97 protein-coding genes are annotated in these 102,623 nt (G+C 56.4%); 49 read left to right on the top strand and 48 right to left on the bottom strand.

Annotation, left to right across the window (positions count from 1 at the left end):
• The first annotated feature begins 275 nt into the window (after positions 1 to 275).
• The 5 genes from yjbE to psiE all read left to right on the top strand — a co-directional run bounded on the left by yjbE (position 276) and on the right by psiE (position 4,551).
• Positions 276 to 527, top strand: coding sequence for an exopolysaccharide production protein YjbE (gene yjbE / locus HX778_RS02870; protein ID WP_038476726.1), 252 nt, complete (start codon positions 276 to 278; stop codon positions 525 to 527).
• Positions 528 to 589: 62 nt separating this feature from the next.
• The gene (locus HX778_RS02865; protein WP_176981244.1) at positions 590 to 1,228 is read left to right on the top strand and encodes a YjbF family lipoprotein; all 639 of its coding nucleotides are present in this window, start codon (positions 590 to 592) and stop codon (positions 1,226 to 1,228) included.
• Positions 1,225 to 1,962, top strand: coding sequence for a capsule biosynthesis GfcC family protein (locus HX778_RS02860; protein WP_176981243.1), 738 nt, complete (start codon positions 1,225 to 1,227; stop codon positions 1,960 to 1,962). Before HX778_RS02865 ends, HX778_RS02860 begins: the two co-directional genes overlap by 4 nt.
• Positions 1,962 to 4,058 (top strand): YjbH domain-containing protein, encoded by a 2,097-nt coding sequence (locus HX778_RS02855; protein ID WP_176981242.1) that lies wholly within the window; start codon positions 1,962 to 1,964, stop codon positions 4,056 to 4,058. The genes HX778_RS02860 and HX778_RS02855 overlap by 1 nt, the downstream gene beginning before the upstream one ends.
• Positions 4,059 to 4,143: 85 nt before the next feature.
• Positions 4,144 to 4,551 (top strand): phosphate-starvation-inducible protein PsiE, encoded by a 408-nt coding sequence (gene psiE / locus HX778_RS02850; RefSeq protein ID WP_038476718.1) that lies wholly within the window; start codon positions 4,144 to 4,146, stop codon positions 4,549 to 4,551.
• Between the two features lie 103 nt (positions 4,552 to 4,654).
• On the opposite strand, the gene malG is transcribed toward psiE, so the two are convergent.
• From malG to malE, 3 genes are all read right to left on the bottom strand, one after another.
• Positions 4,655 to 5,545: a maltose ABC transporter permease MalG gene (malG, locus tag HX778_RS02845; RefSeq protein ID WP_038476716.1), complete on the bottom strand. Its 891-nt coding sequence runs from the start codon at positions 5,543 to 5,545 to the stop codon at positions 4,655 to 4,657.
• Between the two features lie 12 nt (positions 5,546 to 5,557).
• On the bottom strand, positions 5,558 to 7,102 hold the full coding sequence (gene malF / locus HX778_RS02840) for a maltose ABC transporter permease MalF (protein WP_176981241.1): 1,545 nt from the start codon (positions 7,100 to 7,102) through the stop codon (positions 5,558 to 5,560).
• A gap of 137 nt (positions 7,103 to 7,239) precedes the next feature.
• On the bottom strand, positions 7,240 to 8,430 hold the full coding sequence (gene malE / locus HX778_RS02835) for a maltose/maltodextrin ABC transporter substrate-binding protein MalE (protein WP_176981240.1): 1,191 nt from the start codon (positions 8,428 to 8,430) through the stop codon (positions 7,240 to 7,242).
• A 373-nt stretch (positions 8,431 to 8,803) separates the two neighbouring features.
• Here malE and malK point away from each other — a divergent pair, with 373 nt between their 5' ends.
• From malK to ubiA, 5 genes are all read left to right on the top strand, one after another.
• Positions 8,804 to 9,913 carry a maltose/maltodextrin ABC transporter ATP-binding protein MalK gene (malK, locus tag HX778_RS02830; protein ID WP_038476710.1) on the top strand — a complete coding sequence of 370 codons (1,110 nt, stop codon included), beginning with the start codon at positions 8,804 to 8,806 and terminating at the stop codon, positions 9,911 to 9,913.
• A gap of 42 nt (positions 9,914 to 9,955) precedes the next feature.
• On the top strand, positions 9,956 to 11,278 hold the full coding sequence (locus tag HX778_RS02825) for a maltoporin (RefSeq protein ID WP_038476708.1): 1,323 nt from the start codon (positions 9,956 to 9,958) through the stop codon (positions 11,276 to 11,278).
• 99 nt (positions 11,279 to 11,377) lie between these two features.
• A complete protein-coding gene (gene malM / locus HX778_RS02820) occupies positions 11,378 to 12,328 on the top strand; it encodes a maltose operon protein MalM (protein ID WP_176981239.1) in 951 nt (316 codons plus the stop codon).
• Between the two features lie 222 nt (positions 12,329 to 12,550).
• A complete protein-coding gene (ubiC, locus tag HX778_RS02815; protein WP_038476704.1) occupies positions 12,551 to 13,060 on the top strand; it encodes a chorismate lyase in 510 nt (169 codons plus the stop codon).
• Complete coding sequence (ubiA, locus tag HX778_RS02810; RefSeq protein WP_176981238.1) at positions 13,060 to 13,932, top strand: 4-hydroxybenzoate octaprenyltransferase; 873 nt, start codon at positions 13,060 to 13,062, stop codon at positions 13,930 to 13,932. Before ubiC ends, ubiA begins: the two co-directional genes overlap by 1 nt.
• 66 nt (positions 13,933 to 13,998) lie before the next feature.
• On the opposite strand, the gene plsB is transcribed toward ubiA, so the two are convergent.
• Entirely contained in the window at positions 13,999 to 16,428 is a 2,430-nt protein-coding gene (gene plsB, locus HX778_RS02805) for a glycerol-3-phosphate 1-O-acyltransferase PlsB (protein WP_038476701.1), read from the bottom strand.
• 131 nt (positions 16,429 to 16,559) lie between these two features.
• Between plsB and HX778_RS02800 the strand changes: the two genes are divergently transcribed.
• From HX778_RS02800 to HX778_RS02785, 4 genes are all read left to right on the top strand, one after another.
• Positions 16,560 to 16,928: a diacylglycerol kinase gene (locus tag HX778_RS02800; protein WP_038483017.1), complete on the top strand. Its 369-nt coding sequence runs from the start codon at positions 16,560 to 16,562 to the stop codon at positions 16,926 to 16,928.
• Positions 16,929 to 17,037: 109 nt separating this feature from the next.
• Positions 17,038 to 17,646, top strand: coding sequence for a transcriptional repressor LexA (gene lexA / locus HX778_RS02795; RefSeq protein ID WP_038476699.1), 609 nt, complete (start codon positions 17,038 to 17,040; stop codon positions 17,644 to 17,646).
• Between the two features lie 75 nt (positions 17,647 to 17,721).
• Positions 17,722 to 19,056 carry an MATE family efflux transporter DinF gene (gene dinF, locus HX778_RS02790; protein ID WP_176981237.1) on the top strand — a complete coding sequence of 445 codons (1,335 nt, stop codon included), beginning with the start codon at positions 17,722 to 17,724 and terminating at the stop codon, positions 19,054 to 19,056.
• Positions 19,057 to 19,291: 235 nt separating this feature from the next.
• Entirely contained in the window at positions 19,292 to 19,501 is a 210-nt protein-coding gene (locus HX778_RS02785; protein ID WP_038476694.1) for a CsbD family protein, read from the top strand.
• A gap of 71 nt (positions 19,502 to 19,572) precedes the next feature.
• Here HX778_RS02785 and zur read toward each other — a convergent pair whose 3' ends face one another.
• Positions 19,573 to 20,085 carry a zinc uptake transcriptional repressor Zur gene (gene zur, locus HX778_RS02780; protein WP_038476691.1) on the bottom strand — a complete coding sequence of 171 codons (513 nt, stop codon included), beginning with the start codon at positions 20,083 to 20,085 and terminating at the stop codon, positions 19,573 to 19,575.
• A gap of 95 nt (positions 20,086 to 20,180) precedes the next feature.
• Here zur and HX778_RS02775 point away from each other — a divergent pair, with 95 nt between their 5' ends.
• The 3 genes from HX778_RS02775 (at position 20,181) to dusA (ending at position 23,253) form a co-directional block, all read left to right on the top strand.
• A complete protein-coding gene (locus HX778_RS02775) occupies positions 20,181 to 20,684 on the top strand; it encodes a cupin domain-containing protein (RefSeq protein ID WP_176981236.1) in 504 nt (167 codons plus the stop codon).
• Between the two features lie 171 nt (positions 20,685 to 20,855).
• Positions 20,856 to 22,163 carry a conjugal transfer protein TraF gene (locus tag HX778_RS02770; RefSeq protein ID WP_176981235.1) on the top strand — a complete coding sequence of 436 codons (1,308 nt, stop codon included), beginning with the start codon at positions 20,856 to 20,858 and terminating at the stop codon, positions 22,161 to 22,163.
• 85 nt (positions 22,164 to 22,248) lie between these two features.
• A complete protein-coding gene (gene dusA, locus HX778_RS02765) occupies positions 22,249 to 23,253 on the top strand; it encodes a tRNA dihydrouridine(20/20a) synthase DusA (protein ID WP_038476682.1) in 1,005 nt (334 codons plus the stop codon).
• Between the two features lie 209 nt (positions 23,254 to 23,462).
• On the opposite strand, the gene HX778_RS02760 is transcribed toward dusA, so the two are convergent.
• Positions 23,463 to 24,446 (bottom strand): quinone oxidoreductase, encoded by a 984-nt coding sequence (locus HX778_RS02760; RefSeq protein ID WP_038476679.1) that lies wholly within the window; start codon positions 24,444 to 24,446, stop codon positions 23,463 to 23,465.
• A 79-nt stretch (positions 24,447 to 24,525) separates the two neighbouring features.
• On the opposite strand from HX778_RS02760, the gene dnaB reads away from it, so the two are divergent.
• The 5 genes from dnaB to HX778_RS02735 all read left to right on the top strand — a co-directional run bounded on the left by dnaB (position 24,526) and on the right by HX778_RS02735 (position 29,780).
• Complete coding sequence (gene dnaB / locus HX778_RS02755) at positions 24,526 to 25,932, top strand: replicative DNA helicase (protein ID WP_038476676.1); 1,407 nt, start codon at positions 24,526 to 24,528, stop codon at positions 25,930 to 25,932.
• Between the two features lie 92 nt (positions 25,933 to 26,024).
• Positions 26,025 to 27,104, top strand: a complete 1,080-nt coding sequence (alr, locus tag HX778_RS02750) for an alanine racemase (RefSeq protein ID WP_176981234.1) — start codon at positions 26,025 to 26,027, stop codon at positions 27,102 to 27,104.
• A gap of 58 nt (positions 27,105 to 27,162) precedes the next feature.
• Positions 27,163 to 28,356 carry an aromatic amino acid transaminase gene (tyrB, locus tag HX778_RS02745; protein WP_038476670.1) on the top strand — a complete coding sequence of 398 codons (1,194 nt, stop codon included), beginning with the start codon at positions 27,163 to 27,165 and terminating at the stop codon, positions 28,354 to 28,356.
• Positions 28,357 to 28,572: 216 nt separating this feature from the next.
• Positions 28,573 to 29,286, top strand: coding sequence for an acid phosphatase AphA (gene aphA / locus HX778_RS02740; protein ID WP_038476667.1), 714 nt, complete (start codon positions 28,573 to 28,575; stop codon positions 29,284 to 29,286).
• Positions 29,287 to 29,426: 140 nt separating this feature from the next.
• Entirely contained in the window at positions 29,427 to 29,780 is a 354-nt protein-coding gene (locus HX778_RS02735) for an MmcQ/YjbR family DNA-binding protein (RefSeq protein WP_038476663.1), read from the top strand.
• On the opposite strand, the gene uvrA is transcribed toward HX778_RS02735, so the two are convergent.
• On the bottom strand, positions 29,781 to 32,612 hold the full coding sequence (gene uvrA / locus HX778_RS02730; RefSeq protein ID WP_038476660.1) for an excinuclease ABC subunit UvrA: 2,832 nt from the start codon (positions 32,610 to 32,612) through the stop codon (positions 29,781 to 29,783). It abuts the gene before it with no gap.
• 235 nt (positions 32,613 to 32,847) lie between these two features.
• On the opposite strand from uvrA, the gene ssb1 reads away from it, so the two are divergent.
• Positions 32,848 to 33,378 carry a single-stranded DNA-binding protein SSB1 gene (gene ssb1 / locus HX778_RS02725; RefSeq protein ID WP_176981233.1) on the top strand — a complete coding sequence of 177 codons (531 nt, stop codon included), beginning with the start codon at positions 32,848 to 32,850 and terminating at the stop codon, positions 33,376 to 33,378.
• A gap of 48 nt (positions 33,379 to 33,426) precedes the next feature.
• On the opposite strand, the gene HX778_RS02720 is transcribed toward ssb1, so the two are convergent.
• Positions 33,427 to 34,329 (bottom strand): LysR family transcriptional regulator, encoded by a 903-nt coding sequence (locus HX778_RS02720; protein ID WP_176981232.1) that lies wholly within the window; start codon positions 34,327 to 34,329, stop codon positions 33,427 to 33,429.
• A 144-nt stretch (positions 34,330 to 34,473) separates the two neighbouring features.
• Here HX778_RS02720 and HX778_RS02715 point away from each other — a divergent pair, with 144 nt between their 5' ends.
• A complete protein-coding gene (locus tag HX778_RS02715; protein ID WP_038476651.1) occupies positions 34,474 to 35,409 on the top strand; it encodes an aromatic alcohol reductase in 936 nt (311 codons plus the stop codon).
• Between the two features lie 192 nt (positions 35,410 to 35,601).
• On the opposite strand, the gene HX778_RS02710 is transcribed toward HX778_RS02715, so the two are convergent.
• The 3 genes from HX778_RS02710 to HX778_RS02700 all read right to left on the bottom strand — a co-directional run bounded on the left by HX778_RS02710 (position 35,602) and on the right by HX778_RS02700 (position 39,749).
• The gene (locus tag HX778_RS02710; RefSeq protein WP_176981231.1) at positions 35,602 to 37,074 is read right to left on the bottom strand and encodes an aspartate aminotransferase family protein; all 1,473 of its coding nucleotides are present in this window, start codon (positions 37,072 to 37,074) and stop codon (positions 35,602 to 35,604) included.
• A gap of 14 nt (positions 37,075 to 37,088) precedes the next feature.
• On the bottom strand, positions 37,089 to 38,474 hold the full coding sequence (locus HX778_RS02705; protein WP_176981230.1) for a diaminobutyrate--2-oxoglutarate transaminase: 1,386 nt from the start codon (positions 38,472 to 38,474) through the stop codon (positions 37,089 to 37,091).
• A 414-nt stretch (positions 38,475 to 38,888) separates the two neighbouring features.
• Entirely contained in the window at positions 38,889 to 39,749 is an 861-nt protein-coding gene (locus tag HX778_RS02700; protein ID WP_176981229.1) for a LysR substrate-binding domain-containing protein, read from the bottom strand.
• A 104-nt stretch (positions 39,750 to 39,853) separates the two neighbouring features.
• Between HX778_RS02700 and HX778_RS02695 the strand changes: the two genes are divergently transcribed.
• The 4 genes from HX778_RS02695 to modA all read left to right on the top strand — a co-directional run bounded on the left by HX778_RS02695 (position 39,854) and on the right by modA (position 42,410).
• Positions 39,854 to 40,186, top strand: a complete 333-nt coding sequence (locus HX778_RS02695; protein WP_052048994.1) for a carboxymuconolactone decarboxylase family protein — start codon at positions 39,854 to 39,856, stop codon at positions 40,184 to 40,186.
• The gene (locus HX778_RS02690) at positions 40,187 to 40,573 is read left to right on the top strand and encodes a tautomerase family protein (RefSeq protein WP_038476639.1); all 387 of its coding nucleotides are present in this window, start codon (positions 40,187 to 40,189) and stop codon (positions 40,571 to 40,573) included.
• An 80-nt stretch (positions 40,574 to 40,653) separates the two neighbouring features.
• Positions 40,654 to 41,706 (top strand): ABC transporter substrate-binding protein, encoded by a 1,053-nt coding sequence (locus tag HX778_RS02685; protein WP_176981228.1) that lies wholly within the window; start codon positions 40,654 to 40,656, stop codon positions 41,704 to 41,706.
• Positions 41,706 to 42,410 (top strand): molybdate ABC transporter substrate-binding protein, encoded by a 705-nt coding sequence (gene modA / locus HX778_RS02680; protein ID WP_176981227.1) that lies wholly within the window; start codon positions 41,706 to 41,708, stop codon positions 42,408 to 42,410. The genes HX778_RS02685 and modA overlap by 1 nt, the downstream gene beginning before the upstream one ends.
• A 55-nt stretch (positions 42,411 to 42,465) precedes the next feature.
• Here modA and HX778_RS02675 read toward each other — a convergent pair whose 3' ends face one another.
• Entirely contained in the window at positions 42,466 to 42,747 is a 282-nt protein-coding gene (locus HX778_RS02675) for a YjcB family protein (protein ID WP_176981226.1), read from the bottom strand.
• A gap of 439 nt (positions 42,748 to 43,186) precedes the next feature.
• On the opposite strand from HX778_RS02675, the gene HX778_RS02670 reads away from it, so the two are divergent.
• Positions 43,187 to 44,785, top strand: coding sequence for an EAL domain-containing protein (locus HX778_RS02670; protein WP_038476625.1), 1,599 nt, complete (start codon positions 43,187 to 43,189; stop codon positions 44,783 to 44,785).
• On the opposite strand, the gene soxS is transcribed toward HX778_RS02670, so the two are convergent.
• Positions 44,776 to 45,099 carry a superoxide response transcriptional regulator SoxS gene (gene soxS, locus HX778_RS02665; protein ID WP_038476622.1) on the bottom strand — a complete coding sequence of 108 codons (324 nt, stop codon included), beginning with the start codon at positions 45,097 to 45,099 and terminating at the stop codon, positions 44,776 to 44,778. The genes HX778_RS02670 and soxS overlap by 10 nt on opposite strands.
• Before the next feature lie 80 nt (positions 45,100 to 45,179).
• Between soxS and soxR the strand changes: the two genes are divergently transcribed.
• The 4 genes from soxR to HX778_RS02645 all read left to right on the top strand — a co-directional run bounded on the left by soxR (position 45,180) and on the right by HX778_RS02645 (position 50,103).
• On the top strand, positions 45,180 to 45,635 hold the full coding sequence (gene soxR / locus HX778_RS02660) for a redox-sensitive transcriptional activator SoxR (protein WP_038476619.1): 456 nt from the start codon (positions 45,180 to 45,182) through the stop codon (positions 45,633 to 45,635).
• Between the two features lie 309 nt (positions 45,636 to 45,944).
• The gene (locus HX778_RS02655; protein ID WP_176981225.1) at positions 45,945 to 46,613 is read left to right on the top strand and encodes a glutathione S-transferase family protein; all 669 of its coding nucleotides are present in this window, start codon (positions 45,945 to 45,947) and stop codon (positions 46,611 to 46,613) included.
• A gap of 344 nt (positions 46,614 to 46,957) precedes the next feature.
• On the top strand, positions 46,958 to 48,307 hold the full coding sequence (gene ghxP, locus HX778_RS02650; protein WP_038476613.1) for a guanine/hypoxanthine transporter GhxP: 1,350 nt from the start codon (positions 46,958 to 46,960) through the stop codon (positions 48,305 to 48,307).
• Positions 48,308 to 48,456: 149 nt separating this feature from the next.
• Complete coding sequence (locus HX778_RS02645) at positions 48,457 to 50,103, top strand: Na+/H+ antiporter (RefSeq protein WP_176981224.1); 1,647 nt, start codon at positions 48,457 to 48,459, stop codon at positions 50,101 to 50,103.
• Positions 50,104 to 50,108: 5 nt separating this feature from the next.
• On the opposite strand, the gene HX778_RS02640 is transcribed toward HX778_RS02645, so the two are convergent.
• The gene (locus tag HX778_RS02640) at positions 50,109 to 51,008 is read right to left on the bottom strand and encodes a LysR family transcriptional regulator (protein ID WP_038476608.1); all 900 of its coding nucleotides are present in this window, start codon (positions 51,006 to 51,008) and stop codon (positions 50,109 to 50,111) included.
• 101 nt (positions 51,009 to 51,109) lie between these two features.
• On the opposite strand from HX778_RS02640, the gene HX778_RS02635 reads away from it, so the two are divergent.
• Together HX778_RS02635 and HX778_RS02630 are read left to right on the top strand one after the other, a co-directional pair.
• Positions 51,110 to 51,535, top strand: a complete 426-nt coding sequence (locus HX778_RS02635; RefSeq protein WP_038476605.1) for a CidA/LrgA family protein — start codon at positions 51,110 to 51,112, stop codon at positions 51,533 to 51,535.
• Positions 51,528 to 52,217 carry an LrgB family protein gene (locus HX778_RS02630; RefSeq protein WP_176981223.1) on the top strand — a complete coding sequence of 230 codons (690 nt, stop codon included), beginning with the start codon at positions 51,528 to 51,530 and terminating at the stop codon, positions 52,215 to 52,217. The genes HX778_RS02635 and HX778_RS02630 overlap by 8 nt, the downstream gene beginning before the upstream one ends.
• A gap of 39 nt (positions 52,218 to 52,256) precedes the next feature.
• Here the strand turns inward: HX778_RS02630 and actP are convergent, their stop codons facing one another.
• The 3 genes from actP to acs all read right to left on the bottom strand — a co-directional run bounded on the left by actP (position 52,257) and on the right by acs (position 56,255).
• Positions 52,257 to 53,906, bottom strand: coding sequence for a cation/acetate symporter ActP (gene actP / locus HX778_RS02625; protein WP_176981222.1), 1,650 nt, complete (start codon positions 53,904 to 53,906; stop codon positions 52,257 to 52,259).
• Positions 53,903 to 54,217 carry a DUF485 domain-containing protein gene (locus tag HX778_RS02620; protein ID WP_061275976.1) on the bottom strand — a complete coding sequence of 105 codons (315 nt, stop codon included), beginning with the start codon at positions 54,215 to 54,217 and terminating at the stop codon, positions 53,903 to 53,905. The genes actP and HX778_RS02620 overlap by 4 nt, the downstream gene beginning before the upstream one ends.
• Positions 54,218 to 54,296: 79 nt before the next feature.
• Positions 54,297 to 56,255, bottom strand: coding sequence for an acetate--CoA ligase (acs, locus tag HX778_RS02615; protein WP_176981221.1), 1,959 nt, complete (start codon positions 56,253 to 56,255; stop codon positions 54,297 to 54,299).
• Positions 56,256 to 56,681: 426 nt separating this feature from the next.
• Here acs and gltP point away from each other — a divergent pair, with 426 nt between their 5' ends.
• A complete protein-coding gene (gene gltP, locus HX778_RS02610; protein ID WP_176981220.1) occupies positions 56,682 to 57,995 on the top strand; it encodes a glutamate/aspartate:proton symporter GltP in 1,314 nt (437 codons plus the stop codon).
• 103 nt (positions 57,996 to 58,098) lie between these two features.
• Here the strand turns inward: gltP and fdhF are convergent, their stop codons facing one another.
• A complete protein-coding gene (gene fdhF, locus HX778_RS02605; RefSeq protein WP_176981245.1) occupies positions 58,099 to 60,246 on the bottom strand; it encodes a formate dehydrogenase subunit alpha in 2,148 nt (715 codons plus the stop codon).
• Between the two features lie 294 nt (positions 60,247 to 60,540).
• Between fdhF and HX778_RS02600 the strand changes: the two genes are divergently transcribed.
• Complete coding sequence (locus HX778_RS02600) at positions 60,541 to 61,275, top strand: response regulator (RefSeq protein ID WP_038476583.1); 735 nt, start codon at positions 60,541 to 60,543, stop codon at positions 61,273 to 61,275.
• Here HX778_RS02600 and HX778_RS02595 read toward each other — a convergent pair.
• From HX778_RS02595 to HX778_RS02580, 4 genes are all read right to left on the bottom strand, one after another.
• Positions 61,272 to 61,955: a D-lyxose/D-mannose family sugar isomerase gene (locus HX778_RS02595; RefSeq protein ID WP_176981219.1), complete on the bottom strand. Its 684-nt coding sequence runs from the start codon at positions 61,953 to 61,955 to the stop codon at positions 61,272 to 61,274. The two genes, HX778_RS02600 and HX778_RS02595, sit on opposite strands and share 4 nt — an antisense overlap.
• Before the next feature lie 94 nt (positions 61,956 to 62,049).
• Entirely contained in the window at positions 62,050 to 62,994 is a 945-nt protein-coding gene (locus tag HX778_RS02590) for an ABC transporter substrate-binding protein (RefSeq protein WP_038476577.1), read from the bottom strand.
• Positions 62,995 to 63,029: 35 nt separating this feature from the next.
• Positions 63,030 to 64,022 (bottom strand): ribose ABC transporter permease, encoded by a 993-nt coding sequence (locus tag HX778_RS02585; RefSeq protein WP_038476574.1) that lies wholly within the window; start codon positions 64,020 to 64,022, stop codon positions 63,030 to 63,032.
• Positions 64,015 to 65,538 carry a sugar ABC transporter ATP-binding protein gene (locus HX778_RS02580; RefSeq protein ID WP_038476571.1) on the bottom strand — a complete coding sequence of 508 codons (1,524 nt, stop codon included), beginning with the start codon at positions 65,536 to 65,538 and terminating at the stop codon, positions 64,015 to 64,017. The genes HX778_RS02585 and HX778_RS02580 overlap by 8 nt, the downstream gene beginning before the upstream one ends.
• Before the next feature lie 185 nt (positions 65,539 to 65,723).
• Here HX778_RS02580 and HX778_RS02575 point away from each other — a divergent pair, with 185 nt between their 5' ends.
• A complete protein-coding gene (locus tag HX778_RS02575) occupies positions 65,724 to 68,306 on the top strand; it encodes an ATP-binding protein (RefSeq protein WP_176981218.1) in 2,583 nt (860 codons plus the stop codon).
• On the opposite strand, the gene alsK is transcribed toward HX778_RS02575, so the two are convergent.
• From alsK to alsR, 6 genes are all read right to left on the bottom strand, one after another.
• Complete coding sequence (gene alsK / locus HX778_RS02570) at positions 68,239 to 69,183, bottom strand: allose kinase (RefSeq protein ID WP_176981217.1); 945 nt, start codon at positions 69,181 to 69,183, stop codon at positions 68,239 to 68,241. The genes HX778_RS02575 and alsK overlap by 68 nt on opposite strands.
• Positions 69,167 to 69,862 carry a D-allulose 6-phosphate 3-epimerase gene (gene alsE, locus HX778_RS02565; RefSeq protein ID WP_176981216.1) on the bottom strand — a complete coding sequence of 232 codons (696 nt, stop codon included), beginning with the start codon at positions 69,860 to 69,862 and terminating at the stop codon, positions 69,167 to 69,169. Before alsE ends, alsK begins: the two co-directional genes overlap by 17 nt.
• A 135-nt stretch (positions 69,863 to 69,997) precedes the next feature.
• Positions 69,998 to 70,978, bottom strand: coding sequence for a D-allose ABC transporter permease (alsC, locus tag HX778_RS02560; RefSeq protein ID WP_038476559.1), 981 nt, complete (start codon positions 70,976 to 70,978; stop codon positions 69,998 to 70,000).
• The gene (gene alsA, locus HX778_RS02555) at positions 70,957 to 72,489 is read right to left on the bottom strand and encodes a D-allose ABC transporter ATP-binding protein AlsA (protein WP_038476554.1); all 1,533 of its coding nucleotides are present in this window, start codon (positions 72,487 to 72,489) and stop codon (positions 70,957 to 70,959) included. Before alsA ends, alsC begins: the two co-directional genes overlap by 22 nt.
• Before the next feature lie 201 nt (positions 72,490 to 72,690).
• Positions 72,691 to 73,626: a D-allose transporter substrate-binding protein gene (gene alsB / locus HX778_RS02550; RefSeq protein ID WP_176981215.1), complete on the bottom strand. Its 936-nt coding sequence runs from the start codon at positions 73,624 to 73,626 to the stop codon at positions 72,691 to 72,693.
• 55 nt (positions 73,627 to 73,681) lie between these two features.
• A complete protein-coding gene (gene alsR, locus HX778_RS02545) occupies positions 73,682 to 74,572 on the bottom strand; it encodes a D-allose utilization transcriptional regulator AlsR (protein ID WP_038476551.1) in 891 nt (296 codons plus the stop codon).
• A gap of 354 nt (positions 74,573 to 74,926) precedes the next feature.
• Here alsR and rpiB point away from each other — a divergent pair, with 354 nt between their 5' ends.
• Both rpiB and yjdP read left to right on the top strand, forming a co-directional pair.
• Entirely contained in the window at positions 74,927 to 75,376 is a 450-nt protein-coding gene (gene rpiB / locus HX778_RS02540; protein WP_176981214.1) for a bifunctional allose-6-phosphate isomerase/ribose-5-phosphate isomerase RpiB, read from the top strand.
• A 68-nt stretch (positions 75,377 to 75,444) separates the two neighbouring features.
• Positions 75,445 to 75,765 carry a DDRRRQL repeat protein YjdP gene (gene yjdP, locus HX778_RS02535; RefSeq protein WP_176981213.1) on the top strand — a complete coding sequence of 107 codons (321 nt, stop codon included), beginning with the start codon at positions 75,445 to 75,447 and terminating at the stop codon, positions 75,763 to 75,765.
• On the opposite strand, the gene phnP is transcribed toward yjdP, so the two are convergent.
• The 13 genes from phnP to HX778_RS02470 all read right to left on the bottom strand — a co-directional run bounded on the left by phnP (position 75,762) and on the right by HX778_RS02470 (position 85,271).
• Positions 75,762 to 76,526, bottom strand: coding sequence for a phosphonate metabolism protein PhnP (gene phnP / locus HX778_RS02530; RefSeq protein WP_176981212.1), 765 nt, complete (start codon positions 76,524 to 76,526; stop codon positions 75,762 to 75,764). The two genes, yjdP and phnP, sit on opposite strands and share 4 nt — an antisense overlap.
• The gene (gene phnO / locus HX778_RS02525; RefSeq protein ID WP_176981211.1) at positions 76,498 to 76,971 is read right to left on the bottom strand and encodes an aminoalkylphosphonate N-acetyltransferase; all 474 of its coding nucleotides are present in this window, start codon (positions 76,969 to 76,971) and stop codon (positions 76,498 to 76,500) included. The genes phnP and phnO overlap by 29 nt, the downstream gene beginning before the upstream one ends.
• Positions 76,964 to 77,551 (bottom strand): ribose 1,5-bisphosphokinase, encoded by a 588-nt coding sequence (gene phnN, locus HX778_RS02520; RefSeq protein ID WP_255483319.1) that lies wholly within the window; start codon positions 77,549 to 77,551, stop codon positions 76,964 to 76,966. The genes phnO and phnN overlap by 8 nt, the downstream gene beginning before the upstream one ends.
• Positions 77,548 to 78,684, bottom strand: coding sequence for an alpha-D-ribose 1-methylphosphonate 5-triphosphate diphosphatase (phnM, locus tag HX778_RS02515; protein WP_038476534.1), 1,137 nt, complete (start codon positions 78,682 to 78,684; stop codon positions 77,548 to 77,550). Before phnM ends, phnN begins: the two co-directional genes overlap by 4 nt.
• A complete protein-coding gene (gene phnL, locus HX778_RS02510; protein WP_038476531.1) occupies positions 78,671 to 79,375 on the bottom strand; it encodes a phosphonate C-P lyase system protein PhnL in 705 nt (234 codons plus the stop codon). Before phnL ends, phnM begins: the two co-directional genes overlap by 14 nt.
• Positions 79,376 to 79,384: 9 nt before the next feature.
• Entirely contained in the window at positions 79,385 to 80,143 is a 759-nt protein-coding gene (phnK, locus tag HX778_RS02505; protein WP_038476528.1) for a phosphonate C-P lyase system protein PhnK, read from the bottom strand.
• Complete coding sequence (locus HX778_RS02500; protein WP_008455722.1) at positions 80,140 to 80,985, bottom strand: alpha-D-ribose 1-methylphosphonate 5-phosphate C-P-lyase PhnJ; 846 nt, start codon at positions 80,983 to 80,985, stop codon at positions 80,140 to 80,142. Before HX778_RS02500 ends, phnK begins: the two co-directional genes overlap by 4 nt.
• Positions 80,978 to 82,042 (bottom strand): carbon-phosphorus lyase complex subunit PhnI, encoded by a 1,065-nt coding sequence (locus HX778_RS02495; protein WP_038476525.1) that lies wholly within the window; start codon positions 82,040 to 82,042, stop codon positions 80,978 to 80,980. The genes HX778_RS02500 and HX778_RS02495 overlap by 8 nt, the downstream gene beginning before the upstream one ends.
• Entirely contained in the window at positions 82,042 to 82,626 is a 585-nt protein-coding gene (gene phnH, locus HX778_RS02490) for a phosphonate C-P lyase system protein PhnH (RefSeq protein WP_038476522.1), read from the bottom strand. The genes HX778_RS02495 and phnH overlap by 1 nt, the downstream gene beginning before the upstream one ends.
• Positions 82,623 to 83,084: a phosphonate C-P lyase system protein PhnG gene (phnG, locus tag HX778_RS02485; RefSeq protein WP_176981209.1), complete on the bottom strand. Its 462-nt coding sequence runs from the start codon at positions 83,082 to 83,084 to the stop codon at positions 82,623 to 82,625. The genes phnH and phnG overlap by 4 nt, the downstream gene beginning before the upstream one ends.
• A complete protein-coding gene (gene phnF / locus HX778_RS02480) occupies positions 83,085 to 83,810 on the bottom strand; it encodes a phosphonate metabolism transcriptional regulator PhnF (RefSeq protein WP_038476516.1) in 726 nt (241 codons plus the stop codon).
• 597 nt (positions 83,811 to 84,407) lie between these two features.
• Positions 84,408 to 84,836 (bottom strand): VOC family metalloprotein YjdN, encoded by a 429-nt coding sequence (gene yjdN, locus HX778_RS02475; protein ID WP_176981208.1) that lies wholly within the window; start codon positions 84,834 to 84,836, stop codon positions 84,408 to 84,410.
• Between the two features lie 99 nt (positions 84,837 to 84,935).
• Positions 84,936 to 85,271: a zinc ribbon domain-containing protein YjdM gene (locus HX778_RS02470; protein ID WP_038476510.1), complete on the bottom strand. Its 336-nt coding sequence runs from the start codon at positions 85,269 to 85,271 to the stop codon at positions 84,936 to 84,938.
• A 409-nt stretch (positions 85,272 to 85,680) separates the two neighbouring features.
• Between HX778_RS02470 and HX778_RS02465 the strand changes: the two genes are divergently transcribed.
• The 3 genes from HX778_RS02465 (at position 85,681) to HX778_RS02455 (ending at position 89,692) form a co-directional block, all read left to right on the top strand.
• Positions 85,681 to 86,349 (top strand): WYL domain-containing protein, encoded by a 669-nt coding sequence (locus HX778_RS02465; RefSeq protein ID WP_038476507.1) that lies wholly within the window; start codon positions 85,681 to 85,683, stop codon positions 86,347 to 86,349.
• Between the two features lie 104 nt (positions 86,350 to 86,453).
• Complete coding sequence (gene crfC, locus HX778_RS02460; RefSeq protein WP_176981207.1) at positions 86,454 to 88,820, top strand: clamp-binding protein CrfC; 2,367 nt, start codon at positions 86,454 to 86,456, stop codon at positions 88,818 to 88,820.
• Entirely contained in the window at positions 88,817 to 89,692 is an 876-nt protein-coding gene (locus tag HX778_RS02455) for a diguanylate cyclase regulator RdcB family protein (RefSeq protein WP_038476501.1), read from the top strand. Before crfC ends, HX778_RS02455 begins: the two co-directional genes overlap by 4 nt.
• A 14-nt stretch (positions 89,693 to 89,706) precedes the next feature.
• Here the strand turns inward: HX778_RS02455 and HX778_RS02450 are convergent, their stop codons facing one another.
• Complete coding sequence (locus HX778_RS02450) at positions 89,707 to 90,066, bottom strand: helix-turn-helix domain-containing protein (protein ID WP_081948179.1); 360 nt, start codon at positions 90,064 to 90,066, stop codon at positions 89,707 to 89,709.
• A gap of 122 nt (positions 90,067 to 90,188) precedes the next feature.
• Here HX778_RS02450 and HX778_RS02445 point away from each other — a divergent pair, with 122 nt between their 5' ends.
• The 4 genes from HX778_RS02445 (at position 90,189) to HX778_RS02430 (ending at position 94,378) form a co-directional block, all read left to right on the top strand.
• The gene (locus HX778_RS02445; protein ID WP_038476498.1) at positions 90,189 to 90,932 is read left to right on the top strand and encodes an SDR family oxidoreductase; all 744 of its coding nucleotides are present in this window, start codon (positions 90,189 to 90,191) and stop codon (positions 90,930 to 90,932) included.
• A gap of 404 nt (positions 90,933 to 91,336) precedes the next feature.
• The gene (locus HX778_RS02440; protein WP_038476495.1) at positions 91,337 to 91,663 is read left to right on the top strand and encodes a PTS sugar transporter subunit IIB; all 327 of its coding nucleotides are present in this window, start codon (positions 91,337 to 91,339) and stop codon (positions 91,661 to 91,663) included.
• Positions 91,660 to 93,063 carry a glycoside hydrolase family 1 protein gene (locus tag HX778_RS02435; protein WP_038476492.1) on the top strand — a complete coding sequence of 468 codons (1,404 nt, stop codon included), beginning with the start codon at positions 91,660 to 91,662 and terminating at the stop codon, positions 93,061 to 93,063. The genes HX778_RS02440 and HX778_RS02435 overlap by 4 nt, the downstream gene beginning before the upstream one ends.
• Positions 93,050 to 94,378 carry a PTS sugar transporter subunit IIC gene (locus HX778_RS02430; RefSeq protein WP_176981206.1) on the top strand — a complete coding sequence of 443 codons (1,329 nt, stop codon included), beginning with the start codon at positions 93,050 to 93,052 and terminating at the stop codon, positions 94,376 to 94,378. Before HX778_RS02435 ends, HX778_RS02430 begins: the two co-directional genes overlap by 14 nt.
• Positions 94,379 to 94,617: 239 nt before the next feature.
• On the opposite strand, the gene HX778_RS02425 is transcribed toward HX778_RS02430, so the two are convergent.
• Positions 94,618 to 95,838: an amino acid deaminase gene (locus HX778_RS02425; protein ID WP_038476485.1), complete on the bottom strand. Its 1,221-nt coding sequence runs from the start codon at positions 95,836 to 95,838 to the stop codon at positions 94,618 to 94,620.
• A 202-nt stretch (positions 95,839 to 96,040) separates the two neighbouring features.
• Between HX778_RS02425 and HX778_RS02420 the strand changes: the two genes are divergently transcribed.
• Both HX778_RS02420 and HX778_RS02415 read left to right on the top strand, forming a co-directional pair.
• Positions 96,041 to 97,477, top strand: coding sequence for an amidohydrolase family protein (locus tag HX778_RS02420; protein ID WP_038483005.1), 1,437 nt, complete (start codon positions 96,041 to 96,043; stop codon positions 97,475 to 97,477).
• 151 nt (positions 97,478 to 97,628) lie between these two features.
• Complete coding sequence (locus tag HX778_RS02415) at positions 97,629 to 98,021, top strand: RidA family protein (protein ID WP_038476481.1); 393 nt, start codon at positions 97,629 to 97,631, stop codon at positions 98,019 to 98,021.
• Here the strand turns inward: HX778_RS02415 and HX778_RS02410 are convergent.
• The 5 genes from HX778_RS02410 to HX778_RS02390 form a co-directional block, all read right to left on the bottom strand.
• Positions 98,018 to 98,881 (bottom strand): MurR/RpiR family transcriptional regulator, encoded by an 864-nt coding sequence (locus HX778_RS02410; protein ID WP_038476478.1) that lies wholly within the window; start codon positions 98,879 to 98,881, stop codon positions 98,018 to 98,020. The two genes, HX778_RS02415 and HX778_RS02410, sit on opposite strands and share 4 nt — an antisense overlap.
• Positions 98,882 to 98,960: 79 nt before the next feature.
• A complete protein-coding gene (locus tag HX778_RS02405) occupies positions 98,961 to 99,809 on the bottom strand; it encodes a metal ABC transporter permease (RefSeq protein WP_038476476.1) in 849 nt (282 codons plus the stop codon).
• Positions 99,806 to 100,663: an iron/manganese ABC transporter permease subunit SitC gene (sitC, locus tag HX778_RS02400; RefSeq protein WP_176981205.1), complete on the bottom strand. Its 858-nt coding sequence runs from the start codon at positions 100,661 to 100,663 to the stop codon at positions 99,806 to 99,808. Before sitC ends, HX778_RS02405 begins: the two co-directional genes overlap by 4 nt.
• Positions 100,663 to 101,481, bottom strand: coding sequence for a manganese/iron ABC transporter ATP-binding protein (locus HX778_RS02395; RefSeq protein ID WP_038476473.1), 819 nt, complete (start codon positions 101,479 to 101,481; stop codon positions 100,663 to 100,665). Before HX778_RS02395 ends, sitC begins: the two co-directional genes overlap by 1 nt.
• Entirely contained in the window at positions 101,478 to 102,392 is a 915-nt protein-coding gene (locus HX778_RS02390) for a metal ABC transporter substrate-binding protein (protein WP_038476471.1), read from the bottom strand. Before HX778_RS02390 ends, HX778_RS02395 begins: the two co-directional genes overlap by 4 nt.
• Positions 102,393 to 102,623: the final 231 nt, after the last annotated feature.

Raw genomic sequence — 102,623 nt, 5'->3', positions numbered from 1 at the left:
TTTCTGATATTGCCACCCTGAGGTAAATCTGAAAATTATCTTTCCCGCGCCGAATCTACGTCTTTAATTTAAGATTATCTTGAAGTTGAGATTGCCTTTTTATTCCTTAGTTATTTGTTTTTAATTGTTTTTTTTGTAAAATAAATAGGTCTATCAATTTAATTTTTACTCCCTTATTTCCCGCAGGCCAATTCATCACATTGTGTTGTGTATACTCGATCGCGCCTGAAACCTTTTCGGGTAAATCTCCATTCATTCAATGAAGGGAAATTGTAATGAGAAAAACCCTTTATGGCGCTTTAGCCATATTAACGCTGGCAGCCGCCGGCGCGGCGAATGCTGACCCTGTAGCAGTGGGTGACGCGGCCGGCGCGCAGGCGACCTCTGTGTCTGCAGGCAGTTCTGCTGCAACCAGCGCCAGCACTGTTGGGTCAGCGGTCGGTGTGGCGTTAGCCGCAACCGGTGGCGGCGACGGTTCTAACACCGGGACCACCACAACAACCACGACCAGCACCACCACCCGTTAACGTTAGGGTGTTTTTAACCATAACCACACTTCGGTGTGGTTATTTTAAACCGGGGAATCACCGTGCAGCGACTCGCAATACTCTTTGTCTGTCTGTTACTCCAGGCGTGCTCAGCGACCACCAGAGGGCTGGGTACCTCGCTTTGGAACAGTATTGCCGGAGGCGGTGGCGTACAGCTTACCGATGATGAAATTGCCGAGATGCGCTACGCGAGCCAGTACATGAGCATCAACAACGGCCCGCAGCTGTTCGTGGTGCTCGCTTATAACGAAGACGGCCAGCAGAAATGGGTGACGCAGGACAGAGCGGTCATCGTCACGCAAAATGGCCGCATCGTGAAAACCACCGGGCTGGGCGACAACCTGACGGAAGTCACCAACCTGGGCAGCGACCCGCTGGCGAAAGTGAAACAGATTACGGAGGGTGCGAGCTGGACCCGGCAGATAGCCTGGACAGAACACCAGCAGGTACGTTACGCCCCCGCCACATCCAGCTTTGAATTTGACGGTACCGATACCGTAAAAGTCGGCAGCAGCCTGACCAAAGTGCGCGTTCTTGAAGAAGAGGTCACCGCGGCAGGGAAAAGCTGGACCAACCGCTACTGGGTGGACGACGAAGGGCAAATCCGCAAATCAAAACAGTATCTGGGCCCGGGCTACTGGCCTGTCACCACGCTTCTTGTGAAGGCGGCAAAACAATGAAAAAAATCCCCTTTCCCCTGATAGCCCTGCTTTTCGCCAGCGCCTTTAGCCACGCAGAAAGTACCGTGACGGTTTATGCCAAACCGCAAACGCAGCCGCAGGTGATTAAAGACGCTGAGCGGCTGGCGGATTTAGTGACGCGCCCTGAACTCAGCCGCAGCTGGTGGCCGGGAGCGGTTATCAGCGAACGGCAGGCCAGCGCGGCAGAAGAACAAAAACAGCAGCAGCTTTTGGCCCGGCTCGGCGAAGTCGCTGCTGATGAAGGCGGAGACGACGGCGCGGCAATCAACGGATTGCGCCAGCAGCTCAGCGCAATCCACGTCACGGGACGGCAGTTTGTCAATCTGGATCCCGACTGGGTTCGACTTCGCCCGCAGGCGAACGTGCCGCTGCAGGGAGAATACAGCCTGTGGACTGGCCCACAGCCCACGACGATTACGCTGGTGGGGTTAGTCAGCTCACCCGGCATTAAACCCTTCACGCCCGGGCGTAGCGTCGATGAATATCTGGACGACATCAGCCTGTTGAGCGGGGCCGAAAGAAGCTATGCCTGGGTGATTTACCCGAATGGCAAAACCGAAAAAGCGCCGGTGGCGTACTGGAATAAACGCCATATCGAACCCTCGCCGGGCAGCCTCATTTTTGTTGGTTTCTCCGACCGCCTTTTCAGCTCCACCTTTGACGAGCTGAACCAGCAAATTCTTAATACCCTGACCCATCGGATACCGGATTAATGAAAAAACGTTACCTGTATAGCCTGATTGCGCTGGCGGTGACCTCCGCCTGCCGCGCCGAAACGTATCCGGCACCCGTTGGCCCCTCTCAGGCAGACTTTGGTGGCGTAGGCCTGCTGCAAACGCCCACGGCGCGAATGGCGCCAGAAGGGGAATTCAACCTCAACTATCGCGATAACGATCAGTACCGCTTCTACTCCGCCTCCATGCAGCTTTTCCCCTGGATGGAGGCCACGCTGCGCTATACCGACGTGCGTACTCGCCACTACAGTAGCGTGCAGGCGTTCTCGGGCAATCAGACCTACAAAGACAAAGCGTTTGACGTGAAATTCCGCCTTTGGGAAGAAGGGTACTGGCTACCTCAGGTGTCCGCTGGTATTCGGGATCTGGGCGGTACCGGGCTGTTTGACGGTGAATATGTGGTGGCGAGCAAAGCCTGGGGGCCGTTCGATTTTAGCCTCGGCATGGGCTGGGGATATTTGGGTACCAGTGGCAATATCAAGAACCCTTTGTGTGAATACAGCGACAAATATTGTCACCGCGATAACAGCTACAACATGGCGGGCTCCTTCAACTTTAGCGGCATGTTCCACGGCCCGACGTCGCTGTTCGGGGGCGTAGAGTACCAGACGCCGTGGCAGCCGCTCAGGCTGAAGCTTGAGTACGAAGGCAACAACTACAGCCATGAATTTGCCGGGAAAATAGATCAGCGTAGCAGCGTCAACGTCGGGGCAATCTACCGGGTGGCCGACTGGGCCGATGTGAACGTGAGCTATGAGCGCGGCAATACCTTTATGTTCGGTGTGACGCTGCGCTCCAATTTTAACGACCTCAAGCCGGGGTACGGCGACTCCCGTCGCCCTGAATACCAGCCTCATCCGCAGGATGAAATTCTGCAGCACAACGTGGTGGCAAACCAGCTGACAGATCTGAAGTACAACGCCGGGCTGGTTAACCCAAATATTCAGGTTAAAGGTGACACGCTTTATGTCACGGGCGAGCAGGTGAAATACCGTAATTCTCGCGAAGGTATCGAACGTGCCAACCGCATTATCATGAATGACCTGCCGGATAATATTCGTACTATCCGCATAACCGAAAGCCGCCTTAATCTGCCGCAGGTGACCACAGAAACGGACGTGGCCAGCCTGCGCAATCACCTTGCAGGCGAACCGCTGGGGCATGAAACTACGCTGGTGCAAAAACGCGTTGAGCCCGTGGTGCCTGAAAGCACCGAGCAGGGGTATTACATCGAGAAGTCGCGCTTCAACTACTCGATAGATCCGATTCTCAATCAGTCCATCGGCGGCCCGGAAAGCTTCTACATGTACCAGCTTGGGGTGATGGGGAACGTCGATTACTGGCTGACGGACCACCTGTTAACCAGCGGCAGCCTGTTTGCCAACGTCGCCAATAACTACGACAAATTTAACTACACCAATCCGCCAATGGATTCCACGCTGCCGCGCGTGCGTACCCACGTTCGCGAGTATGTAGAAAACGATGTTTACATCAACAACCTGCAGGCTAACTACTTCCAGTACTTCGGACATGGGATCTACGGCCAGGTTTATGCGGGGTATCTGGAAACCATGTATGGCGGCGCAGGGGCCGAGCTGCTGTATCGTCCGGTGGACAGTAATTGGGCGATTGGCGTCAACGGCAACTACGTCAAACAGCGTGACTGGCGCAGTTCGCAAGACATGATGAAATTTACCGATTACAGCGCAAAAACCGGGCATATCACCGGCTACTGGACGCCACCGTTTGCTCAGGATGTGCTGGTTAAGCTCAGTATTGGCCAGTACCTGGCGCAGGATAAGGGCGGCACGCTGGAGATCTCTAAACACTTTGACAGCGGCATTGTGGTGGGCACCTACGCCACTATCACCAATGTGTCGAAGAAAGAATACGGGGAAGGGGACTTTACCAAGGGCTTCTATATCAATATTCCGCTGGATATCTTCTCGGCGTACCCAACCCGAAGCCGTGCTCAGGTAACCTGGACGCCGCTGACGCGTGACGGCGGGCAGATGCTGGGCCGTAAGTTTGACCTGTACGGCATGACCGGCGATCGCAGTGAAAATTTCCGCTAGTGAAGGTAAGTAAATAAACTAGATCAAGATCACATTTTCAAAGTATAACAGCCTCTCAATACCACAATAATAATGAGGGGCTGTTATGCCTGCGACACCGCGTTTTGCCTGGATTTCTACCGTCATGCAGACGGTGCTCAATCTGGGTTTATTAGCCCTGGGGCTGATCCTGATTATCTTCCTGGGCAAAGAAACCATTCACCTGGCCACCGTGCTGTTCACGCCGGGGGATGACGCCAGCTCGTATCTGTTTATCGAGGGGCTGGTGGTTTACTTCCTCTATTTCGAGTTTATCGCGCTGATTGTGAAGTACTTTCAGTCGGGCTATCACTTCCCGCTGCGCTACTTCGTCTACATCGGCATCACCGCGATCGTGCGCCTGATTATCATCGATCATAAATCGCCGCTCGACGTGCTGATTTATTCGGCGGCGATTCTGGTGCTGGTGATAACGCTCTGGCTGTGCAACAGCCAGCGCCTGAAACGAGAATAAAAAAGGGCGGCCCTGGGGCCGCCTGAATAAAGTGCTAAGGTCAAAGTTGAGGGTTGCAGTGGTACGACATAAAGATGAATCCAATGACTTTCAGGGATAAACGTTAACCTTTCACCCCGCCGGCGGTCAGGCCGCTTACCAGCCAGCGCTGGGCCAGCAGGAAGACCACGGTAATCGGTATCGCGGAGAGCACCGCCGCGGCGGCAAAATCGCCCCACAGGTAGTTTTGCGGGTTGAGGTATTGCTGCATGCCTACGGCCAGCGTATAGCTGTCCACGTCGCGCAGCAGTAAAGAAGCCACCGGCACTTCGGTAATCGCGCCGATAAACGAAAGAATAAACACCACCGCCAGAATCGGCACCGACAGCGGCAGCAGCACCAGTCGGAACGCCTGCCACGGCGTTGCTCCGTCCAGCGCGGCGGCTTCTTCAAGCGAACCGTCGATGGTTTCGAAGTAGCCTTTAATCGTCCAGACGTGCAGCGCAATCCCGCCCAGATAAGCAAAGATAACCCCGCCGTGGGTATTCAGGCCGATAAACGGAATGTACTGGCCCAGGCGATCAAACAGGGCATACAGCGCCACCAGTGACAGCACCGCAGGGAACATCTGGAAAATCAGCATGCCTTTCAGCAGCGTCGCTTTCCCCGGGAAGCGCATACGGGCAAAGGCGTAAGCGCAGGTGGTGGAAAGGGCGACGATGCTAATCGCCGTAATGCCGGCAATTTTTACCGAGTTCCACAGCCACAGCAGGACCGGGAACGGCGGCGGCGTCACGCGGCCGTCGGCATGCTCGACGCTAAAGCCCAGCGCCAGTTTCCAGTGTTCCCAGGACACCTGGTCCGGGATCAGGCTGCCGGTCGCAAAGTTACCCGGACGCAGAGATATGGCGATAACCATCAGCAGCGGGAACATGATTGCCGCGATAAACAGTAGCAGCAGAAAGTGCGTGAGAAACAGACGCAGCTTTTGAGATTTGGGTTGCACCATAGCCATAGGTCAGGTTCCTTAATCAAACTTCATGCGGGTGGCTTTCAGGTTCACAATAGCCAGCGCCCCAACCAGCAGGAAGATAAGCGTAGCGATAGCCGCGGCGAGGCCGAAGTCCTGGCCGCCGCCGCCTTCAAAGGCGATGCGGTAGGTGTAGCTCACCAGCAGGTCGGTATAGCCTGCCGGCGTGGTCGTCCCGAGCCGGTCCGGCCCGCCGTTGGTCAACAGCTGAATCAGCACAAAGTTGTTAAAGTTAAACGCAAAGCTGGCAATCATCAGCGGCGTTAGCGGCTTAATCAGCAGCGGCAACGTGATTTTAAAGAAGTTCTGGAATGGACCAGCGCCGTCCATCGCCGAGGCTTCATAAAGGTCGTCAGGAATGGCCTTCAGCAGTCCCATGCACAAAATCATCATGTACGGATAGCCAAGCCAGGTATTGACGATGATGATCACCGAACGGGCGGTTATCGGGTCGGTAAACCATGCCGGTTTAATGCCAAACAGCGCGCTCAGCATCATGTTGATTTCGCCGAAGCTTTGGTTGAACAAGCCTTTGAAAATCAAAATCGAAATAAACGACGGTACCGCATACGGCAGGATCAACAGCAGGCGGTAAGCGGCTTTGCCTTTCAGCGATTCCCACTGCACCACGCAGGCCAGCACCATGCCGACCGCAACGGTCAGAATCACCGTCAGCACGGAGAAGATAACCGTCCAGACGAAGATGGCGAGGAACGGTTTCTGGATGCCGTCGTCGTGGAACACGCGCAGGAAGTTTTTCCAGCCGATGGTAACGGTATAGCCGGGGCTTAGCTGTTCACCGGCCCAGCTGCCGTCGGCGTTAATCGCCTGGTAATAGCCGATGTGCTCATTTGGCGCGTATTTTACGCCGCTTTGGTTATTGGTCAGCTCACCGTTTTCCGCCAGGGTGTAGAGCGGGCGCGTGCCGGAGAACTGGCGCAGCGAGCTCATCACTACTTTGCTTTCATCCGGCAGGACGGCGGTTATCTGGCCGAGCGCCTGGCGGTTTTGGGTGATAACACGCAGGTTGCCGCGCTCGCCTTCCGGCAGGGCGTCTGCTTCTTTCAGCTGGATTTTTTGTGCGCCGCCAAAAGTGAATTTGTCCGAAATATAGTTTTTACCGCTCTCCCCGTCGGTGAGCGCCAGCGTCCACTCGTTACCGTTCGGGTAAAGCCCAAAATTGAACGTTTTACCCGCCTGATACTGGCGGTCCATCAGCACCTGCTGCGCGCGTTCAAACGTCAGCTGGTTGGTGCTGCTGTAGTTGGTAAAGGCGATAGCAATGGTGCAAATGAGCGGGAACAGGACGAACAGCCCCATGCCGGCCATGCCGGGGTACACATAGCGCCAGGCGTAGGCCTTGCGGTTCGCAAAAATATAGAGGCCAAGTGAGCTTAAAATCAGCGTCATAATGGCGAACAGGTACTCCCCCTGGGCGTACATTAAAACCACAAGATAGCCAACCAGCAGGCCCAACGCGCCGATGACTGACCATTTCAGTCCCTCGCTTTGCCACCAGCGGCTCTTTTTAACTGCATCCATGGGGTGTTCCTCTACAGCGTATTATTTCCCCTCACCCTAACCCTCTCCCCATAGGGGAGAGGGGATAGAAAGGGCCGGACTCAATCCAAATTCCCCCCTCTCCCCTATGGGGAGAGGGCCGGGGTGAGGGGCAAGCTTTACTTAGTGATACGTCCCTGAGCATCCTTCAGCGCAGCATCAACGGTCTGGCGACCGCTAACGGCGTTGATAACTGCGGTACGCACGGCATACCAGAAGGCAGACATCTGAGGAATATTCGGCATGATCTCGCCTTTTTGGGCGTTATTCATGGTGGCAGCAATACGTGGATCTTTAGCCAACTGCTCCTGGAAGGATTTCAGCGCCACGGCACCGAGCGGTTTGTCCTTGTTTACGTCTGCCAGACCCTGGTCGGTCAACAGGTAGTTTTCAAGGAACTCTTTCGCCAGTTCTTTATTCGGGCTGGCGGCGTTGATACCGGCGCTGAGTACGCCCACGAACGGTTTAGACGGCTTGCCTTTAAAGGTTGGCAGCAGCGTCACGCCGTAGTTTATTTTGCTCTTATCGATATTGGACCAGGCCCACGGGCCGTTAATCGTCATCGCCGTTTCGCCCTTGTTGAACGAGGCTTCAGCGATGGAGTAGTCGGTGTCGGCGTTCATCTGCTTGTTCTTGATCATATCGACCAGGAAGCCGAGGCCCGCTTTTGCGCCCGGGCTGTCTACGCCCACATCTTTCACATCATATTTGCCGTTTTCGAACTTGAAGGCATACCCGCCGTCGGCGGCAATCAGCGGCCAGGTGAAGTACGGCTCCTGCAGGTTGAACATCAACGCGCTCTTACCTTTCGCCTTCAGCTCTTTATCCAGGGCTGGGATCTCCTCCCAGGTTTTCGGCGGGTTTGGCACCAGGTCTTTGTTATAAATCAGCGACAGCGCTTCTACCGCAATCGGGTAAGCGATGAATTTGCCGTTGTAACGCACCGCGTCCCAGGTGAACGGATAGAGCTTGTCCTGGAAAGCTTTGTCTGGGGTGATTTCGGCCAGCAGGCCGGACTGGGCATAGCCGCCAAAGCGGTCATGAGCCCAGAAGATAATATCCGGGCCATCGCCGGTTGCTGCCACCTGAGGGAATTTTTCTTCAAGTTTATCAGGATGTTCGATGGTGACTTTAATACCGGTATCTTTCTCAAACTTCTTACCGACTTCGGCCAGGCCGTTGTAGCCCTTATCGCCGTTAATCCAGATGACCAGTTTGCCTTCTTCGATTTTTGCCAGTGCAGAGGCGGAAAGCATCATCGTCGTCAGGGCTGACAGAGCGAGGATACGGGCGCCGGTTTTAATTTTCATGTTCCCATCCTTTGAGTGGTGGTGTGCGCTTTATAGGGTAGTGCAGATTAACGTTGTTAAGTCTGCGGAGATGGCAAGCGCTTCTCATCCTCCTTTGCTCTACGCCCCTGGGTGGTTATCTGTGATCTGCTTTGCATAACTGGCCGTTATGTGTCCTGGCGCACATAAAAACGCACTGAAAACTGAAGCCGCGATCACGAAAATCCCTTGTGGTACCTGCAACCGGTTGCAGATGCCCCTTCCTCATCCTCCCGCCTCCTCCCCCACAAAAAAGCGTTAGGGTGGAGGATTTACCAAATGTAGCGATCCCTCATAGTCGGACACATATTGAATCACCTGCCCAGCGGCAGGCGGCAGTAATGAGGGAGTGGTAATGGCAAGCGTACAGCTGCGGAACGTAACAAAAGCCTGGGGTGACGTGGTGGTATCGAAAGATATCAACCTCGACATCAATGAAGGAGAGTTCGTGGTTTTTGTCGGACCTTCAGGCTGCGGTAAGTCAACGCTGCTGCGAATGATTGCGGGCCTCGAAACCATCACCAGCGGCGAACTGATGATTGGTGAAAAGCGCATGAACGACATTCCACCCGCTGAACGCGGCGTTGGCATGGTGTTTCAGTCGTACGCCCTCTATCCCCACCTCTCTGTCGCGGAAAACATGTCCTTTGGCCTGAAGCTGGCCGGGGCAAAAAAAGACGATATCAACCAGCGCGTCAATCAGGTTTCTGAAACCCTGCAGCTCGCGCACCTGCTGGAAAGACGCCCAAAAGCGCTCTCCGGGGGGCAACGCCAGCGCGTGGCCATTGGCCGAACCCTGGTAGCGGAGCCACGCGTATTCCTGCTGGATGAACCACTTTCAAACCTCGATGCGGCGCTGCGCGTGCAGATGCGTATCGAGATATCCCGTCTGCACAAGCGCCTGGGCCGCACGATGATTTACGTGACCCATGACCAGATTGAGGCGATGACCCTGGCCGACAAAATCGTCGTGCTGGACGCCGGACGCGTCGCGCAGGTCGGAAAACCGTTAGAGCTGTATCACTACCCGGCAAACCGCTTTGTGGCGGGCTTTATCGGGTCGCCAAAAATGAACTTCCTGCCGGTAAAAGTGACCGCGACGGCCATTGATCAGGTGCAGGTGGAATTGCCTAACCGTCAGCATGTCTGGCTGCCGGTAGAAAGCCGCAACGTTCAGGTAGGCGCCAATATGTCTCTTGGCATCCGCCCGGAACACCTGCTGCCGAGCGACATTGCTGATGTCACCCTTGAAGGGGAAGTGCAGGTCGTTGAGCAGTTGGGACATGAGACTCAGATTCACATCCAAATCCCCGCCATTCGTCAGAACCTGGTCTACCGCCAGAATGACGTGGTGTTGGTAAAAGAGGGTGCCACATTCGCTATTGGCCTGCCGCCAGAGCGTTGCCATCTGTTCCGAGAAGATGGCACCGCATGTCGTCGGTTGCATCAAGAGCCCGGCGTTTAAGCATTCCCATAAAAAAGAAAAGCAATGATCTCAGGAGATAGAATGATGATTACTCTGCGCAAACTCCCACTGGCGGTCGCCGTTATTGCAGGCATTGTGTCTGCACAGGCTGGCGCCGTTGATTTCAAGGGTTATGCACGTTCAGGTATTGGCTGGACAGGTAGCGGCGGCGAGCAGCAGTGTTTTAAAGCGACAGGTGCTGGCTCTAAATACCGTCTGGGTAACGAGTGCGAAACTTATGCTGAAGTTGAGTTAGGTCAGCAGGTTTGGCAAGAAGGTGAAAAAAGCTTCTACGTTGACACCATGATTGGTTACGCCACCGACCAGCTGAACGATGACGAGGACACCAACGGTGGTCCGCGCGTGCGCCAGATGAACGTGGTGGGTAAAAACCTGATTGACGCGCTGCCGGGGGCCAACATCTGGGCAGGTAAGCGTTACTACAAACGTCATGACGTGCACATGATCGACTTCTACTACTGGGACGTTTCAGGTCCGGGTGCCGGTCTTGAAGACATCAACCTGGGCTTCGGTAAACTCTCCCTGGCCGCAACCCGTAACGGTGAAGCTGGCGGTTCTCAGGCCTTTATCGACGGCGAAACCCGTAAGAAAAACAAGTCGAATGACATCTTCGATATCCGTTTAGGCCAGATGGAAGTGAACCCAGGCGGTTCTCTGGAAGTCGGTTTTGATTACGGTCGTGCAAATAATACCGATCACTACGATTCAGTCGATCAGAATGCTACCTCCAATGGCTGGCTGGGTACCGTGGAACATACTCAGACCTTCCTTGGCACCAGCCTGAACAAATTTGTGGTGCAGTACGGCACCAATGCGATGGCACAAACCAACGGTACCGGACGTCCTGATACCTCCAAAAACAACGACGGCAAAATGCTGCGCGTGATCGACCACGGTGCTATCGACTTCAACGATACCTGGGGCCTGATGTATGTGGGTATGTACCAGGATATCAACCGCGATGATAGCAACGGCACCAAGTGGTGGACCGTGGGCGTTCGTCCTATGTACAAATGGACGCCAATCATGAGCACCCTGCTGGAAGTTGGCTATGACAACGTGAAGTCTCAGCTGACCGACAAGAGCAACAACCAGTACAAAATTACCCTGGCACAACAGTGGCAGGCGGGGAACAGCATCTGGTCTCGTCCGGCCATCCGCGTCTTCGCGACCTACGCCAAGTGGGATGAGAAGTGGGGTTACTCTTCCGGCAATGTGGGTGATGCCAACTACGTGGCAAATGCCTCATCCGGTACTGCTTTCAGCGATACCAGCGCCCGTACTTTCAGCCGTGGCAACGACAGCGAAGTGACCTTCGGTGCTCAGATGGAAGTCTGGTGGTAAGTTAACCCGCTGTGCGGGTGCATAGCGCCCGCCAGTTTCACATGCCTGACCCGTCTCTTTTTTGCCTGAAGGAGGCGGGTTCGCTTCGAGGATAAAACAATGAAAAAACATCTTCTCGCGCTTTGCCTGCTTCCCGTCCTGGGCTTATCGTCCGTGCCGGCCTCATTTGCCGCCAACGCGGCGATTAACCCGCAAAACGTCTCAACCGCACCGTCTATTCCTGCGGAAAAATTACAGAGCCTGCCGTGGGTCCCGCTGATGCCGCCCGTCAGTCAGGATGTGGTCCTGAGTGCCTCTTCGGCCAGCCTTAACGTAGGTGAACTCTCCGGTAGCGTGGCGGCATTCATACTGCCAGCCGATCAGGGCTCACTGGAAATCACGCTGACCAGCCTGGTAAAAGACTTAAGCGTTTATGCGCCAAACGTCCTGATTCTCGACGGGCAGATGCAGCCTTCTGCTTTCTTCCCGAGCAGTTACTTCCAGTACCAGAAGCCGGGTATGACCTCCGGCAACCGTCTGGAAAACGTCATGAAGCTGACCCCGATGATGGGGCAGAAACAGATCTATATGCTGGTGTACACCACCAAACACGATCTGACTGAGACTACCCGCATGATTAACCCGGCGAAGCTCTACGCCGAAGGTGCAAGCAACGCCATTCCTGACGTTGCCGACCCGGTTGCCCGTCACAGTGGGCAAGGTACGCTGACGGTGCAGGTCAAAACCGAACAGAACAGCGGCAACATCATGATCGGCAAAATCTTCGGTGGATCCGATGCGAAACCTGTTGTCGTGGGCAACGTAGCGCCGCCGACGGCTTACTCCGCACCGGCTGCCGCTTCAGCGCCAGTGGCCGCGCCTGCTCCGGCACCGGCCGCGAAGAGCGAGCCGATGCTCAATGATACGGAAAGCTATTTTAACCACGCGATTAAACAGGCTGTGGATAAAGGCGACATCGATAAGGCCCTGAAACTGCTGAATGAAGCCGAGCGTCTGGGTTCCACCTCCGCCCGTAAAACTTTTATCAGCAGTGTAAAAGGCAAGGGGTAACCATCTCCCCACGTTGCTGATGCTTGAAGTATTGGTGCGCTCAGGCGCACCTTTTTTTTCCCCGTCATAATTCGAGCCACAGGGGGGTTGTACTCCCTTACCTAAGATTGCTCTTCTGTTGCTCAATTGTTGCGATATTTGCCGCGGGTGCTGCCATTGTCTGCCCCCACGGGGATGTTCTGCGTTACAATGCCTCCAGGTTATATATCGGAGAGTATTCCCATGTCCGACGCGCTGTCGCCGTTGCGCGCCCTGAATTTCTTTACGGAGGTCCCGCAAGGGCTTAGCTCCGCTTATCTTGACTGGCTCTTGCTGGAAGATTCGATGACGAAACGCTTCGAACAGCACTGCAGCAAAGTCACCGTCCGCATTGTGCGCGAAGGTTTTTTCCCGGCCGGCAGTGATATGCCTGAAGTCGGGCTATTGCCTGCTTCTGAGCGCTACTGGCTGCGGGAAATTATTCTCTGTGGTGATGATGAACCCTGGCTACTTGGGCGCACCGTTGTGCCTGAAACCACGCTAGAGGGTCCCGAGCTGGCCTTGCAAAAGCTTGGCAATACGCCGCTCGGGCGCTACCTGTTTAGCTCATCAACCCTGACGCGCGACTACATCGAAATTGGCCGCAGCGCTGAACTTTGGGGGCGTCGCTCCCGGCTGAGGCTCTCCGGCAAACCGCTGCTGCTGACCGAACTGTTTTTGCCAGCGTCTCCGCTGTACGAAGAGGAAAAATAATGGAGTGGAGTCTTAACCAGGGAAAGCTTCTGGCCTACCACCGGTTGATGCGCACCGATAAGCCAATCGGCGCTCTGCTGTTGCTGTGGCCAACATTGTGGGCGCTTTGGGTTGCAACGCCGGGCCTGCCGTCGCTGATGAACCTGATTGTCTTTATCGCTGGCGTCTGGCTGATGCGCGCCGCAGGCTGCGTCGTGAATGATTATGCCGACCGTAAGTTCGACGGCCACGTTAAGCGCACCGCGCAGCGCCCGTTGCCCAGCGGGGCGGTTTCAGAGAAAGAAGCGAAGATCCTGTTTGTCGTGCTGGTGGGCCTTGCCTTCCTGCTGGTGCTGACGCTCAACACCATGACTATCCTGCTGTCGATAGCAGGGCTGGCGCTGGCATGGGTGTATCCGTTTATGAAGCGCTACACGCATTTGCCTCAGGTGGTGCTGGGGGCGGCTTTCGGCTGGTCGATTCCAATGGCCTTTGCCGCGGCTAGCGAGTCTGTGCCGCTCAGCTGCTGGCTGATGTTCCTGGCGAATATTTGCTGGACCGTGGCGTATGACACACAGTATGCGATGGTCGATCGTGACGATGACCTGAAGATTGGCATTAAGTCGACGGCTATTCTGTTTGGCCGTCACGACAAGCTGATTATCGGCCTGCTGCAAATCGCGACCATGGTGCTGATGGGAATAGTTGGCTGGCTAAACGGCCTGGGTGGCGCGTTCTACTGGTCAATTTTACTGGCGGGTGGATTGTTTATTCATCAGCAAAAACTCATCGCCAGGCGCGAGCGTGAAGGCTGCTTTAAAGCGTTTATGAACAACAACTACGTGGGCCTGGTACTGTTTATTGGGCTGGTACTGAGCTACCTGCATTTCTGAGTGCTCAGGCAATAAAAAAGGCGGGTCGACGCATAATGCCGACCCGCCTTTTTCGTTTCTATCGAATCAGGAAACAGCGTCCTGGGAGGCTGAGCTCTCGATAGTCAGACGTACATCCGAGGTCACCAGGTCTGCCAGCATCTGGTACACCTTGATGGTTTCGGTCGCGTCTGCATCTCCGGTATCGCTAATGTAGCCCTCATCGCGCAGGGTCAGTACCAGCGAGGTAAAGACGGCTTTATCAAAGAACTCTGGGGCGTTAATGCCGTGCAGAACGGACAGACGCTGCGCCACCGTACGGCTTTCACGCTCCAGCGTCCCGCGGTTGATCGACGGGTTGGCGCTCAGCTGCCAGAAGGTAATGGCATAACGCTGAACCGTCTCGCGCACGCCCGCTGCCAGAAGCTGCAGAGTGCGAGAACGGTTAGGGTTGATCTGTACTTCATCGTCAACAACCATCACCAGCCCCTGACGTTCCATCTCCGCGATCAGCGCATCAATTTCTCTGCCCAGCTCGCTTTTTTCCCAGCGCAGGAACAGCTCGGCCTTCAGCATCGGATAAACGACTTCTATCTGACGAAGCAGCTCGGCACGTGAGATATGGCGATGCTGGGTGATGATGGACGCCATCAGCGACGGCAACACCAGCATATGCATGATGTTGTTGCGGTAATAGGTCATCAGCACGGCCTGCTCGCGCGGCAGAATGATGATGTCACCGATGGTGTCTTTCTCCACCTCGAACTTGTTCATCTGCAGGGCGTGGTCGATCAGCGCATTTGCGGAGACCGTTGGGGCGGTAGCGTCCGGAGAATATGGGACGTTGCGCAGCAGGTTCAGGTAGCAGTCCAGCTGTTCGGTGAGCTGTTCACGGGTCAGTGAGCGCTGGCGTGAGGCAAGCAGCGCGGTACAGCACAGGTTCATGGCGTTGGCCGCCCCTGCGTTGTTGATTCTCACCATCAGGTCGGCGGCGATATTGTTCACCGTCGGCGTTAACCAGGCGGGGCGAATCGCTTCAATCGGATCGATAGAATCTTTCCATTCCGGCACATGCTGGTTCAGGTAGGCCATCAGCGGCAGCGGTTCACCGAAGTTAACGTAGCCCTGACCCAGGTTACGCAGCTTACTCAGGCCGCGAACCATCTGCATGAAGCTCTCTTTTTCTTTTGTCGCACCGCGCAGTTCTTTCGCGTAAGTGCCCACTTCCATTACGTGCTCGTAGCCGATGTAAATCGGCACCAGGGTAATCGGACGGGTGCCGCCGCGCAGCATTGCCTGAATCGTCATCGACAGCGTGCCGGTTTTCGGATCCAGCAGGCGACCGGTACGGGAACGGCCACCCTCGACAAAGTACTCCACGGAATAGCCACGGCTGAACAGCTCGCCGAGGTACTCGCGGAACACCGTAGAGTAAAGCTTGTTGCCCTTGAAGGTACGACGAATAAAGAAGGCGCCCAGGCGGCGGAAAATCGGGCCGGCCGGCCAGAAGTTCAGGTTAATCCCGGCGGCGATATGCGGCGGAACCAGCCCCTGGTGATAAAGCACGTAGGAGAGCAGCAGATAATCCATGTGGCTGCGGTGGCAGGGCACATAGACAATCTCGTGGCCGTCATGGGCAAGCTGGCGCACGCGCTCGGCGTTGTGCACGTTAATGCCCTGATAGAGGCGGTTCCAGGTTAAGCCTAAAACCCGGTCCGTTAAACGTACGGCTTCGTAGGAGAAGTTGGCGGCAATCTCTTCCATCAGCGCGACGGCGTTTTGCTGCGCTTTTTCGTGGGAGATTTTCTTGCTGCGGGCTTCGTCTTCTACCGCGCGGGCAATCGCTTTTGACGCCAGCAGCTTGTTGAAGAGATCCTGGCGAACCGGCAGACGTGGGCCTACTGCGGCCAGACGCTGGCGGGCAAAGTGGGTACGCGCCACGCGAGCCAGTTTTTGGGCGATAATTTTGTCGGTGCCGTGTTCGGTCGCCATGCGGCGCAGCGAAACCGGCGGAGAGAAACGGACAAAGCTATCGCGGCCCAGCCACGAAACCGCAAAGAATTTCTGGACGCCGTTCAGGGTACGTAAAGGCGGATTGATTTCCCCTTTCTCGCGTCCTGGGGAGCGGCCAAACATCACGGAAACCGGCACCATCTGCACATCGAGATCCGGGTTGCTGCGGTGCAGATCCAGATAGTCGTGGAACAGTTTTACCGACTCTTCTTTTGGCGTGTAGTAGGTAAAGACGCGCGGGCCGCCGTGGATAAACACGTAGCGCGGCAGCAGTACGCCGTCAATTTCCAAAGGTTCCAGCGGGTCCGGCAGGTCGTGATCCAGGCATTGGGCACGCAGCGTCAGTAGGTCTGCCTTAGAATTGTAGGGCAGGACGTACATAATCGGGCGTGAGGGATCCAGACCGAGCTCGGTTTGCGGATCGGCCGGGATAGACTTGCTTTTTACCAGAACGCTTAATGGTAAATTCAGTAATTTGTAGTAAATTCTTGGCCAGCCTGACATAGATGATGTAAAGCCTCAGGTTAATAATGCAAATGCGCCGCAAGGATATCAGAAACTCTGGGGAATTTCTGTGGCGCTGCGATTTAGACTCAATGAGCATTGACGCTCAATATTTAAAAAGGTTTCCTTTAATGGCGAATAATACCACCGGCATCACCCGCATTATTAAGGCTGCAGGCTACTCATGGAAGGGGCTGCGAGCGGCCTGGATCAACGAAGCTGCATTTCGTCAGGAAGGCGTTGCGGCGGTTATTGCCATCGGCATTGCCTGCTGGCTGGACGTTGATCCTATCACCCGCATTTTACTGATTGGCTCGGTGGTGCTGGTGATGATTGTCGAGATCCTTAACAGCGCCATTGAAGCGCTGGTCGACCGTGTGGGCACCGACTACCACGAGCTTTCAGGGCGAGCCAAAGATATGGGTTCAGCCGCGGTATTGATAGCGATTATTCTTGCGGTTGCGACCTGGGCCACCTTGCTTTGGTCACATTTGCGATAGTCCTTCCAGAATAGTTTAAGTCGCTGGTTTTTTGCTTAATTTGTGGTTTCAAATTCGCCCGGGGCTGTATATACTCACAGCATAACTGTATAAACACCCAGGGGGCGGAATGAAAGCACTAACTACCAGGCAGCAAGAGGTGTTTGATCTCATTCGGGATCATATCAACCAGACCGGCATGCCACCTACGCGCGCCGAAATTGCACAACGTCTGGGGTTCCGTTCTCCAAACGCCGCTGAAGAGCATCTCAAAGCGCTGGCGCGTAAAGGTGCCATCGAGATTGTTTCCGGTGCATCACGCGGCATTCGTTTGCTGGTTGAAGAAGAAAGCGGCCTGCCGCTTGTAGGTCGTGTGGCCGCCGGTGAGCCGCTGCTGGCACAGCAGCACATCGAAGGCCACTACCAGGTTGACCCGTCGCTGTTTAAACCGAATGCCGATTTCCTGCTGCGCGTCAGCGGCATGTCGATGAAAGATATCGGCATCATGGACGGCGATTTGCTTGCGGTTCACAAAACGCAGGACGTGCGTAACGGCCAGGTCGTTGTCGCGCGTATCGACGATGAAGTCACCGTGAAACGCCTGAAAAAGCAGGGTAACACCGTGCATCTGCTGCCTGAAAACAGCGAATTCCAGCCTATTGTGGTCGATCTTCGCGAGCAGAACTTTAGCATTGAAGGTCTGGCCGTCGGGGTGATCCGCAACGGTGAATGGCTGTAACACGTCTTCTGGTGGTGCGGTAAACCTGCTGTACCACCCGCTTTAAACCCCTCTATTTTCCCCTGGATCATTCCCATGCGATTCTTCTCGTCAACGGATGGTGCGCTTTGGCGACTGGCGCTGCCGATGATTTTTTCCAATATTACCGTGCCGCTGCTGGGCCTGGTTGACACCGCCGTCATCGGCCATCTCGACAGCCCGACCTATCTCGGCGGCGTGGCTATCGGCGCTACGGCGACCAGCTTCCTGTTTATGCTGCTGCTGTTTCTGCGTATGAGCACCACCGGATTAACGGCGCAGGCGTTTGGCGCAAACGATCCACAGCGGCTGGCGCGCGCGCTGGTTCAGCCGCTGATGCTGGCGCTGATCGCCGGGCTTGCCATCGTGCTACTGCGTTATCCACTGATCACCCTCGCGCTGCACGTCGTTGGCGGCAACGAAGAGGTGCTGTATCAGGCTCGTCGTTTCCTGGAGATCCGCTGGCTGAGTGCCCCCGCATCGCTGGCTAACCTCGTGCTGTTGGGCTGGCTGCTGGGCGTTCAGTATGCGCGGGCACCGGTGATCCTGCTGGTGGTGGGAAACCTTATCAATATCGTGCTCGATCTTTGGCTGGTGATGGGGCTGCACATGAACGTGCAGGGGGCGGCGCTGGCGACGGCGGTGTCTGAATACGCCACGTTTTTCATCGGCCTGCTGATGGTGCACAAAGTCCTGAAGCTGCGCGGCATTAGCTGGGCACGCCTTAAAACGGCCTGGCAGGGGGATCTACGCAAGCTGCTGGCACTGAACCGCGACATCATGCTGCGTTCGCTGCTGCTGCAAATTTGCTTTGCCTCCATCACTATCTTCGGCGCACGCCTCGGCAGCGAAATTGTGGCGGTGAACGCCGTGCTGATGACGCTGCTGACCTTCACCGCCTATGCGCTGGACGGCTTCGCTTATGCGGTGGAAGCTCATTCTGGCCAGGCCTACGGCGCACGTAACCGTGGGCAACTGCTGGAGGTTTGGGGCGCAGCGTGCAGGCAGGCCGGGTTGGTCGCGGTGGCGTTTGCCGCTCTCTATGCCGTTGCCGGAGAACACATCGTCGCGCTGCTGACATCCTTGCCGGAGCTGCGTCAGCAGGCCGACCGCTACCTTGCCTGGCAGGTGATATTGCCGATGGTGGGCGTCTGGTGCTACCTGCTGGACGGGATGTTTATTGGTGCCACGCGCGGGGCCGAGATGCGAAACAGCATGGCGGTTGCCGCCCTGGGCTTTGGCGTGACGCTGCTTACGCTGCCGCTGTTTGGCAACCACGCTTTATGGCTGTCGCTGGCGGTATTTTTGGCTTTGCGCGGCCTGTCGCTCGGTTATATCTGGCGGCGCCACTGGCGCAATAACACCTGGTTTGCCGCGCATGGCGACCATTGATCGCGTTTTCTGATCCTCGTTAACTTCTCATCTATCATGCTGATTTCCCGCTTTTAAGGCGGGGAGTCCGCGTGCCGCTGATTTTGAAAATGGTTAAAGATTCTGAGTTTTATATGTAACCCGAAATCCTTGACTACAATTATTTCTACATCCAGCAGATATTGGATGTTTTCCAGAAATTCAGCATCCGACAATGAGGATGCAAAACCCTAAACCGAACGATGAGGAGATGACAATGAATAAGGACGAAATCGGCGGTAACTGGAAGCAGTTCAAAGGTACGGTCAAAGAAAAATGGGGTAAGCTGACCGATGACGACATGACCGTCATTGAAGGGAAGCGTGACCAACTGGTGGGTAAAATCCAGGAACGTTATGGTTACGCCAAAGACCAGGCAGAGAAAGAGGTTAAGGACTGGGAGTCCAGGAACGAATACCGCTGGTAACCTGGCGGCCCCTCAAATGTGCTAATCCGTAAAACCAATCCTGCCCGGGTACAAGGATGTACCTACCCTTCTTAACGCTTTTTCTTCGGCTGTATCGTATGGTCGTGATTGCAGGCGCCGTGGTGGCGACAGGCTTCAACTTCCGAACAGTCTGAACACAGCCCGTGGGCTTCAATCACGTTGTGGCGCAGGGCAAAACCCATTTTTGACGCCAGCTTCTGCATAATATCTTCCACACCTTCAGCCGCCTGTTCTTTGACGGCACCGCATCTGTCGCAAATAAACATTGCGGAAGAGTGGGTGGGGTGGTCGATAAAATTGCACAACACATAGCTGTTGTTTGATTCCACGCGATGCACAAAACCCTGCTCCAGCAGGAAGTCCAGCGCACGGTAAACGGTGGGCGGCTTTGCCTGTGGCTCGCTGACGCGCAGGAGATCCAGCAGGTCGTAGGCGCTGATGGCGCCAGTTTGCTCGGACATAAGGCGCAGCACCTCGAGACGCTGCGGCGTCAGGCGTACATTGCGTTGCAGACACAGCTTTTCAGCCTGTGCTAACACGTTTTGCGAAGTCGTGGTGTCCATCTGCCTCTCCCGGTCATTGACTCAATACTTTACCATAATGCGGATAAAACGCCGAATCCTGGTACATAATGACCCTATCTACCCAGGAGGAAGTAATGCAAAAACCCGATTGTATTCGCCACTGGCGCGAGCTGGAAGGCAGGGATAATTCAACCTACCCGGACAGCCCGGAGCTGTTTTCTATTGGTGCCCCGCTGGCCCGCAGTTTTGGCTTATCCCGTCTTGGTATTCACCACGAACGCATTCCGCCTGGGCGCAGAACCTCTTATCCCCACGCCGAGAGCAGCGAAGAAGAGTTTGCCTATGTGCTCGAAGGGCACCCGGAAGTGTGGATCAATGGCCACCTTTGGCAGCTTGAACCCGGCGATAGCGTAGGTTTTCCTGCCGGAACAGGCATTTGCCATACCTTTATCAATAATACCGGGCAGGACGTTCGGCTATTGGTCGTTGGGGAAGCGAATAAAGCCGAAAATAAAATTTATTATCCGCTAAATCAGTCTTACGCCATGCAGCGTAAGGATCGCTGGATAGATCATCCCCCGCAATTCTTTGGCCCGCATAACGGTCTGCCTTCACGAAAGCCAAAGGGTAAACTATAAATTAATTAGCAAGGAAACGATGAGACGCTAACCCTATGGATATATTTGGGTTCCTGATGGTTCAAATATCCATCTTTTTATCGCGCTATTCACAGCAATAGTCTGCCTCTGTTCAGTCATAACTGTCAGGGGCGAATTACTTCATCTGACAATCAGACAGGCGTGCTGTGAATGAATAAAATAAAATCTTCGGTGGCGACACTCGCCGCAACGTTATTTATTGCCCATCAGGCCGGGGCGGCAGGAACCTGGTCCGAGGCGCGTAACGATGCGATGGGGGGAACAGGCGTGGCTTCTGCTAATTATGGCAGCGGCGTATTAATCAACCCGGCGCTATTAGCGCGCTCTCAGCCAGATGACAATATTACCGTTATTCTGCCGACGGTTGGCGCACAAATAACGGATAAAGATAACCTCCAGGACCGCATAGATGATATCAGCGATAAAGTTGATAACTATAAACAATCCATTGGATCGCTAACGCCGCGAGATATTCTTTTAAATCCGAACGGTACGTTAAATCAGTTCCGTAGCGCGGCCGGGGATTTAGCCGGGGAGCTTGAAGATTTACGAGGTGAAACGGCGCATGCCAAAGCCGCGGCGGGTATTGCGGTGAGTATTCCAAATGACACACTCTCAGTGGCTTTTGTCACCAGGGCTTATGCTCGTGCGAAGGTCAGCTCCTCAATCGATCAAAATGATATCGATTATCTGCACAGCATCCAGAATTCCAGCCTGGTGGCGGGCAGCGTAGCGATTGATGCGGCGCTAAACGGCTCAGACCGTATCACCCGTAACTTGAACTCCACCGCATCCGGGCGTGCGGCTATCGTTTCTGATTACGGCATTGCGCTGGCCCACAAGTTTGACGTCGGGGGCGTGCCGGTCTCCGTTGGCGTCACGCCAAAGCTGCAGAAAACCTGGCTTTATAACTACACCACCTCCATTTACGACTACCGCAGCGGAGACTGGAAAAACAGCCAGTACCGTAACGATGACACCGGATTTAACCTCGATGCCGGCGTTGCGGCCGATCTGGGTGAAAACTGGACCGTTGGCCTGAGCGGCCAGAACCTGGTTTCCCGTGATATCGACACCAAAGATATCCGCATCACTAACGGGCGCACCGGTGAGATCCGCAACTATAAAGATACTTATCAAATCAGTCCGCTGGTTACCGCTGGCGTGGCCTGGCACAACGAGCTGGTGACGCTGAGCGCCGATGGGGATTTGACCGAAACGAAAGGCTTCAAAAGCGAGGCTAATTCCCAGTACGTTGGCGTAGGTGCCGAAGTGAGGCCACTGTCATGGCTGGCGCTGCGTGCCGGTTACCGCGCCGACGTGAAAAATAACGACAGCAACGTCTTTACCGGCGGCGTGGGCTTCGCGGCGGGTAAACATGTGAACGTCGATTTGATGGGATTGTATGGCCAGGATCAGACCTGGGGCGCTGGTGCACAGCTGAGCGTAGCCTTCTGAGGCTGAATGCCGGGGCAGCCTGATGCCCCGGCGCAGCTTTATGCTATAGTAGCGACCCTTTTTTAATCGTAGCCTGCGTAAACGTATGTCCTCACAAAGCAACCAGACTCCTTTCCAGCCGCACCGCTTCTCCATTGCACCGATGCTCGACTGGACCGACCGCCACTGTCGCTATTTCCTGCGTCAGCTGTCTCGCCACACGCTGTTGTACACCGAAATGGTGACCACCGGGGCGATCATTCACGGCAAAGGGGACTATCTGGCCTATAGCGAAGATGAGCATCCGATTGCGCTGCAGCTGGGCGGAAGTGACCCGCAGGCGCTGGCACATTGCGCGAAGCTTGCCGAAGCGCGCGGTTACGATGAAATCAATCTTAACGTTGGCTGTCCTTCCGATCGTGTGCAGAACGGGCGCTTTGGTGCCTGCCTGATGGGCGAAGCACAGCTGGTTGCCGACTGCATTAAAGCGATGCGCGACGTGGTTTCTATTCCGGTGACGGTGAAAACCCGCATCGGCATTGATGACCAGGACAGCTACGAATTTCTCTGTGATTTCATCGGCACGGTGGCAGGTAAGGGCGAATGCGAGATGTTCATCATCCACGCGCGTAAAGCCTGGCTTTCTGGCCTGAGCCCGAAAGAAAACCGTGAAATCCCGCCGCTGGATTACCCGCGGGTATATCAGCTCAAGCGCGATTTCCCGCATCTGACGATGGCCATTAACGGCGGTATCAAAACGCTGGAAGAAGCCAAAACGCATCTTCAGCATCTGGACGGCGTGATGGTCGGGCGTGAGGCTTATCAAAACCCAGGCCTGCTGACCACGGTCGATCGTGAGATTTTCGGGGCTGATGTGGTGGACAGCGACTCTGTCGCCGTAGTGCGTGCGATGTACCCGTACATTGAACGCGAGCTGGCGAACGGGACTTATCTGGGCCATGTCACTCGCCATATGCTCGGCCTGTTCCAGGGCATTCCTGGGGCGCGACAGTGGCGTCGCTACTTAAGTGAGAACGCCCATAAAGCCGGGGCAGGCATTGACGTGGTTGAACATGCGCTGTCTTTGGTGGCCGATAAACGCCAGCTTTAGCCGTAAAGCCGCCGGGATAATTTAGGTATTGAGGAGCAGATCACAAGCCTGAACTTAAACCCGGCAGCGTCATTTCATTTACTTATTAAATCTGCGAATATCCTTTGGCAGTAACAAGAATTCATCGCGCTGTACCCTACATACGGCACGAACAAAAAAAGAAAGGGCTTCCTACGGGAAGCCCTAATTCTTTCCGGAATTTCAATCAGTTATGGGATCAACAAACTTGAACCCTGCGTCGCCCGGCTTTCCAGCGTCTTATGGGCGAGCACCGCGTCCTTAAGCGCAAACTTCTGGTTCTCTTCAACATCCACCTTTATTGCGCCGCTGGCGATCAGCGAAAACAGCTCGTTGCAGGCCTCATCGAACTCCGCTCGGGTGGTGAGATAGCCATTAAGAGAAGGGCGCGTCACATAAAGCGAACCTTTCTGGTTCAGAATGCCCAGGTTCACGCCGGTCACCGGCCCGGAAGAGTTGCCAAAGCTCACCATCAGCCCACGGCGCTGCAGGCAATCGAGCGAAGCCTCCCAGGTCTCTTTCCCTACCGAGTCATAAACCACCGCCACTTTCTTGCCGCCGGTTAGCTCTTTGACGCGCTCAGAGATGTTTTCATGCTGATAGTTAATGGTCTGCCAGGCGCCAGCCTGCTGGGCGCGATCGGCCTTTTGTGCTGAGCCCACGGTGCCAATCAGTTTTGCTCCAAGCGCTTTCGCCCACTGGCAGGCGATCAAGCCCACGCCACCGGCCGCCGCATGGAACAGGAAAATTTCATTCGCTTTGACTTCGTAGGTTTTACGCAGCAGGTAAAACACGGTCAGCCCTTTCAGGAACGAGGCCGCGGCCTGCTCGAAGGAGATTGCGTCCGGGAGTTTTGCGACCTTATCGGCTGGCGCATTGTGTACGCTGCTGTAAGCGCCGAGACCGGATTGCGCGTAAACAACGCGATCGCCAACTTTCAGGTGAGTGACGCCGCTGCCGACCTTGCTGATAACGCCGGCGGCTTCGGTGCCCAGCCCGCTCGGTAGCGCCGGAGGCGGGTAGAGCCCGCTGCGGATATAGGTATCAATGTAGTTAATACCAATAGCCTTGTTCTCAACCTGAACTTCGTTTTCTGCCGGATCTTTCGGCGTAAACTCAACGGCTTTCAGTACTTCTGGCCCGCCGTGTTGGCTAAATTCGATGCGCGTTGCCATGGAAACTCCTTGTGTCGAAGAGTGACAAGAATGGTTATACTTCCCGGTCTCTCACTATGAATTTGGTAGCTCCCTCACTATGGCAGGAAATAAACCCTTCAACAAACCGAAAGAACCCCGCGACCGTCAGGTAGAAGGGCTGAAGATGCCGCCGCACTCGCTCGAGGCGGAGCAGTCGGTGTTGGGCGGTTTAATGCTGGATAACGAACGCTGGGACAACGTCGCCGAGCGCGTGGTCGCTAACGACTTCTTCAGCCGTCCGCACCGCATGATCTTCACCGAAATGCAGCGTCTGCTCGAAATGAGCAAACCCATCGACCTGATTACGCTTTCAGAATCTCTGGAACTTCAGGGGCAGCTCGAGAGCGTCGGTGGTTTTGCTTATCTCGCAGAGCTTTCTAAAAACACGCCAAGTGCGGCGAACATCAGCGCTTATGCCGATATTGTGCGCGAACGTGCAGTTGTGCGTGAAATGATTGCTGTTGCCAATGAAATCGCCGATGCCGGCTACGACCCGCAGGGACGTAACAGTGAAGATTTGCTGGATCTCGCCGAGTCCCGCGTCTTCCAGATTGCAGAAAACCGTGCCAACAAAGACGAAGGTCCGAAAAGTATCGACCAGATTCTTGAAGCCACGGTTTCGCGTATTGAGTCCCTGTACCAGACGCCGCACGACGGCGTCACGGGCGTGGATACCGGTTACCAGGATCTGAACAAGAAGACCGCTGGCCTCCAGCGCTCCGACCTGATAATCGTGGCGGCTCGTCCGTCGATGGGTAAAACCACCTTTGCGATGAACCTGTGTGAAAACGCCGCCATGACGCAGGACAAACCGGTGCTGATCTTCAGCCTTGAGATGCCCGGCGAGCAGATCATGATGCGTATACTGGCCTCCATGTCTCGCGTCGATCAGACTAAAATTCGTACCGGCCAGCTGGACGACGAGGACTGGGCGCGTATCTCCAGTACCATGGGTATCCTGCTGGAGAAGCGCAACATGTATATTGATGACTCCTCCGGCCTGACGCCGACCGAAGTTCGCTCCCGCGCCCGCCGTATTTATCGCGAGCATGAAGGCCTGAGCCTTATCATGATCGACTACCTGCAGCTTATGCGGGTGCCGTCCCTGTCCGACAACCGTACGCTGGAAATCGCCGAGATTTCTCGCTCGCTCAAGGCGCTGGCGAAAGAACTTCAGGTACCAGTTGTGGCGCTGTCGCAGCTTAACCGCTCCCTGGAGCAACGTGCTGAAAAACGCCCGGTTAACTCCGACCTGCGTGAATCCGGCTCCATCGAGCAGGATGCCGACTTGATCATGTTTATTTACCGCGACGAGGTTTACCACGAGAACAGCGACCTGAAAGGTATCGCGGAAATCATTATCGGTAAGCAGCGTAACGGCCCCATTGGCACCGTGCGCCTGACCTTTAACGGCCAGTGGTCGCGCTTTGACAACTACACCGGGCCGCAGTACGACGAAGAATAAAAATCCTCGTCATCCTTCAAGCCGCCCTGCTGTGACCTGAATGATTAAGAGGATTGGCACAATTTAATCCAAACATTGAGCAAGGAACGAACATGCAAGCGGCAACCGTCGTGATTAACCGCCGCGCTCTGCGACACAATCTGCAACGCCTGCGCGAACTGGCCCCGAACAGTCGCATGGTGGCAGTCGTGAAAGCAAACGCCTATGGGCATGGTCTGCTGGAGACCGCCCGCACCTTAGAAAACGCCGATGCGTTTGGCGTGGCCCGACTCGAAGAGGCCCTGCGCCTGCGAGAGGGCGGTATCACCAAGCCGCTTCTGCTGCTGGAAGGGTTCTTCAATGCTGAAGACCTGCCCGTTATTGCCACTCAGAATCTTCAAACGGCAATCCACAGCATCCAACAGCTGGAAGCGCTTGAGCAGGCTGAACTGAGCCAGCCTGTTACCGTCTGGATGAAGCTGGACACCGGGATGCATCGCCTCGGCGTGCGTCCGGAAGACGCAGAAGCGTTCTATCAGCGTCTGGCTGCCTGCAAAAACGTGAGCCAGCCGGTGAACGTGGTGAGCCACTTTGCGCGTGCCGATGAGCCGGAATCCGACGCCACGCCGCGTCAGCTCGATATCTTCAATTCCTTTACCGCAGGCAAGCCGGGGCAGCGTTCCATTGCCGCCTCGGGCGGCATTCTTCTGTGGCCTGATTCGCACATGGACTGGGTTCGTCCGGGCATCATTCTGTACGGCGTTTCTCCGCTGGAGCAAAAGCCGTGGGGCGAGGATTTTGGCTTCCAGCCCGTCATGTCCCTGACCTCAAGCCTGATAGCGGTTCGCGGTCATAAAGCCGGTGAGCCGGTCGGCTACGGCGGCACCTGGATTGCCGGGCGTGACACCTGCCTCGGCGTGGTGGCGATGGGCTACGGCGACGGTTATCCGCGCAGCGCGCCGTCGGGGACGCCGGTGCTGGTCAATGGCCGGGAAGTACCGATTGTTGGACGCGTCGCCATGGACATGATTTGCGTCGATTTGGGGCCTGATGCCGCTGAAAAACCGGGCGATAGCGCGGTACTTTGGGGCGACGGGCTGCCGGTCGAACGCATTGCTGAATACTCAAATGTAAGTGCTTACGAACTTATCACTCGCCTGACTTCAAGGGTGACCATGAAGTATCTGGACTGAGTGTCCTCGCCTGGTTTACAGTGGAAATCCGCGAACTGTAAACCAGGAGAACCTCACCGTGTTTCAAAAAGTTGACGCCTATGCTGGCGACCCGATCCTTTCCCTCATGGAACGCTTTAAAGTCGATCCGCGCAGCGACAAGGTAAACCTCAGCATCGGCCTCTATTACAATGAAGACGGGGTTATCCCGCAGTTACAGGCCGTCGCGGAAGCGGAAGCTCGCCTGAACTCGCAGCCGCATGGCGCCTCTCTCTATTTACCGATGGAAGGCCTGAACGGCTATCGCAGCGCGATTGCACCGCTGCTGTTTGGCGCCAATCATCCGGCGCTGGTGGAAGGCCGTATTGCGACCGTACAGACCCTTGGCGGTTCCGGTGCCCTAAAAATCGGCGCTGACTTCCTGAAAACTTATTTCCCGGATTCGCAGGTGTGGGTCAGCGACCCAACCTGGGAAAACCATGTCGCCATCTTTGAAGGTGCGGGCTTCACCGTTAACACCTATCCGTGGTTCGACAGCGAAACCAACGGCGTGCGTTTTGATGCACTGCTGGAAAAACTGAATACGCTGCCTGAGCACAGCATCGTGCTGCTGCACCCTTGCTGCCACAACCCAACCGGCTCAGACCTGATCGACAGCCAGTGGGACGCGGTGGTAGAAATCCTTAAAGCTCGCAACCTGATTCCGTTCCTCGACATCGCCTATCAGGGCTTTGGCGCCGGCATGGAGCAGGATGCTTATGCAATCCGCGCTATCGCCACATCCGGCCAGCCAATGCTGGTGAGCAACTCCTTCTCTAAAATCTTCTCCCTGTATGGAGAACGCGTTGGCGGGCTCTCCGTGGTTTGCGAAGATAGCGACGCCGCAGGGCGTGTGCTGGGTCAGCTGAAAGCCACCGTGCGCCGGAACTACTCCAGCCCACCGTGCTTTGGTGCGCAGGTTGTGGCCACCGTCCTGAACGACGAGAAGCTGAAAGCCAGCTGGCTGGCCGAAGTAGAAACCATGCGCGTGCGTATTCTGGAAATGCGTCAGGTGCTGGTGGAAGTACTGACCAAAGCCGTGCCGGGGCGTAATTTTGACTACCTGCTGAAACAGCGCGGCATGTTTAGCTACACCGGGCTAAGCGCAGCTCAGGCCGACCGCCTGCGCGATGAGTTTGGCGTTTACCTGCTGGCCAGCGGCCGTATCTGCGTGGCTGGGCTTAACCACGGCAACGTCCAGCGCGTGGCGCAGGCGTTTGCTGCTGTAATGTAAGTGCTCACTAACAATATTTGATTTTTAACGTTCCCTTTTTCCTCTCCCGGCAGGGAGAGGAAATCACACCGCCATTCTGTGACTCTGCCTGTTTTCTGCGACATTAAACTGAAAAAAACCTTTGTAGATCGGTCCCCGGCGGGTATGGTCGGAATGTTTTATGGCAAGGCTGCTCATTTAAACAACAATTAAAAACAGAAAATAAAAGGGAAAACAATGCGTAAGATCGCCCTGGCACTCAGTGCCGCCTGCCTGCTGGTAGGCCTTAATCATGCCGCGCTGGCAACTGAATCCGCACCCGCTCCGCTTAACCCTGGCGTCACCGTTGCTCAGCTGGCGCAGCAGATGCCAATCCACTGGGTCTCCGTGGCACAAATTGAAAACAGCCTGCTTGGCCGTGAACCTATCGCGGTTGGCTTTGATATTGACGATACCGTACTGTTTTCCAGCCCTGGCTTTTACCGCGGGCAAAAAGAGTTCTCACCGGGCAAACAGGATTACCTGAAAAATCCCGCGTTCTGGGAAAAAATGAACAACGGCTGGGACGACTTCAGCATGCCAAAAGAGGTGGCGAAGAGCCTGATCACCATGCACCTCAAACGTGGCGACAGCGTTTACTTTGTCACCGGGCGTAGCCAGACCAAAACCGAAACCGTCACCAAAACCCTGCAAAACGACTTCCTGATCCCAGAGCCGAGCGTAAATCCGGTGATTTTTGCCGGGGATAAAGAAGGCCAGAACACCAAAACGCAGTGGCTGAAAGATAAGAAAATCAAAATCTTCTACGGCGACTCCGATAACGACATTACCGCCGCGCAGGACGTTGGCGCGCGCGGGATCCGCATCCTACGAGCCTCGAACTCCAGCTATCAGCCGCTGCCAAAAGCAGGCTCGTTTGGCGAAGAAGTCATCGTCAACTCCGAGTATTAATCCCGGTATCAAACACGGCAGTTAACGCAAATTAACTGCCGTTTTTTTAATCAATTTTCCTCGTCGATTATGCGCTTTTGGCGCACACTTAATCCTGCCGCGAATGCTTCCGGCCAGACTATCAGGACGAGGAAATCGAGATGACGAATTCGGAACTTCTAGAGTACTGCATGAAGAAACCAGGCGCAGAGCAGAGCGTGCATAGCGACTGGAAGGCTACACAAATCAAAGTCGGCGATGTGCTGTTTGCGATGGTGCATGCGGAGAATCAGCGCCCGGCGGTCTCCCTCAAGGCGACGCCAGACCTGGCAGAGCTTCTGCGCCAGCAGCATCAGGATGTGTTCCCCAGCGCCCATTTGAATAAGACGCACTGGAGCACGCTATACCTGGACGGCTCGCTGCCCGGTTCGCAAATTTACTATCTGGTGGATGCTTCGTATCAGCAGGCGGTGACATTGCTGCCTGAGCAGGTCAGGCAGCAATTATCGGTTTGACTATTTCAGCTTCAGCAACGGTTTGAGGAACCGCGCGGTATGGGATGCTTCACAGCTTGCGACGGTTTCCGGCGTGCCGGAGACCAGAATCTCGCCGCCGCCGCTGCCGCCTTCAGGACCCAGATCCACAATCCAGTCTGCGGTTTTAATCACGTCGAGGTTGTGTTCAATCACCACGATGGTGTTGCCCTGATCCCTGAGCTGATGCAGCACTTCCAGCAGTTGCTGAATGTCCGCAAAGTGCAGGCCGGTGGTCGGCTCGTCGAGGATATACAGCGTCTGGCCGGTGCCGCGCTTGGACAGCTCACGCGCCAGCTTAACGCGCTGCGCTTCACCGCCCGACAGCGTGGTGGCTGACTGGCCAAGACGGATGTAGGACAGGCCCACGTCGATCAGCGTTTGCAGCTTGCGCGCCAGCGCCGGCACGGCGTCGAAGAACTCACGCGCGTCTTCAATCGTCATATCCAGCACTTCGTGAATGCTTTTGCCTTTGTACTTAATCTCCAGCGTTTCACGGTTATAGCGTTTGCCTTTGCACTGGTCGCACGGCACGTAGATATCCGGCAGGAAGTGCATTTCGACTTTGATGACGCCGTCGCCCTGGCAGGCTTCGCAGCGCCCGCCGCGAACGTTGAAGCTAAAGCGCCCCGGCGTATAGCCGCGTGAACGCGCTTCCGGTACGCCTGCAAACAGCTCACGCACTGGCGTAAACACGCCGGTGTAGGTAGCCGGGTTGGATCGTGGCGTACGGCCAATCGGGCTCTGGTCAATATCGATAACCTTATCGAAATGCTCCAGACCCTGAACGTCGCGGTACGGTGCAGGTTCTGCGATAGTGGCGCCGTTCAGCTGGCGCTGGGCAATCGGGAACAGCGTATCGTTGATCAGCGTCGATTTCCCGGATCCGGAAACCCCGGTAATACAGGTAAACAGTCCCACTGGCAGCGTCAGCGTGACGTCCTTCAGGTTGTTACCTTTCGCACCGGAGAGCTTGAGCACTTTTGACGGATCGGCGGCAACGCGCTGTTTCGGCACCGCAATTTCGCGTTTGCCGCTCAGGAACTGCCCGGTCAGGGACTCCGGCACCGCAATAATGTCCTTCATGGTGCCTTCCGCGACCACCTGGCCGCCGTGAACGCCCGCGCCAGGGCCAATATCGATAATATGGTCGGCGGCGCGAATGGCGTCTTCGTCGTGCTCTACCACAATCACCGTGTTGCCGAGGTTACGCAGGTGAATCAGGGTTTCCAGCAGGCGTTCGTTATCGCGCTGGTGCAGGCCGATAGACGGCTCATCCAGCACGTACATCACGCCGACCAGCCCGGCGCCAATCTGGCTTGCCAGGCGAATACGCTGGGCTTCGCCGCCGGACAGGGTTTCTGCCGAGCGGGAGAGAGAAAGATAGTTCAGGCCGACGTTCACCAGGAACTTCAGGCGGTCGCCGATCTCTTTCAACACTTTTTCCGCGATTTGCGCGCGCTGGCCGCTCAGCTTCATGTTCTGGAAGAATTCCATCGCATGGCCGATGCTCATGTCAGAGATGGTCGGCAGCGCGGTGTTTTCGACAAACACGTGGCGGGCTTCGCGGCGCAGACGGGTGCCTTCGCAGCTGGTGCAAGGACGGTTGCTGATGAACTTCGCCAGCTCTTCACGAACGGCGGAAGATTCCGTCTCTTTGTAGCGGCGCTCCATGTTGTGCAGCACGCCTTCGAACGGATGGCGGCGCACGGAAGTGTCACCGCGATCGTTCATGTACTTGAATTCGATAGTTTCTTTGCCGGAACCGTGCAGCACCACTTTCTTCACCGTGTCGCTCAGCTCGTTCCATGGAGATTCCACGTCAAACTTATAGTGTTCGGCCAGTGAGCGTAGCATGGTGAAGTAATAGAAGTTACGGCGATCCCAGCCGCGAATTGCCCCGCCGGCCAGCGACAGCTCACCGTTTTGTACCACGCGATCTGGATCGAAATACTGCTGAACGCCCAGGCCGTCACAGGTTGGGCAGGCGCCGGCCGGGTTGTTAAAGGAAAACAGACGAGGTTCCAGCTCGCGCATGCTGTAGCCGCAAACCGGGCAGGCAAAGTTGGCGGAGAACAGCAGCTCTTCCGCTTTTTCATCGTCCATATCGGCGACAACGGCAGAGCCGCCGGACAGCTCCAGCGCGGTTTCAAACGACTCGGCCAGGCGCTGGGCGATATCTTCGCGCACTTTAAAGCGATCCACGACCACTTCAATGGTGTGCTTCTTCTGCAGCTCAAGCTTGGGCGGATCGGACAGGTCGCAAACTTCGCCGTCGATACGCGCGCGGATATAGCCCTGGCTGGCGAGGTTTTCCAGCGTTTTAGCGTGCTCGCCTTTGCGATCTTTAATGATCGGCGCGAGCAGCATCAGGCGTTTGCCTTCCGGCTGCGCCAGCACGTTATCCACCATCTGGCTGACGGTTTGCGCCGCGAGCGGGATGTCGTGATCCGGGCAGCGCGGTTCGCCTACGCGGGCGTAAAGCAGACGCAGGTAGTCATGAATTTCCGTGATGGTGCCGACGGTGGAACGCGGGTTATGGGATGTGGATTTCTGTTCAATAGAAATCGCGGGCGACAACCCTTCGATATGGTCGACATCCGGCTTCTCCATCAGCGACAGGAACTGGCGCGCATAGGCGGAGAGGGACTCAACGTAGCGGCGCTGCCCTTCTGCGTAAAGGGTATCGAATGCCAGTGAGGATTTGCCTGAACCCGAAAGCCCGGTGACAACAATCAGTTTGTCGCGCGGGATGACGAGATTGATATTTTTGAGATTGTGGGTGCGGGCGCCCCGAACTTCGATCTTATCCATTCACCTTTCCCGGAATAATGACTGCATGCGCCTGGTATGTATGTAGAGGTACAACCGACGGCCAGAAACGGCTAATTATGACACAATAAAACCTGAATGAATATCCAGTGTTTTAATGAAACGAGCTATACTTAGCCGAGATTCTGGAATGTCCCTCGCAGCTATAAACATTGTGGGTGGCATAGTGTAGAATCCCCGGTTTAGACTATTTAAAACCGTTTCAGGAGACACGAACATGGCCAGCAGAGGCGTAAACAAGGTGATTCTCGTTGGGAATCTGGGTCAGGACCCGGAAGTACGCTATATGCCAAATGGTGGCGCAGTTGCCAACATTACACTGGCCACGTCAGAGTCCTGGCGTGATAAGCAAACCGGCGAAACCAAAGAAAAAACCGAGTGGCACCGCGTAGTGCTGTTCGGCAAACTGGCAGAAGTGGCCGGCGAATACCTGCGTAAAGGCTCTCAGGTTTACATCGAAGGCGCACTGCAAACCCGTAAATGGACCGACCAGGCTGGCGTAGAAAAATACACCACCGAAGTCGTGGTTAACGTTGGCGGCACCATGCAGATGCTCGGCGGCCGTCAGGGCGGCGGTGCACCGGCAGGCAGCAACGGCGGCCAGCAGCAGGGCAGTTGGGGTCAGCCTCAGCAGCCACAGGGCGGCAACCAGTTCAGCGGCGGCGCGCAGGCTCGTCCGCAGCAGCAGAGCGCGCCAGCGCCATCTAACGAACCACCAATGGACTTCGACGACGACATCCCGTTCTGATAATGTCCGTTCGTAGCTAAAGCGAAAAAGCTCCCTTTGGGAGCTTTTTTATTGCGCGTAGTGCCTGGTCAGGGTGGCTTTACTCCAGTCATAAAACGCCCGTACCGCCGGGGAAACATGGCGGCTTTGCGGGTAAACCAGAAACAGCGGCATATCGACGGCGTACTCTTCCAGGCAGGAAATTAACACCCCGGAGGATAAATAATCACTCACCAGGTAGCTGGCCACACGAATTAACCCCATACCCTGAAGGCCGGCCTGGATATAGGCGTCGGTATCATCCACAACCAGCGTCTCTTTCATTCTTACGGATACGTCACGGCCTTGCCGATCAAAATGCCATTCGCTTGTTTTGCCGGTGGCGTGGGAGAGGTAGCCCACGGCGTGATGATGTTGCAAATCCTCTAAGGTCTTAGGCGTTCCGAATTGAGATATGTATTGCCCGGAAGCCAGTACCGACCACCTGAAGCGCGCGATCTGGCGGGCAACCAGCGTGGTGGAATCCTCTACCGCACCCGCCCGAATAACGCAGTCAAATCCCTCCTGCACTAAATCAGTAACCCGATCGCTTGAGCAAAGCACCAGTTCCAGTTCAGGGTAGCGTGCCATAAAGCTCTGTATTTCCGGCAAAATACAATGTCGGGCCAGCGACTGCGGCATACCAATCTTAAAGCGCCCTCGCGGCTGCCCGGTTTTTCCGGGGAAGGAGGATTCCAGGGCGGCTATATCACCGAGGATTTTTTTACATTCGGCGTAATAGTTCTGGCCGTCGGTCGTGATGCTTAATTTCCTCGTCGTACGTTGAAGCAGCTGCACCGCCAGATAGTTTTCAAGATCTTTAATCATGCGGGAGACGGTTGATCTCGGTAGTCCGAGTAGCTCGGCAGCTCTGGCGAAACTTTGCGTTTCAACCACGTGGCGGTAGACCCGCATGGCTTCCAGCTTATCCATTGAATCCTCCGTCAATTCGGCAAAATTATCCCATTTTTGCGAACAGTCTAACCTGGTCAGGGCGGCTTATCGCTCCTTAATCACGCCGGTAGACTGTCCAATAATGTAGCAATTCTGCTGCAAGTAAAGGGGAACGAGAGTGATATGAATATCATTACTGAGAAGGCAGGTGAAAAGATATTGGTGCTGGGCGTGGGACAACTGGGCGCGGCAATTCTGGATGCGCTGCAGCCAGCCGTCTTGGGTTTGGGAAGGGCTATAACCGCCAGCGTGTCGCCGGGATCTCTCAATGAGCATGGACGGCCGGTTTCGCCGCGTCATAAAAAGTATGCCGAAGCCGGGATCGATTTTATCGCTCTGGATATCGCGACCAGCGAGAGCGACGCTTTGGTGCCGCTGTTCCAGCAATTCGACACCGTCATCAACTGCATGGGGTTTGTCGCAGGCGAAGGTACGCAGCTTAAAATTACCCGCGCGGTGATTCAGGCAGGCGTCAGCCGCTATTTCCCGTGGCAGTTTGGCGTCGATTACGATGTGGTAGGCAAAGGCAGCGGGCAGCCGGTATGGGACGAACAGCACGATGTCAGAACGCTGCTGCGAAGCCAGAGCGTGACCGAATGGGTGATAGTCTCCACCGGGATGTTCACCAGCTTCCTGTTTGAGCCAGCGTTTGATGTGGTCAATCTGGATAAGCAAACCGTCAACGCGCTGGGTGGCTGGGAAACTCAGGTTACCGTCACCTCGCCGGAAGATATTGGCCGACTTACGGCCGCCATTTATCTTGAACAGCCTCGCGTGGCTAACCAGGTGGTGTTTATCGCCAGCGAAACGCTCACCTATGGCAGACTGGCAGAGATTGTCGAGCGCACCAGCGGCAAATCATTTAGCAAAGCTGTCCTGAGCCTGCCGTACTTACAGGCCGGGCTTAGTCGCCATCCTGATGACGTCATGCTGCGCTATCGTACCGCTTTTGCGCGCGGCGAAGGTGTCTGGTGGCCGATGGAAAAAACCTATAACTTCAGTAAAAAAATCCCGGTTCAGGATGTGGCGCACTGGCTGCAGTTGCATCTGAAGGAATAAATTAAGTACAGGTCAGGCAATGAAAGACAAAATTGATGGCGTTCTGCGCCCCGAGCACATTATCCCGTTCCCTGAATCCATTAGTGATGAGGCACAGGCGGCTCTGCGTCGGCAGCTCAGGCTGGTGAACTAAAGGCAATAAAAAAGCCGGTGGCGAAGGTTCGCGACCGGCTTTTCTTCATACGTAAAAAATTACGCGTTCAGCAGCGGCTCTGCGGTTTTCTCAACCAACGCCAGCAGGACTTTGACGTCCTCCAGGGTAACGGTTGGGTTCAGCAGGGTCAGCTTCAGGCAGGTGACGCCGTTATGCTCGGTCACGCCGACGTTCGCGTGGCCGGACTCCAGCAGCGCATCGCCAATTTTCTGGTTCAGCAGCGCGATTTCCGCATCGCTACGGCCAGCCAGGCTTGCCGGACGGAAGCGGAACAGCACGCTTGCCAGCTGCGGCTGCATTACCAGCTCCAGCGAAGCGTGGTCAGCCACGTAAGCCGCCACGTTCTGCGCCATGGTTACGCCGTGATCGATGATTTCGGCGTACTGTTTTTGGCCCAGCGCTTCCAGGCCCATCCACAGCTTCAGTGCATCAAAGCGGCGGGTGGTTTGCAGCGACTTGGAGACCAGGTTTGGCACGCCTTGCTCTTCGTCGAACTCGGAGTTCAGGTAGGCCGCCTGGTAGCGCATCAGCTCGTAGTGGCGAGCGTCTTTCAGCAGGAACGCGCCGCAGCTGATGGTCTGGAAGAACTGCTTGTGGAAGTCCAGGGTAACGGAATCCACCAGCTCCAGGCCGTTCAGGTAATCGCGATACTTCTCGGACAGCAGCAGCGCGCCGCCCCAGGCTGCATCAACGTGTACCCAAATCTGGTGCGCAGCGGCCAGCTTCGCGATGTCGCTCAGCGGGTCGATAGCGCCAGCGTCGGTCGTACCGGCAGTGGCGACGATAGCCATGATCTGCTCGCCGTTCGCCTTCGCCTGGGCGATTTTAGCCGCCAGGTCGTTAACGTCCATGCGGGCGAACTCATCGGTTTTCACCAGCGTGACTGACTGGTAGCCCATGCCCATCAGCGCCATGTTTTTCTGCACGGAGAAGTGGGCATTTTCAGAGCACAGCACCCGGATTTTGCGGATATCGCCGGTCAGACCGTCCTGCTGGACGGAGTGGCCCTGACGCGCAAAGTAAGCGTCACGCGCCAGCATCAGGCCCATCAGGTTACTCTGGGTACCGCCGCTGGTGAACACGCCCGCGTCGCCAGCCGGGTAGCCAACCTGCGCGCGCAGCCATTCGATCAGCTTCATCTCGATGATGGTTGCCGACGGGCTTTGATCCCAGGAGTCCATGCTCTGGTTGGTGGCGTTGATCAGCACTTCCGCGGCCTGGCTAACCACCAGGCTTGGGCAGTGAAGGTGCGCCACGCACTGCGGGTGATGCACCAGCAGGCTGTCTTTTAAGAAATACTCAATCGCGCGTTCAATCGCAGCCTGGTTGCCCAGGCCCTGTGGATTGAAGTCGAGCTGAATACGTTCTTTCAGCTCCGCGACGGTTTTGCCCTTGTACATCTGGGGCTGCTGCAGCCATTCCACTACGGCCTGGCTGGTCTGGGCGATCGCCTGCTGGTATTCCTCAATGCTCTGCGCAGAGGAGGCCAGAATCGGGTTAGATCGGGACATATTTTTTACTCCAGTCAGACAGCTTTTGCGCCAGCGGCTAACAAGGCTTTTTCAAATTTGCTCAGGAAAATTTCCAGCTCGTCGTCGCTGATAAGCAGGGACGGCAGCAGGCGCAGCACGCAGCCGTTACGGCCACCGCGCTCCAGAATCAGGCCCGCTTCGAAGCATTTTTTCTGGATCAGGGCAGACAGCGCGCCGTCGGCCGGGTAGCAACCCATATGATCCTGTGCCTCTTCTGGCTTCACGATCTCAATGCCGAGCATCAGGCCCAGGCCGCGAACGTGGCCGATAGCCGGGTAGCGTTTCTGCAGCGCGATCAGTTTGCCTTTCAGCCATTCGCCCTGAGCGGCAACTTTGTCAGCGACGTTGTTGTCTTTCAGGTACTTGAGGGTGGTCAGGCCGGTAGCCATCGCCAGCTGGTTGCCGCGGAAGGTGCCGGTGTGGTGACCTGGTTCCCAGGCATCGATCTCTTTTCTCAGGCCCAGCACGGCCAGCGGCAGGCCGCCGCCAACGGCTTTGGACATCACGATGATGTCTGGCTCAATGCCAGCGTGTTCGTAGGCGAACAGCTTGCCGGTACGGGCAAAGCCAGCCTGAACTTCATCAATGATCAGCACGATGCCGTGCTCTTTGGTTACTTTACGGATGCGCTGCAGCCACTCGGCAGGCGCCGGGTTCACGCCGCCTTCGCCCTGTACGGCTTCGAGGATCACGGCCGCAGGTTTGCGCACGCCGCTTTCAACGTCGTTGATCAGGTTGTCGAAGTAGTAGGTCAGCGCCTTCACGCCAGCGTCACCGCCAATGCCCAGCGGGCAGCGGTACTCGTGCGGGTAAGGCATGAACTGCACTTCCGGCATCAGGCCGTTGATGGCCGCTTTCGGAGACAGGTTGCCGGTCACGGACAGCGCGCCGTGGGTCATCCCGTGGTAGCCGCCGGAGAAGCTAATAACGGCGCTGCGGCCGGTGTGTTTCTTCGCCAGCTTGATAGCGGCTTCTACCGCGTCCGCGCCGGATGGGCCGCAGAACTGCAGGCAATATTCTTTACCCTGGCTCGGCAGTAAAGAGAGCAGGTATTCTGAGAACTCGTCTTTTAACGGGGTAGTCAGATCCAAAGTATGTAACGGCAAGCCGCTGGTAATGACGTTTTGGATGCTTTGCAGGATGTCAGGGTGGTTGTGGCCAAGCGCCAACGTGCCCGCACCGGCCAGACAGTCAAGGTAACGGTGACCTTCAACGTCGATGATCCAGGCGCCCTGGGCTTTGGCTATAGCGAACGGTAATTTGCGCGGGTAACTTCTGACATTCGATTCGAATTCAGCCTGTCGTGCCAAATAGGTTTCGTTGGTAGCGTTTGCAGATTGTGCATCTAAAGTATCAATACGGACTTTATCCGTCATCATATCTCTCCTACAACCGTCGGCATGAGCGCAGCGGCTGAATTAAGTAAACATACTCGTCATGCTTCAAGTTGAAACTCGAATTATCCAGAGTATAAATGTCGTTTAGGGTGCATAAAACGCCGCCAATATATGGCTTTTTACCCCCCCGCTCAACGATTAATTTTTTCCGATTTTTTTAATTTAAAATCAATGTATTGGAGATGCTTTTGACCGGTGTCCAGACATCCGATCTCTTAACTATTGGCAATGGCAGGAAAAAAAGTCCCGTTAAAGGCCTAATTTGGCGTATTGAAACGGTCTGGACAGACCAGATTTCGAGGGTTAGAAATAATTAACAACAAAAAATTACTCCGGGACATTCATTGGCAACAGGGGTTTCACTTTTTGTGCATAAGCAGGCCGTTGCCGGGGGCTTTAACGGCAAAAAGCCACCACCTGTTCTTCAATAATGGTCGCCAGAAAATCCAGAACCGGGTTAGGTGCCGGTGAAGATCGTTGCAGGCAAATACCCAGGGGCGGCAGCGAAGGGAGCGAGCGGAGAGTTGTCAGGTCAGCAGGTTTCCCTACCAGCGTGCGTGGCGTCACGCCTAACCCGGCTCGTGCTGCCGCCCAAAGGCCGTTCAGGCTGCTGCTGGTAAAGGCTATTCTCCAGGGGAGTCCCGCAGCATCTAAGGCTTCAATAGCACGACTTCGCAGAATACAGGGCGTATCAAAAGTCACTAAAGGTAGCGGTTCACCCTGGACGATACAGTCTTCCATCCGTGCTGCGGAACCTATCCAGTGCAGCGGAATTTTACCTATTTCATTCTCTACGGGAGCCGACGGCGTTTGCCAAAACAAGGCCATATCCAGCTGCGAATGACCTACCGCAGACTCCAGCTCTGCATTTCGTGCGATGCGTGCCTCAACCATCACCGCGGGATGAGCCCGGCTAAATGAGCCGAGGATCTCAGTCAATATGCCTTCACCAAAGTCCTCCTGAAAACCGACGCGCACATGCCCACTCAATGGCGTGCCGACGATCGCCGCCATCGCCGCGTCATTCAGCTCCAGCAGACGTTTGGCGTAGCTCAGGACAATTTCGCCTGCTGGCGTCAGCGCCAGGCCCCGACCCGCTTTTTTGACCACGGGCGTGCCGACCTGCTCTTCAAGTTTCTTGAGCTGAGCGCTGACGGCTGACGTCGATCGCCCCAGCCGTTCGGCCGCACGGGCAAAGCTGCCCAGCGTAATGCCGGTAACAAAAGTGCGCAGTACATCGAGATCTAAGTGGGTCATTGAGGATAGTCCTGAAAAACGGGATGGTTGGTCAAAAAGTATCTGATTTTTGGAATGATATTCGATGAGTATGCTGAGGCTGTCAACATCACTCAGGAGGCTCTATGAGCGAAACATCAGATGAAATTCAACGGGTTTTGAGTCGGGCGCCAAAACTCGCCAGCATGAGTAACGAACTGTTATTTAAAGATATCTGGGAAAGGCCTTTGCTCAATAAACGCGAGCGTAGCCTGATTACCGTGGCGGCGCTGCTGGCGCTGTACCGGCTGGAGCAGCTCCCCATTCATTTCGAACTGGCGGGCAAACATGGCGTAACCCACGAGGAATTAAGCGAACTGATTACCCATCTTGCCTTCTACGCAGGTTGGCCTGCCGCCCATAGCGCTTTAAAAGTGCTGGACGCAGTAATAGTCGCGGATAGTCAGGAGGAAAAATAAATGCCGGTTCTCCACCTCACTTTACTTAAAGGCAAAAACGAGGCGTACCTGGACGCGGTTTCGTCCAGCGTACAGCAGGCGCTGGTCGAGGCTTTTGAGGTCCCGGCAGCCGACCTGTTTCAGGTTTTTCACGAGTCAGAAAAGTCGGCGCTGCGGTTTGATCGCCATTATATGGCGGGGCCGCGTAGCGATAATTGGCTGCTGATTGAGATAACGGCGGGTAAGCCGCGGAGTATTGAGACGAAAAAGCGTTTCTACCAAACCCTCACTGAAAAGCTGGCGGCGGCTCCCGGCATTCATCCCAACGACGTGATGGTGGTGATTCGCCACAATTCTTCTGAAGACTGGTCGTTTGGTGGAGGTGTTGCCAGCCTGCACCGGGAATAGTTCCTACCCCTTAAAATCGCTGGGCGCGGGGGAGTCATCGCTGTATATTTTTATACACAACGATCATAAGGACTCCCACCGTGAACCTATTTACCCGCCGCCTGACGTTAGGCGCCCTGTTAGTACTTTCCCCGCTCGCCGCGTTGGCGAACCGCACCATCACTGACCAGCTTGGCCGCCAGGTCACTCTCCCCGATGAAGTTGACCGCGTGGTGGTGCTCCAGCATCAGACGCTCAATCTGCTGGTACAAATGAACGCGACCGACAAAGTGGTCGGCATTCTTGCCAACTGGAAGCAGCAGCTTGGCAGCGGCTATGCTCGCCTGGCGCCGGAGCTTGAGCACAAAGCCCAACTGGGGGATTTAACCAGCGTGGACACCGAGAAGCTGGTGGCGCTGCATCCTCAGGCGGTGTTTGTGACCAACTACGCGCCAAAAGAGATGATCGACGGCATCAGCAAGCTTGGCATTCCGGTTATCGCCATTTCGCTGCGTCACGATGCGGCAGGCGAGCAGGACAAGCTAAACCCTTCTATGGGCGATGAAGAGCAGGCCTACAATCTTGGCCTGAAAGAGGGCATCGAGCTGATTGGCGAAGTGGTTAATAAAGAGAAGCAGGCGAAGGCGCTGATCGATGCCACCTTTGCCGGGCGCAAGCTGGTTAGCGACCGCCTGAAAGATATCCCGGAGAGCCAGCGCGTGCGCGCCTACATGGCTAACCCCGATCTGACGACCTACGGCTCCGGGAAATATACCGGCCTGATGATGGCTCACGCGGGCGCGCTAAACGTGGCGGCATCAACCGTAAAAGGCTTCAAGCAGGTGTCGATGGAGCAGGTGATCGCCTGGGATCCGCAGGCGATCTTCGTGCAGGATCGTTATCCGAAAGTGGTGGATGAGATCGTCCACAAGCCCGAGTGGCAACCGATCGATGCGGTGAAAAACCATCAGGTCTGGCTGATGCCAGAATACGCCAAGGCCTGGGGCTACCCGATGCCGGAAGCGATGGCCATCGGTGAACTGTGGATGGCGAAAAAGCTTTATCCGGCCAGATTCAAAGATATCGATATGAAGAAAGTGGCCGACAGCTGGTATCAGCGCTTTTACCGTACGCATTATGAAGGGGTGGAGTAATGCCTTTGCAGGTGCTGGCGGCTGGAAGCCTGCGGCGGGTCTGGCCGCCGCTAATGGCGGAGTTCGAACGGCAAACCGGTATCTTAACGGAAACGCAATTTGCCCCTGCGGGGATGCTGAGATCGCGTATTGAAGCCGGTGAAAACTGCGCTCTGTTTGCTTCGGCGAACATGGCGCACCCTCAGACGCTGTTGGCGCAGGGTAAAGCGCTGGCGGTTCAGCGGTTTGCCGGAAATACGCTCTGCCTGACGGCGGCGGCGCACTGTGTTGATGCGCAAAGCAGCTGGCTAACGCTGTTAAGCAATCCCGCGTTGCGCATCGGCACGTCTACGCCGGGGAGCGACCCTTCCGGGGATTATACCTGGCAGCTTTTTGCCAGATTAGAAGCTGAATTTGGCATCGCATTGCGCTCGAGGGCTCTGCGGCTGGTTGGCGGGCCGGGCACGCAGGCAGTGCCTGACGGTATGCTCGCCGCGCAGTGGGTTATTTCTGGCGGGCAGGCCGAGCTGATGATTGGCTATCGCAGCTACGCTGCAGCGCTGAAGTCTCACCGGGAGCTGCGGGTATTTGAGATCCCGTCTGACTACAATATTCAGGCCGATTACGGGCTGGCGTTGTGCGATGCACGAGCGGAGCCGTTGCAGGCTTATCTGACCTCGAGCACCGCGCGGAAGCTGCTGATGCAATACGGTTTTGGCGCCTGAAGCCTGAAAACAAAAAACCGCCGATAAAGGGCGGTTATTTTTATGCTTCTGCCCGTTAAGGCATCATGGTCGGCCATTCGGGTGGCATTCTGGCAATAATGTCGACCAGCCCCGTTTTAAACGAATCCCAGATGACAGGGAAGTCCCCGAGCGTCAGGCCAAGCAGCCCCATGGCGAACCAGCACGACGCGGCAACACCTAACCCACTGCAAATAAAGGCCAATGCGCGGGAGTCTGACCGGCGGAACTGAATATTTAAACTGCTTGCCAAAAACATCAAAACCGCGCTGAGCAGCGGCCAGCGCATCAAAATAACGCCGGTGGTGATTGTTGCCATGAACCTTATTCCTCAAAAGCTGCAATTTAGTTTTTTGTTGCACTTATAATGTGAAGTCTATCACTTTTGCGCGTTAAATCGCCAGCTTTGTGGTGGTTTTTTGCCCGCTTTGCTGGGGCGGCGAGCGGTGTTTTTTAGGCGAAATGGCTGGCAGGAGGTGTGAACATTTTGTTTATCTGACGTTTACCACAATTTCGTTTAAATAATCATTCCCTGCTGCTTTAACCCCAGAAAAACTCATATTAGTGCGGTGGGTGAAATCTTAAGCTAAACGGCATCCCGGTTAATCTTATCTCATTGTTGCGCAAATTAATTTCCATGGAGTTAACGGCTGAAGGCTATTGCTAAAGCCTGCTTTATGATGCAACGTAATCGGCGGTCATCAGGTTGTTCCTTTAAGGCATAAACAGGCGCATAAAAGCAGGGTCATGTGAGCATCATGGTGAGACGAGTTTATCTTAAGGTATTGCGTACCTCAGGTTTTGTCCTGATGGTTTGCCTGCCGATAATGCTGGCGATCTATTTTGCCCACGTGCGCGCAACCAGCGACACCCAGCAGCATCTGCACTCTTTCGGCAAACTGGTGATGGAAAAAACGGAAATTGTCATCAGCCATGTTAATGAGGCCCGCAGCGAAGCAGAACGTTTTTCAGGGGAAATATGCAGCCCTAAGCATATGGCAAATATGCTGGATATCGTGCGTGGTAAACTATTCGTCGCGGATTTAATTTACATCCGGGGCGATAAGATGCTGTGCTCTACCAGCTACAAGCCTTTAAAATCGCTGCCTGCTCCGCTGCCTTCTTATACCCGCAAACCGGACGTCGCAATCTATTATTATCTGGATACGCCGTTTTATGCCGGGCATAAAATGACCTATATGCAACGCGGGAATTATATGGCGGTGATTAACCCGCTGAGCTGGTCAGAAGTGTTATCCGAAGATGACTCACTGATTTACGGCGTATACGACACGGTGACCCGCAGCTTTTTCTCTTTGAGCCCCGGCGCTGACAGCGATCTGCTGCATCGTTTTATTCTGCGCAAAGAGAAAGCGTTTACTCAGGATGACCGCTTTTACACCATCGACCAGTCGGCTAAAAGGCCGATTGCGGTGATTGTCTCAACCTCCGAAACGCTGTTTAATCGCCAGTGGTATCACCAGCTTACTCTTACGCTTCCGCTCGGCGTTATTTGCAGCCTGCTGATTTTAATGATGTGGTCCCGTACCCGTCAGCAGTTAAATTCACCGCGCCGCATGCTATTAAGGGCGCTGGCCAGAAAGCAGCTAAAACTTCACTATCAGCCCATTATTGATATTCAAAACGGCTATTGCGTGGGGGCAGAAGCGCTGCTGCGATGGGTAAATTTTAACGGGCAAACCATCAGCCCTGGGACGTTTATTCCGCTGGCAGAATCTGAAGGTCTGATTCACAAAATATCTGACTATGTTGTTGATGCCGTATTTAAAGATTTTGGCGAATTTCTTGCCGACCATCCGGGACTTTATATTTCGATTAATCTTTCGGCATCCGACTTCCACTCCTCGCGCTTAATAACCGTACTTTCCGAACGAATTAAAACCTATAACATTCGGCCAGGGCAGATAAAAATCGAGGTCACCGAACGAGGGTTTATAGATGTTGAAAAAACCAGACCGGTTATTCAGGAATTCCGCAACGCAGGCTTTAAGGTTGCAATCGATGACTTCGGCACGGGTTATTCGAATCTGCATAACCTGCAGTACCTTAACGTCGATATTCTAAAAATCGACAAAAGCTTTATTGATTCCCTCGCCAGCGAACGAGCCAGCCATTTGCTGGTGGAGCACATAATTGAAATTGCCCACAGCCTGAACCTGACGACGATTGCCGAAGGGGTCGAAACCGAAGCACAGGTGGCCTGGCTGGTCGATCACGGCGTGGAGTACTGTCAGGGCTGGTATTTCGCGAAAGCGCTGCCGCCGCAGGAATTTATCGCCTGGCTGTATACGCCAGGCGGTATCAACCTTGCTTCGGCACCGGGTATTCAAGCCTGATGGCGGTAATCCGTTGGCGTGCGGTCAAACTCACGGCGGAAGACGCGGGAGAAGGTCTGCTGTGAGACGTAGCCGTAGTCCATCGCAATATCAAAAATAGGGCGCTGGGTGGTGCGCAGCGCCGTGGCGGCCATCAACAGACGGCGCTGGCGGATATAGTCGCCCAGCGTTTGGTGCATCACGGTACGGAACATGCGCTGTAAGTACCATTTTGAATAACCAGATTTTTTTGCCACCACGTCGATGTTCAGCGGCTGGTCAATATGTTCATCAATCCATTCAGTCAACGTATAAATGATGTCCTGGTGAGCCATGAGTCGTCCTCATTTCCGGGTTAGCTTGTTTCGTTGAGCCGGAGTATAATTCCTCAAGTTAACTTGAGGTAAAGAGCATTATGGAAAAGAAATTGCCCCGAATAAAAACGCTGTTAACGCCCGGTGAAGTGGCGAAGCGCAGCGGCGTGGCCGTCTCCGCGCTCCACTTTTATGAAAGCAAAGGCCTGATTAAAAGCACACGAAACTCAGGTAATCAGCGACGTTATCAGCGTGATGTGCTGCGTACGGTGGCGATAATCAAAATCGCCCAGCGCATCGGCATTCCGCTCAGTACCGTTGGCGACGCCTTTGGCGTGCTGCCCGACGGGCACTCAATCAACAAAAACGACTGGAAGAAGCTTTCGTCGCAATGGCGCGAGGAATTAAATCACCGCATTGATACGCTGACCGCGCTGCGTGACGAGCTGAACGGCTGCATTGGCTGTGGCTGTTTATCCGGGGCGGATTGCCCGCTGCGTAACCCCGGAGACAAGCTGGGCGAGCAGGGGACTGGCGCACGGTTGCTGGAGGATTAGCATTAGCTTCCAGACAAAAACTAAAGCGCCACAAGGGCGCTTTAGTTGTTTTCCGGTCTTTGTCTTTCGCTCTATCCCGTTCTGACAGGAGGGTTTCCCCCGACGTCGGCACCCCTCGATAACGCTTACACATACATACGTACATACTTCACTGACTTTGGAGGTTCCGGTCTGCACCGACAATTTAAGTGTAGGTCCGCCCCTTCACTTTGCAAGGTCAATTGGTCTTTTTTTGTTCATTTTTTTGACATGTGATTCGCGGCCGACTTTCCTATAGTTATTCCATTTGGCTAAACATAGGGTTACCCCATGCTAACGGTTCATCACCTCAATAACTCTCGCTCCCAGCGCGTACTTTGGATGCTGGAAGAGCTGGCGCAGCCCTACCAGATCGTGCGTTACCAGCGGGAGCCCACCATGCTCGCTCCGGAAGCGTTGAAAAAGATTCATCCGCTGGGTAAATCGCCGGTGGTGGAAGATAACGGCCATATCCTCGCCGAGTCAGGCGCGATTCTTGAATACCTGCAGGAGGCCTACGATAGCGAAAGCCGCCTGAAGCCGCAGGAGATTGACGACAAGATCCAGTACCGCTTTTGGCTGCATTACGCGGAAGGATCGTTGATGCCGCTGCTATTAATGAAGCTGGTGTTTGGCAGCCTCGGCAAAGCGCCGGTTCCCTGGCCGTTACGCCCGGTGGGCAAAGCGTTGGGGCAGGGCGTGCAGAAAGCCTGGCTCAACAAGCAAATCGCCACCCATGCCCGCTTCATTGAAGATTACCTGAAGCAGAACCGCTGGTTTGCCGGGCCGCAGTTTAGTGCGGCAGATATTCAGATGAGCTTCCCCGTGGCCGCGCTCCTGGCACGAGGTGAGGTGAACGATATGCCGCACACTCAGGCATGGATGAAAAATGTGCAAACACGTCCTGCCTGGCAGCGAGCGCTGAATCAGGGTGGCCCTTTTGAGATCCCCGGCACGTGATCGCCGCGGGGATAAAAGGAGAGAAAGCCAGCCCGATAATTTACGATTTTGTTGCGAAATTGCGCATTAACGATAACGTTTGCGCACCATGAGGCGATTAATTCATCAGCTGAGCACATTTTCCGCGAAAAGGGCAAAAGTTAAGTTGAAAATCCCGTCAGGAAGGCTGGATAATCGTTTGCTTTCATTCTGTGACACCGATTTGTCCGTGTGGAGTTAAACGATTGCTTTTTTGTGACACCCCTTTGTCACAATCGTAGCGCAGGGAGACAACGTTTAACTGGCAGCGGGTTGTCCACCACCCGGGCAAACGTCATTCTAAAAATCTCAGGGGATTTTTCACTATGTCTACACCTTCTCCGCGTGCCGGCGGTTCGCTCGACGCCTGGTTCAAAATTTCTGCACGTGGCAGTAACGTGCGTCAGGAAGTTGTCGCCGGTCTGACGACCTTCCTGGCCATGGTCTACTCCGTCATCGTTGTGCCGGGCATGCTCGGTAAAGCGGGTTTCCCACCAACGGCGGTCTTCGTGGCGACCTGCCTGGTGGCGGGCGTGGGCTCCATCGTTATGGGCCTGTGGGCCAACCTGCCTCTGGCTATCGGCTGCGCCATCTCGCTGACCGCCTTCACCGCCTTTAGCCTGGTACTCGGCCAGCACATCAGCGTGCCGGTCGCGCTTGGCGCGGTGTTCCTGATGGGCGTCCTGTTTACCCTTATCTCTGCCACCGGCATTCGTAGCTGGATTCTGCGCAATTTGCCGATGGGCGTGGCGCACGGCACCGGGATTGGTATCGGCCTGTTCCTGCTGCTGATTGCCGCAAACGGCGTCGGCCTGGTGATTAAAAACCCGCTGGACGGGCTGCCGGTTGCGCTGGGCCATTTCGCCAGCTTCCCGGTTATCATGTCGCTGATTGGCCTGGCAGTGATCATCGGTCTGGAAAAACTGAAGGTGCCGGGCGGCATTCTGCTGACGATTATCGGCGTGTCCATCGTTGGCCTGATTTTTGACCCGAACGTTCACTTCTCCGGTATCTTCGCCATGCCGTCGCTGAGCGATGACAAAGGCAACTCGCTGATTGGCAGCCTGGACATCATGGGCGCGCTGAACCCGATTGTGCTGCCAAGCGTGCTGGCGCTGGTGATGACCGCGGTGTTTGACGCCACCGGGACTATCCGTGCAGTTGCCGGTCAGGCAAACCTGCTGGACAAAGATGGCCAAATCATCGACGGCGGCAAAGCGCTGACCACCGACTCCCTGAGCAGCGTGTTCTCTGGCCTGGTGGGCGCAGCCCCGGCAGCGGTTTATATCGAGTCTGCAGCGGGTACGGCAGCAGGCGGTAAAACCGGCCTGACCGCGATAGTCGTTGGCGTGCTGTTCCTGCTGATCCTGTTCCTGTCTCCGCTTTCCTATCTGGTACCTGCCTACGCCACGGCGCCTGCGCTGATGTATGTTGGCCTGCTGATGCTGAGCAACGTTGCCAAAATCGACTTTGCGGACTTCGTGGATGCGATGGCCGGGCTGATTACTGCGGTATTCATCGTGCTGACCTGTAACATCGTGACCGGCATCATGATCGGCTTTGCTTCTTTGGTTATCGGCCGAGTGGTATCCGGTGAATGGCGCAAGCTGAACGTCGGTACCGTGGTTATCGCCGTTGCGCTGGTGGCGTTCTACGCCGGCGGCTGGGCTATCTGATTTTCAATTCGTGCGGGTTGCGCTCTGTAACCCGCCGCTTTTGCCCACTTCGGGTATTTCCGGTTCCAATGTGATGAAAAAAGTTGTTTTATTATTAAAACAACCTCCAAAGGTGACGCTTCAAATCACACATCACGTTCAGGGAAAACATGGAAATTTTCTTCACAATCTTGATTATGACCCTCGTGGTCTCCCTCTCTGGGGTGGTAACACGTATGTTGCCGTTTCAGATCCCGCTGCCGTTAATGCAAATCGCCATTGGGGCCCTGCTTGCCTGGCCGCACTTTGGCCTGCACGTCGAATTTGACCCTGAACTGTTCCTGGTCCTGTTCATTCCGCCGCTGCTGTTTGCCGACGGCTGGAAGACGCCAACCCATGAGTTTCTGCACCATGGCCGGGAAATTATTGGCCTGGCGCTGGTGCTGGTGCTGGTCACCGTGGTCGGCATCGGGTTCCTGATTTACTTCCTGGTACCGGGTATTCCGCTGGTGCCTGCTTTTGCGCTGGCCGCCGTGCTGTCACCGACGGACGCCGTGGCGCTTTCCGGCATCGTGGGCGAAGGGCGTATTCCTAAGAAAATCATGGGCATTTTGCAGGGCGAAGCGCTGATGAACGACGCCTCCGGCCTGGTGTCCCTGAAGCTTGCAGTGGCGGTCGCCATTGGGGCGATGGCCTTTAGCGTTGGCGGGGCATCGCTCGAATTCTTCAAGGTTGCCGTGGGTGGCCTGCTGGCGGGTATCGCGGTCAGCTGGCTGTACGGGAAATCGCTGCGCTTGATGAGCCGCTGGAGCGGCGATGAACCGGCAACTCAGATTCTGCTGCTGCTGCTGCTGCCGTTCGCTTCTTATCTGATTGCCGAGCATATCGGGGTTTCCGGCATCCTGGCCGCAGTGGCCGCAGGGATGACCATCACCCGCTCCGGCGTTCTGCGCAGCGCGCCGCTGACTATGCGCCTGCGTGCGAACAGCGTCTGGGCGATGCTGGAGTTTGTATTTAACGGCATGGTCTTCCTGCTGTTAGGCCTGCAGTTGCCGGGTATTCTCGAGACGTCCGTCGCGGCGGCCAATGCCGATCCGAACGTTGAACTGTGGATGCTATTCCTCGACGTCGGGATGATTTATTTCGCGCTGATTGCGGTGCGATTCCTGTGGCTGTGGTCGATGAAGCGCATCAGCCTGCGCTTTATGAAAAAACGCCCGCTGGAGTTCGGCTCCTTCACTACCCGCGAGCTGGGTATCGCCTCTTTCGCCGGCGTGCGTGGGGCGATTACCCTGGCCGGTGTGCTGTCTATCCCGCTGTTCCTGAACGACGGCACGCCATTCCCGGCGCGCTATGAACTGATTTTCCTCTCCGCAGGCGTGATCCTGTTCTCGCTGTTTGCCGGGGTTATCATGCTGCCGATTCTGCTGCGAAACGTTGAGGTAGGGGATAAGTCTTTAGCGCGTAAAGAAGAGCGTCTGGCCCGTTCCGCGACCGCCGAAGTGGCGATTGTCGCTATCCAGAAAATGGAGGAACGGCTGGCCGTCGACAGCAAAGAGAACATCGACGACCAGCTGCTGAAAGAGGTGAGTTCGCGGGTTATCGGCAACCTACGCCGCCGCGCAGACGGGCGCAACGACGTCGAAAGCAGCGAGCTTGAAGAAAACCTTGAGCGCCGCTTCCGCCTGACGGCGCTGCGTTCGGAGCGCGCCGAGCTTTACCATCTTCGCGCCACGCAGCAAATCAGCAACGAGACCCTGCAGAAACTCCTGCACGATCTCGACCTGCTGGAAGCGCTGCTGATCGAGAAAGAGTAACCGCGTTAGTTCTGGCCGGTTTCAATCTCCGGCCAGAACTCCTTGCAGCAATCAATCCACGCCTGCGCGCTCTGCGAAATATAAACCCCTTCACGCCAAATCATTCCTAACTGCCAGCTTAGATTACTGTTTAGCGGCAGCCACATCAGCGTGGCGTGGTCGAGCTTGCGGCAAATTGGCTCCGGCAGCACGGCAATCCCCACGCCGCCCTGAACCATCGCCGCCAGAAAATCCCACTGCCCGCTGCGCACCGCAATACGCGGGGTGAAGCCGTTGTCGGCAAACAGCTGCATAAGCTGGCGGCTAAGGGAGAAATCTTCGTTGTAGATAAGCAGCGGGTGTTCGGCCAGCTCGGCCGGGTCAACGCTTGTGCGGCCAATCCACGGGCCGGAGCGGGGCACCAGCACGCAGAGCGGATGGCGGAACAGCGGCATTACCGTCAGTGCGTCTTCGTCTTCTATCGGCATCGCCGTCACCGCGAGATCGAGGTCGCCGTTGAGCACCGCCTGCTGCACCGTCAGGCCGCCGAACTCGGAAATCTTAAACTCCACGCCGGGATAGCGGTGCTGATACACGCCTATCGGGCCGGTCATCAGGGTGCCGACCATCGGTGGAATGCCAAGACGCAGCACGCCGTTGGTGAGCTGTTTGATGTCGCTTAGCTCGGCCTCAAGCTGGCGAAACTCGGCCAGAATTGCCAGCCCGCGCTGGAACACCACCTGGCCGGTGTCGGTCAGCAGCAGGCGGCGGCCGTCGCGGATCAGCAGCGTGCAGTTCAGCTCATCCTCAAGGTTACGCAGCATTTTACTGATGGTGGGCTGCGTGACGAACATCTTCTCCGCCGCACGAGTGAAGCTCTGCTGGCGTACAACCTCAACGAAATAACGCAGCGTTCTGATGTCCATAACTATTCCCATTAACTATACCTGCAATGATTTTAATTCATTTCAGTAGCGATGAACCGCTCTCTATAATTGGGGCTGGTATTTTTTCTGGAGCACACATCATGGCTTTGGCGTTAGGTCGTTTTACGCCTGCTGTAATTCATAGCCTGCGCGTCCCTGTGCAGGTGGCCCTGTACGCCGGGCTTTTTGTTTTTGCCGAGCAGCTGGTCACGTGGGGGCACCTGCCGCTGCCAGCGAATCTGGTGGGAATGCTGCTGCTCCTGGCGCTGATTGTCTGCCGCATCGTGCCGCTGAAGTGGGTCAGGGAAGGGTCAAAATGGCTGCTGGCCGAGATGCTGCTGTTCTTTGTCCCGGCGGTGGTGGCCGTGGTGAACTACTCGCAGTTGCTGATGGTGGAAGGCTGGCGCATTTTTGCGGTGATCGCGGTCAGCACCATGCTGGTGCTGGCCAGTACGGCTTTTGTGGTGGAAAAAGTTTACCGCTTTGAGCTGGCTCGCGAAGCCCGCAGGCAGTCCCGCAATGACTAATTTTCAGCTCAGCGTGCTGTGCCTCGTGGTTACTCTGGTCTTCTACTTCGCCAACAAACGCCTGTATCGCCGCTTTCGTAAATTGCCGCTGATGCCGCTGGTTTTTACGCCGGTGCTGCTGGTGGGAATGCTTGTTTTCGGGCACATCTCTTACAGTAACTACATGGGCGAGGCGCACTGGCTGCTGTGGCTGCTCGGGCCTGCCACCATCGCTTTTGCGGTGCCGGTTTATGACAATCTCAGGATAATTAAACGCCACTGGATGTCGCTTTCCGCAGGCGTGCTGACGGCGATGATTGTGGCGGTAACCAGCTCGATTTGGCTGGCCCGCTTATTTACCCTGCCTGACGGCATTCAACGCAGCCTCGCGGTGCGCTCGATTACCACGCCTTTTGCCCTGGCGGCAGCTAAGCCTATCGGCGGTGAGCCTGAACTGGTGGCACTGTTTGTGGTGATCACCGGCGTGTTTGGCATGGCGGTAGGCGACATGCTGTTTCTGCGCCTGTCGATCAGGGAAGGGATAGCCAAAGGTGCCGGATTCGGTGCGGCTTCTCACGGCGCGGGCACCGCACGCTCTTACGAACTGGGGCCGCAGGAAGGGGTGATTGCCAGCCTGGTGATGATGCTGTCCGGCGTGGTGACGGTTCTGGTCGCGCCGCTGGTCAGCTGGCTGATGTTTTAACCTACCGGGGCAGACATAGCCCCGGTAAGCGCTTACTAACTAGTGAGCCCGCCCCTGATCGATACCGATGCCGGTTTGAGAACGAATAAACTGCGCGCGGAACTTCTCACGCTCCAGCTTACCCTCTGGCGTGTTATCGGTAATCGAGAACAGCCAGATGCCGACAAACGCAACCAGGATCGAGAACAGTGCCGGGTATTCGTACGGGAAGACCGCTTTTTCGTGGCCGAGAATTTGCACCCAGATTGTTGGGCCAAGAATCATCAGCACGACAGCGGTCAGCAGGCCAAGCCAGCCGCCGATCATTGCGCCGCGCGTGGTCAGCTTCGACCAGTACATCGACAGCAGGATAATCGGGAAGTTACAGCTTGCGGCAATGGAGAATGCCAGCCCCACCATAAAAGCAATGTTCTGTTTTTCAAACAGAATGCCCAACAGGATAGCCACCACGCCCAGCACCAGAACGGTGATTTTCGATACTTTTAACTCATCACGTTCGGAAGCGCCTTTGCGGAAGACGTTGGCGTAAAGGTCGTGAGATACCGCCGAAGCGCCCGCCAGCGTTAACCCGGCCACAACCGCGAGGATGGTGGCGAAGGCAACCGCAGAGATAAAGCCGAGGAACAGGTTCCCGCCCACGGCATCTGCCAGGTGAACCGCCGCCATGTTGTTGCCGCCAATCAGCGCGCCCGCCGCGTCTTTAAATGCTGGGTTAGCACCTACTAACATAATGGCGCCAAAGCCGATGATAAAGGTCAGGATGTAGAAGTAACCCATGAAACCGGTGGCGTAAAACACGCTCTTACGCGCTTCGCGGGCGTCGCTCACGGTAAAGAAGCGCATCAGAATATGCGGTAAACCAGCGGTGCCAAACATCAGGCCGAGGCCCAGAGACAGCGCAGAAATGGGGTCTTTCACCAGCCCGCCAGGGCTCATGATGGCCGCGCCTTTAGGGTGAACCGCCATCGCCTCATTGAACAGGTTGTTGAAGCTGAAGCCGACGTGCTTCATCACCATAAACGCCATGAAGCTTGCGCCGAACAGCAGCAGCACGGCCTTGATAATCTGTACCCAGGTGGTGGCCAGCATGCCGCCGAACAGTACGTACATCACCATCAGCACGCCCACCAGCACCACGGCGATGTGGTAATTCAGGCCAAACAGCAGCTCGATAAGCTTCCCGGCGCCGACCATCTGGGCAATCAGGTAAAGGGCAACCACCACCAGCGAGCCGCAGGCGGACAGCGTGCGGATTGGGCCCTGCTTGAGGCGATAAGACGCCACGTCGGCGAAAGTATAACGGCCCAGGTTACGCAGGCGTTCGGCTATCAGGAACAGGATAATCGGCCAGCCGACCAGGAAGCCCAGCGAATAAATCAGGCCGTCATAACCCGAGGTATACACCAGCGCGGAAATCCCGAGGAACGAGGCGGCCGACATAAAATCACCGGCAATGGCCAGGCCATTCTGGAAGCCGGTGATATTGCCGCCTGCGGTGTAATAGTCGTTGCGGGAGCGAACGCGTTTGGACGCCCAGTAAGTGATATACAGCGTCAGAGCGACGAAAATCAGGAACATGATGATCGCCTGCCAGTTGGTTGGCTGGCGCTGCACGTCGCCGGTTATCGCATCGGCGGCGAAGGCTCCGGCCGGCAGCAGAGCGGCAAAAACCGCAAGAAAACGTTTCATTTAACCCCCACTTCACGCAGCACTTCGTTGTTCAGGCGGTCAAATTCGCCGTTAGCACGCCAGACATAAATCCCGGTGAGCAGGAAGGAAATAACGATAACGCCGATGCCGATAGGGATGCCTCGCGTGACGCTGGTACCGTCATGAAGCGGGGTGCCAAGCCACGCGGGCGCGAAGGCAATCAGCAAAATAAAACCAACGTAAATCACTAACATAATCAGTGACAGAATGGCGGCAAACCGTTGCCTTTTGGAAACCAACTCCCTGAAATGCGCACTGCTTTCTATCCGCTGATAAATGGTGTCATTCATCACAGAATCTCCAGAGGTTTTTGTAGGGTAGGTATTTGTAGTTATTCCCTCTCCCGGAAGGGAGAGGGGGAGAACAAGGTTACGAAGGTATGGTTAACGCCTGTTTTTCTTCCAGCAGTTTTTCTACCACGCCAGGATCGGCGAGGGTGGAGGTATCGCCCAGATTGCTGGTGTCACCGGAGGCAATCTTGCGCAGGATGCGACGCATGATCTTGCCGGAGCGGGTTTTCGGCAGCGAGTCGGTCCAGTGCAGTACATCCGGCGTGGCAAGCGGGCCAATCTCTTTACGTACCCAGTTGCGCACCTCGGCGTACAGCTCCGGCGTCGGCTCTTCGCCGTGGTTCAGCGTCACGTAGGCGTAAATCGCCTGGCCTTTAATGTTGTGTGGAATGCCCACCACGGCGGCCTCGGCAATCTTCGGATGGGACACCAGCGCCGACTCGATCTCTGCGGTACCAAGGCGGTGGCCGGACACGTTCAGCACGTCGTCCACGCGGCCGGTTATCCAGTAATAGCCGTCTTCGTCCCGGCGCGCGCCGTCACCGCTGAAATACATATTTTTGAAGGTGGAGAAGTAGGTCTGCTCGAAGCGCTCATGGTCGCCAAACAGCGTGCGCGCCTGGCCCGGCCAGGAATCGGTAATGGTCAGATTGCCTTCGGTGGCGCCCGGCTGCGGGTTGCCTTCATTATCGACCAGCGCGGGCTGAACGCCAAAGAACGGCTGGGTAGCGGAACCGGCTTTCAGCTCGGTTGCGCCAGGCAGCGGGGTGATCATAAAGCCGCCGGTTTCCGTCTGCCACCAGGTGTCCATCACCGGGCATTTCTCATTGCCGATGTGCTTCCAGTACCACTCCCAGGCTTCCGGGTTGATAGGCTCGCCCACGGAGCCAAGAATGCGCAGCGAAGAGCGGTCTGTGCCTTCGGTGGCCTTATCCCCTTCGGCCATCAGCGCGCGGATGGCGGTTGGCGCGGTGTAGAGAATATTCACCTTATGTTTGTCGACCACCTGCGCCATGCGGTTTGGCTTCGGCCAGTTAGGCACGCCCTCAAACATCAGCGTGATCGCGCCGCAGGCCAGCGGGCCATAAAGCAGGTAGCTGTGCCCGGTGACCCAGCCCACGTCCGCCGTACACCAGTAGACGTCACCCGGATGGTAATCGAAGACGTATTTAAAGGTGCTGGCGGCGTAAACGAGATAGCCACCGGTGGTGTGCAGCACGCCTTTAGGCTTGCCGGTAGAGCCGGAGGTATAGAGGATGAACAGCGGATCTTCGGCGCTCATTTCGACCGGCTGATGCTGGTCGCTGGCTTTCTCCACCAGCTCGCTCCACCACAGGTCACGGTTCTGGTGCCAGTCGATTTTGCCGCCGGTGCGTTTCAGCACGATAACGTGCTCGACGGTTTTCACATTTGGATTTTTAAGCGCGTCATCCACGTTCTTTTTCAGCGGGATGGAACGCCCGGCGCGTACGCCTTCGTCGGCGGTGATCACCAGCCGGGAGCTGGAATCGATGATGCGCCCGGCCACGGCTTCCGGCGAGAAACCGCCAAAGATGACGGAATGCACGGCCCCAATGCGTGCGCAGGCGAGCATCGCGACGGCGGCCTCAGGCACCATCGGCATATAAATGGCGACAACATCCCCTTTTTTAATCCCCAGCTCGACCAGCGTATTGGCAAAACGGCAGACATCGCGGTGCAGCTCGCGGTAGGTGATGTGTTTGCTCTGGGTTGCGTCATCGCCTTCCCAGATAATGGCGGTTTGATCGCCTCGTTCTTTCAGGTGTCGGTCGAGGCAGTTTGCGGCTAAATTCAGCGTGCCGTCCTCATACCACTTAATAGAGATGTTTCCCGGCGCGAAAGAGGTGTTTTTCACCTTTTTGTAGGGTTTTATCCAGTCGAGGATTTTTCCCTGCTCGCCCCAAAACGCATCGGGATCCTGTATCGACTGCTGATACAGGGCCTGGTACTGCTCCGGGTTTATCAGGCAACGGTCCGCAATGTTTGCGGGAATAGCGTGTTTGTGTATTTGGCTCATGGCTTTTTTTCTCCTTTAGGATGTTAATAATATGTCACACAAACGTTAATTGTAGGGGTATAGGCAGCTTTGTTTACTTTTTGGGCGGCAGATCACGCATTAAAATAATCGCGCAAAAAATGTTCAAACAGATGAATCATAAGAAATAATTAGCGGAGTGACTTAATTCTAAAAACAAATAATGAAAATTTTTCCATAACAATAAGTTATATCCACGGATGTAATGAAAATCCTGCTTATCAGCGTTAAGTCAGTGCATAACCTTGAAAATGAAGAGTTGCGCAGCAGGCTATCGGGATGGTACTCATACGGCGCTTTAAAAAACCCCGCTTAACACCTGACGTTTGTCATACCCCCTTTCAGTTTGTGACCTTCTCCTGAGTCAACAGCATGGGAATGGCGTTTTTTTGAGGAACTGTAGTCGTTATGAAAAACTTTAAAATCAGCCTGGCCTGGCAAATTTTGCTGGCGCTGGTGCTGGGCATTATCCTGGGAAGTTTTCTTCATTATCAAAGTGATAGCCGTGAGTGGCTGGTCGCTAACCTGCTCTCACCGGCGGGAGATATCTTTATCCACCTGATCAAAATGATCGTCGTGCCGATTGTGATTTCCACCCTGGTGGTTGGGATCGCCGGCGTTGGCGACGCCAAACAGCTCGGCCGCATCGGGGCAAAAACCATCATTTATTTCGAAGTGATCACGACGGTTGCCATCATTCTGGGCATTACGCTCGCGAATGTGTTCCAGCCGGGCCACGGCATAGATATGTCGCAGCTTGCTACCGTGGATATTTCGAAATACCAGCATACTGCCCAGGATGTTCAAAGCCATTCTCACGGCCTGATGGGCACCATTCTGTCCCTCGTGCCCACCAACATCGTCGCGTCGATGGCGAAGGGCGAGATGCTGCCGATCATCTTCTTCTCGGTGCTGTTTGGCCTTGGGCTGTCGTCGCTGCCTGCCACGCATCGTGAACCGCTGGTGACCGTTTTCCGCTCCATCTCTGAAACCATGTTCAAAGTGACGCACATGGTGATGCGCTATGCGCCGGTTGGCGTCTTTGCGCTTATCTCGGTGACCGTGGCGAACTTTGGCTTTGCCTCGCTTTGGCCGCTGCTGAAGCTGGTGGTGCTGGTGTACGTGGCGATTGCCTTCTTCGCATTTGTAGTGCTGGGCGCCGTGGCGCGGCTGTGCGGGCTGAAAATCACTATCCTGATGCGCATTCTGAAAGATGAACTGATCCTGGCGTTCTCTACCGCCAGCTCTGAAAGCGTACTGCCGCGCATCATCGAGAAGATGGAAGCCTATGGCGCTCCGGCGTCGATCACCAGCTTTGTGGTGCCGACGGGTTATTCGTTTAACCTCGATGGCTCCACGCTGTACCAGAGTATTGCGGCGATTTTCATCGCACAGCTGTACGGCATCGAGCTGTCGCTGTGGCAGGAAATCATCCTGGTGCTGACGCTGATGGTGACCTCAAAAGGGATTGCCGGCGTGCCGGGCGTCTCCTTCGTGGTGCTGCTGGCAACGCTTGGCAGCGTCGGTATTCCGCTGGAAGGACTGGCGTTTATTGCCGGTGTTGACCGTATTCTGGATATGGCGCGTACCGCGCTAAACGTGGTTGGCAACGCGCTGGCGGTGCTGGTTATCGCCAAGTGGGAACACAAATTCGACCATAAAAAAGCCCTGGCCTATGAGCGTGAGCTTTTTGGGAAATTTGACAGTAAAGCGAGCAGTTAAGTAAAACCCCTCACCCCGGCCCTCTCCCCAAAGGGGCGAGGGAGGAAAACATGTTCTTTATCCCCTCTCCCCTATGGGGAGAGGGTTAGGGTGAGGGGATGTATTATCCTCTCGCGCTCTCGCGCAGACGGGCCTTCAGCTTGCTGTACTCATCAATCACATACTGCTCGGCGGCCTGCTGATCGGCAATCGGCTCGACGCGCACGGCGCAGTACTTGTACTCCGGCGTTTTGGTTATCGGGCTAAGGTTCTCCGTCACCAGCTCATTACAGGCACCAATCCACCACTGATAGGTCATGTACACCGCGCCTTTATTCGGACGCTCGCTGACCGCAGCCCGGGTGATAACCCGGCCTTTACGCGAATTCACCCAAATCAACGCTTCATCTTCAATGCCCAGCCGGGCGGCATCTTCGACGTGGATTTGTGCATAACCCGGCTCATCGGCCAGCGCGGCCAGGGCGGCACAGTTGCCGGTCATTGAACGGCAGGAGTAGTGGCCGACTTCACGCACCGTGGAAAGCACCATCGGGTACTCGTCGGTGATGCGATCGATAGGCGGTGCCCAGTCGCAGGTGAAGAACTGCCCCAGGCCGTTAGGGCGCTCGAACTTGCTCTCATAAAGATAAGAGGTGCCCTGGTCCGCGTCGGAAGTGTCCCGGCAAGGCCACTGGATATAGCCCAGCTCGCCCATCTTCTCGTAGGTCGCACCATAGAAGTCCGGGCACAGATGACGCAGCTCGTCCCAAATTTCCTGGGTGTTGCTGTAGCGCATCGGGTAGCCCATGCGGGTGGCGATTTCGCTGATAATCTGCCAGTCCGTTTTGAGATCCCACTTCGGCTCAACCGCCTTAAAGAAGCGCTGGAAGCCACGGTCGGCGGCGGTGAAGACCCCTTCATGCTCGCCCCAGGAGGTTGACGGTAAGATAACGTCTGCCTCGGCGGCGGTTTTGGTCATGAAGATGTCCTGCACAATCACCAGCTCAAGTCCGGCAAACGCTTTGCGCACCGCAGAAAGCTCGGCATCGGTTTGCAGCGGATCTTCACCCATAATATAGGCGGCACGGACTTCACCATGTTCTACGCGGTGAGGCAGTTCGCTGATGCGGTAACCGTTGGCTTCCGGCAGCGCGTCAACGCCCCAGGCAGCAGCAAATTTGCTGCGGGTTTCCGCGTCACGAACGTACTGGTTACCGGGGAACATATCCGGCAGTGCGCCCATATCGCAGGCGCCCTGCACGTTGTTCTGGCCGCGAACCGGGTTCACGCCCACGTTAGGTTTGCCGAGGTTGCCGGTCATCAGCGCCAGGCTGGTGAGCGAGCGCACGGTTTCCACGCCCTGGTAGAACTGGGTCACGCCCATGCCCCACAGGATGGTGGCCGTTTTGGCTTTGGCATACATACGCGCGGCTGCACGAATTTCCCCGGCGCTGACGCCAGTGATTTCTTCGACGGACTCCGGCGTGTAGCCTTCAACGATTTTGCGATACTCCTCGAAGCCTTCGGTACGAGCCGCTACGAAAGCGTGGTCGTAAAGGTTCTCTTCAATAATGACGTGGCCAATCGCGTTCAGAAGCGCGATGTTAGAGCCGTTTCGTAACCTCAAATGCATGTCGGCAATGCGCGCGGTTTCAATTTTGCGCGGATCGACGACGATAATCTGTGCCCCTTTCTGCTTCGCTTTAATCACGCGATTAGCCACGATAGGGTGTGAATCTGCCGGGTTGTACCCGAACACAAAGACTAAATCAGTATCCTCAATCTCGACGATAGAGTTACTCATCGCGCCATTACCGACCGACTGGTGCAGACCTGCAACCGATGGGCCGTGTCAGACACGTGCGCAGCAATCGACGTTATTGGTTCCAATAACGGCGCGCGCAAATTTTTGCATTACATAGTTGGTTTCGTTGCCGGTCCCGCGTGAGGAGCCGGTGGTTTGAATGGCGTCAGGGCCATACTTGGCTTTGATCTCGCTCAGACGAGAGCTGACATAGTCCAGCGCTTCATCCCAGGAAACCGCTTCCAGCTTGCCGCCGCGCTCGCGGCGAATCATCGGGGATTTCAAACGCGGAGTAAGGATTTTGGTGTCGGTGATAAAGTCCCACCCGTAATAACCCTTCAGGCACAGGTCGCCCTGGTTGGTTTTACCCTGTGCGCCTTCCGCCTTGACGATTTTGCCGTTATCCACCACCAGGTTTATCTTGCAACCCGAGGCGCAATAGGGGCAAACCGTGACGACTTTTTTCATCATGTTGCTCCAGTCAATGCTGTCATTTAAGTGCGGCGATAAATGCAAACCGCCTTGCTGCGCCACTCAATGCATTATCTATGCCACATAGAGTGAGTGGGTATTGGCGCGGGTTTGGCGGGCATCTTTCGCACGGGCTGACGAAAGGCCGGGGATTTCGTCATAAATGACGTGTCGAACTGACGGGCATTTGTGACAGTGATAGAAAATTCCGCACGGATCTGTGTTCTTTCTGCGGCGCGCAATCAACAATCGCTCACACTAAAAAGAACCTCCTCCCCTCCGGAGACAATAATGAAACCTGCAATCCTGGTGGTGGATGACGACAAGGCCATTTGCGACGTGCTGCGCGATGTGCTCAGCGAACACGTCTTCGACGTGCTGGTGTGCCATAGCGGCAATGAAGCGCTGCAGATTGTGGCGGCAGAGCCCTCCATCGCGCTTATCCTGCTGGATATGATGCTGCCGGATACCAACGGCCTGCTGGTGCTTCAGCAGGTGCAAAAGCTACGTCCGGCGCTGCCGGTGGTGATGCTGACCGGCATGGGCAGCGAGTCTGACGTGGTGGTGGGGCTGGAAATGGGCGCCGATGACTACATCGCCAAACCGTTTAACGGCCGCGTGGTCGTCGCGAGGGTGAAAGCGGTGCTGAGGCGCAGCGGGGCGCTGGCCGTAGAAACCAGCCCGACGAAAACCAGCGCGCTGCAGTTTAACGGCTGGCGGCTGGACACCGACCGCTGCCAGCTGATGAACGCCCGGCAGCAGCAGGTTGATCTCACCCAGGGGGAATATGGTCTGCTGCTTTCCCTGGTGCAGCACGCCAGAAAGGTGCTGTCGCGGGAAAAACTGCTTGAGCTAACCCACAGCGAAAGCCTCGAAGTGTTTGACCGGACTATCGACGTGCTGATTATGCGGCTGCGGCGCAAAATCGAGGTGAACCCACACCAGCCCACGCTTATCCGCACCATCCGCGGCGTGGGCTACGTCTTTGCCGCGGATGTCACCCACGGCGAAAATAATGCGGTTTAGATAAACCGGCGGTACTCATGACACAAAAGCAGCTCCGCCCCGGCGTCTTCGGTAAGGGTGCTGAAGCGCTCGAGAGGCTTTAAAAAACGGTTGTCGTGATCGTCATCGTTCACCATCGAAACCTCACCGACCAGCACGTCGCCGTAGCCGGGCTCGCCCCAGAAGCTGTGGTACATCTCCGGCACCAGGCTGATACTTTCCCCCGGAGAAAGGCGCAGCTGGCTGCCGGCGGCGTGCGTCTGGCGGCAGCCGTCAATCACCACCGTAATGTCCGATTCATCGGGCTGTTCAAACGGATCTGAATGCCACAGTTCGACAATCAAATTACCGCCGCCGCGGTTGATGATGTCTTCCTGTTTGCTCCAGTGAAAATGCATCGGCGTCATCTGGTTTTCACGCACGTGCATGACTTTTTCGGCGTAAGTTTTGGCGTAGGGCGCACCTTCAGGTGAGCCGTTGCGCAGGGTAAACAGCGTGAGGCCCATGATAAGAAAATCGCTGCCGCCGAAGTCGGTAATATCCCATCCGAGCTTCAGATCAAACACTTCCTGCCAGCTGTGGGAATTAAGCTGCTGCCATGTTTGCGGCGAGAACCCGGCGAACGGCGGCAGCTGGATGTCGTGGCGGGCAAAGAACTGGCGGGTTTCATTCAGGTACTGATTAACCTCGGAGCGTTTCATCTGGCCTCCCTTTGACGTGGACCCTCACCCTGGCCCTCTCCCTGGAAGGGAGAGGGGACTGACGGCGTTTTGACTCGACTGGGTGAGGGGAAAATTACTTCACCGTCCAACCTTTGTAGCTGCCAATATTGTTCTTATCGATCATCGTCACCGGGATCAGCACCGGGCCTTTCGGCGCGGGTTTACCCTGCAAAATGTCGTAGCCAATCTCAACCGCTTTCGCCGCCATTACCTGCGGATCCTGCGCCGGCGTCGCCACAAACAGCGAGCTGCCGCCGCGCTTCAGGGCCTCCTCACCGTCCGGGCTGCCGTCCACGCCGACAATAAAGAACTCATTACGCTGGGCCTGTTTTGCCGCCAGATCGGCCCCGATCGCCGTCGGATCGTTGATCGCAAACACGCCGTCGATCTTCGGATTCGCCGCCAGCAGCGAGGTCATTACTTCCAGGCCGCCTTCACGGCTGCCCTTAGCATTCTGATTAGAGGATAGGATCTTAATGTCCGGGTGCTTTTTGAATTCGGTTTCGCAGCCCTCAACGCGGTTCTGCACGGCGGAAACCGGCGGCCCGTTGATGATAACCACGTTGCCTTTATCTTTCAGGCGGTCGGAAATGTACTTACAGGCCATTTGCCCGGCCTGGGTGTTGTCTGAGGTGATCGTGGCATCGGCGCCGTCAGCCGCGACGTCCACCGCCACCACGACGATCCCGGCGTCTTTCGCGCGTTTTACCGCCGGGCCGATCCCTTTGGAATCTGCGGCGTTGAGGATGATCATGTCCACCTTGGCGGCGATAAAGTTATCGATCTGCGCCACCTGCTGGCCGAGATCGTAGCCGCTGGAGACCAGCGTCACCTTCACGTTGTCGCCAGCGAGCTTGCGGGCTTCCAGCTCGGCGCCTTTGGTTATCTGCACGAAGAACGGGTTGGCGAGGTCGCCCACCGTCACGCCGATAGACTTTAACTCTTTCGCCTGGGCAAACGGCGCGCCTGCGATCATTGCACCAGCCAGTAACGCAGTAACTATGGGTTTCAAACGCATGCTGTTTTCCTCACTCGTAGGGTAGGGTTTTGTTGTTATGCACTTTGATGGTGACGGGTACGGTATTTGTCGATCAGCACCGCTATGATGATCACCGCCCCTTTGATCACCAATTGCCAGAAGTAGGAGACGCCCATTAGCGTCATGCCGTTGTTGAGCGTGGCGATAATCAGCGCCCCCACCAGCGTGCCGGTGATGGTACCAATCCCGCCCACGAAGCTGGTCCCGCCGAGAATAACGGCGGCGATGGCGTCCAGCTCATAGCCCACGCCGAGGTTACCGTTGGCGCTATAAAGGCGCGACGCGCTCATGATGCCGCCGAGCCCGGAAAGCAGGCCGCTCATGCCGTACACGAACAGCAACACCATCCACACTTTGATGCCGGTCAGGCGTGCCGCCTGCATGTTGCCGCCTACCGCGTAGATATGAACGCCCAGCGTGGTACGGCGGAGGATGAACCAGCACACCGCAATCACCAGCAGGGCGATAACGACCAGCCACGGCACCGGGCCGAGATAGGCGTTACCAATCCATTCAAAGTTGATGTTGGAGTTAATCACCGTTGTGCCGTCGGCCAGCAGATACGCTGCGCCGCGCAGCGCGGTATAGGTGCCGAGCGTGACGATAAACGGCGGCAGCCCCGCCCAGGCGACCAGCATGCCGTTAAACAGCCCGAGCCCGGTGCCCATCAGCAGCGCTGCCGGAATCGACAGGCCTTCCCAGCCGGGCATCAGCGACACGACCATTGCCGTCACGGCGGTGGTGCCGAGGATAGAGCCCACGGAAAGGTCAATACCGCCGGTCAGAATGATGAAGGTCATCCCAGCCGCCAGCACGATGTTGATCGATGACTGCCGGGCGATATTGAGCAGGTTAGACTCGGTGAAGAAGTTGGGCGCGACAAAGCCAAATACGGCGACGATCAGTATCAAAATCGGCAAAATGCCGACGGTTTGTAGTAAATCGCCGAACAGGGCTTTTTTAAGCGAGGCGGATTTTGCCACCGGTTGCGTGCCTGAGTTAGTCATGGTGAACCTCTTTCTTATGGGCCTCGGTCACGCCGGTAGCCAGGGTCATAATATTCTCTTGCGTAATGTCGTGGCGCAGCAGCTCGCCGGCAATGCTGCCTTCGCGCATGACGTACACCCGGTCGCTCATGCCCACCACTTCGGGCAGCTCACTGGAAATCATTAAAATGGCCACGCCCTGGCGGGCCAGCTGGTTCATGATGCGGTAAATTTCGCTTTTAGCGCCGACGTCCACGCCGCGCGTAGGCTCGTCGAGGATCAGAATGCGTGGGCCAATAGCAACCCAGCGGGAAATCAGCAACTTTTGCTGGTTACCACCGGACAGGCCCCCGGCGCGAACCTGAGCGTGCGGCACGCGGATATTCAGCAGGCTGATAGCATCGTCAGAAATGGTCTGGGCTTTTTTGCGGTCGAGCATGCCGAAATGAGCGTCACGCTCCAGCGTGGCCATGGTGATGTTGTCCTGCGCGGCAAGCTCGAGGAACAGCCCTTGCTCTTTGCGGTTTTCCGTCAGGAAGCCGATGCCGTGTTGAATCGCCTCGCGGGGGGAGTGCAGCGTCACCGGCTCGCCGTCGATCTCAACCGTACCGCCCGTGGCCTTACGCACGCCGAAGATAAGCTGCGCCAGCTCTGAACGCCCCGCGCCAACCAGCCCGGCCAGGCCGACAATTTCCCCGGAACGCACGTGCAGGCTGACGGGCTGCACCTTGCCGCTGTCCGTCAGGTGATGAACGTTGAGGCGAGGGCTGCCGAGCGGGATATCACGCTCTTTGTTAAACAGGTCGCTAAGGGGCCGGCCAACCATCATTTTGACCAGTTCGCTGGCGTTAAGGTTTTCCCGCGTCAGGCTGCCGACGTACTGGCCGTCGCGCAGGACGCTGACCCGATCAGACAGCTCATAAATTTCCGCCATGCGGTGGCTGATGTAGATAATCGCCATGCCTTCATCACGCAGGCGGAAAATCAGCTCAAACAGGCGATGCGTTTCGCGAGATGAGAGGGCGGCGGTGGGTTCATCCATCACCAGAATACGGCTGTTGCGCTGGAGCGCGCGGGCAATCTCAACCTGCTGCTGCTCGGCAATGGTCAGCTTCATGACGAGGTCGGTTGCTTTAAACTGCGCCCCGAGGCGGTCAATCACCGCCTGCGCCTGCTGCACCATCTCTTTACGCTGCACCAGGCCGCCGCGCGCCAGTTCGCTGCCGAGGAAAATGTTTTCGGCCACGGTGAGGTTTGGCGCGAGCTGCATTTCCTGGTAAATCAGGGTAATGCCCGCGTTGAGGGCATCTTTGGGGCCTTTGATGGCATAGGGTTCGCCGTCAATCAGCACTTCGCCGCTGGTGGCGATGTAAGCCCCGGCGAGGATCTTCATCAGGGTGCTTTTACCCGCCCCGTTCTCACCCATTAGCGCATGGATTTCACCGGGAAATACCGTTAAATCGACGCCTTTTAGCGCATAAAACTTGCCAAATGACTTGGCAATATTGCGCATTTCCAGAATGGGGACTCTGCTCATGGTGCGGCGCCTGTGGTGGGTATCAATAAGCGCCAGTCAACCACACGCCGATAAATGCAAAATGTCAGCCGCCGTTCATATTTGTCATAGAGTTGAATAGTTAACCTGGATCACATTCCCGGTGTGGAAATATTTATCAAAATCCATGCAATGCTTAACTGGAGTGAATCAACCACGGAGCCTCTATGACCCAGCCTCGTCCCTCCTTTTTCGCCAGCGCCCGTGGCCGCCTGCTGTTCTTCAATCTGCTGGTGGTGGCGGTCACGCTGATGGTCTGCGGCGTGGCGGTGCTCGGCTTTAAGCACGCCAGCCGCCTGCAGGAGCAGGTTCAGGGGCAAACGCTGCTCGATATGTCCGGTAGCATGGAGCTGGCGCGCGACACCTCGAACGTGGCGACGGCGGCGGTCAGGCTTTCTCAGGTTGTGGGCGCGCTGGAATACCAGAGCGAGGCGGCAAGCCTGAAGCAAACCCAGCTTTCGCTGCAAAACTCGCTTTCTCACCTGGCCAAAGCGCCGCTGGCGAGCCGTGAGCCGCAGCTGGTCAGCCGGATCATCGACCGCAGCAACGAGCTGGAAAGCAGCGTCACCAATATGCTGGTGATGGGGCACCGTCGCCACCTGCAGCGTAACCTGCTGCTGAGCGCCCTGTACCAGAATCAGAGCTACCTTGAACACCTGCAGGAAGTTAACGCCCGCGAAGGGCTTAACGTGCCGGATGCCGGGCTGCTCAAAGAGATGGATCGCCTGATTCTGGTGGCGATTCAGTCCTCCTCCCCGAGGCCGGCGGTGCGCCAGCTTAGCGAAGTGATGCAGCTTCTCCCCGAGCGGGCGGCGTCGGCGTTATCGGACAGCATTTTGCAGCAGTTCAGAAACGGCCTGCGCCAGCTGCCGCCGCTTTCTGCGCAGCTTGAGGAAAGCGACCTGGGCATCGCCTGGCACATGTACCACATCAAAGCGCTGGTGGCTTTTCTGAATCAGGACATCAACCTGTACGTGCAAAAAGTCGGGGAAGAATCCCGGCAGCGCAGCCAGCAAAGCCACCGGGATTTGCAGTCCATCATCGCTTTTATCGGCCTGTTTGCCCTGCTGGCGCTGGTGATCACCGGGTTTGCCGGGCTGTATATTTACCGCAACCTGGGCTCAAACTTAACGGCGATTTCCCAGGCGATGACGCGGCTGGCGAAAGGCGAAAAAGAGGTCAGCGTGCCCGCGCAGCAGAGGCGCGATGAGCTGGGCGAGCTGGCCAGGGCGTTCAACGTCTTTGCCCGTAATACCGCTTCGCTGGAGCATACCTCACGCCTGCTGAAAGAAAAAAGCACCCTGCTGGAAACCACTTTTCACGCCATGCGCGACGGCTTTGCGCTGTTCGACAGCGACGGTTTCCTGGTGGTGTGGAATCAGCAATATCCGCTGCTGCTGGGGCTTGAGCCGCAGCGCCTGCAGCGTGGTCAGCACTATCTCGGGTTGCTCAAGCAGGTTACGCCGCTGCAGGAGCATATGTTGGGTAATCTCTCCAGACCCTTGCCTAAGCCGCAGGAGTTGAGGCTGGCGGACGGCCGTACCATCGAGCTGCGTTTTAGCCCGGTGCCTGGGCGGGGCATGGTGAACGTAGTGCTGGAGCGTAGCGAACGCAAAGCGCTGGAAGAAGCGCTGGTGCACAGCCAAAAAATGAAGGCGGTGGGGCAGCTTACCGGCGGTCTGGCGCACGACTTCAATAACCTGCTGGCGGTGATCATCGGCAGTCTTGAGCTGACCGCGACAGACTCGCCGGACGCCGTGCGCATTCAGCGCGCGCTTAAGGCCGCCGAGCGTGGCGCACAGCTCACTCAGCGGCTGCTCGCGTTTTCCCGCAAGCAATCGTTACACCCGAGGGCGGTGGCGATGAAAAGCCTGCTTGAAAACCTCGACCCGCTGATGCGCCATTCTTTGCCCGCCCATCTCACGCTTGTCGTTGAAGCCCAGCAGCCCGCCTGGCCCGCCTGGATCGACGTCAATCAGCTGGAGAACGCGATCATTAACCTGGTGATGAACGCCCGAGACGCGATGGAAGGGCGCAGCGGTGAAATTAAGATCCGCACCTGGAACCAGCGCGTGGTGCGCGGCGAAGGGCGCAAGCAGGATATGGTGGTGGTTGAAGTGGCCGACACCGGGCACGGCATGACGGACGAGGTAAAGGCGCAGGTGTTTGAACCGTTCTTCACCACCAAACAGACCGGCAGCGGCAGCGGGCTTGGGCTGTCGATGGTTTATGGCTTTGTACGCCAGTCGGGCGGGCGGGTGCAGATTGAAAGCGAGCCGGGCACAGGGACTCGGGTCATACTTCAACTGCCTCGGGCGTCTGCGGAGGCGCAGCCGGAGGCCTTGCCGCTGGTCGATGAACAGGCCGATATTTCTGACCAGCTTGTGCTGGTACTCGAAGATGAGCCGGACGTGCGCCAGACGCTCTGCGAACAGCTGCATCAGCTGGGTTACCTGACGCTGGAAGCCAGCGACAGCCAGCAGGCGCTGCAGCTGATGCGCGAGGTGCCGGACATCAGCCTCGTTATCAGCGACCTGATGCTGCCCGGCGAGCTAAGCGGCGCGGACGTGCTCCAGCAGGCTCGCCGCCACCATCCTCAGCTGGATTTGCTGCTGGTAAGCGGGCAGGATTTACGTCGCAGCGAGCAACACCTGCCGGAGGTTGAGCTGCTGCGCAAACCGTTTACCCGAGCGCAGCTTGCTGAGGCGCTACGTAAAGCGCGGGCAGGAAGCAGGCGCGGGCCAGCGTAGCCGCACCTTGTGCGCCGTTAAACGCGGATGAAGACGCGTCGATAAAGCGCACGGCATCGTGAGGAAGCGGGCGGCGAAGATAGCGTTTAGTCTGCGCAATCAGCGCTTCGCGCGGAAAATCGACCATGTCCATTACGCCGCCGCCGAGGATTACCGCATCCGGGTCAAACAGGTTCACGCTGGTGGCGATGGCGCGCGCCGCGTGGTCGAGCAGGGCAACGACAAACGGCTGCTGCGCGGCAACGCTGAACAGCTCGCCAATTTCATACGCACGCGGGCTGGCGTCGTACCAGCGTTTCAGGGCAATCCCCGAGCACACCGTTTCCAGGCACCCCGCATTTCCGCAGCCGCAGGTCAGGTGCATATCGCCCTGTGGAATATGGCCCAGTTCACCGGCAACGCCGTGGGCGCCGGTCCAGGGTGCCCCGTTCAGCCAGACGGCAAAACCCATGCCGGTGCCGAGATAAGCCCCCAGCACCTGCTGGGGCTGCAGGCCGTTTTGCGCGACGTCGAACGAGAGCTGCAGATTGACGTCACGTGAAAACTCGACCGGGCAGCCGAGCGCATCCTCCAGCTTGCCCGCCAGTTCGTTAAGCTCTGCGGCGGCAAGCGGCAAATTTGGCGTGGAGATAATCGTGCGCTTGTCTTTGCCGACCAGCGCCGGGAACCCCATCACCATGCCGCGGCAGCGGGCGTTAAAGCGATCCAGCCGATCGTTTAACAGACGGGCGATCCCGCAGACCACGCCCCCGGAGATAATCTCTGCGGTGCGCTGTTTTTCACAGTGCAGCACCGCGCCGGATTCATCCTGCAAACACAGGCGGATATGGGTGGCGCCCATATCCACTCCGGCCACCACGTTAAGCGGTTTTGGCATGGGGGATAACCTCGTTTTTGGCCGTCAGGATCTGTTCGCTCATCACCTGCCAGGCCTCGTCGATATCCCGGGCGTGGTTAAACAGCCCGGAAGTGCCAACGATAAACACATCTGCCCCGGCGGCCATGAGTCGTTCATAGGTTGCCGCGTTGCAGGAGCCGTCAATTTCGATTTCGTAGCTCAGCCCTTCGCGCTCGCGCCAGGCTTTCAGCTCCGCCACTTTTTCCAGCATTTCTGGAATAAACGGCTGGCCGGCAAACCCTGGGTCAACGGTCATCACCGTCACCTTGTCTGCCTTATGAATGTAGTACTTCATCGCCTCAACCGGGGTCTCCGGGTTCAAAATCAGGCCGACTTTCATGCCGTGGCGGCGAATCTCTTCTATGAGGCGGAAGGCCTGGCCGTTAATAGTTTCCGGATGCAGGGTAATGATGTCCGCCCCGGCCTGCGCCAGCGGGACGATGTAATCCTGCGGGCGAGTGACCATCAGATGGCAGTCCAGCGGCTTGCTGGCAAGCTTCCTGACCTGGCCGACAAAGAACGGGGACAGCGTCAGGTTCGGCACAAAGTGGCCGTCCATAATGTCGATATGGAAGTAGTCCGCGTGCAGGTCGATAAACGCAATCTGTTCCTGGAATTTTGCCAGATCCATGCACATCAAAGAGGGGGAAATTTTCATTATAAGCTCCTGTAATTCTATGGATTTCGGACGACAGAAAGGCGGCCAGGCTGCGAGTCCCCAGGAGCATAGCTAACTATGTGACTGGGGTGAGCTGATGCAGCCAACGCATCTGCCGTTCGAAAGACGACGAATTTACTTGCTGATTAGTCTATCCAGGGCCACCGCGGCGATGATCAGCCCGCCCATCACCACCAGCTGGTAATAGGTTTGTACCTGGAGAATGTTGAGCCCGTTGTTGATGGTGCCGATAATCAGGCCGCCAATCACCACCGAGAAAATTCGGCCTTTGCCGCCGAAGAAGCTGGTGCCGCCGATGATCGCGCTGGCGATGGCGTAGGTTTCAAACCCCATGCCCGCAAGGGGTTCTGCCGCCCCAAGACGCGCGGTAGAGACCACGCCCGCCAGCCCGGCGCAGATGCCGGAGATGATGAACACCACCAGCATGTGGAACTTCACGTCGATGCCGGAGTAGAACGCCGAGTTCTTATTGCCGCCGAGGGCGTAAATATTGCGGCCCAGGCGCGTGCGGGTGGTCAAGAACCACAGTATCCCGGCGACAATCAGCGAGAAGATCACCGGCACCGGAATGCCTAACGGCGTGGCGGCGAAGAAATTCACGAAGTCGAACGAGAAGCCGTACACCGAGTTGGCGTCGGAAATAACCAGCGTGATGCCCCGGAAGATGGCGTTGGTGCCAAGCGTGATGATGAACGGATGCAGCCCTGTCCAGTTTACCAGGCAGCCGTTAATCGCCCCGAGCAGCCCGCCGACAATCACGCCGCCAATCAGCGCCGCGAGGAACGGATCCACGCCTGCCAGCATCAGTTTGGCGGTCACCATGCCGGAAAGTGCCAGAATCGCCCCAACCGACAGATCGATTCCCGCTACCAGAATGGCGAAGAACTCCCCCATGCCGATAAGCACGGTCACCGAGCTTTGCACGAAGATGGCGCTGATGTTGCTGGCCGTCAGGAAGTACTCGGCGGAGAGCGTGCCGAAGATGGCGACGATAATCGCGAGGATGAAAAAGGTGCCGTATTTGTCCCAGAACTGGGCGAAATTGAACGGCTTTTTCTCACTTTCTTCGCGTTTCATTCTTGTGGTAATGCCCATGCCATAATCTCCTCTTCGCTGATATCGTCGCGATTGGTCAGGATTTGCGTCAGCCGCCCTTCGCAGAACACGGCAATGCGGTCGCAGACGGCGATAATTTCGGGAAGCTCAGACGACACCATCAGAATGACCTTTCCGTCATCCGCCAGCTGCCGCATCACTTTGTAAATTTCGGCCTTAGCGCCGACGTCGATCCCACGCGTAGGCTCATCGAAGATAAGCACTTCCGGGTTGCAGCACAGCCACTTAGAAATCAGTACCTTCTGTTGGTTGCCGCCGGAAAGCTCGGTAATGTTCTGATCGACGCTGTGGCATTTGAGCGCCAGCAGCTGGCGCTGAGCTTCGGCAATTTTTCGTTCTTCGGCTTCGTTAAACAGCCCCATCGCGCCTTTGTAGCCGCCGCGCTTGAGGCTCTGGCTGACGGCCATGTTCTGCGCAATGGAGAAGTTGGCGAAGAAGCCGTTATCCCGGCGGCTTTCGGTGATGTAGCCCATGCCTTTTTTCAGCGCATCCATCGGCGAGCGGGGCGAAATGTTCTTGCCGTTAAGCAGAATTTCCCCTGATGAGCGTTTGTCGACGCCGAACAGGCAGTCCATCAGCTCGGTGCGCCCGGAGCCTACGAGGCCGGAAAAGCCCAGGATCTCGCCACGGTTGACGCTGAACGAAATGCCTTTCACCTTTTTGCGGTCGCGGCTGGTGACGTTCTTCACCTCAAACACCACGTCACGCTCCACGTTCCCGGCGCTCTCTTTCATCGCGCTAAAGCGGTTTTGCAGCTCGCGGCCAACCATCAGGCGCACAATGTCGTCGTTGGAGACGTCGCCGACCAGGCCGCTGCAGACGCTGCTGCCGTCCTTCATCACCGTGTAGCGGTCGCAGATACGGCGGATTTCGGCAAGCTTATGGGAGATGTACACCATCGCCGTGCCTTCTTTACGCAGCTGGTTCATGATGAGAAAAAGATAATCCACTTCTTTATTGGTTAAAGAAGATGTGGGCTCATCCATAATAATGACTTTGGCGTCCAGCATTAATGTTTTGGCAATTTCTAACATTTGCTTGTGACTGATGGATAAATTACCCACCTTTTCATCGAGATCCACTTTTAAGCCGACACGTAAAAGCATCATCGCGGCGCGAATACGCATCTCTTTCCAGTCAACAATATTAATCCCGAAGACTTTTTTTGTTGTATGGCGACCAATATAAAGATTTTCTAAAACGGTTAATTCATCAATGACGCTGAGTTCTTGATAAATAATACCAATGCCGAGCTGTGCCGCTAATTTATGATCGAGCTTTTCATAATTAACATTATTAATCGTAATGGTGCCTTTGGTCGGTTCATGAATACCCGACAGGACTTTCATCAGGGTTGATTTACCTGCACCGTTTTCCCCGAGAAGGGCGTGAATTTCGCCGGGGAATATTGTTAAATCAACCGATTTTAATGCGTGAACCGGACCAAAGGATTTGCCGATCCCCGCCATTGCAATGTATGGCGTGACCATGACGAGCCTCAATCATTTTTAGCGAAGGTTTCCCCTCACCCTAACCCTCTCCCCATAGGGGAGAGGGAATAACTACTGCCACCGCTTTTCTTTTAGTACTCTTTTTCCCCTCTCTCTTTGTGGGAGAGGGCTACCCCTTTTTTCCCCCTCTCCCTGTGGGAGAGGGCCGGGGTGAGGGCATCAGGCCACTCAGACCAGAAACTATTTCGTCACCAGCACCGAATCCACCAGGCTGAACTGCGGCGCTTTATCCAGCGCAATCACCTTGCCGGTTTTTGCCGCGTCAACCAGCAGCTTCAGGCCGGTCGCACCGATGTCACCCGGATTTTGGGCAACGGTGGCGGTCATCTGCCCTGCATCAACCATTTTGCGTGCTTCCGGAATACCGTCGGTGCCGACGACCAGCACTTTTCCGGTTTTACCGGCGTTAGCCACCGCCTGCGCTACGCCCATTGCCATCGTGTCGTTAGCACAATAGAAGGCTTTCAGGTTTGGGTTACGCTGCAGCACGTTGGTCGCCACGTCGAGCGCCTTGATGCGGTCCCAGTCTGCGGGTTGGCTGGCGACGAGCTTAATCTGGCTGGCTTTTTTAAACGCACCGCTGGCTCCCACGCGGCGGGCTTCGCCGGAGGCATTACCTGCTTTCCCTTCGATAATTGCCACTTCACCGCCCGCGGCACCAAGCTTATCGATGATGAAGCCTGCGCCCTTCGCGCCGACCGCGACGTTATCGGTGGTCACAAAGGCTTCGACGTTACCGCCGGCTTTTTTCAGGTTATCCATATCGATTTTTTCATCGAGGTTGACCAGGTAAATGCCTTTCTTCCAGGCGTTCGCCACGGGCACCACGAGATTTACCGAGGAAAGCGGCGCAAAAGCGATGCCTTTGTATTTTTTATTCGTTAAATCTTCAAAAAGCTGTAATTGCGACTGGAAATCACCCTCCGAAGGCGAAGCAAAAATATCAACGCTAACGCCCAGCGTTTTGGCTTCATCTTCAATACCTTTTTTCATATCCACCCAATAAGGGTTGGATAATGTTTTTAATACCACCGCGTAATCGGCAGCGGCAAAAGCGCTGGTGGATAACATCAGGCCCATAGCAGCGCCGCTGAATATTTTCAGATATTTATTCATAATCATATTCTCAGTGTAGGGTGCAGTCAGATCCCGCTCACACGGGATCTCTTTTTTACTTCAGCGCGCCAGGTGAAAAGAAATCCACAATAGCGCCGGTTTTTTGCATATTTAATGTTGCCTGTTCAATGTTTTGCTGTGCGACTGAAACAAATAAAGCATCGAGTAACGTTAATTGTAATATACGCGCGGAGGCGTTGCGGCCTAATAAAGGCGTCTCTGGGGCTGGCGAACAAATAATAAAATCGGCCAGCCGTGCTATAGGTGAATGATAGCTATGGGTAATGCAAATTATTTTTGCGCCGTTCTTTTTCGCCAGCTCAACCGCCGCTTTTAAATCGCCGGTGCGCCCTGAGTGGGAAACCACCAGCACCACGTCACCTTCTTTAAGCAGCGAGGCCGACATCATCATGATGTGCGCATCCTGATAGGCCTGGCAGCGCACGCCGATGCGCAGGAACTTGTGCTGGATGTCGTTACATATGGAGTTCGAGCCGCCAACGCCGTACAAATCACGCTGTTTTGCCTGCGCGAAATAGCGTGCCGCGCGATGAATCTCGTCGACGTTAACGATCGACTGACCTTCCATAATGGTGCGTAAGGTAATGTTAAACACCTTATTGACCACGTCCTGCGGCGCTTCGTCGAACGCCAGCTCGGTCGGCAGCACCTGCTCTGACTCGGAAAAGTAGGCGACCAGCGCGCTGCGCAGGTTACGAAAACCGCTGAAACCCAGCAGTTTCGACACCTTCACAATCATCGCTTCCGACACCGCAAGGGCTTCGGCAACGTCTTTAATGGCCGGGGCATCGCTCAGATTACCGGGCTTTAACAACCAGTCGACGATACGGCTTTCGTTGTCCGTCATCCCCTCCTGCTTCATGCGCAGCCAGGGGGCAAGGCCGATGCCGAACGGCTGTTGTGAATCAATATCTGACTGACTCATCCTGTTCTCTCGTGTCCGTAGAGTGAAGACGCCACTATAACATCACAGCGTGAGCAGAAAATATGCTGACAACTTCACAAAAATAATTAATTCATAAAGTTTTATTTTTTGTGAAGTTTTGTTTTTGGCCTTAATAAGTTATCCATTTGAAAAACAATATGTTTATTGCTTGCCTTTCGTTGTGTGATACTGGCTACTGTTAGGTGATTAGCCGTAATCGACATTGTGTTGTGAAGCTGAACGGTGTAGAAATAGCCACGAACCCGGCGATTTTGCCGATTAATTGGGCAGTGAACCGGTCTTAAATCACAAAAGTCGCCGGGTTCGTAAAGTGACGGTTACGGTGAGGATAAAATGAAAAAAATTGCATTTGGCTGCGATCACGTCGGCTTCCTGCTGAAGGCAGAAATTGTGGCGCATCTTGAGGAAAAAGGGATTGAGGTGCTGGACAAAGGGACCTGGTCCGGGGAGCGTACAGATTACCCGCTTTACGCCAGCGCCGTAGCGCAGGCCGTGGTAAACGGCGAAGCCGAGGGCGGCATTTTGATTTGCGGCACCGGCGTGGGGATATCTATCACCGCCAACAAGTTTCCCGGCATCCGGGCGGTGGTGTGCAGCGAGCCTTATTCTGCGTTGCTTTCCCGCCAGCACAATAACACCAACGTGCTGGCCTTCGGCTCACGAGTCGTCGGGCTGGATTTGGCCAAAATGATCGTCGACGCGTGGTTAAGCGGGCAGTTTGAAGGCGGGCGACATCAGGCAAGGGTCGAGGCTATTGGCGCGCTGGAATCGCCGGGAATTTGAGATTCCTCCGCTACTGCGCGTGAGGCCGGCTGACTACGCTGAGGCCAGTCCATTCCGGAGACTGACCGATGAAACCTTATGCCGCCGCGCTGCTGCTCGGCACGCTGTACCTGGCCTCGCCGTTCGCGCAGGCCGACGTGATTGATGACGCCATTGGCAATATCCAGCAGGCGTTTAGCGATGCTTATAAACCCGGCGGCGACCGCGTTTATCATGACGATAGCGATGACGAAGCGGCTCAGCGCAGGCTCAGCCGCCAGGATGAAGCGCGCTACCGCCAACTGGAAGACAGGCGTCGCAGCCTTGATGACCGCCAGAACCAGCTTGACCGTGAACGCCAGCAGCTGGATGACGATGAGCGGCGCCTGCAGGACGACGACGACCGTTAATCCAGCACGATTTCCATGCCGTCAAAACCAGCTTCAAAGCCAGCGGGAAGCGAGTTGTGCATCAGCCATTCATCAAACTGGTGGCTGATGTGCGTCAGCACGACTCGGGGGCTACCAATCTGTTTGTTCAGCGCGATGACGGTCGTTAAGTCACAGTGATTTTTTGGCGTTTCTGGCCGGGGTTCGCGGCTGCAATCTATCACCACCACTTCCGGGCGGTTGGCGGCCAGAAACTTCAGGGTTTTGTCCGGCAGCCCCGCCGTATCGCTCAGCCACGCCAGCCTGCTGTAGGCCGTTTCAAACAGATAACCAAACGTCAGCTTTGAGTGCAGCAGCGGCAGCGGCGTGACGCGCAGCGCCTGAAGGGTAAAGGCAACAAACGGCTCCACGGTATGGCTAAAATCCAGCAGGCCAGGATGTTTAAACAGATCGTCGCAGCCCTGTTCATCCGGCGGGCCGTAAACCGGGATTTTCTCGCCCACGCCCCAGCGCAGCGGGAACAACCCCTGGACGTGATCCATATGGTAGTGGGTGAGCAAAAACTGCTGAAAATCACCGGGCTGCCAGCTCTCCATCAGATCGGGTAGCCCCGCATCCACCAGCGTAACCGCGTCGTTATACCTGACTACCGCGCTGCACGGACGGCGGCGATGAGCGGGGTTGCTGCGCGCCCGTGCACAGGCCGCGCAGCCGCAGCCCCAGGCGGGAACAAGCTGCGCCCCGCCGGTGCCGCTAAGCGTTAGCGTTAGCGTGAGCGTCATCAGGTGTCTCCACCGGTTTGGTAAAGCGGATATGGGTGGCGCGGTAGCCTTCACGCTCGTAGAAGCGGTGAGCGTCTTTGCGCCCGGTGCTGGTCGACAGCTCCGTCAGCTCGGCATCGGCTTTACGTGCCTGCTCTTCGGCCCAGGCAAGCAGCTGTTTGCCGACGCCGTGGCCGCGGGCTTCTTCCAGCACTACCAGCTCCTGGATCTCGCCGATGCGACGGCCGTGGTGCAGATGATATTGCAGGTGCAGGCTAATCATCCCCAGCGCTTTGTTGCCCAGCCACGCCAGCTGATAGTAGATATTCGGGTCGCGCAGGTTCTCGGTAAAACAGGCGTTAAAGCCGGGGCGATCTGCCTGAGCCTGCTTTAGCTCGCAAATCATGCGGTAAACGGTATCGCTGTCTTCGATAGCGGCGGCTTTTAACTTAACAACATCAGACATGGCGGGGCTCCTTGCGGTGAAGAGGGATAACGTTCGAGCGGTGCTGGGCTAACAGCCGCATAAATAATTCGGCTGACTGTAGCAGACTCCCGTCGTTGTTGAGTACCAGACAATCGCCGCCCTCTGGCGCATAGAGCGCCGCGCGCTGCAGCCGCTGCTCGATCTGTTCCGCATTTTCCCTGCCGCGCTGCTCCAGACGTTGGCGCAGCACGCTGGCAGAAACCTGCAGGCAGATGGGCACCAGCCCATCGCCATAACGTTCCCTCGCCTGCTTCAGGTGCTGGCGCGAGCCGTTAACCACCACGTCAAATCCGGCCTCGAGCCATATATCCATTTCCACGCCGACGCCGTAGGACTGCTCGTGCGCCTGCCAGCTCAGGGCGAACAGCCCCAGTTGCTGACGCTGTTCAAACTCTTTTGCGCTCAGCGCAATGTGGTTTTCGCAGCCTGCGTCGGCGGCGCGGGTTATATAGCGGTGCGCCACCAGCAGTCTGGCATGCTCCTGCTGGCGCAGGGCGCTCAGCAGGCTGTCTTTACCGGAGCCGGACGGGCCCATCAGCCAGATTAATTTACTCATCAGAACACCCGCGTTCCCTGGCGCCAGACGTGATCGACGTGGATATGGTCGCCGTGCATATGTGCCAGCACCAGATCCGCTCGTTTACCTTCCGCCAGCGTCCCACGGTCGGCCAGGTTCAGCGCCCTTGCAGGGTTGCGCGTCACAAGGTTTACCGCCTGAGCCAGCGTGAAGCTGTTGCTGTCGTCGTGCGCCACGCGGAAGGCCGCATCCAGCAGGCTCGCCGGATAGTAATCCGAGGAGAGAATATCCAGCAGCCCGGCCTGGGCCAGATGGCTGGCCGCCACGTTGCCGGAGTGAGAGCCGCCGCGCACGATATTCGGCGCGCCCATCAGCACGCTCATGCCGTGGCGACGAGAAGCTTCCGCGGCTTCCAGCGTGGTCGGGAACTCGGCGATCACGCTGCCGATTTCGTGGGATTCTACAACGTGGGCGGAGGTGGCATCGTCATGGCTGGCGAGGGCAATATTGCGGTCGCGACAGCGGGCGGCAATGGCCTGGCGGTTTGGCTGTGACCAGCGCGCCGCCAGCGTCAGCTGCTCTTCCTCAAACCGATCCATCTGCTCGTTGGTGAGATGGTATTTGCCCTGATAATAGTCGCGGTATTTCGAGAGTTCCGCGTACTGGCGCTGGCCCGGCGAGTGGTCCATCAGCGAAACGAGGGACACCAGTTCGCGGTCTACCAGCTTGTCGAACAGCGGCAGCGTGGTGTGGTGCGGCAGCTCGCAGCGCAGGTGCAGGCGGTGTTCGGCGCGGTTGAGGCCGCGTTTTTGCGTATCCTCCACGGCGTTGATCATTTTTTCGAGGTTTTCCAGGCGGTCGCCGCCGTCGCGCACGTCGCCGATGGCAACGGCGTCCAGCACGGTGGTGATGCCGCTCGCTACCATCAGCGCGTCGTGGCTGCTCATGGCGGAGTGCGCCGGCCAGTCAACCTTTGGCCGTGGGGTGAAGAATTTATCCAGGTTATCCGTGTGCAGCTCAATCAGCCCCGGCAGCAGCCAGCCGCCGCCGCCGTCGTGTGCGCCCGGCAGCTGGCTTTGGGTCTCGGCAAAGTTGCGAATCAAACCGTCGGCCACTTCCAGCGAGCCACTGACTACTTCTTCTTCCAGTACCAGGCGAACGTTATTGATTATCATGTTGGGGCTCCATCGCGGACATCGTATGCAGGCGGTCGGCCACCTGTTCACGTACTGCTTCATCGTGGAAGATGCCGACGATGGCCGCTCCACGTGCTTTTGCTTCCTGAATCAAAGCCACCACGGCGGCGCTGTTCCTGGCGTCCAGCGAGGCGGTTGGCTCGTCCAGCAGTAAAATCGGGTAGTCGACAATAAAGCCGCGAGCGATGTTCACGCGCTGCTGTTCGCCGCCGGAAAAGGTCGACGGCGCCAGGTGCCACAGGCGTTCAGGCACGTTGAGGCGGGTCAGCAGGCTGGCGGCTTTTTTCTCGCACTCTTCACGCGGCACGCCCAAATCAAGCAGCGGCTGCATGACGACTTCGAGCGCGGAAATTCGCGGAATAACGCGCAGGAACTGGCTTACCCAGCCGATGGTCTGGCGACGCACCGCCAGCACTTCACGCGCCGGAGCCTGCACGATGTCGAGCCATTCGTCGTTGTGCTTAACCCAGATGTGTCCTTCATCCGGCAGGTAGTTGGCGTACAGCGAGCGCAGCAGGGTGGATTTCCCGCTGCCGGAGTGGCCGTGCAGCACCACGCATTCTCCGCCTTTAACTTCCAGCGAAGCGTCCGCCAGCACCGGCAGGCGAATACCGTGCTGGTGGTGCAGGACAAAGGTTTTGCTCAGGTTTTCAACCCGTATTCTGGTCATAGCGAGTACCTAATTCTGAAGGACGGAGGACACCAAAAGCTGGGTATACGGGTGATGCGGGTCGTCCAGTACGCGGTCGGTCAGCCCACTTTCCACCACTTTGCCCTGTTTCATCACCAGCAGGCGGTCGGCCAGCAGGCGAGCCACGCCCAGATCGTGGGTGACAATCACCACGGCCAGGTTCAGCTCCACTACCAGGCCGCGCAGCAGGTCGAGCAGGCGCGCCTGCACTGAAACATCCAGCCCGCCGGTGGGCTCGTCCATAAATACCAGCTTCGGATGGGTCACCAGGTTGCGGGCGATCTGCAGGCGCTGCTGCATCCCGCCGGAAAACGTGGTCGGCAGGTCGTCGATGCGTGATGCAGGGATTTCGACTTCTTCCAGCCAGCGCTGGGCGGTGGCGCGAATGTCGCCGTAGTGGCGCGCCCCGGTTGCCATCAGGCGCTCGCCGATGTTACCGCCGGCAGAAACGTGGCGGCGCAGGCCGTCCATCGGATGCTGGTGTACCACACCCCATTCGGTGCGCAGCAGGCGGCGGCGTTCGCCTTCCGACATCCCGTACAGCGAGCTGTCGAGGTAAATCACCTCCCCTTCCTGCGGCGCAAGGCGGGCGGAAATCGCCTTCAGCAGCGTCGTTTTACCGGAGCCGGACTCGCCCACGATGCCCAGCACTTCACCGGGCCAGAGGTCGAACGACACGTCCATAAAGCCTTTACCGGGCGCATAGAGGTGGGTGAGGTTATTCACCGAAAGTAGCGGACTGGTCATGACTGAGAGGCCTCACTGTTCTGGCGGCAGTAGTCGGTATCGGAGCAGACGAACATGCGGTTGCCCGCGTCGTCGAGCACCACTTCATCAAGGTAGCTGTGGCGTGACCCGCAGATTGCGCACGGCTCTTCCCATTCCTGGACCTGGAAAGGATGGTCGTCGAAGTCGAGGCTCTCTACGCGGGTAAACGGCGGCACGGCGTAAATACGTTTTTCGCGCCCGGCGCCAAACAGCTGCAGCGCAGGGGACATGTGCATTTTCGGGTTATCAAATTTCGGGATTGGCGACGGGTCCATCACGTAGCGATCGTTCACCTTCACCGGGTACGCGTAGGTAGTGGATATGTGGCCGAAGCGGGCGATATCTTCGTACAGCTTCACCTGCATCACGCCGTACTCTTCCAGCGCGTGCATGGTGCGGGTTTCCGTTTCGCGTGGCTCGATAAAGCGCAGCGGTTCAGGGATCGGCACCTGATATATCAGGATCTGGTCTTCAACCAGCGGCGTTTCCGGGATGCGGTGGCGGGTCTGCACCAGCGTTGCGTCTTCGGTGCGCTCGGTGGTGTTCACGCCGGTCACGCGCTTGAAGAAGTTACGAATCGAGACGGCGTTAGTGGTGTCGTCCGCGCCCTGGTCAATCACCTTCAGCACGTCAGACTCGCCAATCAGGCTGGCGGTGAGCTGAATGCCGCCGGTGCCCCAGCCGTAAGGCATCGGCATTTCGCGGCCGCCAAACGGCACCTGGTAACCTGGGATCGCCACGGCTTTCAGCATCGCGCGGCGGATCATGCGTTTGGTTTGCTCGTCCAGATAGGCAAAGTTATAGCCGCTCAGGTTAGCCATTTGCTCGCTCCTTTATCAGGCGGTTAAGCAGCTCCAGTTCGGCCTGGAAATCTACGTAATGCGGCAGCTTGAGGTGGGACACAAAGCCGGCCGCTTCCACGTTATCCGCGTGGGATAACACAAATTCTTCGTCCTGCGCCGGGCCTGCGACGGTTTCGTCGTAGTCGGGAGCCTGGAGCGCGCGGTCAACCAGCGCCATCGCCATGGTTTTGCGCTCGCTCATGCCGAATGCCAGACCGTAGCCGCGCGTGAAGTGCGGGGCTTCATCTTCGGGAGCGACAAAGCCGTTCACCATTTCGCATTCTGTCATCAGCAGTTCGCCGATGTTCACCGCAAAACCCAGCTCTTCCGGCACAATTTCGATATCCACGTAGCCGCTGCGGATCTCGGCAGCAAACGGGTGGTTACGCCCGTAGCCACGCTGGGTGGAGTAAGCCAGCGCCAGCAGGTAGCCTTCGTCGCCGCGCACCAGCTGCTGCAGGCGCGAAGAGCGCGAGCACGGGTAAACCGGCGGGTTGCGGGTGATGTCGTCCGGCTGCGCGCCGTCGTCTTCTTCGACTTTCGCCAGGCCCTGCTTCGCCAGCATGCTGAACACGTGCGGAGAAGGGGCGCTTTGCTCGTCGGCAGGTTCTGCATCAGGCACTTCGCCATTGGCCAGCAGCGTGAAGTCCAGCAGGCGGTGCGTGTAGTCATAGGTTGGGCCCAGCAGCTGGCCGCCAGGGACGTCTTTATAAACGGCGGAGATACGGCGCTCGAGGCGCATCTCAGCGGTGTTCAGCGGCTCGCTAACGGCCAGGCGCGGCAGGGTTGTGCGGTAGGCGCGCAGCAGGAAAATGGCTTCAATCATGTCGCCGCTGGCCTGCTTGATAGCCAGCGCGGCGAGTTCCCGGTCGGCGATGCCGCCTTCCGTCATCACGCGGTCAACCGCCAGGCCAAGCTGCTGTTCTATTTGCGCGACGCTCAGCTCCTTCAGCGTTTCATCGCCGCGTCGGTTGCGCTCCTGCAGGGCGTGGGCGGCGGAGATTGCCTTCTCGCCCCCTTTGACGGCAACGTACATCAGCACACCTCCACGTGGGTGGTCCGTGGGATAGCCAGCAGGCGATCGCCACAGGTCAAAATCAGGTCAATGCCCAGCGGGAACGGATGCGGGCGTTCGGTCAGTTCGTGCAGCACGCATTCCGGCAGCTGTGGGGCAATCATGCGTTCTTCGTTGATCCCGGCGCCGGTCAGGCGAAGCATGCGCCCGCCGCTCAGGCTGGAAACCTGCAGGATCAGCGTCGCGCTGGTATCAGGGGCGATGTCGCAGCCCTGGGCCAGCAGGTTTAGCTGTTCAGAAGAGATAGCGTCGCTGGCGACGGCAAACTGCGCGTGTTCAGGCTGCTCGCACAGCGGTGCATTGGTGTGAAAACGAATATTCTGTGCGGCAATATCGTTGCCCAACGTGCCGTCTACCCACACCGGCGTGTCGTTATCGGCCAGCGTCAGCAGCACGCTGGTGGTGGCGACGTTCAACGGCAGCCAGCCCTGTTGTAGCGAGGTCAGCGCGACAATCACGCCCGGCTCGCTCATGGCTTTAAGCAGGCGACGGAAACTCTGCTGGGCGTCCTGCACCGGAAGGGTAAAAGCGGTCATTAGTGTCATGCGTTGTCTCCGCGTACCAGCGTGAAGAAGTCCACGCGGCTGCTGTTAACTTCCGCACGGCGAGCGGCAAGGCGTTGTTCACGGTTGGCCGCCAGCGGTGCAATTAAGGTTTCTTGTAGCGTTTGAAAATGCGCGGTTTCCTGCATCAGGGCGTCGATCACCGCGCAGCATTCGGCGTGCTGTTTATGCCGGCCGAGCAGGTAGCTGTAGCCGTAGGTTCCGCTCGCCAGTTTGACCACCGAGCGGGTCAGCGTGGCGTCACCGGTAAAGAAGCGCTGGCCGGTGCCGCCCATGCGGGCCTGCACCTGAACCAGGCCGATTTCTGGCGCGCGAATGAGCGTGTAATCCGCGCTGATGTTCAGGCTGTTCCAGCGCTCGAGAAGCTCCTGCGGTTGGCTGTGTGACAGCACCGCCATCCACTCGCGGCGCTGTTCGGTGTTGAAATGGCTGGTGTCCATTTAGTGCTCCATGGTGAATTCAATCATGTCGGCACGGGTCAGGCTGACGGAGTATTCCGTCGCTCTGGCCTCGCCTTCACGGTGATTAAGGGTGCGTACACAGAGCAGCGGTGCCATGTTGGGAATTTCCAGCAGGCGGCTCTCTTTGGCCTGGGAACGGCGGGCGCTGATACGGGTTTGGGCGCGGGTCAGGGCAATGCCTAATTCCGCCTGAAGAAAATCGTGCAGCGATCCGTTGCCGAAAGTTTGCAGCGTCGGCCACCAGCTCTGTTCGGAAAAATAGTGGTCGATGATGCACACCGCGATGCCGTTGACCCGGCGCAGGGTGCGCAGGTGAATAACGTTATCTCCCTCGGCCAGCCCCAGCGCATCTGCGACATCCTGCGAGGCCGGGCGGATCACCGCCAGCAGGCGTTCGCTGGTCGGGTGGCTGCCCTGATCGAGAAGGTTTTGGCTAAAGCGAGCCTGCGCGTTAAGCGGGTAGTCAAACGGGCGCATCAGCACCAGCACGCCAACGCCCTGGCGGCGCTGCACCCAGCCTTTGTTGACCAGCTCGTCAATAGCGCGGCGGAGCGTGTGGCGGTTAACCTCATAGTAGGCGGCAAGCTGGGTTTCAGCGGGCAGGTAGTCGCCGCAGCGGTAGTTGTTTCGCAGCTCCTGTTCGAGCCGGGCGGCTATCTCCTGATAGCGGGTTGGATAGCTGGTCGGATGTCTGGACAAGTGCATAACAGTCAAAGCCTCTCGAATCAGATAAAGCAAATACGCAGCGGCAGGGCTGTGCAGGGGGTTTGCTTGATGAGGTGAAGAGTCGTTTGCATCACGGGCCTCCTTCAAAAGTTGCCTCATGGTGCCGGGGAAAAGTGACGGTTTTGTTAATGATTGGTTTCTGTACGATGAAGAGTTGAAGTCTGCGTCCGGGGAAGTGGCGGGTTTATCGTGGAATCAGACAGTTGGCTCGTTTTACCGAAAAAACTGACAGAGAGAGGGATAAAGGCATGTTGATAATGTGGGTATGTGGCGAGGAAAAAATGCTGTGCGCAAGCATTAAATATATTCTATATCCTAATCACGTTTTGCCTTTTTATTATTGTCTTATCGCTAAAATAATGAATGCCGTGCCGTGGTTTTAATTTATCTCCTCTTTGATCATTACCCTCGTAGGTTTATTCATTTTTGTCTGGAATAAATTTTGTAAAAAGGAATAATTAAATAACATCAAAAAAATGAATATACCCGTCGCTTTGATTTCCTTAGTTTTTTAATCACCAGAAAAAATAAAGGGCCCGGCAGAATGGGCCCTGAATGAATAATAGAACACAGGCTTTATCTTTCGACGTTGACCATCCACGGAATGCCGAACTTATCCGTCAGCGAGCCATACCCTTTTGCCCAAAAGGTTTCGCTCCACGGCATGGTGACGGTGCCGCCTGCCGAAAGCCCTTCAAACCAGCGTTTACCCTCTGCCGTATCGTGGCTTGCCAGGCAGAGTGAAAAGCCGCTGTGCTGCGGTTTGTCTCCGCTCATGCTGGCGTCGGTCATCATCAAATCGTTTCCGGCCACCCGCAGGCTGGCGTGCATGATGCTGTCATCTGCGTAGGCAACGGCGCCGCTGCAGCCTTCGGCATTCGTCGCTTCTTTGGGCATTTCACCGAAGGTGATTTTGAACGTCAGTTCGGCGCCCAACGCCTGCTGGTAAAAGGCAATAGCCTCGGCGCAGCGGCCGTTTAATGAAATGTAGGGTCCTAAAGGCATAACCGAATCCTCTGTAAGGAGAGTGCAGAGGAAGTGTAGATTGTGCGGGAAAGGTAAGCCAGGCGGGGCAGGCGGCCAGGCCACCTGCCGGGGGAGTCATCAGTTCTTTTTCACAAACTCAGATTTCAGCTTCATTGGGCCAAAACCGTCGATTTTACAATCAATGTTGTGATCGCCTTCAACCAGGCGGATATTCTTCACTTTTGTGCCGATCTTCAGCATTGAAGAGCTGCCTTTGACCTTCAAATCTTTCACCACGGTGACGCTGTCGCCGTCGACCAGCAGGTTACCGTTGGCGTCTTTTACCACTAATTGAGCGTCTTCTTCGCTCGCGGCGGCCGGGTTCCATTCATGAGCGCACTCCGGGCAAATCAGCATGCCGTTGTCTTCATAGGTGTATTCGGAATTGCACTGCGGGCAATGAGGGAGTTGCATTATCTGATCCTCAAGGTGAGATAAAGTAATGAAAAATAGCGACTTGGCAGCAAAAGCATGCTGAGTCGCGAAAAAGTGCTGAGATTATACATCAAATCCCTACATTTGCAGGGATTATTGCCGCAAGCCAGTGCCCGGTGGCCTCCCCGCCAGCCTTAAATCGCAAAAATTCTTTCATTCAGAGAAATAAGCCTCAAATTTAACTTAAAGTTCAGGCTTTAATTGCCGTTAAATAAGGCTAATTTAACTTAGTTTCACTTCGCTTCAAGCAAGTCTGCCAGCATGGGCCACTGCGCTATACCTGTTTGAAAAAATAAAAAAAAGCGTATTGCGCTGACACCTCCTGTCACTTGACAGGGGTATGGTTGGGCCTATGGATGTACCGATACAGAGGCAGGAACCGATGAGAATGAAAGGCGCAAAAGTAAAAGTTGCAGATCGACTGGCCGAAATCGTCTTAAGTCTTTATCAGGGGGAAACCCTTTCCGCTGATATTATCCGCCAGCGTTTTGATGTAGATATGCGAACTGCGTATCGTGATTTGAACCGGCTTGGTGCTATTCTGGAGGATGTCGGCGAGGGGAAAAAGCGTCTCTCTTCGCATTTAAAAGGACAGTTTAACGTAAACGACCTGTTACGCATTACCAAACGCGTAGGGCTTGCTGCGTTTTATCCGTGGTACGACATAAAGAGCCATAATCAATATATTACCTTACGGGCTATTCCAGATTTATTGGTTGTAGGGTATGAATATGAAAATAGTCCGCAGCGTAAAGCTATTTTTTATCCATTATTTGACGATCGGGATGATCCTGGCGGGGAAAGGGTGAAAACGGAGGTGCTGTTACAAGTTTCGGCGCAGGCAGCTGAACATTTTAAACAGCGCAAACTATTACCTTTTCAAAAAACCATCAGAGAGCTTGATAACGGAGAGTTGCTTCTGGCAAGCCATATTGCTTCGCCTGAGCAATTGTTTCCGCTGGTGCAGTATTGGATACCGCATCTCACCATTATTTCCCCGCAGGTCTGGCAGAGTGACTTAAAAGCCAGGATCGCGGCATGGTGTAATGTTAATTAATAAATTATTTTCCTCACGTAATTATAAAAACCGGTATTGCCATGATTACAACTAAACGATGGCGGAGATAAAACCGGATAATTTGAGTTAAGGAAAGATTTTTTATGCACACACAAACCATTTTTGAACTGAGTCAGGAAGCCGAGCGGCTATTGCAATTAGCGTTGCAAAATCTTAACGCTTTAAAAGTCGCTCCGCTGGCTTTACAGCATGAACAAAATAGCGCTTTGGCGAACCCCGTGGCCTCGGTACATCCATTAAAATTTAGCCCACGCGGGATCGAATTGCAGAAAGACATGCTGCAAAACGAAAGGCGCAAAATAACCCAACATGAAATGGTGCTGGCGATTGTCGGCACCATGAAGGCGGGGAAGTCGACCACCATCAATGCCATCGTGGGCACTGAGGTATTGCCTAACCGCAACCGGCCGATGACGGCGCTGCCGACGCTGATTCGGCACACGCCCGGCCAGCGCGACCCGGTGCTGCACTTCCCGTATGTGCAGCCGATAGAAAGCCTGATGGGGACGCTGCAGGAAAAGCTGCTGACCACCCAGCGGGAAACGCTGACCAGCAGGCTGGAAATGGACCGGGATATGGAGGCGCTGATTGCCCGTATCGCCAACGGCACCGGCTTTGAACGTCACTATCTGGGCGCGCAGCCTATTTTTCACTGCCTGAAGAGCCTGAACGATCTGGTGCGCTTATGCCGCGTGCTGGACGTTGCCTTCCCCTTCAAGGCCTACGCTGCGATTGAACACGTGCCGGTGATTGAGGTGGAGTTTGTGCATTTGGCGGGCCTCAAAAATGGCCACGGGCAGCTGACGCTGCTGGACACGCCGGGGCCAAACGAAGCGGGGCAGCCGCACCTGCAAAAGATGCTGAAAGAGCAGCTGGCCCAGGCCTCCGCCGTGCTGGCCGTGATGGACTATACGCAGCTCAAATCTATTTCTGACGAAGAGGTGCGCGAGGCGGTGCTTGGCGTCAGCAAATCCGTGCCGCTTTATGCGCTGGTGAATAAGTTCGACCAGAAGGACCGCAATGGCGACGATGAAACCCAGGTGAAAGCGATGATTGCCGGCACGCTGATGAAAGGCAGCATTGAGCCGGACCACGTTTTCCCGGTGTCGAGCATGTGGGGTTATCTTGCTAACCGCGCCCGCTATGAGCTGGCAACGCATGGCCGCCTGCCCGATCCCGAACAGCAGCGGTGGGTGCAGGATTTTGCCGAAGCGGCATTGGGCAGGCGCTGGCGCAGTGCGGATTTAGCCGATATTGAACACCTGCGGCACGCGGCGGATCTGCTGTGGGAAGACTCCATGTTTGAGTCGCCGATTGAGGCTATCCTGCATGCCGCTCACGCCAATGCTTCGTTGTATACCCTACGTGCGGCGTGCCATAAGCTGCTGGACTATGCCGAGGGTGCCGAGCGCTACCTGAGCTTCCGCTGCCAGGGGCTGCAGGTGACCAACGACAGTCTGCAGGAGAATATCCAGCAGTTGGAACAGGATATTCAGCTGCTACAAACTTCGCAGCAGCTGGTCAGTACGATGATTCAGCGGCAGGTTAGCGAGGCGCTGGAAGGTATTGGCTCCTTTGTGCGGCGCTTTGAAGCTCAGATCCATAACGACCTGAGCGCCTATTTCCGTGAAGGAAGGTTGGGCGAAGAGAAGCTGCATCCGCTTTACCCTCATGCGTTAACGCGCAGCGTAGATTTTGCCCCGGGAAGCGACAAGCTGCTGGGGGAGGATGAGGCGACGGCCCGCACGCTGCTGCACAAGGTCCGCGCTTCCAGCGAAGGCATTTTATTTTCCGCCCAGGAGACGCTGACCGGAGAACTTGGTTCGCTACTTAGCAACCTTGAGGCGAGCCTGGGCTATACGCTGCAGTCCGCGTTAAAACCCATCGAGCAGCGGGTGAGTGATGGCCTGAAGGTGGCAGGGTTCCGCGCCCAGATAAGCCTGCCTGCATTCCAGGCCAGCCAGCTTAACTTTAATATCCGGCAGGCGTTCACCAACGTTATCGAAAGCCAGGAGGTGCCGATGTCGCAAATGCAGCCGCAAAACGGCATGCGCGGCGTGCTGGCGCGTTGGCTTAATAGCGTGGACTGGGGCTGGGAAGACTATGCGGCCACGCACAGCCGCTACGTTATCGACCTGGAGAAGCTCCAGCAGAAGCTGCACGACCACGTGGCAACTTTCCTGGCCCAGATAAACCAGGCTATTACCGCGCAGGTTGATGTTTCGGTCACGGCCGGTATGGCGACCTTTTTCGCCGATTATTCTCGGGCCCTGGACGCTATTCGCAGCAATCTGCAGCAAAGTCTTGCCGCTAAACAGCAGAATGACACCGTGCTGTTTTCCCTCCAGAGCCAGCTGGAACAAAGTGTCAGAACGGCACGTTACATTCACGAGGATACCCGCCTGTTGCGCGACGATATCCAGACGCTTTTCTCAGCGGAGCAACAATGAGCGGTGTATTAATGGAAGGGCCGGTTAGAACCCTCAGCAGTCTTAGCGAAAAATTTGTCGTCGATTTTGCGATGGGCATTGATGTTGCCCGCCAGCCGTGGAGCAGCCAGCAAAGCAAAGAGTTTTACGAGCAGCTTGTGGAAGTGTTTGTCGTGGGCGCCAGGCGGAATTCAGTACTGGCCGCTATGGCACCGCAGGACGACCTGGAGGCGTCGCTGGTGAGGCTCGGCCTGCTGTCGGCTGACCTGGCGAAAAGCTACCTCGCCAACAGCCAGATAAGCGAGAGAATTGCCCAGCTCGAGCCGGTTTCCGCGCGAACGGCGCATCACTCCGATGCGGCTCGTGGGCGGCTGCTGGCCCTGCGCCAGCAAATATCTCAGCGACTGTCGCGGATAGAAGCGGACCTGGAGCATAGCGATCTTCTCAGGCAGGGGATGGTGCACAGCGAACAGATTTTCTCCCGCTGGCGCAGCGGGCACTATTTTTCCTTCTCTCCTGCTGCACGTTGCTATGTCGCGCTCGAAGAGCTGCGCTGGGGCACCTTCGGCGATGCCGTACGCTTAGGCAGTCCGCAGCAGGCAGAGCAGCTGATTGAGCATGTGCGCGCTCTGGCCATCAGCCGCCTGGCGGAGGAGGTTGATGCTTCCCCGCGCACCCGTCACTATTTCCATGAGTGGCTGGCCACGCCGACTTCACCGGGCCTGCTGGAGCACAAAGACGCGCTGACCTGGCTCGGCGATGGCTGCAATATCGAGCGTCAGCCGGTCAGCTACTCGGTCACGCAAAGCTGGCAGGGCGTGGCGTTGGGTATGCCGCGAATCTGCTCGGCCATGCGCCTTGGTAGCGCGCTGGTCGACGAAGTTTTTGGTTAGGTGATTGAACGTTCTCAGGGAAGAGATTGTTCCATCTCAGCGGCATTTTGCCGCATCCACTCGGCAAGTGAATCCAGCGTCGGCCGCAGAGACTTTCCCAGCGCCGTTATCTGGTATTCCACTCGCGGCGGAACCTCGGCAAACACCTGCCTGACGACCAGCCCGCGAGCCTCAAACTGGCGCAGCTGGCGCGTTAACTCTTTCTGAGTGATGGGGTTAACCGCTCGCTGCAGATCGCTGAAACGCACCGCCTCGTCAATTACGATCAGGCGGTAAAGGATAGGGATCGCCCACTTCCCCGAAATGAGATTGACGAAGCTCACCATCGGACAGCTGCTTCCGGCCTCGGGCAGCCGCGAAATATTTTTTGTCATGCCAACTCCCGGCTTACGCCAATGCGCTCAATGTGGTGCTTTAGTATCTTATTGGTGCCTACTATCTAAAGGATACTATAGCGGAAATAATGCCCTCACCAGAGATTTACGAGGAAACGATGATGGGCAGACTTAACGGCAAATACGCCTTAATTACCGGCGGCACCAGCGGCATCGGCCTGGAAACCGCGCGGCAGTTTATGGCTGAAGGCGCGACGGTGGCGATCACCGGGCGCAGCGAGCAGGGGCTACGAGAAGCCAAAACAGTTTTGGGTAATGTACACCTGATTAAAAGCGATGCCGGTGACGTTGCCGGGCAGCGCGAAGTGGCCGCGGAGTTAGAGCAGCTTTGGCCGCAGCTTGATGTGCTTTATCTCAACGCGGGAGACGTGACGCATCACTCGCTGGAGGACTGGGATGAGCAGGCGTATGACCGGCTGATGAACATTAACCTTAAAGGCCCGTTCTTCCTGATCCAGGCGCTGCTGCCTCTGTTGGCTAACCCTTCCTCGGTGATTGTTTGCGGTTCCGTCAGCGCCCGCATCGGCCTGCCGCAGACCAATGCCTACGCGGCCAGCAAGGCGGGTATTCTTTCGCTGGCGCGCACGCTGTCTGGCGAGCTGCATCCTCGCGGTATTCGGGTCAACGGACTTAGCCCTGGCCCGACGGAAACCCCGGCATTAGGAAAATTAGGCAATGGCGTTGAGGCTGACGCGCTGCGTGAAGCCATCCGCGAGCTGGTGCCGATTGGCCGCCTCGGCACCGCGCTGGAGCTGGCCAAAGCCGCCGTGTTCCTGGCGTCTGACGAGTCGGCTTTCGTGGTCGGCACCGATCTGCTGGTCGACGGCGGCGTAGGGAATTTATAGCTTTTTACCCTCACCCTCACCCTCTCCCTCACCCTAACCCTAACCCTCTCCCTGGAAGGGAGAGGGGATAAACCATGTTCCCCGCCACCTGTTTTCCCCCTCTCCCTCTGGGAGAGGGCCGGGGTGAGGGTGTGGCGCAATATTCAAACGAGCTTCTGGCTGTGACCGCTGCACCATTCCCGTCAATAAAACGACACCTGAAGGCGAACATCGTCAGAAAAGTAACACTCTTATCCGTCTGTTTATTAATGGATTTAATAAGGTTTAATCATTTATTTCGCCAAAAGTACCAGCCGTTAAAAGCAAATCTGTGCCACCCCTCACTTGTGGCTTTTTTCGCCGCTACCCAGAATATATTTGGCCGCATACCGCGGACACTGCATTGATTCTCTGAGGGAAAAACGATGAAAAAAATCTTCTTATGCTGTGCTGCGGGAATGTCCACCAGCATGTTAGTGGAAAGAATGAAGCAGTCCGCGCACAGCCGCGATGTGGCGGTGGAAATTACCGCCGTTCCGGTGTCAGATTTCGACCAGATTATTGATGAAGCCGACGTCGTCCTGCTCGGGCCGCAGGTGAAGTTCCAGCTGCAAAACCTGAGCGCGGCGGCGGCACCTCACGGCGTTCCGGTGGCGGCCATCGACATGATGCATTACGGCTCAATGCAGGGTGATAAGGTGCTGGATCACGCGCTTTCGCTGCTGAAAAATGCTGACCAGGGGTCCGTATGAAATACCGTTTTCCCGACAAATTCTGGTGGGGCACGGCGACCAGCGCCACGCAGTCTGAGGGACGAGTTGAGGGTGATGGCAAGGGCGATAATATCTGGGATTACGCCTCGCACGAGTTTAACAGCCGTTTTTACAACGGCGTCACCGCTGACGATACCTCTACGTTTTACCAGCGCTGGCGGGAAGACATTCAGCTGGCGAAAAACATTGGCCTGAATTCATTCCGCACGTCGATTTCCTGGTCCCGGCTGATCCCTGACGGCGACGGGGAAGTTAATCCTCAGGCCGAGCAGTTTTATAGCGACGTGATTGATGAGCTGATTCGCCAGGGGATAGAGCCTTTTATCAATCTCTACCATTTTGATATGCCGATGGCGCTGCAGGCAAAGGGCGGATTTGAGAACCGCGAGGTGGTGGACGCTTTCGCTCGCTATGCGGGAATTTGCTACCGGCTGTTTGGCGACCGCGTGCGTTACTGGTTTACCTTCAACGAGCCGCTTATCCCCGCCGAGGCAGGTTATTTACATCCACGCCATTATCCTTACGTGACGGATTTTCGCCGTGCGGCCCAGGTGCTGCACCACATTGTTATCGCCCACTGTAAGGCGGTGGCCGCCTGGCGAGAAATGAACCTGGACGGGCAGATTGGCATCATCATGGACGTCATCCCCGTTTATCCGCGCAGCGACAGCCCGGAAGATCTGCGGGCTGCGGAAATGGCTGACCTGTTCTACACGCGCAGCATTAACGAACCGATGCTGCTTGGGCGCTACCCCGACGAGCTGGTGGCACTGCTGAAAGAATACGATGTGCTGCCGAAGGTATTGCCGGGTGACTGTGAGCTGATTGCCGCGACCCGCGTTGATTTGCTGGGCATCAATTACTATCGCCCACGCCGGGTTAAGGCGCGTGAAACTCTGCTTGAAGAGCCTCACGGGTTTGTGCCGGAGCGTTTTTTTGAAGAGTACGTGATGCCGGGGCGGCGCATGAATACCTCGCGTGGCATCGAGATTTACCCGCCCGCGCTGTACGACATCGCCATGCTGGTGAAAGAGCGCTACGGCAACCTGCCGTGGTTCGTCTCGGAAAATGGCATTGGCATCATGGACGAAGAGCAGTTCATGGTGGACGGCGAAGTGCAGGACGATTACCGCATCGAGTTTCTTCGGGAGCACTTAACCTGGCTGCATAAAGCGATGGCGGAAGGCAGCCGGTGCCTGGGCTACCAGATGTGGACCTTTATCGACTGCTGGTCGTGGCAGAACGCCTATAAAAATCGCTACGGTTTCTACCGGCTTGATTTAGCGACGCAGCAGCGTTCGCTGAAAAAGTCCGGGCGCTGGTTCTGTGGCGTGATCGAGAACAACGGGTTTGAGGAGGCTGACCATGTCGACCTTTGATAAGTTAGCCGACAAGCTGATGCCGGTGGCGAACGCTATCGGCAACCAGCGCCATATGCAGGCGATACGCAACGGGCTTATCTCTATTTTGCCGCTGACCATCGTCGGCTCTTTCTTCGTGATCCTGCTGAATATCCCGATTAAGGGCTACATGGACTTTATTGCGCCGTGGCGCGATATGCTGGACGTGCCGTTCCGCTTTACCGTCGGGCTGATGTCGCTGTACGCCGCGTTTACCATCGGCTCGTTCCTCGGTAAAAGCTACAAGCTGAACGATATCACCAGCGGCCTGCTGGCGATGCTGGCGACGTTGCTAATGATTGTGCCGGTAAATATCAAGCAGGGCGTGACCGTGGCGGGTGAAGCGGTGGCGGGGCGCTATATTCCTATTACGTCGCTAAGCTCTCAGGGGCTGTTTGGGGCGATTATCTCCTCGCTGATTGCCATTGAGATTTACCGCTTTATCAAAGTCCGCAACATCGAAATCAAAATGCCTGCGGGCGTGCCGCCGGTGGTCGCCAGCTCGTTTTCGGCGCTGTTCCCGACGCTTGCCGTGGTGCTGGTGTTCTGGATACCTCGCCACTTCCTGAACATCGATATTAACGCCATCATCAGCTACATCATTATGCCGCTGAAGGGCTTTATGACCGGCACCAACCTGTTTGGCGGGATTGTCACCCAGTTCTTTATCGACGTGTTCTGGGTGCTGGGTATCCACGGTCATGCGGTGATGGGGCCGCTGATCCGCCCGCTGTGGGATCAGGCAATCGTGCAGAATATGGAGCTGTTCCAGTCCGGCGTGAGCGCCTATGAGCTGCCGAATATTTTCACCGAGCAATTCTTCCAGTGGTACACCCAGATGGGCGGCACCGGCTCAACGCTTGCGCTGGTGGTGCTGTTTATTCGCTCCCGCGTTATCTACCTGAAGCAGTTGGGCAAGCTGTCGTTTATTCCGGGGCTGTTCAACATCAATGAGCCAATGATTTTCGGCGCGCCGATCGTGATGAATCCGATCCTCGCGATCCCGTTTATTCTGGCGCCGATGGTGAATACCGTGGTGGTGTATCTGTTCACGATTAGCGGCCTGATCCCGCGCATGATGGTGAAGCCGCCGTTTACCCTCCCGGCCCCGCTGGGGGCGCTGATCACCACTAACTGGAACCTGATTGCCTGTGGGCTGGTGTTTATCTGCTTCTTTATCTCGCTGGCTATCTATTATCCGTTCTTCAAGGCGTACGAGAAGAAGATGCTGGAAACCGAGCTTCAGCAGAAGGAAGAAGAGGAGCAGGCTAAGGCGCTGGCTGAGGCGAAATAAATTTGCTAGTGCCCCTCACCCCGGCCCTCTCCCGGAGGGAGAGGGGGAAAACAAAAGCTATGGGAAACATTGTTTATCCCCTCGCCCTTCCAGGGAGAGGGNNGTCGGGAACGGCCGGAGGCTCGGGGGAATGACGGTGATTCTCCCGAGACGTTCACCAGTGCGGGGGTGACATATGAAACAGAGCTGGAAGTGAACGGAACCTCCGCTGGCCCTGCATCATCGTGGAAGAAAGCAACCTAGAACGCCGTCTCTAACTCATCCAGCACGTTATACTCGTCGTCCACCAGCAGCAGCGCTTTCCACTTATCAAACGTCAGGCACGGATGCGAGGTGCTGAACACCAGAATATCGCCGACCTGCACATCCGCGCCCGGCTTGAGTTTCAGCATAGCGTGCTGATCCATAATTCCGGTGGTTTCGAGGGTTTCGGACGGCGATGCCAGCGGCTTGCCCTGGCGGTAGTGGGCTATCGGCTGCGGCAGGCCTGCATCAAACGCGCTGTCTCGCTTGCCAAAATTCACGATTGCCCGGTCGCTTTCCGGCACTGACTGCACCATGGCCACCAGCTCCAGCGCGGAAACCAGATCGCCACCAAGATCGCAGGCGATCCGATCGCGCGCGATCAGCTGCTCCTGAGCTTCCTGATAGATACCGCCGTCGTGGGTGATGTAGCAGCCGGGGCGGATCGCAATGCGGCAGTTGGCCGGTTTCTCTGCGGCGAGCCAGATATTGCACACTACGTCATACCAGACCGAGCCTGCGCCGGTTAACAGAAATTCGCCGTCAACATAGCGCGCCATCTGGCAGGCTAATGCCGCCGCGTCTTGCAGCAACGATTCTATTTTTGGCTGTGGATTTTCGCCGTGCAGCACGCCTTCGTACAGCTCCAGGCCGCGTAAATTCAAACCGGGTAACTCAGCCACATGTTCTGCCAGCGTCAACGCCTGTTCCGTGCTGCGACAGCCGCAGCGGCCACCGGGCACGCCCAGTTCAATCAGCACGTCAAGAGTTTGGCCCTGTTGGCTAAAGAAGTCTGACAGGGCGCGGGCGTTCGTCTCGCTGTCTACGCAGCAGATGTAGTCGACCGAAGCGTGTTTATGCTTCAGTTTCGACACCAGCGCCATGTTCGCTTTCCCTACCAGCTGATTCACCATCAGCACGCGCTCGATGCCGGCGGACATCGCGATGCTGGCCTGCCATGCGCTGCCTACGCCGATGGCCCACGCCCCCGCTTTTTGCTGCTGCTGGAAGATCCACGGCGTCATGGTCGTTTTCCCATGCGGTGCCAGCGAAACGGCGCGCGCGTTGGCATAGTCTTGCATCCACCTGATGTTGTTTTTCAGAGCAGATTTTTTGATCAGGGCGGCGGGCAGGCAGACATCTTCATTGAGGACGTTGGCCGGGGAATGCATCAGGGCTGACTTATGGGGGACGAGGTTAATCTCCTGGTATTTCATAACGTATTATCTCCGGGGTTATTCTATCTTTCATATTGGGTATCATTTTTAACTTGATGTTATTTATATTAATTATTCAAATATCTTAAATTTAATGAATAAAAGTATCATTGATTTGCAAGGGTTTTGTTTAGTTTTTCACTGTTTTTATGGCTTGTAAATGGTTAACTTGCACGCAGATTATGACTGGCGTGAGGCGCAGATGAAGTTCGATTATCTCTTCAGGAATGTCACCGTGATGGACGGTTCAGGCGGTGCGGAATATCTGGCTGATGTGGCGGTGCAGGGCGAGCGTATTGCCGATATTGCGCCGTATATCTCCGGTGAGGCCACGCATGAAATCGACGGCCGCGGACGCGTGTTAGCCCCGGGATTTATTGATGTTCACACGCACGATGACATCAACGTGCTCCGCTTCCCTGAGTATCTACCGAAGATAAGCCAGGGCGTAACCACGGTTATCGTCGGCAACTGCGGCATCAGTGCGGCGGGGGCAACGATTAACTCGCAGGTGCCCGACCCGATGAACCTGTTGGGCGAGGCGCATCAGTTTGTCTATCCCACCGTTGAGGCGTATGCGCATGCCGTGGAGCAGGCACGCCCGGCTATCAACGTCGGCACGCTTGTCGGCCATACCGCGCTGCGTAATAACCAGATGGATGACCTGTTCCGCCCGGCGACGCACGAAGAGATCCTCGCCATGCGCGAGCAGCTTAAGCTGGCCCTGCAGCAGGGCGCGCTGGGATTAAGCACCGGGCTTGCCTATGCCAGCGCGTTCCAGTCCACCACCGAAGAGGTGATGGCGCTGGCGGAGGAACTGGCGGCGGAGAAGGGGATTTACACCACTCATTTGCGCTCTGAGTTTGAGCCGATTCTCGACGCGTTGGATGAAGCGTTTCGCATTGGCCGCCACGGAAACGTGCCGGTGGTGGTCTCGCACCATAAATGCGCCGGGGCGAAGAACTGGGGGCGCACGGTCGAAACGCTGAAGCTGTTCGATAAGGTGCGCGAGCAGCAGGACGTTTCCTGCGACTGTTACCCTTATTCCGCCAGCTCTTCGACGCTGGATATGAAGCAGATCACCGATGAGTTCGACATCGTGATCACCTGGTCCGAGCCGCATCCGGAGGTCGCCGGGCAGTCGCTGAAGCAAATTGCCGAGGGCTGGTCGATGTCACTTCACGAAGCGGGAAAATTACTGATGCCCGCAGGCGCGATTTATTACAACATGGACGAGCAGGACGTGCGGCGCGTGCTGCGCTACCCGGCAACGATGGTAGGGTCAGACGGGCTGCCGAACGACCCGATGCCGCATCCTCGCCTGTGGGGGGCGTTCCCACGCGTGCTGGGGCACTACAGCCGCGACGAAAAGCTTTTCCCGCTGACGCAGGCGGTGCATAAGATGACGGGGATGTCGGCGGCGCGGTTCCAACTGCCCGAACGTGGCCTGGTGAAGCGCGGCTATTATGCCGATCTGGTGTTGTTCGACCCGGCGACGGTGCGGGATGTGGCGAGCTTCAGTAACCCTAAACAGCCCGCCGCCGGCATTGAAGCGGTGATGGTGAACGGGGTGATGAGCTACGGACTCGAGCAGAAAGTGATTGGCCGGGCGGGGCGGTTCCTGCGTCGGCAGAAGTGAATATAACGTTCCCCTCACCCCGGCCCTCTCCCCAGAGAGGAGAGGGGGTAAAACGAGATAAAATCTGGTGAGGGGGAATATGTACCTTCGTCCCCTCTCCCTTCCAGGGAGAGGGTTAGGGTGAGGGTAAACTAATCCACAAGGAGCAATGATGAGCATTAAACGTTATGGCGTTGGCGGCAGTACCGGCACCGGCGGGCAGCCGCTGCCTTTTGCTAAAGCTGTCGAAGCGGCCGGATGGCTGTATGTGTCCGGCCAGACGCCGATGAAGGACGGCGAAGTGGTTGAGGGCGGAATTATCGACCAGTCACGGCTGGCGATTCAAAACTGCGTGGATATCATGACGGAAGCGGGTTACACCCTGGCCGACGTGGTGCACGTGAAGGTGTACCTGACCGATGCCCGCTATTTCCAGTCCTTCAATAAAGTGTTCCGCGACTTCTTCGGCGACCACCCACCGGCCCGCGTGTGCTGCGTGGCTGACCTGGTGGTGGACTGCAAAGTGGAAGTGGACGTGACCTGCTACCGCGCCGATCGGGGTTAATCGCCCAGCGGCTGCCTGTCTGCCCCGCCGCGATGGCTGTCCAGCGCCAGCTTGATGCGGCGCAGGCGGTCCTTCGCCTGGCTTTTGTTGGCCATCGCCAGTTCGGTGGCCAGCACGTCAATCATCGCCAGCATCGCGTAGCGCGAGGTGCTCGGCTTAAAAATGTAGTCGTTCTCGCGAATAATCAGCGGCAGTACGATGTCTGCCTGTTCAGCCAGCGGCGTACCCTGCGGGGTAATGGCGACGATTTTTGCGCCGTACTGGCGCGCAATAGCCGCGCTTTCCACTACTTCTGGCGTATAGCCTCCCAACGACAGGGCCACAACAACATCGTTAGAGGCCACCGACGCCGCCATCATTCTAGCCAGAAGACCGTCGCTTTGGCTCACCACCGGCAGGCCGAGGCGAAACAGACGGAACTGCAACTCCTGCGCACAAATCGTCGATCCGCCGCCCATGCCCAGCGCCAGGATTTGCCGCGCATTACTCAGCCAGGTCACAGCCTTGTTTAACGATTCCGGGTTTAGCGCACGGCGATTGATATCCAGCACGTTGATGATGGTTTCGTAGATGCCCTGCACGCCCTCAAGGTCCGGCACATCGAGAATAAATCTTTGGCCCACCGCCAGCGACTGGGCCAGTTTGACCTTGAGTTCTCGCACGTCTTTGCAGCCGATGGCGCGGGCAAAGCGGGTAATGGAGGCCTGGCTGGTTTGCGTCTGACGCGCCATTTCCGAAATCGGCAGCGCGGCGGCGGCCTGCACATCGTCCAGAATAAACTGCGCGATGCGCTTTTCGGTGGCGGTCAGCTCAACGAAACGGTCGGTGATGCAGGAGATAATATCGATGGTGTAGCTCATGGCGCGACCCTGGTACTTGTGCAAAAAACAGAAGGTACTTTGTACCATAAAATCGTTACCCGGGTCGCTTCAGGCGGGTTCAGGATGGCTCGCTTATCGCTTCCATTCGCCGCTGCCCGATCGTGGCTCGAATAAACGCGGCGATAAATACCAGCGCAGAGAGCACGACGATAGTAGGCGCGGGCGCGCTGTCGATAAAGAATGAAAGGTAAACGCCAAGAAACGACGTCACGATAGCCTGCACAAGCGCGACCAGCATCATGCCTTTGAACGTGCGCGTAAGCAGCGACGCGATAGCGCCAGGTGCGATAAGCAGGGATATTGCGAGGATAATCCCCACCGCCTTTAGCGCCGCGACGATGGTCAGCGACACCAGGCAGAGCAGGCCGTAGTTCAGCAGCTTAACGTTCAGGCCGGAAACCTGTGCCTGAATGGGATCGAAGGCATGCAGCAGCAAATCCCGCCATTTTAGCCCCACTACTACTACCGTTAGCAGCACGATAGCGCCTGTTTGCAGAATATCGCTGTAGCTTACGCCCAGCATGTCGCCAAACAGAATGTGGTCGAGGTGGATATCCGGCTTCAGGTAAACGTACAGCACCAGCCCCGCGCCAAACATGCCGGAGAAGACGATGCCCATCACCGTGTCGCGCTTGATACGGCTGTTGTCCTGCAGATAGCCGGTGGCAAAGGCACAAAACAGCCCGGCCACAAAGGCACCGAGGCCCAGCGGCAGGCCGACCATCCAGGCGATCACCACGCCGGGGAAGACCGCGTGGCTCATGGCATCGCCCATCAGCGCCCAGCCTTTTAGCACCAGGAAGCAGGAAAGCAGCGCACAGGGAATGGCGACCAGCGTGGTCATGGTCAGGGCGTTGATCATAAAGCCAAACTGGAAGGGGGAAAGCAGGGTATCTAACAGGCTCATGGCGTTTGCTCCAGGCTCAGGCGGGCGCGCCGACGGTTAGCCAGCAGGCCGTGTTTGGGCGCAAACACGAAGGTCAGCAGGAAGATAAGCGTTTGCAGTACTACGATAATCCCGCCGGTAGCGCCGTCGAGGAAGTAGCTTATCCAGGTGCCGAATGCGCTGGTAAAAGTGCCTAACGTGACGGAAATAATGAGCAGCTTAGGAAAGCGGTCCGTCAGCAGATAAGCCGTTGCGCCCGGCGTCACCACCATGCAAATCACCAGAAAAGCGCCAACGGTTTGCAGCGCCGCCACGGTGGTGGCAGAAAGCAGGGTGAAGAACAATCCTTTGAGCCACAGCGGATTAAGGCCGATGGAGCGGGCGTGGTTTTCGTCGAAGAAGGTCACCATCAGGTCTTTCCACTTCAGCAGCAGAATCGCCAGCGAGACAACACCGATAATTGCCAGCTGCACGATATCCGATGGAGCGATGGCCAGAATATTGCCGAGCACGATGGTCTGAATGTTCACTGACGTCGGGTTGAGCGACACCATAAACAGCCCGAGGCCAAAGAATGACGAGAAGATAAGGCCAATAATGGTGTCTTCGCGCAGGCGCGTGCGCTGGTTTAAAAACAGCATGGTGCCTGCAGCGAGGCCGCCGGAGAAAAATGCGCCGATGGAAAACGGCAGGCCGAGCATATAAGCGCCGGCAACGCCGGGCACGATGGAGTGGGAAAGGGCATCGCCGATGAGCGACCAGCCTTTCAGCATCAGGTAACAGGAGAGAAAGGCGCACACCCCGCCGACCAGCGCCGAAACCCAGATGGCGTTGAACATATAACCATAGCTAAACGGCTCGAGCAGGACGGACATTACGGCTCCCCTTTTAACGCTGCGCCGTGGATAAACGGCCTTTCGTCGTCGGTGAGCACGCTGGTTTCTTTGCCGGTTAAGGTGACGTGGCGCAGCACGCCGCTGAAGGCCAGCTCCAGGTTTGCCTGGGTAAAGGTGACGTCGGTCGGGCCGCAGGCCAGCACGGTGCCTTTCACCAGCACGGTGTAGTCGCAGTAGTCGGTTACGGCGCCGAGGTTGTGGGTCGAGACCAGCATCGTGCGGCCTTCGTCCCGCAGCTCGCGCAGCAGGCTGATGATCTGCTCTTCCGTTTTCACGTCCACGCCGGTAAACGGTTCGTCCAGCAGGATCACCTGGCCGTCCTGGGCAATCGCGCGGGCAAGAAATACACGCTTTTTCTGCCCGCCAGACAGTTCGCCGATTTGGCGCTTGCGGAAGTCGCTCATCCCTACGCGAGCGAGGGCGTTGTCTACCGCCAGCTTGTCTGCCTTACCGGGGATCCGCAGCATCCCCATGTGGCCGAAACGCCCCATCATTACCACATCTTCGACCAGCACCGGGAACGTCCAGTCCACGTCCTCTGATTGCGGAACATAGGCCACCAGGTTGTTGCGTAGCGCCTTGCGCGTGGGCATATCCAGAATCGAGATGCTGCCGCTGGCCAGGCGCACAAAGCCCATGATCGCTTTAAACAGCGTCGATTTCCCTGAGCCGTTGACCCCAACCAGCGCCGCAATGGTACCGGTCGGAATTTCAAAGCTGGCCGCCCGCAGCGCCGTATGGCCATTGCGATAGGTGACGCTGGCGTCCTGCACGACGATACCGGGACGACGACTCATTTTTTCAGCCCTTCATTGATGCCGTTAACGATGGTGCTGGTGGTGACGCGAAGCAGGTCAAGATAGGTCGGAACCGGGCCGTTTGCCGCGCTCAGGGAGTCGACATACAGCACGCCGCCGTAATGCGCGCCGGACTCACGGGCCGCCTGGCGAGCGGGCTTATCGGAAATGGTACTTTCGCTGAAAATCGTCGGGATCTGGTATTTCCGAATGCTGTCGATCACTTTGCGCACCTGCTGCGGCGTGCCCTGCTGATCGGCGTTGATCGGCCACAGATAGAGTTCTTTCAGGCCAAAGTCGTTGGCGAGATAGGAGAATGCGCCTTCGCTGGTGACCAGCCAGCGCTTATCCGCCGGAATTTTTGCCAGCTCGTTGCGCAGGGGCTCGATGGTTTGCTGGATTTTCTGCTTGTAGGCTTCGGCGTTGCGGGTATAGGTCGCGGCGTTGTCCGGATCGTATTTAATAAACGCATCCCGGATATTATCGACGTAGATCAGCGCGTTTTGCGGCGACATCCATGCGTGAGGGTTAGGTTTGCCGTTATAAGGGCCTTCGGTGATGCCCGTGGGTTGAATGCCGGTGGTGACAACGACTTCAGGCACGCCTTTCAGGTGCTGATAAAACTTCGCGAACCAGAGTTCGAGGTTTAGCCCGTTGGTCAAAATTAGCTGAGCACCCTGCGCCCGACGAATGTCCCCTGGCGTGGGCTGGTATTCATGGATTTCAGCCCCCGGCTTGGTGATGGACTCCACGTCAGCGGCGTCTCCGGCCACGTTCTGCGCCATATCGGCGATGATAGTAAAGGTGGTGATCGCCTTAAATTTTGCCTGCGCCTGAGCGGCGCCCAATAGCATAGCCAGCGCGGCGACAGCGGCCACAATACTCTGCGTTAACTTCAGTTTCCCGGGCATCGTCTTCCCTCACGAGTGATTATAGATTCAGCGTTTATAGCAACTGCTATAAAACATAGCTGTTGCTATAATTAAATGCAAATAATTATCATTTGTGTGATTTAAAGGTGGGGGAACTCATTCAGGTTGTTTCTTCACTATAAAGTTCTCGGTCTATGCCGGATCTGCTAAGGTCCGTTCACCTGTAGAACGATTTCCCCTGTGAGTTCAGAAACGGTGAACGTGTCCGGG

The sequence above is a fragment of the Cedecea sp. P7760 genome, from assembly GCF_013386425.1.
Taxonomy (GTDB): Bacteria; Pseudomonadota; Gammaproteobacteria; order Enterobacterales; family Enterobacteriaceae; genus Cedecea; species Cedecea selenatireducens.
The sequence above is the reverse complement of the archived record's forward strand: the minus strand, read 5'-3'. Positions and strand labels throughout refer to the sequence as shown.

Bases quoted from the DNA above. Each gene is read 5' to 3' on its own strand.
- yjbE (WP_038476726.1), top strand. From the start codon at position 276: ATGAGAAAAACCCTTTATGGCGCTTTAGCCATATTAACGCTGGCAGCC.
- HX778_RS02860 (WP_176981243.1), top strand. From the start codon at position 1,225: ATGAAAAAAATCCCCTTTCCCCTGATAGCCCTGCTTTTCGCCAGCGCC.
- HX778_RS02855 (WP_176981242.1), top strand. From the start codon at position 1,962: ATGAAAAAACGTTACCTGTATAGCCTGATTGCGCTGGCGGTGACCTCC.
- psiE (WP_038476718.1), top strand. From the start codon at position 4,144: ATGCCTGCGACACCGCGTTTTGCCTGGATTTCTACCGTCATGCAGACG.
- malG (WP_038476716.1), bottom strand. From the start codon at position 5,545: ATGGCTATGGTGCAACCCAAATCTCAAAAGCTGCGTCTGTTTCTCACG.
- malF (WP_176981241.1), bottom strand. From the start codon at position 7,102: ATGGATGCAGTTAAAAAGAGCCGCTGGTGGCAAAGCGAGGGACTGAAA.
- malE (WP_176981240.1), bottom strand. From the start codon at position 8,430: ATGAAAATTAAAACCGGCGCCCGTATCCTCGCTCTGTCAGCCCTGACG.
- malK (WP_038476710.1), top strand. From the start codon at position 8,804: ATGGCAAGCGTACAGCTGCGGAACGTAACAAAAGCCTGGGGTGACGTG.
- HX778_RS02825 (WP_038476708.1), top strand. From the start codon at position 9,956: ATGATGATTACTCTGCGCAAACTCCCACTGGCGGTCGCCGTTATTGCA.
- malM (WP_176981239.1), top strand. From the start codon at position 11,378: ATGAAAAAACATCTTCTCGCGCTTTGCCTGCTTCCCGTCCTGGGCTTA.
- ubiC (WP_038476704.1), top strand. From the start codon at position 12,551: ATGTCCGACGCGCTGTCGCCGTTGCGCGCCCTGAATTTCTTTACGGAG.
- ubiA (WP_176981238.1), top strand. From the start codon at position 13,060: ATGGAGTGGAGTCTTAACCAGGGAAAGCTTCTGGCCTACCACCGGTTG.
- plsB (WP_038476701.1), bottom strand. From the start codon at position 16,428: ATGTCAGGCTGGCCAAGAATTTACTACAAATTACTGAATTTACCATTA.
- HX778_RS02800 (WP_038483017.1), top strand. From the start codon at position 16,560: ATGGCGAATAATACCACCGGCATCACCCGCATTATTAAGGCTGCAGGC.
- lexA (WP_038476699.1), top strand. From the start codon at position 17,038: ATGAAAGCACTAACTACCAGGCAGCAAGAGGTGTTTGATCTCATTCGG.
- dinF (WP_176981237.1), top strand. From the start codon at position 17,722: ATGCGATTCTTCTCGTCAACGGATGGTGCGCTTTGGCGACTGGCGCTG.
- HX778_RS02785 (WP_038476694.1), top strand. From the start codon at position 19,292: ATGAATAAGGACGAAATCGGCGGTAACTGGAAGCAGTTCAAAGGTACG.
- zur (WP_038476691.1), bottom strand. From the start codon at position 20,085: ATGGACACCACGACTTCGCAAAACGTGTTAGCACAGGCTGAAAAGCTG.
- HX778_RS02775 (WP_176981236.1), top strand. From the start codon at position 20,181: ATGCAAAAACCCGATTGTATTCGCCACTGGCGCGAGCTGGAAGGCAGG.
- HX778_RS02770 (WP_176981235.1), top strand. From the start codon at position 20,856: ATGAATAAAATAAAATCTTCGGTGGCGACACTCGCCGCAACGTTATTT.
- dusA (WP_038476682.1), top strand. From the start codon at position 22,249: ATGTCCTCACAAAGCAACCAGACTCCTTTCCAGCCGCACCGCTTCTCC.
- HX778_RS02760 (WP_038476679.1), bottom strand. From the start codon at position 24,446: ATGGCAACGCGCATCGAATTTAGCCAACACGGCGGGCCAGAAGTACTG.
- dnaB (WP_038476676.1), top strand. From the start codon at position 24,526: ATGGCAGGAAATAAACCCTTCAACAAACCGAAAGAACCCCGCGACCGT.
- alr (WP_176981234.1), top strand. From the start codon at position 26,025: ATGCAAGCGGCAACCGTCGTGATTAACCGCCGCGCTCTGCGACACAAT.
- aphA (WP_038476667.1), top strand. From the start codon at position 28,573: ATGCGTAAGATCGCCCTGGCACTCAGTGCCGCCTGCCTGCTGGTAGGC.
- HX778_RS02735 (WP_038476663.1), top strand. From the start codon at position 29,427: ATGACGAATTCGGAACTTCTAGAGTACTGCATGAAGAAACCAGGCGCA.
- uvrA (WP_038476660.1), bottom strand. From the start codon at position 32,612: ATGGATAAGATCGAAGTTCGGGGCGCCCGCACCCACAATCTCAAAAAT.
- ssb1 (WP_176981233.1), top strand. From the start codon at position 32,848: ATGGCCAGCAGAGGCGTAAACAAGGTGATTCTCGTTGGGAATCTGGGT.
- HX778_RS02720 (WP_176981232.1), bottom strand. From the start codon at position 34,329: ATGGATAAGCTGGAAGCCATGCGGGTCTACCGCCACGTGGTTGAAACG.
- HX778_RS02715 (WP_038476651.1), top strand. From the start codon at position 34,474: ATGAATATCATTACTGAGAAGGCAGGTGAAAAGATATTGGTGCTGGGC.
- HX778_RS02710 (WP_176981231.1), bottom strand. From the start codon at position 37,074: ATGTCCCGATCTAACCCGATTCTGGCCTCCTCTGCGCAGAGCATTGAG.
- HX778_RS02705 (WP_176981230.1), bottom strand. From the start codon at position 38,474: ATGATGACGGATAAAGTCCGTATTGATACTTTAGATGCACAATCTGCA.
- HX778_RS02700 (WP_176981229.1), bottom strand. From the start codon at position 39,749: ATGACCCACTTAGATCTCGATGTACTGCGCACTTTTGTTACCGGCATT.
- HX778_RS02695 (WP_052048994.1), top strand. From the start codon at position 39,854: ATGAGCGAAACATCAGATGAAATTCAACGGGTTTTGAGTCGGGCGCCA.
- HX778_RS02690 (WP_038476639.1), top strand. From the start codon at position 40,187: ATGCCGGTTCTCCACCTCACTTTACTTAAAGGCAAAAACGAGGCGTAC.
- modA (WP_176981227.1), top strand. From the start codon at position 41,706: ATGCCTTTGCAGGTGCTGGCGGCTGGAAGCCTGCGGCGGGTCTGGCCG.
- HX778_RS02675 (WP_176981226.1), bottom strand. From the start codon at position 42,747: ATGGCAACAATCACCACCGGCGTTATTTTGATGCGCTGGCCGCTGCTC.
- HX778_RS02670 (WP_038476625.1), top strand. From the start codon at position 43,187: ATGGTGAGACGAGTTTATCTTAAGGTATTGCGTACCTCAGGTTTTGTC.
- soxS (WP_038476622.1), bottom strand. From the start codon at position 45,099: ATGGCTCACCAGGACATCATTTATACGTTGACTGAATGGATTGATGAA.
- soxR (WP_038476619.1), top strand. From the start codon at position 45,180: ATGGAAAAGAAATTGCCCCGAATAAAAACGCTGTTAACGCCCGGTGAA.
- HX778_RS02655 (WP_176981225.1), top strand. From the start codon at position 45,945: ATGCTAACGGTTCATCACCTCAATAACTCTCGCTCCCAGCGCGTACTT.
- ghxP (WP_038476613.1), top strand. From the start codon at position 46,958: ATGTCTACACCTTCTCCGCGTGCCGGCGGTTCGCTCGACGCCTGGTTC.
- HX778_RS02645 (WP_176981224.1), top strand. From the start codon at position 48,457: ATGGAAATTTTCTTCACAATCTTGATTATGACCCTCGTGGTCTCCCTC.
- HX778_RS02640 (WP_038476608.1), bottom strand. From the start codon at position 51,008: ATGGACATCAGAACGCTGCGTTATTTCGTTGAGGTTGTACGCCAGCAG.
- HX778_RS02635 (WP_038476605.1), top strand. From the start codon at position 51,110: ATGGCTTTGGCGTTAGGTCGTTTTACGCCTGCTGTAATTCATAGCCTG.
- HX778_RS02630 (WP_176981223.1), top strand. From the start codon at position 51,528: ATGACTAATTTTCAGCTCAGCGTGCTGTGCCTCGTGGTTACTCTGGTC.
- actP (WP_176981222.1), bottom strand. From the start codon at position 53,906: ATGAAACGTTTTCTTGCGGTTTTTGCCGCTCTGCTGCCGGCCGGAGCC.
- HX778_RS02620 (WP_061275976.1), bottom strand. From the start codon at position 54,217: ATGAATGACACCATTTATCAGCGGATAGAAAGCAGTGCGCATTTCAGG.
- acs (WP_176981221.1), bottom strand. From the start codon at position 56,255: ATGAGCCAAATACACAAACACGCTATTCCCGCAAACATTGCGGACCGT.
- gltP (WP_176981220.1), top strand. From the start codon at position 56,682: ATGAAAAACTTTAAAATCAGCCTGGCCTGGCAAATTTTGCTGGCGCTG.
- HX778_RS02600 (WP_038476583.1), top strand. From the start codon at position 60,541: ATGAAACCTGCAATCCTGGTGGTGGATGACGACAAGGCCATTTGCGAC.
- HX778_RS02595 (WP_176981219.1), bottom strand. From the start codon at position 61,955: ATGAAACGCTCCGAGGTTAATCAGTACCTGAATGAAACCCGCCAGTTC.
- HX778_RS02590 (WP_038476577.1), bottom strand. From the start codon at position 62,994: ATGCGTTTGAAACCCATAGTTACTGCGTTACTGGCTGGTGCAATGATC.
- HX778_RS02585 (WP_038476574.1), bottom strand. From the start codon at position 64,022: ATGACTAACTCAGGCACGCAACCGGTGGCAAAATCCGCCTCGCTTAAA.
- HX778_RS02580 (WP_038476571.1), bottom strand. From the start codon at position 65,538: ATGAGCAGAGTCCCCATTCTGGAAATGCGCAATATTGCCAAGTCATTT.
- HX778_RS02575 (WP_176981218.1), top strand. From the start codon at position 65,724: ATGACCCAGCCTCGTCCCTCCTTTTTCGCCAGCGCCCGTGGCCGCCTG.
- alsK (WP_176981217.1), bottom strand. From the start codon at position 69,183: ATGCCAAAACCGCTTAACGTGGTGGCCGGAGTGGATATGGGCGCCACC.
- alsE (WP_176981216.1), bottom strand. From the start codon at position 69,862: ATGAAAATTTCCCCCTCTTTGATGTGCATGGATCTGGCAAAATTCCAG.
- alsC (WP_038476559.1), bottom strand. From the start codon at position 70,978: ATGGGCATTACCACAAGAATGAAACGCGAAGAAAGTGAGAAAAAGCCG.
- alsA (WP_038476554.1), bottom strand. From the start codon at position 72,489: ATGGTCACGCCATACATTGCAATGGCGGGGATCGGCAAATCCTTTGGT.
- alsB (WP_176981215.1), bottom strand. From the start codon at position 73,626: ATGAATAAATATCTGAAAATATTCAGCGGCGCTGCTATGGGCCTGATG.
- alsR (WP_038476551.1), bottom strand. From the start codon at position 74,572: ATGAGTCAGTCAGATATTGATTCACAACAGCCGTTCGGCATCGGCCTT.
- rpiB (WP_176981214.1), top strand. From the start codon at position 74,927: ATGAAAAAAATTGCATTTGGCTGCGATCACGTCGGCTTCCTGCTGAAG.
- yjdP (WP_176981213.1), top strand. From the start codon at position 75,445: ATGAAACCTTATGCCGCCGCGCTGCTGCTCGGCACGCTGTACCTGGCC.
- phnP (WP_176981212.1), bottom strand. From the start codon at position 76,526: ATGACGCTCACGCTAACGCTAACGCTTAGCGGCACCGGCGGGGCGCAG.
- phnO (WP_176981211.1), bottom strand. From the start codon at position 76,971: ATGTCTGATGTTGTTAAGTTAAAAGCCGCCGCTATCGAAGACAGCGAT.
- phnM (WP_038476534.1), bottom strand. From the start codon at position 78,684: ATGATAATCAATAACGTTCGCCTGGTACTGGAAGAAGAAGTAGTCAGT.
- phnL (WP_038476531.1), bottom strand. From the start codon at position 79,375: ATGACCAGAATACGGGTTGAAAACCTGAGCAAAACCTTTGTCCTGCAC.
- phnK (WP_038476528.1), bottom strand. From the start codon at position 80,143: ATGACCAGTCCGCTACTTTCGGTGAATAACCTCACCCACCTCTATGCG.
- HX778_RS02500 (WP_008455722.1), bottom strand. From the start codon at position 80,985: ATGGCTAACCTGAGCGGCTATAACTTTGCCTATCTGGACGAGCAAACC.
- HX778_RS02495 (WP_038476525.1), bottom strand. From the start codon at position 82,042: ATGTACGTTGCCGTCAAAGGGGGCGAGAAGGCAATCTCCGCCGCCCAC.
- phnH (WP_038476522.1), bottom strand. From the start codon at position 82,626: ATGACACTAATGACCGCTTTTACCCTTCCGGTGCAGGACGCCCAGCAG.
- phnG (WP_176981209.1), bottom strand. From the start codon at position 83,084: ATGGACACCAGCCATTTCAACACCGAACAGCGCCGCGAGTGGATGGCG.
- phnF (WP_038476516.1), bottom strand. From the start codon at position 83,810: ATGCACTTGTCCAGACATCCGACCAGCTATCCAACCCGCTATCAGGAG.
- yjdN (WP_176981208.1), bottom strand. From the start codon at position 84,836: ATGCCTTTAGGACCCTACATTTCATTAAACGGCCGCTGCGCCGAGGCT.
- HX778_RS02470 (WP_038476510.1), bottom strand. From the start codon at position 85,271: ATGCAACTCCCTCATTGCCCGCAGTGCAATTCCGAATACACCTATGAA.
- HX778_RS02465 (WP_038476507.1), top strand. From the start codon at position 85,681: ATGAAAGGCGCAAAAGTAAAAGTTGCAGATCGACTGGCCGAAATCGTC.
- crfC (WP_176981207.1), top strand. From the start codon at position 86,454: ATGCACACACAAACCATTTTTGAACTGAGTCAGGAAGCCGAGCGGCTA.
- HX778_RS02455 (WP_038476501.1), top strand. From the start codon at position 88,817: ATGAGCGGTGTATTAATGGAAGGGCCGGTTAGAACCCTCAGCAGTCTT.
- HX778_RS02450 (WP_081948179.1), bottom strand. From the start codon at position 90,066: ATGACAAAAAATATTTCGCGGCTGCCCGAGGCCGGAAGCAGCTGTCCG.
- HX778_RS02445 (WP_038476498.1), top strand. From the start codon at position 90,189: ATGGGCAGACTTAACGGCAAATACGCCTTAATTACCGGCGGCACCAGC.
- HX778_RS02440 (WP_038476495.1), top strand. From the start codon at position 91,337: ATGAAAAAAATCTTCTTATGCTGTGCTGCGGGAATGTCCACCAGCATG.
- HX778_RS02435 (WP_038476492.1), top strand. From the start codon at position 91,660: ATGAAATACCGTTTTCCCGACAAATTCTGGTGGGGCACGGCGACCAGC.
- HX778_RS02430 (WP_176981206.1), top strand. From the start codon at position 93,050: ATGTCGACCTTTGATAAGTTAGCCGACAAGCTGATGCCGGTGGCGAAC.
- HX778_RS02425 (WP_038476485.1), bottom strand. From the start codon at position 95,838: ATGAAATACCAGGAGATTAACCTCGTCCCCCATAAGTCAGCCCTGATG.
- HX778_RS02420 (WP_038483005.1), top strand. From the start codon at position 96,041: ATGAAGTTCGATTATCTCTTCAGGAATGTCACCGTGATGGACGGTTCA.
- HX778_RS02415 (WP_038476481.1), top strand. From the start codon at position 97,629: ATGAGCATTAAACGTTATGGCGTTGGCGGCAGTACCGGCACCGGCGGG.
- HX778_RS02410 (WP_038476478.1), bottom strand. From the start codon at position 98,881: ATGAGCTACACCATCGATATTATCTCCTGCATCACCGACCGTTTCGTT.
- HX778_RS02405 (WP_038476476.1), bottom strand. From the start codon at position 99,809: ATGAGCCTGTTAGATACCCTGCTTTCCCCCTTCCAGTTTGGCTTTATG.
- sitC (WP_176981205.1), bottom strand. From the start codon at position 100,663: ATGTCCGTCCTGCTCGAGCCGTTTAGCTATGGTTATATGTTCAACGCC.
- HX778_RS02395 (WP_038476473.1), bottom strand. From the start codon at position 101,481: ATGAGTCGTCGTCCCGGTATCGTCGTGCAGGACGCCAGCGTCACCTAT.
- HX778_RS02390 (WP_038476471.1), bottom strand. From the start codon at position 102,392: ATGCCCGGGAAACTGAAGTTAACGCAGAGTATTGTGGCCGCTGTCGCC.